The sequence below is a fragment of the Gillisia marina genome (genome assembly GCF_000258765.1).
GTDB lineage: Bacteria > Bacteroidota > Bacteroidia > Flavobacteriales > Flavobacteriaceae > Gillisia > Gillisia marina.
Map to the genome: position 1 here is coordinate 1 of NZ_AJLT01000042.1, position 94,263 is coordinate 94,263.

General features: G+C 35.1%; 77 protein-coding genes and 9 pseudogenes. 26 read left to right on the forward strand and 60 right to left on the reverse strand.

The window, feature by feature from the left end; all coding sequences use genetic code 11:
• The 3 genes and pseudogenes from ON07_RS10570 to ON07_RS10580 all read right to left on the reverse strand — a co-directional run.
• Nucleotides 1–588: Na+/H+ antiporter NhaC family protein (locus ON07_RS10570; RefSeq protein ID WP_010231089.1), on the reverse strand; the 588-nt coding region annotated here is incomplete at its 3' end.
• A 215-nt stretch (nt 589–803) separates the two neighbouring features.
• Nucleotides 804–1,464 (reverse strand): annotated as a pseudogene (deoC, locus tag ON07_RS15265) (deoxyribose-phosphate aldolase).
• 95 nt (nt 1,465–1,559) lie between these two features.
• Entirely contained in the window at nt 1,560–2,777 is a 1,218-nt protein-coding gene (locus ON07_RS10580) for an aminotransferase class I/II-fold pyridoxal phosphate-dependent enzyme (RefSeq protein WP_010231094.1), read from the reverse strand.
• A gap of 159 nt (nt 2,778–2,936) precedes the next feature.
• Between ON07_RS10580 and ON07_RS10585 the strand changes: the two genes are divergently transcribed.
• Entirely contained in the window at nt 2,937–3,395 is a 459-nt protein-coding gene (locus tag ON07_RS10585) for an Lrp/AsnC family transcriptional regulator (RefSeq protein WP_010231097.1), read from the forward strand.
• Nucleotides 3,396–3,494: 99 nt separating this feature from the next.
• Nucleotides 3,495–4,898: a dihydrolipoyl dehydrogenase gene (gene lpdA / locus ON07_RS10590; RefSeq protein ID WP_010231098.1), complete on the forward strand. Its 1,404-nt coding sequence runs from the start codon at nt 3,495–3,497 to the stop codon at nt 4,896–4,898.
• A gap of 617 nt (nt 4,899–5,515) precedes the next feature.
• Here lpdA and ON07_RS10595 read toward each other — a convergent pair.
• Entirely contained in the window at nt 5,516–6,403 is an 888-nt protein-coding gene (locus ON07_RS10595; protein WP_010231099.1) for an aldose 1-epimerase family protein, read from the reverse strand.
• A gap of 28 nt (nt 6,404–6,431) precedes the next feature.
• On the reverse strand, nt 6,432–7,781 hold the full coding sequence (locus ON07_RS10600; RefSeq protein ID WP_010231101.1) for a DEAD/DEAH box helicase: 1,350 nt from the start codon (nt 7,779–7,781) through the stop codon (nt 6,432–6,434).
• Between the two features lie 164 nt (nt 7,782–7,945).
• On the opposite strand from ON07_RS10600, the gene ON07_RS15270 reads away from it, so the two are divergent.
• The 6 genes and pseudogenes from ON07_RS15270 to ON07_RS10630 all read left to right on the forward strand — a co-directional run bounded on the left by ON07_RS15270 (nt 7,946) and on the right by ON07_RS10630 (nt 17,229).
• On the forward strand, nt 7,946–8,359 hold the full coding sequence (locus ON07_RS15270) for an NADPH-dependent FMN reductase (protein ID WP_010231102.1): 414 nt from the start codon (nt 7,946–7,948) through the stop codon (nt 8,357–8,359).
• A gap of 122 nt (nt 8,360–8,481) precedes the next feature.
• A pseudogene (gene pabB / locus ON07_RS15275) lies at nt 8,482–9,785 on the forward strand (aminodeoxychorismate synthase component I).
• Between the two features lie 80 nt (nt 9,786–9,865).
• Nucleotides 9,866–11,179, forward strand: coding sequence for a tRNA lysidine(34) synthetase TilS (gene tilS / locus ON07_RS10615; RefSeq protein WP_010231105.1), 1,314 nt, complete (start codon nt 9,866–9,868; stop codon nt 11,177–11,179).
• Entirely contained in the window at nt 11,176–13,176 is a 2,001-nt protein-coding gene (locus ON07_RS10620) for a protein-disulfide reductase DsbD family protein (RefSeq protein ID WP_010231107.1), read from the forward strand. Before tilS ends, ON07_RS10620 begins: the two co-directional genes overlap by 4 nt.
• Nucleotides 13,177–13,340: 164 nt before the next feature.
• On the forward strand, nt 13,341–15,194 hold the full coding sequence (locus tag ON07_RS10625; protein ID WP_010231109.1) for a CocE/NonD family hydrolase: 1,854 nt from the start codon (nt 13,341–13,343) through the stop codon (nt 15,192–15,194).
• 205 nt (nt 15,195–15,399) lie between these two features.
• Nucleotides 15,400–17,229: a DUF885 domain-containing protein gene (locus ON07_RS10630; RefSeq protein ID WP_010231111.1), complete on the forward strand. Its 1,830-nt coding sequence runs from the start codon at nt 15,400–15,402 to the stop codon at nt 17,227–17,229.
• Nucleotides 17,230–17,326: 97 nt separating this feature from the next.
• On the opposite strand, the gene ON07_RS15280 is transcribed toward ON07_RS10630, so the two are convergent.
• Both ON07_RS15280 and ON07_RS10640 read right to left on the reverse strand, forming a co-directional pair.
• The gene (locus tag ON07_RS15280; RefSeq protein WP_010231113.1) at nt 17,327–18,007 is read right to left on the reverse strand and encodes an alpha/beta hydrolase; all 681 of its coding nucleotides are present in this window, start codon (nt 18,005–18,007) and stop codon (nt 17,327–17,329) included.
• 137 nt (nt 18,008–18,144) lie between these two features.
• Nucleotides 18,145–19,455, reverse strand: coding sequence for a DUF2254 domain-containing protein (locus ON07_RS10640; protein ID WP_010231116.1), 1,311 nt, complete (start codon nt 19,453–19,455; stop codon nt 18,145–18,147).
• A 201-nt stretch (nt 19,456–19,656) separates the two neighbouring features.
• Here ON07_RS10640 and ON07_RS10645 point away from each other — a divergent pair, with 201 nt between their 5' ends.
• Nucleotides 19,657–20,100, forward strand: a complete 444-nt coding sequence (locus tag ON07_RS10645; protein ID WP_010231118.1) for an Hsp20/alpha crystallin family protein — start codon at nt 19,657–19,659, stop codon at nt 20,098–20,100.
• Nucleotides 20,101–20,146: 46 nt separating this feature from the next.
• Here the strand turns inward: ON07_RS10645 and ON07_RS10650 are convergent, their stop codons facing one another.
• From ON07_RS10650 to ON07_RS10670, 5 genes are all read right to left on the reverse strand, one after another.
• A complete protein-coding gene (locus tag ON07_RS10650; protein WP_010231120.1) occupies nt 20,147–21,358 on the reverse strand; it encodes a hypothetical protein in 1,212 nt (403 codons plus the stop codon).
• A gap of 140 nt (nt 21,359–21,498) precedes the next feature.
• Entirely contained in the window at nt 21,499–23,502 is a 2,004-nt protein-coding gene (gene uvrB, locus ON07_RS10655; RefSeq protein ID WP_010231122.1) for an excinuclease ABC subunit UvrB, read from the reverse strand.
• 65 nt (nt 23,503–23,567) lie between these two features.
• Nucleotides 23,568–25,175, reverse strand: coding sequence for a T9SS type B sorting domain-containing protein (locus ON07_RS10660; protein ID WP_010231124.1), 1,608 nt, complete (start codon nt 25,173–25,175; stop codon nt 23,568–23,570).
• Between the two features lie 31 nt (nt 25,176–25,206).
• On the reverse strand, nt 25,207–26,043 hold the full coding sequence (locus ON07_RS10665; RefSeq protein ID WP_010231126.1) for an ABC transporter permease: 837 nt from the start codon (nt 26,041–26,043) through the stop codon (nt 25,207–25,209).
• Entirely contained in the window at nt 26,044–26,946 is a 903-nt protein-coding gene (locus ON07_RS10670) for an ABC transporter ATP-binding protein (RefSeq protein WP_010231128.1), read from the reverse strand.
• Nucleotides 26,947–27,037: 91 nt separating this feature from the next.
• On the opposite strand from ON07_RS10670, the gene ON07_RS10675 reads away from it, so the two are divergent.
• Complete coding sequence (locus tag ON07_RS10675) at nt 27,038–28,102, forward strand: hypothetical protein (RefSeq protein ID WP_010231130.1); 1,065 nt, start codon at nt 27,038–27,040, stop codon at nt 28,100–28,102.
• Here the strand turns inward: ON07_RS10675 and ON07_RS10680 are convergent.
• From ON07_RS10680 to ON07_RS10715, 8 genes and pseudogenes are all read right to left on the reverse strand, one after another.
• Nucleotides 28,099–29,157: a nucleoid-associated protein gene (locus tag ON07_RS10680; RefSeq protein WP_010231134.1), complete on the reverse strand. Its 1,059-nt coding sequence runs from the start codon at nt 29,155–29,157 to the stop codon at nt 28,099–28,101. The two genes, ON07_RS10675 and ON07_RS10680, sit on opposite strands and share 4 nt — an antisense overlap.
• A 175-nt stretch (nt 29,158–29,332) precedes the next feature.
• Complete coding sequence (locus ON07_RS10685) at nt 29,333–29,842, reverse strand: IS1096 element passenger TnpR family protein (protein WP_010231137.1); 510 nt, start codon at nt 29,840–29,842, stop codon at nt 29,333–29,335.
• A 25-nt stretch (nt 29,843–29,867) separates the two neighbouring features.
• Nucleotides 29,868–30,893: pseudogene (locus ON07_RS15285) on the reverse strand (COX15/CtaA family protein).
• Between the two features lie 202 nt (nt 30,894–31,095).
• Nucleotides 31,096–32,526, reverse strand: a complete 1,431-nt coding sequence (locus tag ON07_RS10695; RefSeq protein ID WP_010231143.1) for a CCA tRNA nucleotidyltransferase — start codon at nt 32,524–32,526, stop codon at nt 31,096–31,098.
• Between the two features lie 3 nt (nt 32,527–32,529).
• Nucleotides 32,530–33,102 carry an L-threonylcarbamoyladenylate synthase gene (locus ON07_RS10700; protein ID WP_010231147.1) on the reverse strand — a complete coding sequence of 191 codons (573 nt, stop codon included), beginning with the start codon at nt 33,100–33,102 and terminating at the stop codon, nt 32,530–32,532.
• Nucleotides 33,092–34,201, reverse strand: coding sequence for a glycosyltransferase family 4 protein (locus tag ON07_RS10705; RefSeq protein WP_010231151.1), 1,110 nt, complete (start codon nt 34,199–34,201; stop codon nt 33,092–33,094). The genes ON07_RS10700 and ON07_RS10705 overlap by 11 nt, the downstream gene beginning before the upstream one ends.
• Nucleotides 34,202–34,226: 25 nt before the next feature.
• Nucleotides 34,227–34,988 (reverse strand): glycosyltransferase family 4 protein, encoded by a 762-nt coding sequence (locus ON07_RS10710; RefSeq protein ID WP_237708907.1) that lies wholly within the window; start codon nt 34,986–34,988, stop codon nt 34,227–34,229.
• A gap of 367 nt (nt 34,989–35,355) precedes the next feature.
• On the reverse strand, nt 35,356–36,363 hold the full coding sequence (locus ON07_RS10715) for a glycosyltransferase (RefSeq protein ID WP_316928143.1): 1,008 nt from the start codon (nt 36,361–36,363) through the stop codon (nt 35,356–35,358).
• A gap of 167 nt (nt 36,364–36,530) precedes the next feature.
• On the opposite strand from ON07_RS10715, the gene ON07_RS10720 reads away from it, so the two are divergent.
• Nucleotides 36,531–37,295, forward strand: a complete 765-nt coding sequence (locus tag ON07_RS10720; RefSeq protein WP_010231160.1) for a lipopolysaccharide kinase InaA family protein — start codon at nt 36,531–36,533, stop codon at nt 37,293–37,295.
• Here ON07_RS10720 and ON07_RS10725 read toward each other — a convergent pair.
• Genes ON07_RS10725 through ON07_RS10735 form a run of 3 tightly spaced genes read right to left on the reverse strand, consistent with a single transcriptional unit; the run spans nt 37,292 to nt 40,279 of the window.
• Nucleotides 37,292–38,368, reverse strand: coding sequence for a CDP-glycerol glycerophosphotransferase (locus ON07_RS10725; protein ID WP_010231162.1), 1,077 nt, complete (start codon nt 38,366–38,368; stop codon nt 37,292–37,294). The two genes, ON07_RS10720 and ON07_RS10725, sit on opposite strands and share 4 nt — an antisense overlap.
• Complete coding sequence (locus tag ON07_RS10730; RefSeq protein WP_010231165.1) at nt 38,368–39,429, reverse strand: glycosyltransferase family 9 protein; 1,062 nt, start codon at nt 39,427–39,429, stop codon at nt 38,368–38,370. The genes ON07_RS10725 and ON07_RS10730 overlap by 1 nt, the downstream gene beginning before the upstream one ends.
• A 34-nt stretch (nt 39,430–39,463) precedes the next feature.
• Complete coding sequence (locus ON07_RS10735) at nt 39,464–40,279, reverse strand: 2,3,4,5-tetrahydropyridine-2,6-dicarboxylate N-succinyltransferase (RefSeq protein ID WP_010231167.1); 816 nt, start codon at nt 40,277–40,279, stop codon at nt 39,464–39,466.
• 86 nt (nt 40,280–40,365) lie between these two features.
• Between ON07_RS10735 and ruvX the strand changes: the two genes are divergently transcribed.
• The 4 genes from ruvX (at nt 40,366) to mazG (ending at nt 42,817) form a co-directional block, all read left to right on the forward strand.
• Nucleotides 40,366–40,773 carry a Holliday junction resolvase RuvX gene (gene ruvX / locus ON07_RS10740; protein WP_010231170.1) on the forward strand — a complete coding sequence of 136 codons (408 nt, stop codon included), beginning with the start codon at nt 40,366–40,368 and terminating at the stop codon, nt 40,771–40,773.
• 36 nt (nt 40,774–40,809) lie between these two features.
• Nucleotides 40,810–41,400, forward strand: coding sequence for a peptide deformylase (def, locus tag ON07_RS10745; RefSeq protein ID WP_010231173.1), 591 nt, complete (start codon nt 40,810–40,812; stop codon nt 41,398–41,400).
• A gap of 58 nt (nt 41,401–41,458) precedes the next feature.
• Nucleotides 41,459–41,914, forward strand: coding sequence for a DUF5606 family protein (locus ON07_RS10750; RefSeq protein ID WP_010231176.1), 456 nt, complete (start codon nt 41,459–41,461; stop codon nt 41,912–41,914).
• A gap of 129 nt (nt 41,915–42,043) precedes the next feature.
• Complete coding sequence (mazG, locus tag ON07_RS10755) at nt 42,044–42,817, forward strand: nucleoside triphosphate pyrophosphohydrolase (protein ID WP_010231180.1); 774 nt, start codon at nt 42,044–42,046, stop codon at nt 42,815–42,817.
• A gap of 267 nt (nt 42,818–43,084) precedes the next feature.
• On the opposite strand, the gene ON07_RS10760 is transcribed toward mazG, so the two are convergent.
• The 8 genes from ON07_RS10760 to ON07_RS17840 form a co-directional block, all read right to left on the reverse strand.
• Complete coding sequence (locus ON07_RS10760; protein WP_010231183.1) at nt 43,085–45,214, reverse strand: DUF349 domain-containing protein; 2,130 nt, start codon at nt 45,212–45,214, stop codon at nt 43,085–43,087.
• A 112-nt stretch (nt 45,215–45,326) separates the two neighbouring features.
• On the reverse strand, nt 45,327–46,058 hold the full coding sequence (locus ON07_RS10765) for a shikimate dehydrogenase family protein (RefSeq protein WP_010231185.1): 732 nt from the start codon (nt 46,056–46,058) through the stop codon (nt 45,327–45,329).
• A complete protein-coding gene (locus tag ON07_RS10770) occupies nt 46,055–47,071 on the reverse strand; it encodes a DUF368 domain-containing protein (RefSeq protein ID WP_010231187.1) in 1,017 nt (338 codons plus the stop codon). The genes ON07_RS10765 and ON07_RS10770 overlap by 4 nt, the downstream gene beginning before the upstream one ends.
• A complete protein-coding gene (locus tag ON07_RS10775; protein ID WP_010231189.1) occupies nt 47,058–47,996 on the reverse strand; it encodes a DUF368 domain-containing protein in 939 nt (312 codons plus the stop codon). Before ON07_RS10775 ends, ON07_RS10770 begins: the two co-directional genes overlap by 14 nt.
• Nucleotides 47,997–48,145: 149 nt before the next feature.
• On the reverse strand, nt 48,146–49,543 hold the full coding sequence (locus ON07_RS10780) for a tetratricopeptide repeat protein (protein WP_010231191.1): 1,398 nt from the start codon (nt 49,541–49,543) through the stop codon (nt 48,146–48,148).
• Between the two features lie 99 nt (nt 49,544–49,642).
• The gene (locus tag ON07_RS10785) at nt 49,643–50,830 is read right to left on the reverse strand and encodes an aspartate aminotransferase family protein (protein WP_010231194.1); all 1,188 of its coding nucleotides are present in this window, start codon (nt 50,828–50,830) and stop codon (nt 49,643–49,645) included.
• Nucleotides 50,831–51,352 (reverse strand): hypothetical protein, encoded by a 522-nt coding sequence (locus tag ON07_RS17835; protein WP_316928140.1) that lies wholly within the window; start codon nt 51,350–51,352, stop codon nt 50,831–50,833.
• A gap of 85 nt (nt 51,353–51,437) precedes the next feature.
• Nucleotides 51,438–52,487 carry an OstA-like protein gene (locus tag ON07_RS17840; RefSeq protein WP_316928141.1) on the reverse strand — a complete coding sequence of 350 codons (1,050 nt, stop codon included), beginning with the start codon at nt 52,485–52,487 and terminating at the stop codon, nt 51,438–51,440.
• 447 nt (nt 52,488–52,934) lie between these two features.
• On the opposite strand from ON07_RS17840, the gene ON07_RS10795 reads away from it, so the two are divergent.
• Together ON07_RS10795 and ON07_RS10800 are read left to right on the forward strand one after the other, a co-directional pair.
• Nucleotides 52,935–53,717 (forward strand): ferritin-like domain-containing protein, encoded by a 783-nt coding sequence (locus ON07_RS10795; protein WP_010231196.1) that lies wholly within the window; start codon nt 52,935–52,937, stop codon nt 53,715–53,717.
• 27 nt (nt 53,718–53,744) lie between these two features.
• The gene (locus ON07_RS10800; RefSeq protein ID WP_010231199.1) at nt 53,745–54,587 is read left to right on the forward strand and encodes a ferritin-like domain-containing protein; all 843 of its coding nucleotides are present in this window, start codon (nt 53,745–53,747) and stop codon (nt 54,585–54,587) included.
• A gap of 83 nt (nt 54,588–54,670) precedes the next feature.
• Here ON07_RS10800 and ON07_RS10805 read toward each other — a convergent pair whose 3' ends face one another.
• From ON07_RS10805 to ON07_RS10840, 8 genes and pseudogenes are all read right to left on the reverse strand, one after another.
• A complete protein-coding gene (locus ON07_RS10805; protein WP_010231201.1) occupies nt 54,671–55,942 on the reverse strand; it encodes an adenylosuccinate synthase in 1,272 nt (423 codons plus the stop codon).
• Nucleotides 55,902–56,408: a Fur family transcriptional regulator gene (locus ON07_RS10810; protein ID WP_010231204.1), complete on the reverse strand. Its 507-nt coding sequence runs from the start codon at nt 56,406–56,408 to the stop codon at nt 55,902–55,904. The genes ON07_RS10805 and ON07_RS10810 overlap by 41 nt, the downstream gene beginning before the upstream one ends.
• 29 nt (nt 56,409–56,437) lie before the next feature.
• Nucleotides 56,438–58,651: a RelA/SpoT family protein gene (locus ON07_RS10815; RefSeq protein WP_010231207.1), complete on the reverse strand. Its 2,214-nt coding sequence runs from the start codon at nt 58,649–58,651 to the stop codon at nt 56,438–56,440.
• A gap of 42 nt (nt 58,652–58,693) precedes the next feature.
• Nucleotides 58,694–59,925: pseudogene (locus tag ON07_RS15295) on the reverse strand (M48 family metallopeptidase).
• Between the two features lie 98 nt (nt 59,926–60,023).
• Nucleotides 60,024–60,830, reverse strand: coding sequence for a TrmH family RNA methyltransferase (locus ON07_RS10825; RefSeq protein WP_010231210.1), 807 nt, complete (start codon nt 60,828–60,830; stop codon nt 60,024–60,026).
• A 187-nt stretch (nt 60,831–61,017) separates the two neighbouring features.
• Nucleotides 61,018–62,328, reverse strand: a complete 1,311-nt coding sequence (locus ON07_RS10830) for an amidohydrolase family protein (RefSeq protein ID WP_010231212.1) — start codon at nt 62,326–62,328, stop codon at nt 61,018–61,020.
• A gap of 11 nt (nt 62,329–62,339) precedes the next feature.
• A pseudogene (locus ON07_RS15300) lies at nt 62,340–65,316 on the reverse strand (amidohydrolase family protein).
• 81 nt (nt 65,317–65,397) lie between these two features.
• A complete protein-coding gene (locus ON07_RS10840) occupies nt 65,398–66,471 on the reverse strand; it encodes a DUF3810 domain-containing protein (protein WP_010231214.1) in 1,074 nt (357 codons plus the stop codon).
• Between the two features lie 86 nt (nt 66,472–66,557).
• Here ON07_RS10840 and ON07_RS10845 point away from each other — a divergent pair, with 86 nt between their 5' ends.
• The gene (locus ON07_RS10845) at nt 66,558–68,018 is read left to right on the forward strand and encodes an aminoacyl-histidine dipeptidase (protein WP_010231216.1); all 1,461 of its coding nucleotides are present in this window, start codon (nt 66,558–66,560) and stop codon (nt 68,016–68,018) included.
• Nucleotides 68,019–68,375: 357 nt separating this feature from the next.
• On the opposite strand, the gene ON07_RS10850 is transcribed toward ON07_RS10845, so the two are convergent.
• The 4 genes from ON07_RS10850 to ON07_RS10865 form a co-directional block, all read right to left on the reverse strand.
• Nucleotides 68,376–69,500, reverse strand: a complete 1,125-nt coding sequence (locus tag ON07_RS10850) for a peptidylprolyl isomerase (protein ID WP_010231217.1) — start codon at nt 69,498–69,500, stop codon at nt 68,376–68,378.
• A 5-nt stretch (nt 69,501–69,505) separates the two neighbouring features.
• Nucleotides 69,506–70,075, reverse strand: coding sequence for a gliding motility-associated peptidyl-prolyl isomerase GldI (gene gldI, locus ON07_RS10855; protein WP_010231219.1), 570 nt, complete (start codon nt 70,073–70,075; stop codon nt 69,506–69,508).
• Entirely contained in the window at nt 70,072–71,088 is a 1,017-nt protein-coding gene (locus ON07_RS10860) for a DHH family phosphoesterase (RefSeq protein ID WP_010231221.1), read from the reverse strand. The genes gldI and ON07_RS10860 overlap by 4 nt, the downstream gene beginning before the upstream one ends.
• Before the next feature lie 198 nt (nt 71,089–71,286).
• The gene (locus ON07_RS10865; protein ID WP_010231224.1) at nt 71,287–72,546 is read right to left on the reverse strand and encodes a choice-of-anchor B family protein; all 1,260 of its coding nucleotides are present in this window, start codon (nt 72,544–72,546) and stop codon (nt 71,287–71,289) included.
• A gap of 263 nt (nt 72,547–72,809) precedes the next feature.
• On the opposite strand from ON07_RS10865, the gene ON07_RS10870 reads away from it, so the two are divergent.
• Nucleotides 72,810–73,229, forward strand: coding sequence for a nucleoside-diphosphate kinase (locus tag ON07_RS10870; protein WP_010231228.1), 420 nt, complete (start codon nt 72,810–72,812; stop codon nt 73,227–73,229).
• A 187-nt stretch (nt 73,230–73,416) separates the two neighbouring features.
• Here the strand turns inward: ON07_RS10870 and ON07_RS10875 are convergent, their stop codons facing one another.
• From ON07_RS10875 to recF, 3 genes are read right to left on the reverse strand one after another with little or no spacing between them, the layout of a single operon-like run.
• Entirely contained in the window at nt 73,417–73,713 is a 297-nt protein-coding gene (locus tag ON07_RS10875; RefSeq protein WP_010231230.1) for a DUF721 domain-containing protein, read from the reverse strand.
• On the reverse strand, nt 73,694–74,131 hold the full coding sequence (locus ON07_RS10880; RefSeq protein WP_010231233.1) for a hypothetical protein: 438 nt from the start codon (nt 74,129–74,131) through the stop codon (nt 73,694–73,696). The genes ON07_RS10875 and ON07_RS10880 overlap by 20 nt, the downstream gene beginning before the upstream one ends.
• Complete coding sequence (gene recF, locus ON07_RS10885; protein ID WP_010231235.1) at nt 74,128–75,207, reverse strand: DNA replication/repair protein RecF; 1,080 nt, start codon at nt 75,205–75,207, stop codon at nt 74,128–74,130. Before recF ends, ON07_RS10880 begins: the two co-directional genes overlap by 4 nt.
• A gap of 145 nt (nt 75,208–75,352) precedes the next feature.
• Between recF and ON07_RS10890 the strand changes: the two genes are divergently transcribed.
• The 7 genes and pseudogenes from ON07_RS10890 (at nt 75,353) to ON07_RS10920 (ending at nt 81,554) form a co-directional block, all read left to right on the forward strand.
• The gene (locus ON07_RS10890) at nt 75,353–76,123 is read left to right on the forward strand and encodes a tetratricopeptide repeat protein (RefSeq protein ID WP_010231238.1); all 771 of its coding nucleotides are present in this window, start codon (nt 75,353–75,355) and stop codon (nt 76,121–76,123) included.
• A 9-nt stretch (nt 76,124–76,132) separates the two neighbouring features.
• Nucleotides 76,133–76,630, forward strand: coding sequence for a 6,7-dimethyl-8-ribityllumazine synthase (ribH, locus tag ON07_RS10895; RefSeq protein WP_010231241.1), 498 nt, complete (start codon nt 76,133–76,135; stop codon nt 76,628–76,630).
• Nucleotides 76,631–76,738: 108 nt separating this feature from the next.
• Nucleotides 76,739–77,020 carry a hypothetical protein gene (locus tag ON07_RS10900; RefSeq protein WP_010231244.1) on the forward strand — a complete coding sequence of 94 codons (282 nt, stop codon included), beginning with the start codon at nt 76,739–76,741 and terminating at the stop codon, nt 77,018–77,020.
• A 12-nt stretch (nt 77,021–77,032) separates the two neighbouring features.
• Nucleotides 77,033–78,885 (forward strand): annotated as a pseudogene (mutL, locus tag ON07_RS15305) (DNA mismatch repair endonuclease MutL).
• Nucleotides 78,886–79,629, forward strand: a complete 744-nt coding sequence (locus tag ON07_RS10910) for a rhomboid family intramembrane serine protease (protein ID WP_010231247.1) — start codon at nt 78,886–78,888, stop codon at nt 79,627–79,629.
• Complete coding sequence (locus ON07_RS10915; protein WP_010231250.1) at nt 79,629–80,528, forward strand: rhomboid family intramembrane serine protease; 900 nt, start codon at nt 79,629–79,631, stop codon at nt 80,526–80,528. Before ON07_RS10910 ends, ON07_RS10915 begins: the two co-directional genes overlap by 1 nt.
• On the forward strand, nt 80,529–81,554 hold the full coding sequence (locus ON07_RS10920; RefSeq protein WP_029331840.1) for an endonuclease/exonuclease/phosphatase family protein: 1,026 nt from the start codon (nt 80,529–80,531) through the stop codon (nt 81,552–81,554). It abuts the gene before it with no gap.
• 5 nt (nt 81,555–81,559) lie between these two features.
• Here ON07_RS10920 and ON07_RS10925 read toward each other — a convergent pair whose 3' ends face one another.
• The 14 genes and pseudogenes from ON07_RS10925 to ON07_RS10985 form a co-directional block, all read right to left on the reverse strand.
• The gene (locus ON07_RS10925; RefSeq protein WP_010231258.1) at nt 81,560–82,177 is read right to left on the reverse strand and encodes a WbqC family protein; all 618 of its coding nucleotides are present in this window, start codon (nt 82,175–82,177) and stop codon (nt 81,560–81,562) included.
• Nucleotides 82,178–82,191: 14 nt separating this feature from the next.
• A pseudogene (gene lepB / locus ON07_RS15310) lies at nt 82,192–83,755 on the reverse strand (signal peptidase I).
• Nucleotides 83,756–83,807: 52 nt separating this feature from the next.
• Nucleotides 83,808–84,513 (reverse strand): annotated as a pseudogene (dapB, locus tag ON07_RS15315) (4-hydroxy-tetrahydrodipicolinate reductase).
• 2 nt (nt 84,514–84,515) lie between these two features.
• Nucleotides 84,516–85,106, reverse strand: coding sequence for a DUF5683 domain-containing protein (locus tag ON07_RS10940; RefSeq protein ID WP_010231260.1), 591 nt, complete (start codon nt 85,104–85,106; stop codon nt 84,516–84,518).
• On the reverse strand, nt 85,096–85,998 hold the full coding sequence (locus tag ON07_RS10945; protein ID WP_010231262.1) for a ParB/RepB/Spo0J family partition protein: 903 nt from the start codon (nt 85,996–85,998) through the stop codon (nt 85,096–85,098). Before ON07_RS10945 ends, ON07_RS10940 begins: the two co-directional genes overlap by 11 nt.
• 3 nt (nt 85,999–86,001) lie before the next feature.
• The gene (locus ON07_RS10950; protein ID WP_010231264.1) at nt 86,002–86,766 is read right to left on the reverse strand and encodes a ParA family protein; all 765 of its coding nucleotides are present in this window, start codon (nt 86,764–86,766) and stop codon (nt 86,002–86,004) included.
• Nucleotides 86,767–86,907: 141 nt separating this feature from the next.
• A pseudogene (locus tag ON07_RS15320) lies at nt 86,908–87,770 on the reverse strand (SDR family oxidoreductase).
• 102 nt (nt 87,771–87,872) lie between these two features.
• Nucleotides 87,873–90,002 (reverse strand): methylmalonyl-CoA mutase, encoded by a 2,130-nt coding sequence (scpA, locus tag ON07_RS10960; RefSeq protein ID WP_010231267.1) that lies wholly within the window; start codon nt 90,000–90,002, stop codon nt 87,873–87,875.
• A 5-nt stretch (nt 90,003–90,007) separates the two neighbouring features.
• Nucleotides 90,008–91,099 carry a methylmalonyl-CoA mutase subunit beta gene (locus tag ON07_RS15325; RefSeq protein ID WP_316928144.1) on the reverse strand — a complete coding sequence of 364 codons (1,092 nt, stop codon included), beginning with the start codon at nt 91,097–91,099 and terminating at the stop codon, nt 90,008–90,010.
• Nucleotides 91,100–91,112: 13 nt separating this feature from the next.
• Nucleotides 91,113–91,388 (reverse strand): hypothetical protein, encoded by a 276-nt coding sequence (locus tag ON07_RS17845; RefSeq protein ID WP_316928142.1) that lies wholly within the window; start codon nt 91,386–91,388, stop codon nt 91,113–91,115.
• A 40-nt stretch (nt 91,389–91,428) separates the two neighbouring features.
• Nucleotides 91,429–91,743, reverse strand: coding sequence for an FtsB family cell division protein (locus tag ON07_RS10970; RefSeq protein ID WP_010231269.1), 315 nt, complete (start codon nt 91,741–91,743; stop codon nt 91,429–91,431).
• Between the two features lie 19 nt (nt 91,744–91,762).
• Complete coding sequence (udk, locus tag ON07_RS10975) at nt 91,763–92,371, reverse strand: uridine kinase (RefSeq protein WP_010231271.1); 609 nt, start codon at nt 92,369–92,371, stop codon at nt 91,763–91,765.
• Between the two features lie 115 nt (nt 92,372–92,486).
• Entirely contained in the window at nt 92,487–92,942 is a 456-nt protein-coding gene (locus ON07_RS10980) for a c-type cytochrome (protein ID WP_029331842.1), read from the reverse strand.
• Between the two features lie 3 nt (nt 92,943–92,945).
• The gene (locus ON07_RS10985) at nt 92,946–94,067 is read right to left on the reverse strand and encodes a PQQ-dependent sugar dehydrogenase (protein WP_010231274.1); all 1,122 of its coding nucleotides are present in this window, start codon (nt 94,065–94,067) and stop codon (nt 92,946–92,948) included.
• Nucleotides 94,068–94,263 lie beyond the last annotated feature (196 nt).

Here is a 94,263-nt window from a genome sequence, read left to right on the forward strand (position 1 = left end):
CATTGCAGGTGCAAGGTTGGTGGTATCACTTAAAGGTGAAATTTTATCTCCAAAATAAGCTCCAGATAAAATTGCTCCGGCAGTCATTCCAACCGAAATATCCAGTGCATTTGCTATTCCAATTAAAGCAATACCAACTGTAGCAGATGTTGTCCAGCTACTTCCTGTAGCAACAGAAATGATAGCACAAATAATAACACAGGCCGGTAAGAAAATAGTGGGATTTAATATTTGTAAGCCATAATAGATCATGGTGGGAATAATTCCGCTTACCATCCAGGTTCCCGCAAGGGATCCAACCATCAACAAGATCAGAATCGCGCCGGCAGTACTCTGTACGTTATTGGCAACCTCGTCTATCATGGTGCTGAATTTTACTTTATTCAGAATCCCAACGATTGCCGCAATAGCACCTCCTAATAGAAGAATAAACTGATTTGAACCACTTAGCGCATCATCTCCAAAAACATAAACGTTAAAAGCAAGCATTCCAATTAAACAAATTACCGGTATAAGTGCTTCCCAAATATTCAGTTCTCTATTTACAATTAGTGGGTCATTTTCTTGGTGATTGGTATTGCCTTCCATTAAGATTTATTTTTCGGTTCGTAATGTTACGATTTTAACACATATTTTGCAACCCAAATATTTTATAGGAATTTTCTGAAGGAGGATAGCTTTTAATTGAGTGACCATAGAGATAACTAAGGAATACAAAATCTTAGTTTGAAGATTGTAATAGCAGAAGTTTTATTCTGAAGAAAATGATTTTTGAAATCCACGAGCTTAGTGAATATAAAAGTTTACAATAAACTCTTTTCACCATTTAGAATGGCTATTCCAGAGGAGGTACCAATTCGAGCTGCTCCAAGATCTATATATGCCTTTGCAGTTATAAAATCTCTAATGCCACCCGAGGCTTTGATTCTCATATTTGGAGAGATCACTTTTTTTTATTTCTGAAACTCCTTCTAAAGTAGCACCTTTAGTTCCGAAGCCGGTTGAGGTTTTTACAAAGTCTGCACCGGCACTTTCTACAATTTTGCTCGCAATACTTATTTCTTCTGAAGAGAGATAACATGTCTCTATAATAACCTTTAAAAGTTTCCGTCCAATTATATTTTTAATCGATGCGATCTCTGTTTCTACTAAATTTAATTTTCCGGATTTAAGAAGACCAAGGTTCATTACCATATCTATTTCATCGGCACCATATGCAACTGCATCTTCTGCTTCATATATTTTAGATCTGGAAGAACTTGTTCCTAATGGAAATCCAATTACCGAGCATATTTTTACACTAGAATCTCGCAAGAGCTCTTCAGCTAAATGTATATAGCAACCATTAATACATACCGAGAAGAAATCATGAGTTTTTGCCTCTTCACATAAAGTGAGGATATCGTCTATGGTCGCGGTAGATTTAAGTAAGGTGTGATCTATATAAGAATTGATTGGTTTCATATTTTTTATAAAGTTCTAAGATAAAACTTATCCATAAAAAAATGCCTGTTAGAAAATTCATTCTATCAGACATAATTATAAAAAGTTAAAAACTCTTAGTTCGCGCTTATGTTTTGTAGTAAACCAACAGTTTCCATACAATCCTTCATCATTTTATAGGTACGTTCAATATCGTTATCCAATCCTATAGAGAATCTAATAAGCCCATCTGAGAGCCCCATTTCTAGTTGCTCTTGTACAGGTATTTCAGAAGAAGTAGATGTTCCTGGTGCACTGAACAAAGTTTTATAAAAACCTAAGCTCACTGCCAAGTATCCAAGATTTCGTTCTTGCATTAATTCCATCAATTCATTGGCCTTATCCAAACTCCCCACATCTATGGTAAGCATTCCTCCAAATCCGTAATCTTCATTCATCATAGACTTAAATAATTCATGACTTGGGTGAGAAGGTAAACCCGGATACACCGTTCTAAAGCCATCTTTCTCAAATTTTTCAGCTAAGAACATGGCATTTTTACTGTGTTGTTTCATACGAATGTGCAAGGTTCTCATGTTCTTTAAAATAGAGGCAGCTCGTAAACTATCCATCGTTGGCCCTAACAACATATTTGCTCCATCTATCACACTGCGCAACGAGTTGATGAATTCTTGGGTTCCACAAGTAACTCCACCTACGGTATCGCTACTTCCGTTTATAAATTTTGTCAAGCTGTGAATTACCACATCTGCTCCCAATTCGGTTGGAGTGATAGAAAGTGGAGAAAAGGTGTTATCTACTACCAGAGTTAGTCCGTGTTTCTTTGCAATCTTTGAAAGCCCTGCAATATCTGCCACTTCCAGTAATGGATTACTTACCGACTCGCAGTATAAAACCTTAGTGTTTGGTATGATAGCTGCTTCTACCGTTTCTAGTTTTGTAATATCCACAAAACTAGTCTGGATATTTAATCTTGGCGCAAAATTCTTAAGAAACGCATAAGTTCCCCCATATATAGTTCTACTGGAAACAATATGATCATCTGCTTTGCAAAGTTGTAAAAGAGCAGCAGTAATAGCGCCCATTCCGGAGGCTGCTACGTTTGCAGTTTCGGTTCCTTCCATGGCAGCTAAGGCTTCCCCTAAATATAGATTAGAAGGTGTAGAATGTCTTGAATATAAATAGCAACCATCTTGATTTCCTTCAAAGGTATCAAACATGGTTTTTGCAGAAAGAAAAGTGTATGTGGAAGAATCGGAAATTGAAGGATTTACTCCTCCAAATTCACCAAAATATTGAAGGTCTTGAATATGATTTGCTGGTTTGTATTTCATGATAGCTGTGTTGTTAGATTTATATAAAACTAATGTATAGTAGAATATTAGTCAATGCAACACATTAAATTCAGTTTTTATAACTATAAAAAATCACCTATTTAGAATAATAATTTAAATTTTATTATTTTCAGCTTTTAAAACCGAAAATTTTTCAGCATGGCCTTAGATAATATCGATAAAAAGATCCTTCAAAAACTGCAAAGCGATAGCAAGATTACCAATAAGAAGTTGTCTACAGAATTAAACCTTTCCGTTACTGCTATTTTCGAGCGTATAAAAAGATTGGAGCGCAATAATGTAATTAGTGGTTATGTGGCATTGGTAAAACCGGAACAGGTAGAAAAATCATTTATGGTTTTTTGCCAGATAAAATTGGTGCAGCACTCTAAAACTTATGTCATTAAATTTGAAGATGAGGTCGCGAAATTACAGGAGGTATTGGAATGCTATCATGTAAGTGGGGAATACGATTATATTTTGAAAATTCTAGTTAAGGATATGGAAGCTTACAGAGAGTTCCTTTTAAATAAACTTACCAATCTGGAACATATAGGTAGCACCCAAAGCACATTTATCATTAGTCCGGTGAAAAGCACCACGGCCATTGCTTTATAAGAGCTAGAATTCCGAAAACCGCATATTTCCAGATTGGTCATTGCGCAGAATAGTCGTAGTTTTGTAATCGATTTTTACCAAAACATTAAAAACATATTTATGAGTACATATGATGTAGTAATAATTGGATCTGGGCCCGGAGGTTACGTGGCTGCCATACGCTGCGCACAATTAGGAATGAAAACTGCGATCATTGAGAAATATTCCACTTTAGGAGGAACTTGCTTAAATGTAGGTTGTATCCCAAGTAAAGCATTATTGGATTCTTCGCACCATTACGATGATGCTGTGAAGCATTTTGAAGAGCATGGAATTGAGATCTCTGGAGAAGTAAAGGTGAATTTAGAGCAAATGATGAGTAGAAAATCTTCTGTGGTTTCTCAGACGTGCGACGGAGTTAAATACCTGATGGATAAAAATAAGATCGATGTTTTTGAAGGGGTTGGTTCTTTTAAAGATGCTTCTCATATATTGGTAGATAAAACTGAAGGTGGCCAAGAAACCTTAGAAGCAAAACATACTATTATTGCTACAGGATCTAAGCCTTCTAATTTGCCATTTATCAACTTAGATAAAGAGCGTATAATTACTTCTACTGAAGCTTTGAAGCTGAAGGAAATTCCAAAACACATGGTTGTTATTGGAGGTGGAGTAATAGGTTTGGAATTAGGGCAAGTTTATAAAAGACTTGGATCTGAAGTGACCGTTGTTGAATTTATGGATAGAATTATCCCAACAATGGATTCGGCTCTTTCTAAAGAACTTAATAAAGTGCTTAAGAAGCAGGGAATGAAGATCAATGCGAGCCATAAAGTGAAATCTGTAGAGCGTAATGGCGATGAGATCACTATTAAGGCAGATGATAAGAAAGGAAACGAAGTGGAATTCAAAGCAGATTATTGCTTGGTTTCTGTGGGCCGTAGACCCTTTACAGATGGTTTAAATGTGGAAGCTGCAGGTGTGAAAATGGGAGAACGCGGAATGATAGCCGTGAACGATCATTTACAAACCAATGTGAAGAATATTTATGCAATTGGAGATGTTGTTCGTGGTGCTATGCTAGCGCACAAAGCGGAAGAAGAAGGAACTATGGTTGCTGAATTGATCGCGGGACAAAAGCCACATATTAATTATAATTTAATTCCCGGTGTTGTTTATACATGGCCGGAAGTTTCTGCAGTTGGTAAAACTGAAGAGGAATTAAAGGAAGCAGGAGTAGATTATAAAGAAGGAAAATTTCCGATGAGAGCATTAGGAAGATCTCGTGCTAGTGGAGATACCGATGGATTTGTGAAGATCTTAACCGATGCCAAAACCGATGAAGTGTTAGGAGTACATATGATTGGAGCTCGTGTTGCCGATCTTATTACTGAAGCGGTCACAGCAATGGAGTTTAGAGCTTCTGCTGAAGACATTGCAAGAATGAGTCATGCACATCCAACCTATGCAGAAGCAATGAAGGAAGCAGCACTTGCGGCTAACGATCGCGCAATGCATATCTAAGGAGGTCTTAGACCCATTTTAAAATAAAAAATTCCCATCGGTTTTAGACCTTTGGGGATTTTTCTATTATATATTGACATACTTCAATTGTCACACTGAGCTTGTCGAAGTGTGCTTTGTTACTGTAAAGAGGCTTCGACAAGCTCAGCCTGACATTTTTCTTTTTATAGATATTTTTAGTATTTAATTTTTGTCACACGAGCTTGTGTTGTCACACTGAGCTTGTCGAAGTGTGCTTATAATTGGAAGTGGGTTTAAATATTCTAAAGAGTCTTCGACAGGCTCAGACTGACATTATCAGGAAAGACAAACCCCGTCATCCTGAATTTATTTCAGGATCTTGTGCTGTGCAGAAGTTCAAATCTGGATAGAAGCTGAAACTCCCGAAGCGTCGGGACAACTTGACAATCTTTTAAAAAATGATGACTTCAGAAATTTGTGGTACAACCTATTAAAACTTTCCATACTTTTAAGGTATAATTCTTAATAAAAAGAAATCATGGCTAAAGAAAAATCCCCTTCAAAAAATTCAGCAAAGAAAGAACCTGTGTTGAGTTTAAAAGAGAAGCGTGCTGCTAAAGCTGCTAAGAAGAAAAACAAAAGTTAAAAGATAAATTTTAAGCTATCTCGATGGTGTAGGTAGCGTGAAAACTTTGAGTAGGCATTAATTTATTAATGCCTTTTTTTGTTTTAAAATTCTGATCGGTATCTTCCAGATCTGCGATTCCTAACCAAGGTTCTATGCACACATAAGGTGCATTGGGTTTCGCCCAAATCCCTAAATTTTCAAAATCAGAATAGTCTAGGCTTAAAATCTTTCCGGTATGCTTACTATTCAGACTCACTTTTTTAGAAGGGATATTTTGGAAGATCAATGCATCATTATCAAAAAGGTCCTTTTTTAAATGGATCTTATTTTCATCTTGAAGCACTGTTTCTGAAACATTAGTGATTAAGCCATCCTTAGATAAAACTGCTGTTTCTAAATCCATTTTTTGGTCAAATTCCAGATAGCAATCTTCATAGGTTTCCCCAGGGAAAAGAGGCGCATTAAAAGCCGGATGCCCACCAATGGAAAAATAAATTTCCTTGGTATCCAGATTGAAAACTTGATGTTTTACCGCTAATGATTTTCCTTTTAAAGTAAAACTGATCTCTACTTCAAATTTAAAAGGATAAACTTTTAAAGTATCATTTGAATATTTCAGACTAAAAGCTAATCGATCGCTAGCTTTGCTCTTTAGAATTACAGCCTCATTATTTCTAAAAAAGCCATGTTTAGGCATGTGAAAAGTGTTTCCTTCAAAAATGTAAGTATCATTTTTGAGTGCACCAATAATCGGGAATAGATTAGGAGCATGGCTTTCCCAAAATGCAGGATCGCCTTGCCAGATATGTTCGGTTCCGGTTAAGTTGTTTGTAATACTACAAAGTTCTGCACCTATAGATTTGATGCCTACACTTAATAATTCGTTCTCCAACCTATGTATTGCCACATTTTTCATATAATCGAATTATCAAGTTTAGGAAAAACTATTTTTTATGGCGTCTATTTGCACCTTTATCTCCTCGAGTTTGAGGCTTTTTATATTTTTTAGCAATCTCCCGCCTGTATGATCCTCCTAAATTTTCCTTGCTGTTTTTCTCACTTTTTTCATGAAAAGCAGGTCCCGGTGCATCTTCATCACGTCTTTTCTGCGGATTGTTTATCTCAAAAACTTTTGGTTGCTCCTCTGGGATAAGCACCGTAGAGATTTCTATGTTTTCCGGCAACTCGAATTGAGGCACCTTCATATTCATAAGATTTTCAATCTTCTCTAAATTGTCCTCTTCTTTTTCAGTAGTTAAAAGAAAAGAGATCCCTTCTTTTTCTGCACGCCCGGTTCTACCAATTCGGTGCATATAATTTTCAGGATATTCCGGAGTGTCAAAATTAATTACGTGAGACACATTTTCTATATCCAATCCACGAGCCATCACATCTGTAGCAACGAGTATTCTACTAAAGCCCTCTCCAAATTGCTTGATACTTCGCAGTCTATAATTTTGAGATTTATTAGAGTGAATCACCGTACATTCATCTTGGAATTCTTCAGCTAAACTTTCAAAAAGCCTGTCTGCTAAACGCTTATAGGCAACAAAAATTAGTACTTTGGTATAGGTTTCTTTATCCTTTAAGAGATCTCTCAGGAAGTTAACCTTCGTATGAAAATTCGGAATTTTATAACCTCTTTGCTCTATATTGTCAAGGGGAGTTCCACTAATTGCAACAGATATTTTTACTGGTTGTTTAAAGCTGATATCTATAATTTCTTCCACAGCTTCAGTCATCGTTGCAGAGAACATAATATTCTGCCTATTCTGCGGAAGCAATTCAATGATGTTGTTAATCTGAAATCTAAAACCCAAATCCAACATTACATCTACTTCATCTATCACTAATTTCTGAATAGATTTCATTTGTACTGCACGGCGTAAAATAAGATCGTACAACCTTCCGGGAGTAGCAACTATAATATCCAATCCCTGAAGCAAATCGGAATGTTGCGTGTTTATATTTGTTCCTCCATAAATCCCTGTACTGCGGGTATTCATGTAGGCAGTTAATTTTTCAATTTCTTCACGTACCTGCACTACCAATTCTCGGGTTGGTACTAAAACTAAAACTCTTGGATTTTTTTGTTCAGAATACTTAAGCATTCTAAGAATAGGCAACATATAAGCAAATGTTTTTCCTGTTCCCGTTTGCGCAATCCCAACTACATCTTTCCCGGACATGATTGAAGAAAATGCCTGTTCTTGGATAGGTGTAGGCGTGTCGAATTTTAAATCTTCTAACGCGTTTAAAAGAGGAGTATTTAAATTAAGATCCTGAAAAGTCACTTGAGTTTGTTTTAATTAGCTGCAAAGATATGTTTTGCAACTAAGGAATAAGATAAAAAACTTATGGAAATAGCCATAACGGATAATAAACAGATTTTTAACGCAATTCATTTTTAAAGGTTCCCGATAATTTAGGTATTTTTGAGAATCTTGAAATACCCATTATGAAAAAGATTTTAGCCTTTGCGGGCTCCAATAGCAGTACTTCTATCAATCATCAATTCATTGCGCATATTGCCAATAGAATCCACGGGCATGATATTAAGGTTGTACGTTTATCGGAGTATGATATCCCAATGTTTAGTGTAGATAAGCAAAACACCAATGGCTTTCCTTTAGATATACAAGTAATTAAAAACTTGATTGCTGAACATGACGCCTTGATGATCTCTGTAAACGAACATAATGGAGCCGTTTCATCATTTTTTAAGAATATTCTGGATTGGCTTTCAAGGTTGGACCGCAATTTTTTAGAAGATAAAAAAATATTATTGGTGAGTACTTCTCCCGGAGCACGTGTGCAGCATCTTCGTTGGAATATACCAAAGGAATTTTACCAAGGTTTGGAGGGCAAGTAATAGAAAGTTTTAGTTTTCCTTCTTTCAACGACAATTTTGCCGATGATGCCATTCAAAATGAGGTTTTGAATATGGGCATTGAAGATGTCTTGACTACCTTTGCGCATGAAATTGAAATCTAAGTGCGTACTACTACAGAATTTTTATTAGAAGATCCAACAACATTTAAACAGAAGCTTTTTCAATGGAGTTCCCAATTCTATGAAATTGCTTGGCTGGATAGTAATAACTATCCTCAAACAAGTTCTAATTTTGAAGCCGTATTGGCTGTAGAAGCTTTTACCGCCTTAAAAACAGATTATCACGGTGCTTTCGAGCAATTGAAAGAATATCAAGATACCACCAAAGATTGGATTTTTGGATATCTTTCTTACGATCTTAAAAATGATCTAGAGAATTTGAGTTCCAAGAATTTCGATGGATTGAATTTTCCTGATCTCTATTTTTTTCAGCCTCAAAAATTGATTCTGGTTGGGAAGGAGAAGGTTGAGTTTCGTTATTTGAACATAGTAGAGGATGAAATCGCTTCAGATTATAAAGAAATTCTTCAACTAGGCTTAGACTCGAAAACTATTTCTTCTGAAGAAAAAAATGAAGCAACACCTATCCAAGCACGGATTTCAAAAGAAGAATATCTAGCGAAAGTTTCAGAAATGTTGGAGCATATTCATCGAGGCGATATTTATGAAGCAACTTTTGTCAGGAATATTATGCGGAGAAAAGAACTATAGATCCCGCAAAAGTGTTTCAGAATCTAAATGAAATTTCTTCCCCACCGTTTGCTTCATTTCTAAAATTAGAAGATTATTATCTGCTTTCGGCATCTCCGGAGCGGTATATAAAAAAGGATGGCAATAAAGTGATTTCTCAACCCATAAAAGGAACTGCCCGAAGAGCCGAAACCGAAGAAGAGGATGAGAAGATCATAGAAATGCTGGCGAAAGATCCAAAAGAGCTTTCAGAAAATGTGATGATCGTAGATTTGGTGCGTAACGATATTTCCAGAGTCGCTAAAAAGGGAAGTGTTCACGTGGACGAACTATGTAAAGTGTATTCTTTTAAGCAGGTTCATCAGTTAATTTCAACTATTTCAGCAGAACTTGAAGTGGGCACAACCCCGGTAGAGGTGTTACAAGCCACGTTTCCCATGGGAAGCATGACCGGTGCACCAAAGATCTCTGCAATGAAGATTATTGATGAACTAGAAGAAAGCAAACGTGGCTTATACAGTGGAGCAGTTGGCTATTTTACTCCAGAAGGAGATTTCGATTTTAATGTAGTAATAAGGAGTATTCTCTATAACGCAAGCTCCAAATATGTGTCATTTTCGGTTGGAGGTGCAATTACTTCTAAATCTATTCCCGAGCAGGAATATGAAGAATGCCAGTTAAAAGCGAAGGCGATGCTAGAGGCACTACAATCTTAAAATCCGCTTGGCTGGGAATCCCTTAAAAGTTCTTTTTTTGCCAAGTCTTAAAACGGGCTTATTTCTTATCTTTGAATCTTATGGAAAAAGCCTTCAAAAATCACCTGAAATCTGAATTCCCTTTTTTATGCCAAGGCAAATTATTACTGGCAATAAGTGGAGGAGTAGATAGCGTGGTTTTGGCTCATCTCTGTAAACTGGCTAAATTGAATTTTTCCATTGCCCATTGTAATTTTAACCTTCGGGCTGAAGAAAGTGATGCCGATGAGGAGTTTGTTTTGGATTTAGCTGAAAGGCTGAATTGTGAAGTTTTTATAGAAAATTTCGATACTCCAACTTTTGCTGAAGAGGCCAAAATTTCCATCCAAATGGCAGCCAGAGAATTAAGGTATCATTGGTTTGAAGAGCTAAGTGCTGCTATGAAGTTCGATTATGTGTTAACTGCACATCATGCGAATGACAATCTGGAGACTTTTTTAATCAATCTGGTTCGAGGAAGCGGATTAGAAGGTTTTACCGGGATTAAAGCCGTAAATAATTCGGTTGTTAGACCTTTGCTTTCTTTTTCTAGAAAAGAGATCGAAACATATGCGAACGATCATAAAATTATTTGGAGAGAAGATAGTAGCAATGCTTCCAATAAATACCTTCGGAATAAAATTCGTCATGATATTATTCCAATTTTAGAAGAGTTGAATCCGCAGTTGTTGGAGAGTTTTCAGAATACGCAATCGCATCTTACAGAAACTTCAAATTTGGTTGAAGATTATATAAGCTTGATCTATCCTGAAATTGTTGCTAAGAACGTGTATGGATATGAGCTAAAAGTGGATTATTTGAAGAAACTGCCGAATCCAAAAGCAGTTTTATATCAATTACTTAAAACCTTCGGCTTTTCTGAATGGAATGACGTGTATCAACTTTTGGATGCGCAAACCGGGAAAATGGTCCTTTCTGAAACACATAGATTAATAAAGGATAGAGAAGTCTTACTTTTAACCGAGATCCCTTCAGAAGAAAAGACTCAGAAATATGGGATAAGGGAAGGAGAGCAAATAATTATGTTGCCAGTTGGTAGATTCACTATTTCTGAGGTAGATAAAATAGCCAATGATACCCCAAACAGCATCTATGTAAATAAAGAATTGCTTCAATACCCCTTGATTTTACGAAAATGGCAGAAGGGAGATTTCTTTTACCCTTTTGGCATGAAAGGAAAGAAAAAGTTAAGCGACTTTTTTAAAGACAATAAATTATCTTTGCCCGAGAAGGAAAATAGCTGGTTGCTGTGTTCTAATGAAGATATTGTATGGGTTATAAATCAGCGTGCAGATAATAGATTTGCCATTACAGATCCTTCTCAAAAAATATTAAAAATCACCTATTCTTTATGAAATATTTCTGGTCACTGCTCCTTTTATTAATATTCCCTATCACTTTATTTTCTCAGGTTTTCACTTCTTCAGATGAAGATGCACAAATTGTAGAACCTATTTCTTGGGACTCTCATTTGGAAAAGGAAAATGATAGTATTTATAAGCTAAAATTTACCGCGAATTTGGATAAGGGTTGGCATTTGTATGCACAAGATGTACCAGAAGGAGGGCCAATTGCTACAAGTTTTACCTTTAATAATTCTAGTTCTACCTACGAGTTAATTGGAGAAACATCAGAACCTAATGTACCTACGTATTATGATGAGGTATTTGGAATGGAGATTAAATATTTTGACGATAAAGCAGAGTTTTTTCAGACTATAAAAGTTATTGATCCTGACGCGATTATTGAGGTTGAGGTAGAGTTTATGGTTTGTAATGATGAAATGTGTTTACCTCCAGATATCGTTCCGTTTCAGATTTCTGTAGCAGCGAATAAAACGACAAAGGGCTATGCAAATGAAGAAATAACTCCAATAGATCTAGAGAAAACTGAAGCTCTTAGTTTGGAGATGAAGGGCTGGGAAAAATACAAACCGGAAGGTGAGGAAAAAGATGGTTTTATGACCATTTTTCTATTAGGTTTTTTAGGTGGACTGATCGCTTTATTAACTCCTTGCGTATTTCCTATGATTCCTTTGACGGTTTCATTTTTTACCAAGGGCGCAAAAAGTCGAAAAAAGGGACTAGTAAATGCCATTCTCTATGGCCTATTTATATTTTTGATTTACTTATTATTGAGTGTTCCTTTCCATCTTTTAGATAGTCTAGCTCCGGAAATCCTAAATAATATATCTACAAACGTCACTTTAAACATTGTTTTCTTTGTCATTTTTATAGTATTCGCATTCTCATTTTTTGGGTACTACGAGATCACTTTACCAAGTTCATGGAGCAGTAAAATGGACGATAAAGCCTCCAGTATCGGAGGTGTGGTAGGCATCTTTTTTATGGCGCTTACTTTAGCTTTGGTTTCGTTTTCTTGTACAGGACCTATCTTGGGTTCACTTCTAGGAGGATCTTTAAGTAGCAATGGAGGCGCAATGCAGCTTTCCTTCGGAATGGGTGGTTTTGGTCTTGCTTTGGCCTTGCCCTTTGCATTATTTGCCTTATTCCCTAACTGGTTGAATTCTTTACCTAAAAGCGGCGGCTGGTTAAATACCGTAAAAGTGGTTCTTGGATTTATAGAATTAGCACTCGCCTTTAAATTTCTTTCTAATGCAGATTTGGTTGAACATTGGGGTCTTTTAAAAAGAGAGATTTTTATTGGAATCTGGATCTTAGTAGGACTGGGATTGATGCTATATTTATTCGGAATTATACGGTTTCCTCATGATGGGCCTAAAAAGAAACTAACAAAATCTAGATTCGGTTTTGGAGCGCTTACCTTCATTTTTGTTCTCTATCTTTTCCCGGGATTAACAAATTCCGGATTTGCAAACCTTAAACTTTTAAGCGGATTCCCACCGCCATTATTCTACAGTGTTTATGAGAAAGACACCCAAGGCCCTTTAGGACTTAAGGCTTATAAGAGTTGGGAAAAGGGATTGGAGATCGCAAAGCAGGAGAATAAGCCAATCATCATAGATTTTACAGGTTGGGCTTGTGTGAACTGTCGAAAAATGGAAGAACAAGTTTGGAGTAATCCGGAGGTATATGAGGTGTTGAAGAACGATTATATTCTGGTTTCCTTATACGTGGATGATCGTGAAAAATTACCGGAACATGAACAATTTAAGTATGTTCGGGCTAATGGAAGCATCAAAAAGATCAAGACTATTGGTGATAAATGGGCTACATTCCAGACAGTGAATTTTCAGAATAATTCACAGCCGTTTTATGTGCTTTTAGATACTGATTTAAATTTACTTAATCCGCCAATTGGGTATACTCCAGACTCTAAAGAATATCTAGAATGGTTGCAGCAAGGACTTCAAAAAAGGGAAAAAGAGTAGAAATCTAAATTTTTCGAGGTTAGTCAGTTAATTTCTATCTTTAGGTTTTTAAAGCTTTAAATATGAAAGCCCATAATGGGCATTTAACAAAAAGGTCAATTCCATATCCTGAAATATCGAATTATTTGAGTATAGGAAAGACATGACCGCTAAATTTTATTTCTATGAAATTAACCCATTCCCCGCTTATTTTTATAATAAGCCTTTTTCTATCCCTTTCAGTATTTTCTCAAGCTGAAGACGAATATCAAGTAGCCGATAATTATACAAAACAGGAAGTTGAGATCACGATGCGCGATGGTATAAAATTGCATACCACCATCTATTCTCCGAAGGATACTTCTAAGAAATATCCAATTTTATTACAACGAACTCCATATAGTTCTAGACCATATGGAAAAGATCAGTTTAGATCTAAAATAGGGCCTAATGAATACTTGATGAAAGAAGGAAACATCATTGTATATCAAGATGTACGAGGAAGATGGATGAGCGAAGGGGTGTACGATAATATGCGGGCATATATTCCGAAGAAAAAAGGGAAACAAGTAGATGAAGCTAGCGATACTTACGAAACCATAGACTGGTTGGTGAAGAATGTAAAAAATAATTCGGGGAAAGTAGGAACTTGGGGAATCTCATATCCTGGATACTATGCCTTATACTCTCTTTTAGATGCGCACCCGGCTTTAAAAGCTGTTTCTCCACAGGCGGGAATTGGAGATTTTTTCTTCGATGATTTCCATCATAATGGTGCTTATTTGCTGAGTTATTGGAGAGCTACTGCCGTTTTTGGATATGAAAAAACAAAACCTACAGATTCTGCTTGGTACAAATTCCCAGAGTTGGGAACTCAGGATCAATATCAATTTTTCTTGGATAACGGTCCGTTAAGTAATTTGGATAAATATTATAAAGAAGACAATGTTTTCTGGACTCAGTTAAAAGAGCATTCTAGCTACGATGAATTCTGGAAGTCCAGAGGATTGATTCAACATTTGAAAGACATCAAACCGGCAGTGATGGTTGTAGGAGGATTATTTGATGCTGAAGATTTGTATGGTCCATTTGAATCTTATAAAAATATTGAGGCAAAAAGCGATAATTACAATACGATGGTTTTTGGACCATGGAGTCACGGAGATTGGGCGAGAGATTCGAAAAGACAAGCGATTGGAAACGTATATTTTGGAGATGATATCTCTAAAAATTATCAAAAAGATATCGAAACTAAATTCTTCAATCATTTCTTAAAAGGATCCGGAACTAAAGAATCTGGATTACCAGAAGCTTATGTTTTTGATACCGGAAATATGAAATGGGATAGCTTCGAGCAATGGCCTCCAAAAGAAACCGTTAAGAAAACATGGTTTTTAGGTGCTGATCAAGAGTTATCAGAAACTGCTTCAGAAGAAAACCAAACTTTTATAAGCGATCCTAAAAAACCGGTTCCTTATTCAGAAGATATCAAGATGGTATTTACACCAAGAAAATATATGACAGATGATCAGCGATTCTCTGCAAGAAGACCAGATGTATTGGTTTATGAAACTTCTGTTTTAGAAGAGGATATGAGTTTGGTAGGTGCTATTGAAGCACATTTACATGTTGCAACGACCGGAACCGATGCAGATTGGATCGTGAAAGTTATAGATGTGTATCCTCCAGATGCTGAAGATACCGAGGAAACTCAGGAATATTTGAAAATGAGCAATTATCATATGATGGTGCGTAGCGAGGTAATGAGAGGACGTTTTAGAAATAGTTTTGAGAATCCGGAGCCATTCAAGGCTGGTGAGAAAACTTCAGTTGACATTACGTTACAGGACATTAACCATACTTTTAAGAAGGGTCATAAATTACAAATTCAGGTACAAAGCACTTGGTTTCCTTTAATAGATCTTAATCCGCAGACATTTGTTCCTAATATTTTCAAGGCTGAAGAAGGAGATTTCAAAAAACAAACTCATACTGTATATGGAGATTCTACAATCGAGTTTTCTATGCTTAAAGAATAATTGATTGAGAATTTGTTATAAATAAAGCGATTAGTACAAATTCGTGTTGTGTTAAAATTATTACTGCGTCACCCTGAATTTATTTCAGGGTCTCAAAATGTATTAATTTATATATTGTTATGAAATTCTTAAACTTCTGACGTTTAAAACAGGGTGACCTTCTTTATGGGTTTATGATACTTTACGGACAATCAAAAATGAATAAATGAAAAACATATTTAAAGGAATAATTGCAATGGCTTTACTAAGCATTGTAATTGCCTGTGAAGACGACAAAAAAGATCAAGTATTATCTTCAGAAGAAATTGCGAAAAACTCTAAGGATTTGAACGATTATTTCGAAGTTGAATTTGAAAAAGATGTTGCAGATTCTCCGATGATGCAAACTCGTTTGGGAAGAAAAACAGACTATGGGAAATGGGATGATTTTTCTACTCAGAAGTATGCAGATGATCTGGAGAAAGCAAAAAAGCGATTGGAATTTATTGAAAAGGTAGATGATGTTTCCTTAGATGAGCAAACCAAATTAAGCTACCGACTGGCTAAGCAAGGCCTGAAAGAAGAAGTAGCAGATTACGATTATAGATTTTATAATTACCCTATCAACCAGATGCACGGGTATCATGCAGAGTTACCGGCATTCTTAATCAATATGCACCGAATAGATTCTGTTGCAGATGCTGAAGCTTATATTGAAAGATTGAATGGGTTTCCAAAGGCGATGGAGCAAATTGTAGAGGGATTAAAGGTGAGAGAACAAAATGGGATCTTACCTCCAAAATTTGTTTTTGAAAAGGTAATCGACGATTCTCGGAATGTTTTAAAAGGAAGACCTTTTACCAATTCTAAGGAAGCCAGTGCACTTTTAGAAGATTTGAAATCGAAAGTTAAAGGTTTGAAATTATCAGAAGCAGAGCACTTGAAGCTTATTAATAAAGCTGAAAATGCCTTGAATACTTCTGTTAGAGAAGCTTATGAGAGTTTAATTACCACCTTGGAAGATCAGCAACAGCGTGCCACAACAGATCATGGCGCCTGGAAATTTCCTAAAGGAGAAGATTATTATAACAATAGGCTTAAAAGAATCACTACCACAAACTTAAAGGCAAATGAAATCCATGAGATTGGATTGAGTGAAGTTGCTCGAATCCATGGCGAAATGGAAGAGATCATGAAAGCTACCGGATTTAAAGGTTCCTTACAGGATTTCTTTGAGTTTATGAGAACAGATAAGCAGTTTTATTATGCAAATACTCCTGAAGGTAAAAAACGTTATTTAGCTGAAGCTACCGGGCTAATAAATAAGATGAAAGGGAAGTTAGATGACCTTTTCATCACCAAGCCTGAGGCAGATATTGTAGTAAAAGCTGTGGAAGCATTTAGGGAAAAGAGTGCCGGAAAGGCTTTTTATCAAGCTCCGGCAATCGATGGTTCCAGACCGGGAACATATTATGCGAATTTATATGACATGGAGGCAATGCCAATCTATCAGATGGAAGCCTTGGCTTTTCATGAGGGAATTCCTGGGCACCATATGCAAATAGCAATTGCACAAGAATTGGATAGTATTCCTATGTTCAGAAAATTCTCTTTTTATACGGCCTATGTTGAAGGTTGGGGATTATATAGTGAATTGGTGCCAAAAGAAATTGGGTTCTATAAAGATCCTTATTCAGATTTTGGACGTTTGGCAATGGAACTTTGGAGATCTTGCCGATTGGTAGTGGATACCGGAATCCATGCTAAAAAATGGACTAGAGAAGAAGGGATTGCTTATTATAAAGACAATACTCCAAATGCAGAAAGTGATTGCGTAAAAATGGTAGAGAGACATATCGTGATGCCTGGACAGGCCACTGCCTATAAAATTGGGATGAACAAGATCGTTGAGCTAAGAGAAGAAGCTAAGGTACAATTAGGTGATGATTTCGATATCAGGGAATTTCATGATGTAGTTCTTACCAATGGTGCCGTGCCGCTGAATATTTTGGAAGAAATGATACAAGAATGGGTGCAGTCTAAGAAAACAACATAGTTGTACTGCATATAATACAATTTCAGTATTAAGAATCAAAAAGCCATCAATTTGAAAATTCATGGCTTTTTGATTTTCATAAACTAAATTTTTAAAGTCAATCTTCCAGATTCATTAACCAAAGTGCTGCATCAGCAAACAATCCAGCCCAGAGAGCTTCATTATGCTCCCCATTCGGAATAGATGCTATATTTATTTGAGCATTAGATGATAACTTGGAAGAAAGTATATCGTTCATTTTATACATCATTGGTACCATGGTTTCACTTTCTTTTTCGCCGGCTCTAAAGTAGAACTGATTTTCAAAAATGCTATTTTCAACTATACTTTCAGTCAGATTAAAAATTTGTTCAGAATACCAAAAACTGGGAGAGAAGATAATCGCTTTTCCAAACACGTCTGGATGCTTTAAAGTTGCGTAATACGAGAAAAGCCCACCCAAGGAGCTACCGCCAATAAAGGTGTTTTCAACAGCTGGAGAAGTACTATAAAGGGAATCAACTTTTGGTTTTAATGTTTTCAGGATAAAATTTAGGTAACTATTTGCCTCGCCACCTTTATATTCCGGATGTGGGTAAGGTGTTAATTCGTCTATTCGTTTTTCATTCCCATGCTCGATCGCAACTACGATAAGTTCTAATTTTAAACTATCTAAAACCTCGTCTACTTTCCATTCTCCGACATAGGAAGTAGAAGCATCAAATAAATTCTGAGCATCTTGAAGATAGAGAACCGGATATTTTTTGGTGGAAGTTTTGTAAGATTCAGGTACATACACCCAAATCTTTTTTTAGCGTATCCAATTGAGGAGCATTAATTACAAAGGTGTTTACATTTTTTGAAGCAGTAGATTGTGCTATTGTGGGTAGTGCAAACAATAATGTAACAACTACAACAAAGAAATTAGAAATTTGTTTATTCATTTTCAGCGGCATTATTTAATTCAAAAGTGAAGGTTTCGGCTAAATTTGTAAGTCTGTTAATATCTGTAGGATTCGTTATAGCGTCCTTTGCATCCGCTAGTAATAGTGTGGCTTCCTCCTTGATATTATCATAATAATCCTGATTATAGGTTTTTTGCTGAAGCAAATAATGTAACATTACTAATAACTTCTGATTTAGGGTAACGTCGTGTTTACAATAAGTCCTTATAGCCACCATAACTTGATAGAGAATATCTTTAAAATCCACGGTGGTGATTTTCAAATAAGGAATTTCATCTCGACGAATAACATTTATATCCTTTTTCTGCATTCTTAACGCAAGTAATTCTGTAAGATAATCTATGGCATTAATAGCAGTTCCGGGGTCGTTAATTCCTGGAGACATTGCTTTCACAATAACTTCAGTTAATTGTTTGAAACCTAGAATATAATTGTCCTCCACCAACTCTTCCCTGGCAAAACTTATATTATCTAATACTTGTTTTACTTGCTCTTTATTAAGTTTGTTTTTGGACTTGAAAAGCGGAATCCCATTCAAAATAAAGCTGCCCTTAAAAGGGATTATATGTAGTTGAGTATCGTTCTCTTTGCTAAAATTAATCATGTTTGTATAAGAGATATTTTGAAGATATCCACTTTTTTCTGAATGATATTCATGCCAGTCATCACTATCAGGGAACTGTGTTAAATGGGTAGATTCTTTCTCAATAACATCTGTTAATCTAATTTTTGACTGGGTATAAATTTTCTTCAGAATATTGCTTATTTGAATAGACTGGGAAATGTTATGAATAAAAAAGATGAATGCGTAAATGCAGATTACAGTTCCTAGAATCCCCATTAATACTGAAAACCCGGGGATTTGGTATTTATCTCCAGTTGGTTGAATGGAGAATAAAATAAAAATGTTATAAAGGATTGTAGAAAGATAAATCCCCAGAATAATCTGATGTTTCCTATCTGAAATTAAGCCAGGCAACAACCTTGGAGAATAATTGCTAGAGGCCTGACTTAGCAACAGCATTACCATAGAAAAACTAAAAACTATTACAGATATAAGCCCTGAAATTAGAGCTGAAAGCATTGTCATTGCTGTATTACCATTATCTACAACTAAAATTGGAGCTTTTTCCAAAAGATATTTCGAGATTCCCAGACTTTCAAAATACATTAAAAGGAAAGCGAAGAAAATTCCAAATAAGGCTAAGACTGTAGGATAAAAAGCAATTTTACTTTCAAGGATATTAAAAAATGAAAGACTACGATATAATAATTTTTTCATGAGGTAATTTCAGAACTTAAAAATACCATTTTAGAAAATACTCCTATTATACTTCACATTTATTTAATTTCTGATGAAGCTCAAAAAGACAAAAAGTCAGTTAAAACGATGGTTTCCAAGACATTTTGACTTAAAAATAAGGTTGGAATTTATTTTGATTGAAATATTCTGAAATTGAGTATTAATTAAAAATTTGATGTTATGAACCTAATTAAAAGAAAAGAAGATCAGTGGTTACCATCTGTTTTTGATGATTTAATTAAAAACGATTGGTTAGGAGGAACCTCCAACGTCGGTAGCATTGGAACCAGAATTCCTGCGGTAAATATTCAGGAAACTGAAGATAATTTTATGGTTGCAGTTGCAGCTCCCGGGAAATCCAAGAAACAATTTAATATCGAATTGGATAACGATGTACTAACCATCTCTTCTGAAGAAAATGAGGAGCGTGAACTTACCGATTCTAATGGAAGGTTTACAAGAAAGGAGTTTAATTATAATAACTTCCGAAGAGCTTTTAGTTTACCGGAATCTGTAGAAAGCGAGAAAATCTCTGCTACTTACAAAGATGGAATTCTAGAAATTAATCTTCCTAAAAAAGAAGAAGCTAAGCAACAAGCAAAACGTATGATAGAAATAAAATAATTTGTTATTTCTAGTTTCCAAATAAAAAGCACCAAGTTGGTGCTTTTTATTTATTTAAAAGAATCCATCTATTTCCCGCACTCTGAATCGTGAATATTTGATTTGCGCCAATAAAGGTAACGTTCACATTATTTCGAACATCATAAAGATTATCTGCATTAGAAAATAAAAAGTTCTTGTTTCCAATTCCATCCCAACCAATTAGTCGAATAATCCGTCCTTTATTTTGATTTGCCGCAGGAATAATTAATTGGCTTAATTCGTTATTAATTCTCAGCGTTCCAACATCATCTGTAATAAGAAAATCTCCTGTTGCGCTTCCCGTACTAACATAGTTTTGTGCATTCGGATACGTCCAATTCATATTTCCTGAAGCGTCCAAGGTTAAAGTTTGGGAACTACTTCCTTTGCTGGCTGGAAAAATATATTCCTCTGATGGTGTATTTCCAATTCCAAGTCTGCCTGCGAAGTAACCGGCAAATACTTTATCGGGATTACTTCCATAGGCCACACTGTAAACTCCATAGATTTTACCTGTACCGGTAGTTTGTCCTATTTCGCTATAAACCCCATAATTGCTGCTATTCGTTCCGAAGGTCTTTCCAACTCTATTATAAATCCCATAAATATCATTGGTTCCGGAATTCTGATAGGTTTCATTAAAAATTCCATAATGTATTCCTATTCCAACGCCACCAACATTATTTTTTATTCCATACTTATTGCCGTTTGTAGCGCTCCGGTTGTCGCTAATGATACCATAAGTTGTAAGATTATCTACTGTAGGATTGTTATTATCTACTTCCAAACCTTTCTTGATCGCAGCATCTGTGGTGGAATTGAGAGCGATTTGTAATTTAGAAGTTATGTCCTGAGTACCAATTCCAATATTTCCATTTCTAAATAGGGCATCGGTAATGTTGTTAGGACTTACGGTTGTGGCTGGTTTATAAAAATTTTCTGAAGCAGTCCCAGCTAAAGCTTCCCATTTTTTTGCTTCATTATTCCAGAAGTAAAATCCACTCTTTTGAATTGGCAAGTTAGCATTTAAAAAGACCAGCATACCATGCTGGTCTTTAGTGGGAGGATCCACTGGAAATTTCTGAATTCTTGGAATCAATAGTCCATCAATCATCAATGGATTGTCGGGGGAAATTGATACAATATCTAATTGAGCCTTGGGGGAAGATGTATTAATACCTACTTGGCAAATACCAAAAAAAGGTATTATAAATAAAATAAATACAAATTTTTTCATCTGTAACACAATTAACCACCACAATAAATAGGGTTAATGTGAAGAATGAATTTTAAAGATATTAAATTAATAGATTGATTATTAATGGTTTAAACAAAATATTAACACAAAAACTTTAAATATTAACTCAAAACCTATTTTTAACTCAATGCTTTGGTTTTGTCCTGAAGCATTTTAATTTCATCTCTAAGTCTTGCCGCTGTCATAAAATCTAAATCTTTAGCTGCAGTTTCCATTTCTTTTCGTTTTGAACGAATTCGTTTTTCTAACTGAGGCTTGCTAAAATATTCTGTTTCTTTTTCAGCAGCTTTTAAAGTAGGTGCGGTTTCTATCACATAAGGATCTAATTTTTTTCCTACTAAAGAGCTTTCAATAGCTTTTATTAATGCCTGAGGTTCAATATTGTTTTTGGTATTGTAAGCGATTTGCTTTTCACGTCTATAATTTGTTTGATCGATTGTGGTTTGCATGCTATTGGTAATTTTATCAGCATACATAATCGCCCTTCCTTCTATATGCCTGGCAGCACGTCCAATGGTTTGTGTTAACGATCTATTACTTCTTAAAAAACCTTCTTTATCTGCATCTAAAATGGCAACTAAGGATACTTCCGGTAGATCTAATCCTTCTCTTAGTAAGTTCACTCCAATAAGCACATCAAAAATACCTTTTCTTAGATCCTGCATTATCTCTACACGTTCCAGAGTATCAACATCTGAATGGATGTATCTACATCTCACATTTATTCGGGTAAGGTATTTTGTCAGCTCTTCGGCCATTCTTTTGGTAAGTGTCGTAACTAAAACTCGCTGATCTTTTTCTGTTCGAACATGAATTTCTTCAATTAAATCATCTATCTGATTCAAACTAGGACGAACATCTATGATTGGATCTAACAATCCTGTTGGGCGAATTACCTGTTCTACATAAATACCTTCAGTTTTCTGCAATTCATAATCTGCAGGAGTAGCACTCACGTAAATAACCTGATTTTGAAGAGCTTCAAATTCTTCGAATTTTAATGGACGGTTATCCATGGCAGCGGGTAATCTAAAACCATAATCTACAAGGTTCTCTTTTCTAGAGCGGTCACCACCATACATGGCATGTACTTGCGGAATAGTTACGTGACTTTCATCTACAACCATTAAATAATCATCCGGGAAGTAATCTAAAAGGCAGAAAGGCCTCGTGCCGGGAAGTCTTCCATCCAAATAGCGCGAGTAATTCTCGATCCCTGAACAGTAACCTAATTCCCGAATCATTTCTAGATCAAAATTTGTACGTTCATCCAAACGCTTTGCCTCTAAATGTTTTCCGATATCTTGAAAATAATCGATTTGTTTTACAAGATCATCCTGAATTTCCCTAATTGCACCTTGAAGGACATCCGGTGAGGTTACAAACATATTTGCAGGATAGATATTCAGTCGTTCATATTTCTCCAAAACCTCATTAGTTTTTGGATCAAATTCCTCGATTTCTTCAATATCATCTCCAAAAAAGTGAATTCTAAAAGCATTATCGGCATAACTAGGAAAAACATCTACGGTATCCCCTTTAATTCTGAAATTACCATGACTAAAGTCTGCTTCGGTTCTAGAATATAAACTCTGAACTAATCTGTGCAGTAATTTAGTTCTGGAAATATGCATGTCTTTTTCAATAGAGACCACGTTCTTTTTGAATTCTACAGGGTTTCCAATACCATACAAACAGGAAACTGATGCGACAACTATGATATCACGCCTTCCGCTAAGTAGGGAAGAGGTAGTGCTTAATCGAAGTTTTTCAAGTTCTTCATTAATGGAAAGATCTTTTTCTATATAGGTTCCTGAAGTAGGAATAAATGCTTCGGGTTGGTAATAATCGTAATAACTCACAAAATATTCAACTGCATTATCCGGAAAGAACAGTTTAAATTCTGAATAAAGTTGTGCAGCTAATGTTTTGTTATGTGCCAAGACAAGAGTCGGGCGCTGAACTTCTTCAATGACATTGGCAACTGTAAAAGTTTTCCCGGAACCGGTAACCCCTAATAAGGTTTGATATTGTTCGTTCCCATCGAGTCCTGCAACTAGCTTCTTTATGGCTTGTGGTTGGTCTCCTGTAGGTTTGTAATCGGATTTTATTTTGAATTTCATGAATCTTTTTCTTAGCCTCACGAAAATAAGCAAATATTAGGCCTATTCAAATAGGTGTCATGCGCTTATCTAATAAGGCTAAAATGACCGCTAAATTCCTGTCCATTTCTTAATGAAGCCTGAAACCAATAGTCATCGGCTGGTAATGAGTGACCATTGAAAGTTCCATCCCAACCGTTCTCTGCACTACTTAATTGCTTCAGTAATTTTCCATAGCGATCAAAAATCGAGATATAATCTGTTCCTTCCATTAGCTTGTCGATGCCTTTTACATTCCAGAAATCATGTACGCCATCATTATTGGGAGTAAAAAAGTTATCATAGCCTAGCACCGCAATACTGGTAGAAATAATGGCACATTGCTGTTCATCACGAATATAAAGTGTTACAAATCCAGATGCTACATTCTGAAAAACATTACTTGTTTGATATGGACCATCAATATTATTCAAAGCAAATTCATAAGCTTCAGAAGCTCCTAGATTCAAAGTTATAGTATTACTATTAGCATTAACTTCAGCTTGACCTATATTGAGATCTTCAATTTGAGGTGGTGTATTCAGAATCAGTCTAATTTCAGAAATATTATAGCATTGCTCATTATTTAATTCTTCTACTCTTGCAAAAATTTCTTCTCCAGATGTAGTTATATTATTTGGAAGAGGATTTGTTTTATTTTGAGCACTTGTAAGATCATTATAATAACCAATGACATATGCGTTAGCAGCTAAGCCATTCAATATTTCATTATCTATAGTTGATAATGAAGCGGTTTCTTTTCCACTAAAATCGATATCACATAAATTATAATTATATGTAGGAGTTATAATTGGTCCATCATTAATAATAAGATCAAAATCCACGATTTTATAACAACCTGTTATATCATTTACAACACGTGCGTATATAGTCTTTCTAGGCGTTGAACTGGTATAAAGCCCCATTATCGGATTCGAATTATCTATTGCGTTAGCAAGTTCTTCATGATAACTAATGCTAGTTTGGTTTTGACTATTAATTTCCTGTTGAGTTGAAAAAACATCGAAATCTGTAATCCCATTAGCATTACACTTTTCTATATCTGCCGCAGAATTTACTTCTGGTCCATCTGGAAAAGGAAATGATCCAACGGTTGAGTTTCCTGTCCAATTTAAATTGAATGGACTTGAGCCTTCAGGTCTATCTATAACAATGAAATAGGTTTCCCCTGGTAGAACATCTAATGACTTTACATAGCTGTTCCCCAATTCCCCAGGTCCTTCACTGGTATCAACCTCCTCTTCACGCATCCCGGTATGATTATTCGCTAATCCTGCAGCGCGAGGATTTGTAGTAGAACATCGAATAGCAAAGTTTAGATTTCCACAAGTTGCATTTGGACCGTAGATGAAGAAATCATAATCTACTTTAATATCAGATCTGGTGGGAATAAGATCAAAGCCCAAAGTTCCACTTTTTGTGATTTCAATTTCTAACCAAATACTATTGTTTTCCTGGCTACTACAAGAATTTGAGCCGCTTAATTCTTGAACTCCAACACCGTTTGCATTTGTACTTAAGGCGCCATCTCCACAAACTTTAATCGCTCCTGCACAATCATTAATACCCGATTGGGCCCAGAAGGTGAGAGTCGTACCTAAAAGGAATATATAAAGAATCAGATTTTTTCTCACAGAACTAAAGCAGTCTATAAATTTATTATAATTACAGGTCTCTTTTCTTCAATAGAGCAAGCGATAAGTATACAAAGATTAGCGTCCAAACTATTACTATTAGTAGTTGATACCAATGCACACCGTAGTCCTTATCTAGCTCTTCTCCAATTTGGGTTGCTGCTGTTTTAATGAAATTTAATCGTGTAAATGGTTCAACCACAATATTACTCATCGCGGTTAGAGGGAAAAATTGCATGATATTTTCTGGAATGTCACTATCTCTAAACAATCTAAAATTTAAAACGCCATAGAGAATCCCTTCGAAGATCCACCAGATAAATAGAAAGCCCAATGCAAAAGCTGATCGTTTAATTAGAATCCCAATAAACATACAGAATGTGAAAAATCCAAGAAGCTTAATAAAATAGCCTACGATGTACTCCATGTCTGAAAAAACGATGGATAACTCCGTAAAATCTGAAAATGAATACCCAAGTATAAGTGAAACTACTAGAAGAAAAAATGTGGAGATCACAGCAAACAATACAACTGTTATAAATTTGGATAAAACGAACTCCTTCTTACTCAAGCCATCTATCAGGTTTTGTTTTAGCGTTCTATGGCTATATTCATTAGACATCATAGAAACAATCACGATTGCAAGGAACAGTTTTAATATGGCTGCTATATAGCTGTTAAAATGCCAGATAAAGGGGAAATTGAAGATCCCTTGATCTGCCAACCTAAAATGTACAGGCCCTAAATCAAATTCGATAGAAGCTATTAAAGCGATAAAAGTAATTAGGATGAAATATGTGCTTATTAAGATCTTAGCCGACCTGCTATATCTTAATTTATGTAATTCTATTTGTAATAATCGTAACATCTAAAGGGCAGTTTGGTTGGTTAATTGTAAAAATTGTTCTTCTAGACTTTCCTTTCTCTTTACCAGATACGAAAGTGTCATTCCTCTTTGGTGAAGAAAAGCGTTTAAATCATCGGCTCCCATTGGTTCTTCAAGAATAGCGGTTAAAAGTCCGTCATTTACAGTGATTTTTCCAATAGATGGATGATCTTCCAATATTTGCTGAAGTGTCACAAGATCTGTTGCTTTTAATTCGAAAAAGCCATGACTGGCATTCATTTCATCTACTTTTCCGCTATATAATTTCACTCCTTTTCTAATGATTACTACATGAGAACATACTTTTTCAACTTCATCTAACAAATGAGAAGCCAAGAGAATAGTGGTTCCCATGGAAGCAATTTTCCGAATGATCTCTCTAATTTGATGAATCCCTTGTGGGTCTAATCCATTAGTAGGTTCATCTAAAATTAATATTTCAGGATCGTTCAAAAGGGCAGAAGCGATTGCCAAACGCTGCTTCATCCCCAAAGAAAAAGTCTTGAATTTACTATCCTTTCGATCTAGCAAACCAACAATCTCCAGTTTTTCATCGATCTTATTCTGAGAAACTCCCTTGATTTTACAAACCAACGCAAGGTTTTGCGAAGCGGTCATATAAGGGTAAAAATTAGGATGCTCGATAATGGCTCCTACTTTTTTTAAGGCTTCGTGGGTAGAATCAGATCCATCAAACCAATGAAAATCTCCACTGGTTTTATTTACTACATTTAAAACCATTCCCAAAGTAGTAGATTTTCCACTTCCATTTGGCCCTAAAATGCCATAAACATTTCCTTTCTTAATTGTAAAGGATAGATTATTGACAGCTGTTAAACTTCCATACTTTTTGGTAAGCTGATTTATAGTAAGAATTGTTTCCAAATTATTCTGAATTTTTTAATAGGACGCCGAAGTTAACGTTTTGTTACTTCAGAAGTGAAACAGATAGTGTATTTTTGAAAAAACCCTAAGAATGGAAGAAAAGTTAATGTCGAGGAAAAAACCTTCCTTTCCTGTAAATGATCGGTTGCATAAGTATTTGGAGAAGTATAACAGAGATACTAAAATCCCTGTTTTTTATGACGATCTACTTAGATTCTCCGGTTCTATAGTGGTTTACGATCAAAATGATGAAGATACCCTTTGGGTGCGATGTTATTATTCTGATAGCGAACGGAACGAAATTGACGATTCATTAAAACATGTCTATGCAATTTTACATTCTGATGGTAGTGATGATTCTTTACCTTATTTAAGTATAGATGCAATCGATTACTGCACTTTTGGAAACTCCAAGCCTTTTAGAATTAGGGTTCGAAATACATTGAATGAAAGTTTCACGTATTTCTATATTAAGCTTGCTGATGCTTCCAGAATTTACGGATTAGAAATTGAACATATTTTATCCCCACACCGAATCAATTTTCTTGTGTATATGGACACGTTAATAGAAGAGCATATTGCAGGAATTCCGGGAGATGTTTTTATTCAGGATGAGCTGCCTAATTGTGATGAGCGTGCAAAAACCCAAATAGCCAAACAATTTGTAAAATTTAACGAGCGTTGTACAGTTCGCCTTCTAGGCGATATGAGGTCTTATAATTATGTGGTGATTCCAACTCACGATTTCGATCATGTGGAATATACTATTCGGGCAATAGATTTCGATCAGCAGTGTTACGAAGGAAACTTAAAAGTTTATAGGCCGCAATTCTTTAAGGAGAATTTTAAAATGGTGGAGTTAGTAACTCAAAAATTAGAGCACAGTTCCATAGAACAGTATAGAAAAGAAGAACGTTCCTTGCTAGCCAAGCGAATGATAAACGCGCAATCCCGATTTAAAGAATTGGTAAGATGCATGATTAACGATAACGTTTCTACTCCGGAAAATGTTAAGATGCTTCGGAAAGATCTTTACTTGTTTACCAACGATATGAAGTTTAAGAGAGCTAAGACGATGGGGCAAATCTTAAGAACGGCATTGGAATTCGTAAAAAGGAATTACGAAAATGTAAATTTAAAGAAGAGAAGGGTTTAACTCTTTTCTTCTTTATTGAAATATACCAAGTAGTAATACATTTGTTTTTCTTCGTCCCAACCTTTTTCTACAAATTTTTGAGCAGATTCCGGATTGATAAAATCCAATTTAATCTGAATATTGGTATCCAGATTAATGGTGTTTTTAATCGACTTTCTTGCTGAAGTTACTGCCGCATTCGCGATATTAAACTCAGTTAGATCTTCAATCTTATATTTAGGTGCTTTTTCTTGTTTGTAATTGTTAAATTCTGGAATAAGATCTGGGTTATCTATCACAGAATTTAAAAAGTTGCTTTCTTCAAAGGAGTCATTTTTCGCAAAATAATCTACACTTCGGTTCATAAACATCACTTCTTCTTTTTTGTCTTCAGCAGGAAGTACTACATCTTTAGCAAAATTCTGGCAAAATTTTAAGTATTTCTTAGTGTAGAAATTTTCATCTGCCAGCACATCTACTCCTAAGAAGTTTTCTAACCAATATTTGGTGTCATATCTGTTAGAATCTACAGAAAGGATCTTGTAGCCTTCAGCTCTATTCTTATTGAAGATCAAAGCTCCTTTATCCATTTTCTGAAGATTGATCCCTTGCTGAATCACCATTTCCAGCAATGAATCTTTTTCTTGAAACTGAAGGAAATCATGCTTTAATTCAGATTTAAAGATCCCGATTGCAGAAACTTTTTCATTATCCAAAAGCATGTTTTCAAAATATACTACATACACTTCTCCACTTTTAATGTGAGGGTGAGAAGATTGTTCGAATAACAAGGTGGTTATTTTTTTAGAAACCTCATGTACAGTATCGGGTGCATCGAAAATTTGATTTGCGAAATTATATAATTCGTTAAATTCAAGATCCGATTCGTGCGTAAACTGATAGTAATTTTCTTCTTTTTCTCTAAAAGATTTCAGAAAGTATTCTTTGATCAACGGAGCAATTTCATCATTCAACTCAAAAGGAGCTCCGGAAAGAAATATGTTTTCATTCCTACTTTTATTACCAACTCTGTGGATGGAAAGAGATTCAATTTGCGCGTTATATAAGTTGATCATAATAGAAGTGAGGTATTAGATGTGAGAATAAAGAATTGAGATAATAGTATTGAGATATTAGAATTTAGTATTGAGTATATATGAGTTAATTAGGTAAAATAACCTTGAATTTTGAACCTGGAACGAAAAAGCCGAATAATTTATCTAACTGTACACAGTGAGTGTAATAGAATGATTAGTTCCAGATGTCGTCGTAAGATAAGTCGTCAAAATTATCCAGATCTAAATCTGAATCATCGTCGTCATCATATTCATTCTTATCGGCTACAAACTCTTTATCCGGTGCATCGGTAGGAATTTGACCATGAACATACATCAAGTTTGGATAATCGCGCCCATCTTCAATTTCAGCAATATCGGCTAATTCTATAAGGAACGTCCACATGCTTAGAAAATCGTACACATAAATCAGCTTTCTTTGATTTTTAGAAACAACACTGTCTAAAGTGGTTTCATTCATTAATCGAACTGAATCAAGATCTTCGCCAAGATCGAACTGAGATATTTCTTCGCCTTGATTCCATTCGTCGTCGCTAATATAAAAAGCGGCCATTTCATTTCCATCAAATCCAAAAGCGTTCACGATAGAGTTATGAAAGTCTTCAAGAGTGCTCTCTTCTAAAATTTCAATATCTCTAAAAACGTCATCTTGTGCATCCAAAATAACTCTAAATCTATAAACCATTGTGATAATTTTTGTGGGGGCGAAGTTACAAACTTTTTATGCGAATTGGGGCACGCAGCGCTTCCAATAAAACATAAAATTGCACCCCAAATAAGAGGCTTGCAATTACGAGATGTAATGGCTGCGATAATGCTGGGAAATCGAAATTGTACATCGCAATTCCAGTAATGATTTCTAATCCAATAAGCACTAAGATCCAATTTACTTTATTAAATCCAAGCTTCAATTTTCTGTTTTGCCACCAAATAAGAAGGTTTAAAACCAGAACTAAAATGGAAAAAGATCTATGAATATAAAATATTACTGAAGGCTTTGAAAGCCATTGCTCCGGTGTATTATAACCCAGTAATTTTATTTGTTCATCTACAAATTGCCGAACTTGTGTTCCCAAAACTATTTGAATGAGGGTAAATATTACAGCAAAAACCGCTAGACTTCTGAAGCTTTTTAGGCTAATTTGAGTTTTAGATTTAGCTTTTGAAATATGGAGCAGATATAGAATAAGCGCCACAATTACCAAAGCCATCACCATATGGATCGTGATCTTAACCGGAGATAGGACGGAATATACTACAGTTGCTCCAAGCCAACCCTGAAAACCCATAAGGAATACAGATAACCAAGAAAGCAAGGTGATTTTTTTATTTTCTCTCCAATACTTCAGAGATAAAAATGCCATAATTAATACAGCTAATCCGGCAAGCGCACCAAGAAGTCTATTGATGTATTCTATCCAAGTATGCCAAGGATTAAAAATGGCATAATCGTGTTTGGTATATTTTACCCAGTTTTGAGAATTGTAAGAAGTTCCGGTTGTGAAATCTTTTTCGGCAGTCATTAAGGACTCGTCTACGATGATAACTTGTCCTTTTTTTATAATACCTGTCTGCTTGAAATTGAAGCTCAGTGATTTCTGTTGGTGGAATATAATATCCGAAGCATTTTGGCCAGTCCGGACAACCCATTCCAGACCCCGTCATGCGTACCACGCTCCGGCAATAATCACCAAATAAATTAAAACCAATGAAATTTTTGCTAATTTTCTATACACTATATCTTGTTGTTTGAATTAAAGACCAAAAACATTTGCAAAGATTTTTTGATTTTCAAAATTAAAATAATTTGTTCTGTCTGTTCGAGCGTAGACGAGAACTATTAACTTCAAAAGGAGGTTTCGACTCCGCTCAACCTGACACCCTACTTTACATTATAATTTTGATACGAACAAAACTACCTACCTTAATTGAATTAATTTATTTAACCGGTTCTAGCCCAAGTTCCTTTCCTTTTTTCAACATATAAGCTTTTGCAGCCTCATATTCATTAGGAATTTCTCCTTCTAAAATTGCTTCTTTTATTGCTTCTTTTATCATACCGATCTCTCTGGAAGGTTTTAAATTAAAAAATTCCATGATCTCCTCCCCCGAAACAGGTGGTTGAAAATTCCTGATATGATCTTTCTCTTCAACCTCTTTTATTTTCTGGCGAACCTTTTTGAAATTGTTATGGTATTTTTTAAATCGCTTTGGATTTTTAGTGGTGATGTCTGCCTCGCATAAAGTCATAAGATCTTCAATGTCATTTCCTGCATCAAACACTAATCTTCTTACTGCAGAATCGGTTACATTTTCATCTGAAATAACAATAGGTCTAGAGCTCATTAACACCAGTTTTTGCACTAGTTTCATCTTATCGTTCAACGGCATTTTCATCTGCTTAAAAAGCTTGTATACCATTTTAGATCCAACGAACTCATGTCCATGAAAAGTCCAGCCTATCTTTTTATGGAATTTCTTAGTGGGTGCTTTTCCAATATCATGAAGTAATGCTGCCCAACGTAACCAAAGGTCGTCGGTGTTTTCAGCAATATTATCTACCACTTCCAACGTATGCCAAAAGTTATCTTTATGCTTTTGACCTTCAATCTCTTCTATTCCTTCTAATGCTGTTAGCTGCGGAAGAATAATTGGCAAAAGTCCGGTTTTATGTAACAGAGCAAATCCTATAGATGGCTTTTCTGAAAGTAGGATTTTATTGAGCTCCTCTACAATTCTTTCTTTCGAAATTATCTTAATTCGATTTTTATTCTTGGAAATTGAAGCCAAAGACTTTGGTTCGATTTTAAAATGAAGTTGCGTTGCAAAACGGATAGCTCGTAACATCCGTAAAGGATCGTCGGAATAAGTGATATCTGGATCTAAAGGCGTTTGAATGAGCTGATGCTTTAAATCTTCGATTCCATTAAATGGATCTACTAAATCCCCAAAATGATCTTCGCCTAGGTTTAAAGCTAAGGCATTAATAGTAAAATCGCGTCTTTTCTGGTCGTCTTCAAGACTTCCGTCTTCTACTACCGGGTTTCTGCTATCTTCAGTATAACTTTCCTTTCTAGCGCCCACGAACTCGATCTCCAAATCGAAAGCTCTAAGCATTGCGGTGCCATAAGTTTTAAAAATTTGAACTTTTGGATTATTGGGCAATAATCTGGATACCTCTGTTGCCAATTCAATTCCACTCCCAATGGCAACGATATCTATATCTTTTGGCTCCCCACGGTCTAGCAGAAAATCTCTTACAAATCCTCCAATTACATAACTTTCCAAATTTAAATTTTCTGCTGCCTGAGAAATAATCTTAAAAATGGGATGTTTTAAAGCTGACTTGTAGTTGTTGTTTTTAGGCATATTTTATTGTCGAATCACCTTAACACTTCCATCTTTACCGATCTTGATAATGGAGGAAGGTTGGTCTGATATTTTTGAATGCTGCAAATTTACTATATAGTCCACACCTTTTAAAATTTCCGGGCTTATTTGCGAGAAAGATTTTGGAGTTGGTTCTCCACTAATATTTGCAGAGGTGGACACCAATGCTCTTCTAAATTTATAGATCAAGGGTTCACAAAATCTATCTTTTACCACCCTAATTGCCAAGGTTTCATCTGATGCAATAAGGTTATTAGCAACTTTTATTGGATCATCATAAATTATGGTGGTAGGTTTTACCGCATAATCTATTAGATCGTATGCAATATTTGGAATTTTATTTACATACTGTTCCAGCATTTTTACAGAATTCACCAAGCAAATCATTGCTTTGGTTTCTTCTCTTTGTTTTAATTTATAAACTTTTGCAACTGCTTTAGGATTAGTGGCATCGCAACCAATTCCCCAAACAGTATCGGTTGGATATAAAATAATTCCACCTCTTTTTAAAACTTCAAGGGTGTTTTCTATTTCCTGTTTTATATTATTTTCCATCGAGAACTAATTTATATTCTTGTAATGTTTTAGCAGCCATCATCGCTGTGGTATACTTTTCGTGAACTTTTTGATATGAAATAGTTGTGAATTTTTCTATCAATTCGGGGTTATTTAATACTTCAATAATCTGATCTGCAAGTAGTTTATAATTCCCGGAAGGAGCTAGAAACCCATTTTTACCATGGGCTATGATTTCTGAAATTCCTCCAACATCTGTACTTATTACAGGGGTTTTATTTAGAAAAGATTCATAAATAAATTGAGGAATTCCCTCACTTTTTGATGTAACCAAAGAAACATTAAATTGAGGGATAAGCTTAGAAGCATTCGGAATTACATTCGTTAAGGTGATATATTTAGATAGATTAAATCTTTCAATTTTTTCAATAAGCTCAGGGGTTTCTGTGGTGTAATTGCCAATCTGAAAAAAATGAAGATCTTTAATTCCTTTGACGTGCACCAAGTAATAAGCAACTTTAATAAAGGTATCTAAATCTTTGGGCCAATTGTGATTGGCAATATTCCCTATGATCTTTTTTGAGTCTCCAATATTGTAATACTCTTTTATATTTATATATTTTGAAGTATTAAATCCATTAATCTTTGTGCCATGATAGATTGAGACTAATTTTTTGGGATCGTTTACAGTGGTTGCGGTAATTGCTTTAGTTGCTTCAGAAACACAAAGAATTCTTTTGATTTTTTTATAATTGTATTTGTAAAGGGTCTGTTTACGGGATCGTATGGGAAAGGTGGTTTTTTTACTGAAAATAAAGGTTGGTAAATTATATAGATGATCTGCCATAATGCAAAGCGTTAAAGCTGTGCTATCATGAATATGTATCAGGTCTATTTTTTTCTTTTTACAAATCTCAATCAATTTAAAACAGAATCTCAAATCCATTTTAAAATTAATCCTTACGGTTTCAAAATCAATCTCTGAATTCTGAAGCTTCCTATGAAAAAGTCCATTTTTAATACATAAAATGGTGTTTTGGGAATCGGGAGCTATTTTCTGAAGCTCATTGCAAAGGTTCTCTATATGGTTTTCACCACCACCCCAACTTTTAACCGCAGAAACGTGTAAAATATGCACAAGCTTACTTTTTTAGTGTTTTTTACTATCCTAAGATTTTTGAATATAGCTTAATATACTCTTTTGCAGTAGTATCCCAATTAAATTTTTGTGCTCTGTTTCTCAATTCTTTTTGATAAATGGTTTTTTGTTTTTCAAAAGTATTCATTCCATTTGTGAAGACAGTTGCCATAGATTCACCATCAAAACTATCCCAGTAGAAAGAGTATTTACCTCCTATTTCAGGTAAAGATGTACGATTGGCTAAGAATACGGGCTTACCATATGCCATAGCTTCTATAGGTGGTAAACCAAAACCTTCAAAAAGAGAAGGAAATACAAAAGCTTCACAATTTTGAAGATAATAATGTTTTTCTTGTTCAGATATTTTACCTGCTAAGTACACTTTATCTTCCAGCTTAAATTTACTAATTTCATGCTGCACAACTTCCTTATAAGGTTTATCGTTATTACCAGCAATAATAAGTTGATAATCGCTTTTTAAATGATGCAACATACTAATTAAGCTATGAAAGTTCTTCATTTCTAAAAATTGACCAATGCAAAAAATAAAGGGCTTATTTAAATTGAAATTTACGATAGGTTTGGCAATTTTTTCTTCTGAAGCTATTACTGGATTCCCATTGTAAATTACAGGTTGGTGTAAATTTGAAGGGATATTTAAGTAGTGATTAGCAGATTGTTTAGCGTGGTTAGAGATATATGCGATTGCATCGCATCTATCAATTTTTCGTTGCAGCTGCTCAATATCTTCTTTTTTAATATTTTCTATTGGGTCTTTTTCCAAAAAAATAACATCATGCAACGTGAGAAGATATGGCATTTTATGCCTAGGCTCTATTTTAGAATTCTGATTTAGAGAATGCCATAGGTCGTACTTTTTTCGAGTTCTAAAAAATTCGTACCTACTTAAAGAGTAATATTTCTGAAAATCTATTTGCCCATCAAATTCTTTGATAGAAGACTTCGATTTAGCGTTAACAATGAATTTAAATTCTTCATTATTGCTAATCAGGTTTTTGATTAGCCAATAATTAAATTGCCCAAAACCAGAGTACATGTTTTTAATGTTATGCGCTTCGAGTAATATTCTTTTTTGTTTTGGCATTAATAAAAACAGGTTAAATAATTTATTTCAACAATTTTAAAAGCAATTAATCTCTAATCTTTTTATAAAAATTATAATAATTCTGCTCCATAACTTTCAATGTAAATTTAGAATTCACAAGTTCGAATGCCTTATTTATAATTTTGTTTCTTAATTCAGGGTCATTAATAAGTTTTGTAGCATTAGCCGCAAGTTTTTTAGGATTTTTTACAGGAGAGATCATCCCTGTTTCTTCATTTATAATAGCCTCTCCAGTTCCACCAGCAGCGGTAGCAACTACGGGAACTTTACAGGCAAAAGCTTCCATAATAGAAAGTGGTAATCCTTCTGTTTCTGAAGAAAGTAGAAACAAATCTAATTCCGGTAAAATTTCAGGAATATCTTTTCTAAATCCTGTAAAAATTACATGCTTATGAATTCCTAATTCTTTGGCATAAGCTTTTAGTTCCTCTTCTAAAGGTCCTTGCCCCACAATTAAGAATATTATTTTCTTATTTGTTTCAGCTAGAATAATTTTGGCAGAATCCAGAAATGTAAAAAGATCTTTTTGTCTTGTTAAACCTGCAATATTACCAATAATAAGGGTTTTTTCTGGGATATTATAGCTAGCTCTAAGAATTCCGGTATCTAAAGAATTTTCAAATTTTTCGACATCAATTCCATCATAAATTACTTGTGCTTTATCATTATTGTTTAGCACAGGAGTTAAAACATCTTTTACCGCCTGAGAAACACATACAATTCTATCTATTCTATGATGGTTGTATTTTAAGACTTTAAAGAAATTTTTGTGAACTTTATTGTTTCTTTTTCTGGAATAGACCAATTTCAATTTCGGAAAAAACTTCACTAACAATAAACTCATGGAAAAAGCTTTAGAGTCATGAACATGTAAAATATCTATTTGTTCTTCTTTAAGAGTTTTAAATAATTTTTTAATGAAGGCAATGGAATACTTGGAATTTCTTGAAGCCGTAAAATGTGGGATATCATGCTCAATACATTTTTTTTTGTAAAACTGAATTGTCTGGACAAAAAATATATTGTTGAAGATCCAAGTGGGGTTTTAATATAGAGTAGGTGGTAAGCATCTGATTATCTCCCCCGCGCCATTCTATTATAGTTGAAACATGTAAAATTTTCATTTTGCTAAATTAGTTTTTTTATAATTTTAAAGGACTTTCAATTATATTAATTCTGAAGTTATACTAACTTTACTGCATGAGAGCAGTTTTTTCTGAAGCATACAAGAATCAGCAATCTATAGTTGAAGACTTTGTTAATAATTTTTCTGACGAACAAGGAGAGTTATTTGGGAAAGGAGATAGGAATAAAATCAAGTTATTTCCACTTGATGGCAAGCTTATTAACATTAAATCCTTTAAGGTTCCAAATGCAGTAAACAAAATTGCTTACAGATTTTTAAGAAAATCTAAGGCAGAACGCTCCTTTAATTATGCTCAATACCTAATCTCGAAAAATATAGGCACACCATATCCTATAGCTTTTGCTGAAAATAAAACAACTTTTTTTTTTCTTGAAAGCTACTATGTTAGTGAGCATTTGGAATGCAATCTTACCTACAGAGAGCTGGTTACACAGCCAAATTATCCGGATCACGAGAATATCCTCCGCGCTTTTACTAGATTTACCTTTGAATTACACCAAAAGAGAATTGAATTCTTAGATCATTCTCCTGGTAACACATTGATTAAGAAGGATATTACAGGAGCTTATGAATTTTTTCTAGTAGATCTAAATAGAATGAATTTTAGAGACCTGAATTTTTTAGATAGAATGAAAAATTTTGCCAGACTTACTCCTAAAATAGAAATGGTGCAAATAATGGCCGATGAATATTCAAAATTGATAAAAGAGGATAAAGACATCGTTTTTGAAACGATGTGGAGATATACTCAAGAGTTTCAAAATAAGTTTAAGCGTAAAAAAGAATTAAAGAAAAAGCTAAAATTCTGGAAAGCTTAGCCTGTTTTTTTCTTTCCGTTTAAGGGTCGCTTAACGGTCTTCAAGGTGAAATAATTGAGTTGCTTTCTTATTTTAAATTTTCTTATCAAATTAAGAGGTTTCTTTTTTAGATTCGATCTATCGCTATTTAAAAATGTTATACAACTATTTATTACTCGCTGGCTGGAATTTCCATCGGAATAGGGGTGCGTAATTTTAATATAATTCTGAATAGCAGCCATAATAGTTTTTGGCTTGGTTAGCGCCTTCGTTAGAGCTGCTTCAATTTCAGAGATATCTGTAATATCAATAAAATGGTCTCCCGGTTTATTGTTATTAAAAGTTACTACTGGTTTTCCTTGAAGTATAAATTCCGTAATTGCTGATGTGGTATCAGAAAACATAATATCTGCTTTTTTGAAAAGCGGAATTATATCCGTAGTATCGTAATAGGTGAGGTTCTCATTTTGCATATTCTTGAAAACTTCCACTTTTTCTTTGGGTAATTTTGGATGTAAAACTACCTTAAATTCCCACTTTCCTATTTTAGATAATCTTTTAATTTCATTTACAACTTGCTCGTTGTAAGTTAAGCTGTATTTTGGAGAGAAAGTAGAAGAGATTAATATAACGGGTTTTTCTAAAGAATTTTCTTCTATTGGGAATAAAGGATCAACTTTGGACCAACCTGTTTCTATGACTTCAAAATGCTTGTGTTGTTTTTGTAATTTCTTAAAGGGGCCAGTTGTAGAAGGACCTTGTGTACAATATAGGTCGAAAAACCCTCGTATTCTAAAATGACCTTTTTTGAAACTATGTTTATTGGCTAGAAATCCATGGAAAATCTGAACTTTAATTCCCGGAATAAAATCTGCTAAACTATCGGTAATAGTCAACACAATATGTGGGTTATATGAAATGACATCTTCTATGGTATTAAGAAGTTCACCGTGTTTTGGGAAATACGCTTTTGTATAATCCAGATCCGAAAACCATTTTACTTCATAGCCTTGCTTTAAAATTTCTTCTTGAAGCGGGGCACCAATGGGTAATGCATAGGTATGACTTATATAAATTAAAAACCGATACTTCATTATTTACTCCTAGGGTTTATGAAATTTAGCAATTTTTCTTCAAAATACGAAGGTTTAAATTGGCTGTATAATTCTTTAGATTTTTTCTGAATATATCTATTGGACTGATTGAGAAATAACTCCGGTTTGTAATCTTTAATGTGTACCGAAACATTTGTTGTTCCATTTTCGTACATACTCCAATTCTCCTTTGGTACACCTGGTGAAAAAATAGAAAATGTAGGTACGTCCAATGCTTTAGCCATATTAACTGCACCTCCCTCATTTCCAATAAGGCCATCACAATGAGAAGTAAGCGCAAGAAATTCTCTAAGATCTTTTCCAAACAAATCTAAAAAGATAGACTTTTGGGTTTCAGGATTGCACAGCTGATAAATTTTTGATGCATCCTCCTTCTGACTTGGAATATAATTGAAAAGTAATTGTGCATTTGTTTTAAATACTATAAAATCTAAAACCTCAGCGAGGTATGCTTTAGGATAGGTTTTAACCGCTGAACTTCCCAAAACCGAAATCATATAAAGTGGTTTACTGCTAACAATTCCCACATTCTCTAATTGCTGTTTTGCTTTTAGCTTTTCTTCAGCAGTTAGATAAATTTTAGGTTTAATCTCCTTAGGAATGTTTTTTAAAACTGGATTTAATAAAAGTAACCGCTTTTCTACCGCCGGACCTGCATTGGTTTGTGCAGTGATATTTCTATTAAAATGACGGGTGTGAAAGGGCTTTGTATACCATTTATTAAAAGAAACCCGAATGGTGGCTCCAGAATATAAGCTAGTAATTGCTGAACCTAATTTGGCATATACATCTATCACAGCATCATAACGCTCCTTTTTTACCTCGCCAAGAAAGGTAGCGAATTGGATTGCTTTTTTAGTTTTCTCCTCAAAATGAAGTATTTTATCTATAAACGGATTATGCTCAAGCACCGGTTTGGTATGAGCATAAACGAGATAATGCAATTCTGCATTTGGATACTCATTGCGTAGTGCTTCAAACAGAATAGAAGAAGTTAGCACGTCTCCTATCATTTTCTGCTGAATCACTAATATTTTCATTCTAATTTATATTTACTTCAGATTAAGGAGAATTTTATACCGCTACATTATATTCCCTTAAAGCATCATTTAGTGAGGTTTTTTTATTGGTGCTTTCTTTTCGCTGACCAATTATCAAGGCACATGGCACTTGAAATTCACCTGCGGGGAATTTTTTAGTATAGCTTCCAGGGATCACTACAGATCTTGCGGGAATATATCCTTTAAATTCCTTTGGTTCAGTTCCGGTTACATCTATAATTTTGGTAGAACCTGTAAGCACCACATTCGCTCCCAAAACAGCCTCTTTTTCTACTCGTATTCCTTCAACTACAATACAACGGGAACCAATGAAGGCGTTGTCTTCTATAATCACCGGAGCGGCTTGTAAAGGTTCAAGGACTCCTCCAATTCCAACACCTCCGCTTAAATGTACATTTTTACCTATTTGCGCACAACTTCCCACCGTTGCCCAAGTATCAACCATAGTTCCTTCGTCCACATATGCACCAATATTTACATAACTAGGCATTAAAATCACTCCGCTGGAAATATAAGCCCCGTGTCTGGCAACTGCATTTGGTACTACACGAATTCCTTTTTCTTTATACCCGCGCTTAAGGGGCATTTTATCATGATACTCAAAAATACCAGCCTCTAAAGTTTCCATCTTTTGAATTGGAAAATAAAGCACCACCGCTTTTTTAACCCATTCATTCACCTGCCATCCATTTTCGGTAGGCTCCGCAACTCTTAATTCTCCTTCATCTAAAAGAGTGATTACTTTTCTTATGGCGTTAATAGTGGATTCTTCTTTTAACAACTCCCTGTTTTCCCAGGCTTCTGATATTTGAGCTTCTAATGATTGCATGTATATAATTTTTAGCAAATATAACTGCTTCACAGCAATTTTTGGATGCATAGAGATATAAACCTTACCTTTGCCTAAAATTTACTATGGCAAGAATTTTGGCCTTGGATTATGGTACAAAACGTACGGGAATCGCAGTTACAGATGAAATGCAGATCATAGCTTCAGGCCTTACTACGGTTGATACCAGAGAATTAATGAAATTTTTGGAATCTTATTTTGTTTCAGAAAATGTAGAACTGGTATTAGTAGGGGAACCTAAGCAAATGGATAATTCTGCTTCTCAAAGTGAAGTAGCAATTTCAGAATTCATTAAAAAATTCGTGCTTAAGTTTCCAATAATGCAAGTAAAAAGAGTGGACGAACGCTTTACCTCTAAAATGGCTGTTAAGACCATGATAGATAGCGGACTTAAAAAGAAAAAACGTCAAAATAAAGCCTTAGTAGACGAAATAAGCGCGACTATAATATTACAGTCTTATTTATATTCTTAAAAAATTCAATATTAAACTTTCAATATTTATTTTAAAATGATTTTACCCATTGTAGCCTACGGAGATCCTGTGTTAAGGAAAAAGGGAATTGAGATCTCAGAAGATTATCCAAAATTAAAAGAATTTATTGCAGACATGTGGGAAACCATGTACGAGGCTGTGGGAGTTGGACTAGCGGCACCACAAGTAGGTCGAGCTATTCGGTTATTTATAATAGATCCTTCACCATTTGCGGATGATGAACATGTGAGTGAAGAAGAAAGTGCCCAGCTTGCAGAGATGAAAATGGTTTTTATAAATCCAAAGATCATTACAGAGGAAGGCGAAGAATGGGCATTTAATGAGGGTTGTTTAAGTATCCCAGATGTTCGAGAAGATGTATTTAGAAAACCAACTATAACTATCGAATATTTGGATGAAAATTTTGAATCTCAAACCAAGACCTTTTCCGGAATAGGAGCGAGGGTGATTCAGCATGAATACGATCATATTGAAGGAATTCTATTCACTGATAAACTATCCAGTCTTAAAAAGCGTTTAATTAAAGGAAAACTGACAAATATCTCAAAAGGAAAAGTGCATGCCGATTATAGAATGCGTTTTCCACTGATGAAAAAAGGACGTTAATCCTTTTGATATTAATTAGAGAGAATAGATATTTGCCAACCAAAATTTATAATATAATATGGGTTTAGAAAAGATTTTATCAATTTCCGGAAAACCGGGATTATACGAGTTATCAGCACAAACTAGAGGAGGTTTTATCGCTAAATCTATAATAGATCAGAAAAAGATTGCAGTAAATGTGCGTCACAACGTAAGTTTATTAAGTGAGATTGCTATTTATACCTATTCTGAAGAAGTTCCTTTAGGTACTATTTTTCAGAAAATGTTTGACAAGGAAGATGGAAAAGAAGCGATCAGCGCCAAAGCATCAAAAAAAGAACTAGAAGCTTATTTTTCTGAAGTACTTCCAGATTACGATGTAGAAAGAGTGTACCAGAGCGATATCAAAAAAGTGATTCAATGGTATAATTTATTGATTAGTAATGGATTCACAGAATTTTCTGTTGAAGAAAAAGCTGATTCAGAAGAAAAAGCAGAATCTAAAGGGAAATCAACTTCAGACGAGGAAGAATAAATTTTAGATTTAAATATATCAAAAAGCAGCTTTAAGTATTTATAGCTGCTTTTTTTTTTATGCTAATAATTGAATTATTTAGCTTCAGAAATTAATCCACAATTGTAATTTTACAAAAAGCATAAGATCATGAATTCCAGACAAGACCAACTGAAGGCCATCGATAGACTCCTTAGCATTATGGATGAGTTAAGAGAGAAATGCCCTTGGGATAAAAAACAAACCATGGAGTCTTTAAGGCATCTAACCATAGAAGAGGTTTATGAGTTGGGAGATGCTATACTAGAAAAGGATTCCGATGAAATAAAAAAGGAGTTAGGAGATATTTTGCTTCATATTGTGTTTTACGCAAAGATCGGGAGTGAACAAATGAAATTTGATATCGCTGATGTTACCAATAGTATTTGCGATAAACTTATCGAGCGTCATCCTCATATTTATGGTGATGTAAAAGTTGCTAACGAAGAAGAAGTAAAGCAGAATTGGGAAAAGCTGAAACTTAAAGAAGGTAAAAAAAGCGTTTTAGAAGGAGTGCCTGTTTCTCTGCCGTCTTTAGTGAAAGCTAGTAGAATTCAGGAAAAAGTTGCGGGTGTAGGTTTCGATTGGGAAGAACCGCAACAAGTTTTTGAAAAATTGAAAGAAGAGCTAGAGGAACTTCAACATGAAGTAGATGTTGCCGATAAAGATAAAATGGAGGCCGAATTTGGCGATGTATTATTCTCTATGATCAATTATGCTAGGTTCTTGAATATAAACCCGGAAACCGCCTTAGAAAGAACCAATAAGAAATTTATTAAACGTTTTCAGTATCTAGAAGGGAAAGCGCATGAGAGAAATACTCCCTTACGTAATATGAGTTTGGCAGAAATGGATATTTTCTGGGAGGAAGCTAAGACCTTATAATAATTGATTGGTGAATCTAAAAAACGCGAAGTTTAAAACTTCACTTTTTGTTTAAATTTAGATTTATTCATTATCGTCACCCTGTACTTGATTAAGGGTCTTTTAAAGGTGTAACGGTATGCTGAATAAATTCCGATAGCTATCGGATCAGTATGACGACAGATCATAGTAATGTAGATGATTACAAGATATTATATGAAAAATCCCCATCTCGAATTTATTTCAAGAAGGGGATTTTTTAATTTTAAATCTGCTGATTAATTTCTTTTAGTACAAAGACTTTACTTTTTGTAATTTCTCTTTCCAGATTTTCAATTGTTCTTTGTGCTCTGCAATATTTTCGTGCACTTTCTTAACTAACGGATTGTCATCATCTACGTTAGAAAAGAACTGTAGGTTATTTTCCAACTGGCGAATATCTGCTTTAGTTTCTTCAACTTTCTTGCTCAAGAAATAATGCTCATTTCGCAATTTCTTATCATCATCTGCATCATTTAAAGTCTGAATTTTATTCTCATACTTCATCATCTCTGCTTTAGTATGATCTACATCCAATTTGGAGAATAATTGATCTAATGTTTTATTGAATTTTCCTTCTATAAAACGCTTATTGTAAGGTACCCGCCCAATATTTTTCCAATCTTCTATGGCTTTTTTGATTGTTGGAAGATCTTTTTTCTTATCTCCTTCTAATTCTAGTGCCTTTAAAGAATCTAGCAACTCTTTTTTCTGTTCAAAAGCCTTAGTTTCTTCCTCATTTTCTTCATTATTTGCTTTATGCAGACGATCGAAAAAATGATTACAAGCTGCTTTAAATTGCTTCCATACCTTGTCGCTATCCTTTCTAGGTACGTGCCCAACCTTTTTCCAGTCGGTTTGTATCTTCTTCATTAAAGGCATCGTCGCCTTAAGATCTTCGTTATCCTTATTATCTTCAGCAATCTGAATTAGCTCTTTTTTCTTATTGAGATTTTCATATTGCTCCTTTTTCAAGGATTTATAATAGGCATTTTTATTACGATTAAATTGTCTTACAACTTGTTTAAATGTACTCCAGGTAGCTTCATTCTTATCTCTAGGCACTTTACCTGCGTCAAAAAAGGATTGTCTTAAAACTTCTATTTCCTTTATTTTTTGTTGCCATTGGTTGTGTGAATTAAAATTGGTTTCAGCAATAGCTCTTATTTTTGCTATGATATCCTCTTTTACTTCAAGATTTTTTTCGAATCCCTTCTCCAGATCGTCATAATATGATTGACGTTGATCATGAATTTTACGTGTAGCTTCACTAAATCGCTCCCAAATATCATCTCTAAACTCTTTTGCAACAGGACCTAACTCTTCCTTCCACATTTTGTGCAGCATTTGTAATTCCCTAAATGCACGATTAGTATCGGTTTCTAGGGTTAACTCTTCTGCACGGTCTATGATTTTTAATTTTTGTTCTAGATTATGTTTAAAATCCATATCTCTAAAATCCCTATTGAGATGAAGAAAATCATAAAAATTCTCAACATGGTGATGGTACGTGTTCCACACAGTATTGTATTTATCTCTTGGGATGGCTCCTGCAGTGCGCCACTTATCTTGTAATTCCTTAAAATGTTTATAGGTAGTATTTATATTTTCTTCTACTCCTAAAAGACCTTTTAACTCCTCTATTATTTCCAGCCTTAAATTTAGGTTCTTATTCAGGTCCTGTTTAAGTTGCTGGTAGTACTTATTTCTTTTTTCCTTATAATCGAAATATACAGAATTGAATTCCTTCTTAATTGGTGTAGAATAATGGAAATCAATTATATTTCCACCATCAGCAAGAAATTCTTCTTTTTTCTCTTCTAATTCTTCACCAAACTTTGCATTAAATTCCGCCTTAATTTCTTCAATATGCTCCTTGATCGCTTGAATTTTCTCAGACTTAACAAGTCGAGCCATTTCTGCAACCAATGCTTCTTTTGTCATGGAATGAAAATCCTTCTTTTCAATTCCGTGGCGCTCTGTAGCTGTTTCATCTTCGCTGTCTTCGGCTACAGAATCTTCAAATTCAGACTGAACACTTTTCTTTTCTGTTGAAACCGGGGTTTCTTCTTCTTCCTCATCGTCCAGATCCTGATCTTTGCTGAGTTCGTGTTCTTTTTCTTCAGTTTCAGAGGATTTGCTAGGAGTTTGACTTTCGTCCACCATAGCATGCTCTAACTCATATTTTTCTTTCTCTGAAGTCTTTTCTTTTGATTTTTCAGAATCTGAAAATGAAGGGTCTTTGGTTTCATCTTCATTGCGCTCCTTTTTGTTTTCTGAAGTAGTTGCTTCGTCGGTAGAAGTAACTATTTCAGAAGTGTTCTGATCTTCTTTTGGGAGGTCTTCATTCTTCATTTTTTCATTTTCTTGCTGAGACATATCTTTCAATGTTAAGGTTCGTCAAAATATTTAATGCTGAAAGATAACAACTCCATAAAGACCTAACAAGGTTTTATATCATTTTATGGCTTGAGAGAATAAACGTGTTAAATTACTGATTCCAAATTTCCCAGGCTTTTTCTGCCTGAAATTCCAACATCGCTAATCCATTTGTAACTTTCGCGTTTTGGTCTAACGCAAGTTTCATCAATTTTGTATGCGAGGGGTTATAAATTAAATCAAAAACCAAATGTTTTGAAGTAAGAAATTGAGTTGGAATAGGAGGATTCTGCTCAATATTGGGAGAAGTTCCCAAAGGAGTAGTATTTATAATTAAGTTGTGACTTTCCATAATGTCCGAAGTTAATTCGGAATACGTAAAGTTGCCGAAAGACTTGGTTCTCGAAACATAGGTAAATTCAATTTCTAATTTCTGAAGTGCATAAGAAATAGCCTTTGAAGCTCCTCCGGTTCCCAGAATTAACGCTTTTTTGTGATGTGCTTTTAAATACGGTTTGAGAGCTTCCGTAAAACCAAAATAATCGGTATTGTAACCAATCAACTTTTCGTTTTCTTTAATTTTAATTGTGTTTACCGCGCCAATTTCTTTAGCGGTAGAATCTAGTTCATCTAGATAGGGAATAATGGCTTCTTTATACGGAATAGTCACATTAAAACCGCTAATATCATTATTTTCATTAAGAAGTACTGGGAATTCGGTGATGTGAGCTAGATCGAAATTCTTATAAATTGCTTCAATTTTTTCTGAAGAAAATTTCTGATTGAAATAGGTTCTTGAAAATGAATAATCAATATTCTTTCCTATTAATCCAAAGGTTTTCATACTTCTTTATTTCTATTTTCATACCAGCCTAAACCTAGAACTATAAAAACTCCAATTACGATAAAGAAGATGGCCAACCACGTTTCTGAAGTTGTGAATGTTGGAAAATATCTATCGTAATTATCCAATATTTTATTGCCATGAACATCCAATCTAAATTCACCTTCAGCATTTAGTTTGTAAATTTTTTCTTTCCAAGGCCACACCACTCCTAAAGAACCGGTAATAAAGCCTATGATGACCGAGTATGACTCCCTTTTATATCGCTTTAAAACGAAACCAAGCAAATGAGAAAGTGAAACGAGTCCTGCTAAAGAACCCAGAGAAAAAACCACAAGCACTTGTAATAAACGCATTCTTTGGGAGTTGTCTAAAAAGGAGAAATCCATTAAAAACACATCTTTTATAGTGTCATAAAGAGCATTTACAGAGTCTACAAGTAGCAATACATAATTACCAAGAAGTATAAGAATGAACGAGCCGGAAAGTCCCGGAAGGGTCATTCCTGAAACACCTATAATGCCGCATATAAAAACAAACCAAAGGTTATCATTTTCTCGGGCTGGCTCTAAAAAGCTAATCGCGACTCCGGCAACTATCCCCATTATCATAAAGGTGATGTTACGTTTAGACCAATTTTTAAAGTCCTTACCTATATAATAAATAGAGCCTATGATCATACCAAAAAAAGAGGCCCAGACATAGAGTTCGTAATGGACAATCAAATAGTCTAGTAGTTGGGAAACGCTAAAATAGCTTATCACCATCCCGAGGATTAGAAGGCCAAGGAATTTTCCATTTACATATTGGTAGAGACTCTTAAATCTCCCGCTAATAAGCAGCTTAAAAGCCTTGAGATTTATTTTTTGAAGAGAATATATAAATTCTTCGTAAAAGCCAGCAACAAAGGCTACTACACCACCAGAAACTCCGGGAACCTTGTTAGCTGCTCCCATTGCCAAACCTTTAAGTACTAGAAATATTTTGTCACTAAAGGTTCTAGTTTGTTGCATTTTGAGCGATTGGTTTTTGGGTGGCTACGCGCTCTAAGATAAGAATTAAAGTAAATCCGGCAAGAATTAATGCAATTGCAGCAAGAACATGTGATTCTCCTTGAAAATTTGTAGGCCAAACAGACATTTCTCTTATCACTATGGTTTTGTCTCCAACTTTTTCAGATTCCAATACTTCTTTCCAAGGCCATATTTTGTTCAAGGAGCCTGCTATAAATCCAGTTAAAACCGCTAGTGTGATACTACTATAATGATCAAAAAGCCATTTTAGAACTCGGGAGAAAGTTAAAAGTCCAACAATAGCTCCTAAGGCAACAACGGCTAAAGTTTTAAAATCGAAATCATGGGCGGCTTCAGTTACTGTTTTGTAAGACCCTAAAAGCACCAATATAAAGGCACCAGAAATTCCGGGTAAGATCATAGCACAAACAGCTATGGATCCTGCTAAAAATAAAAACCACAGATTCGTATTGGCACCCAAAGGTGGTAGCATGACTATATAAAATGCAATTGCAGCACCTATCAATAGGGCCATAACAATTTTAAAATTCCATTTTGGTATCTGTTTCGCTACAAACCAGATACTGGCTAAAATCAATCCGAAGAAAAAAGACCAGATCATTATTGGGTGCGCTTCCAATAGATAATTGGTTAAACGCATTACCGTAAAAATACTGATTAAAATTCCAGAGAGCAATGCAACTAGAAAAGCTCCATTAGCTGCTCGCCACATGGCTCTAAAACCTTGTTCTTTCCAAATGGTGATAAGGCCTAAATTGATGCCACTTATGGTAGCAATTAATTCCTGATAAATTCCGGTAATAAATGCAATGGTTCCTCCAGACACTCCCGGAACTACATCTGCTGCACCCATTGCCATCCCTTTAAGCGTAATTGTAAGGTAATCTTTTAAACTTCTTTGCATTTTTTAAATAATCAAAAACCTTATGGGTGAGGCCACAAAGTATACTATGTATATTTTTTTAATTCTTGTATTTCCGATAATTATAAGCATGGAAAAGAATTAAGCCTTCTCTTTGAAAGCTAAATTTCTTTCCAAAAATAATTAAAATACTAGGAGGTTTTTATATAAGAATTAATAATTTCCTTCACGCTTTTTCTATTGAAGATCTGAGGGAAAAGTTCTTCGATAATGATGTAATATTCAGAATCTATTTTAAGTCCATTATTTAAATGAAAATAACCTTTATCACCTTCATTTAAATTGAAATAAAGCCCTGCTAACCTATATTCGATTTCGGCAGAATCAGGATAGAATTCTATAGCCTGCATTAAATTCTGAATAGCAGTTTCATATTCCCCAAGGTTTATAAGGATATCGCAACGTCTAATCCACGTCTCCAACTCGTAATTACCAAGCTCAATAGTTTTTTGATATCCACGCTCGGCTTCTTCAAAGAAATTAAGGCGGCTGTTTATCTTTGCGAAGCGTTTCCAATAAAGCACATTTTCTTCATCAATATTAATCGCTTTATTTATATAATATAGTGCTTTTTGGTAATTCTTTTTCTTGAAATAAAAGTCGGTTATAGCGATCCATCCTTTATCCAATAATGGATCTTCATGAACAGTTTTAGAATAATTTTCCAGAGCATACTCATCTAAACCTAATTTTTCGAAACATTTTCCAATTCTTAAATATGCAAATGATGTGGGATCATCTAAGTCTAAAGTGATTTTATAATTTTCAATCGCTTCATTATACCTACCTAGTTTTTCAAGAACTTTTCCTTTTTCAAGGTAAGCTCCAATAAAATATTCGTCGCTAATAATGGCAAAATCAAACGCCATTAAAGCTTTATCTAATTGCTTAAGGTCAAAATACTGTTTTCCAACTTGATGCCAAGCAACTTCGCAATAGGGATTCTTGTTGAGGAACATGTTGAGAAAGTCAATTGACTCATTCTTTTGTTCCAGAAAATCGAAACAATACATAATATTATACAATGCAGAATAATCTTCTTCATCTGCTTCTAAACATTGCATAAAGCTAAGCTTCGCATTTTCGAAATCTTCTAAAAATAAATATTCCATTCCTAACAAGGAATAAACATCTGCAGTGTCAAGAGTGATATCAAGGGCAAGTTCCAACATCTGAATCGCCATTTTGTGATCGTCTCGTTTAGAAAAAATATTAGCTTTTTGGATAAAAATCTCCTCATTGGAGGATTCCAAAGTATGTAGTTCGTTTAATAGACCATCTGCAAGGTCTAATTTATCCTCAAATACTAGGATTTCAACTCTAAATAATTTCAAATTCGTAGAAGTGGGGTGTTGAGCCAGTCCTAATTTCACGGCCTTTTTAGCCAGTGCAATTTTTCCATTCTCTAAATAGTGATGAATGATATCCTCAAATTCTTCTGAATCAAAAAACAAAACATCATTTGTTTTTAGCATAGATTCAAAACGGGTAAGTGAGAAATTGTTTTCTTCGTTATGACTTAATTGCATACACTGGGGATTACGAGATTTCTACAGTATTAAAGTTATAAAGGATAACAGTTAAACTGTAAGGGTATCTATATTGTTTTTAACAAAGTAATTAACAAGTTAAGATTGACTTTCAATTTCATTTAAAATGTCAATAATAATGCCACATCCTTCTTTAATTTCCTGAGTTGTAATTGTTAAGGGGGGAGTTATTCTAATGGCAGTTTTTTCAAATAAAAGCCAGAACAAAATTAGACCTTTCTCTTGTGCTTTCAAAATAATTGTTGTTGCCATTTCTTCTGAAGTAGTAATCGCAGCAAGCATAAGCCCTATCCCTCTTACTTCTTTAATAAGTGGATGTACGAGTAACTTTCTGAATAATTTTTCTTTCTGAAGGGTTTCTGCCATAAGGTCAGATTCTGTGATTTCCTGCAAAGTGGCTAGTGCGGCCGCAGCAATTACGGGATTACCTCCAAACGTAGTAATATGTCCTAATTTAGGATTGTCCATAAGTGTATCCATCACTTCTTCTGATGCGGTAAAGGCACCAATTGGCATTCCACCACCCATACCTTTTCCCATTACTAGAATATCAGGTACCATGTTATAATGTTCAAAACCAAACAATTTTCCGGTTCTTCCAAATCCAGGCTGAATTTCATCTATGATCAATAAGGCACCTGCTTTTTCGCAATGTGCTTTTAGTTTTTGTAAATAATTGTTTTCAGGTAAAATAAAACCGGCTCCTCCTTGAATAGTTTCAAGGATTACCGCGGCGGTATTTACTGTAATGTCTTTAAAATCTTCTTCAGAATTAAAATTTATAAAACGAACATCTCCAATGAGTGGTCTAAATGGAGCTACGCGTTCTTCATAACTCATTAAACTCAAGGAACCCATCGTGTTTCCATGATAAGCATTTTTGGCTGCGATAATTTCGGTTCTTCCTGTAGATCGTCTGGCTAGTTTTAAGGCTCCTTCCATAGCTTCGGTACCAGAATTAGTAAGATATGTTTTGCTTAAAGGTTTTGGTAAGTGCTTCGCTAAAAGTTTGGTTAAATCAACAGCAGGGGATAGGGCAAATTCTCCATACACCATTACATGCAGATATTTTTCTGCTTGCTCTTTAATCGCACTAACAACCCGGGGATGACAATGTCCTAAACTGCAGGCTGAAACTCCCGCCACGAAATCTAAAAATTTTCTTCCTTGTATTGAATAAATGTAAGAGCCTTTAGCATGGGAAATTTCCATAGCTAAGGGGTGCGGCGTGGTTTGCGCCTGATATTTTAAAAAATCTTCTTTCAACTATTCTGATTTTTTCTTAGCACCATTTACAGACTTCTTCTTTTTCTCCAATAGTTTTTTCTTGTCTAAGAGAAAAGAGTCAACTTCTTTTATGGGAACTCCTAAACTATCAACTTTGGTATCTTTAAGATCTTCAGGGCTTAATCTGGAATTTTCATTTAACAAGGAAGGTTCTCCATTTGTCTCATCAAAAAAGTCTTCTTGTTCTTCCGGTAAAGGAATTCCTTTGATCTTTATAAGCTTAGGAGGTTCTTCTCCTTTAAATAAATCAGATTTCTGTAATAATTGCTCCTCTCCCCGCCAATTAAAGCCGGGAAGTTCGCGAGCATTTGGAGGAAAATCTTCTGGAGGTGTGAGTGTCCCATCTACTTGTTTATAATAATAGATATCTCGAATTGTTTTATTTTCAAAGAGAATTTTTATAGAACTAGAGAGAGTTTTATTGATGCCTAACAATTCATTTTCTTCATTTCTGCTATAGTAAATAGTTTCAGTATTTTTTATAATATCAACCTGATACAATTCATTATTTACAAATAGTCCGGTGAGTTCTTTTCCTTTTACTTGATTATAGCCTTCTATACTATCCTTCTGAATAAGAAATGCATCATAAAAAAACTTTTAAAGAATCGAGTTTTTCGGTTTCTGGATTATTAAGAATATGAATAGTATCTCCGGTCATCTGATTATTATCTGACCAAACTATTGGAGTTCTTTTCTTGGTTACTGAAGTCGCGGGACCACTTCCAATATTAATGAGCTTCGTAATTCCTTTTTTCTGATTCACATATACAGAATCGCTCTTACCGCTCATATCACTTTTGAATAATCGAACATTATAGAAGCCTCTTACAATTCTATTTTCCGGTTTTCCGGTAATCATCAAGGTGTCACTATGAATAAAAATTGAATCCTTATCCTGAATGGTAGCTGCTACAGCTCTCTTAGTGATAAAAACTGAATCTTTTTCGCGATACACTTCCGCATAATGACCGGTAATTAAACTATGATTTAAAGTATCAGTTACTTTGATGTTGTTTGTTCCGGAAGCAAAGCTTTTTGCTCTGTTAAAATAGAGACTATCTCCTTCCAAGATTCTATTTTCATAATCGATTCTGGAATTCTTCACAAAATATCCAACATCTCCACGAGTGTCATAAAACCCACGTTCACAATAAACCGTACTGGTTTCACTTTCAATAGTAGTTGGGCCATATAGATAGGCATAGCCACTATCAGAATAAAAATCCAGCTGTTGGGAGTTGATAGTGTATTTAGGATTAGTAACTTTTACATTACTAAGAAATGAGTATTTATCCTGATCCATATAATACCTTCCAATTCTGCTGGTAAGTACACTTGCCGTATCTCGAACCGTTCCTCCACTTCTATAATAGGCTTGTTGTTTTACTCGATCAAAGAATAAAGTATCAGTTTCAATAGAAGACTGTGGCCTGCTCATTTTTACATTTCCACTGGCAAATGCAAATTGGGTAGTTCCATTATATTCGGCATACTTACTTTGCATAGTAACAGTATCTCCCTGTTGCATTCTCACATTTCCATAGGCCTTGAAAAAGTTTGCCTGATCATAATGAATTGCCTGATCACACCAAATCTCTATCCCTTCATGAATAAAATGAACCTGATTGGTCACTTTGCTTAAAATAATAGCACCCGGATATTTGTTTTCGTCTTTTAAAGTCCTGTCACTGGTATAGTCAATTTTTTTTTGACTCTTGTGCGAAAGTTTTGGTTATGCTTAACAAGCATAATAAGATGATAAATAAATTATGAGAAGGAATTTTCAAATCTAAAGAGTTTGATTCAAAAGTAATGAAAAGTGAAGCAACGGGAATAGTTCGTTCTTCAAAAATATAGATATTAAGAATAAAATGATATATCCGGTATAAGAATGTATTATCAATAGGGGCAAGGTTGATTTGTTAAGTTATGTTACGATAAATGCGAGAAATCACAAACTTTTCTAAATATTAACTAAAATTAATATTTTCGAAATCTCTTTAAGAAAATATTAACCATCTAAGGGAAACTAGTCTTGTTTTTCTCACGTAAGTTTAGGCATAATCTAGAAAACTTAATTATGAAAAAACCAGTGATTAAAGTGGAAGTTTCCTCGGAAGCCCACTCAAAAACAAGTAACTCTCGTAGACAATTCCTGAAAATTGGAAGTTTAGCGGTAGTAGGATCCAGCTTATTTTTATATGGATGTAGTGATGATGATGACAATGCAGGCCCAGTTACTCCACCAGTAGATGGAGTTTTCGATTTAGGAAGCGGAAATTTGGGAATTTTAAATTATGCGTATGCCTTGGAACAGCTAGAAGCGGAATTTTATACTGAAGTAGTGGCAGGAGCTTATTATATGGGCTTGGCAGACGGTTCTGCAGAAAAAACACTTCTTGAAGATGTATGGTATCACGAAGTAATACACCGTGAATTCTTTAAAACAGCCATAAGTGCTGTTGCACCAGATGATATTTTACCAGACTTAGAATTTGATTTTAGCGGTGTTGATTTTAGTAGCCGTGATTCTGTGCTAGCCACATCTCTAATATTAGAAGATACAGGAGTTTCAGCTTATAATGGTGCGGGTAAATTAATAGACGTAACTGCGCCAATGGGTGATACTTATTTGTTGCTTGCAGGAAAAATAGTTTCGGTTGAAGCTAGACACGCTTCAGCATTTGCAGATTTAATTAATCCAGGTACTACTGCCTTTGCTAGAGATGGTATTTTAGTAGACCTTGGTGGAACTGGATTATCTTATGACAAGGCAACACCACCAAGTGATGTTCTTGCTGCGGTTGGAGCCACAGGGTTTGTTACAACTGAATTTACTGCAAATGAATTACCAACTGAGTAATTAATTTATCAATTTAAAACGAAAAAAATGAATTTATTAAAAATATTAGACAACCTTTCTAACGAAGATCTTTTAAACACAAAAAGTTCTAGAAGAGGTTCCATAAGTCAATTTACGAATACAAGTAAGAATATTGCTTTGGCATCTATTCCTTTTGCTTTAGCTGCTACTAGTAGCAAAGCTAAGGCTGCAACTGCATCAATGTCTGCTGCGGCATTCCAAGCTACTCCAACAGAGGTATTAAACTTTGCTTTAACTCTAGAATATTTGGAGCGTAACTTTTATCAAATAGCGATGGATACTGATGGACTTATACCTGAAGCAGATCGTGCAGTTTTTGGACAAATATTAAAGCACGAAACTTCTCACGTTAACTTTTTTGCAGCTGCTTTAGGAGAGAACGCCATTGAGGAACCAACTTTTGATTTTACAGGAGCTCCAGGAGGCTTAGCATTAGATACTTTTGAAAACTATGAAACTTTCATGGCATTATCTCAAGGGTTTGAAGATACAGGAGTGAGAGCTTTCAAAGGACAAGCAGGTGCATTGGCCAATGATAATGATTTATTGACTTTTGCTTTACAAGTTCACTCGGTAGAGGCAAGACATGCTTCCCAAGTACGTAGAATGAGAGGTCAAAAAGGCTGGGTAACCGGTGGTACTGCTATGAGTAATGGTATCCCTTCTGCATTTGATGCAGTATATGCAGGAGAAGCAAATACTGTACAAGGTGGTGTAGAACTTGCAGGGTTGTTTGGTGAATTTGGAGGGCCTCAAGCTGTTCAAGAAGCTTTTGATGAGCCATTAACGATGGGTGAAGTACTTGCTATAGGTGGAATCTTTATTGTTTCAGAGGATAGTGATAACTAGAAGTTAAACTAGATTACTTTTATATTAAAAATGCCTTTCAGAAATGAAAGGCATTTTTTTATAAGATAATTTTTTAAAAGAAATTATCTTTGAATTGTCTGTTTTCTATCTGGTCCCACTGAAATTACAGAAATTGGAGTTTTTAATTCATTTTCTAAGAATTTTACATATTCCATAAATTCTGAAGGTAGTTCTGAAGCTTCTGTCATTTTTGTAAGATCTTCTTTCCAGCCTTTAAACTCTGTATAAATAGGAGTTACATTTTCTGGTTCAATATTATACGGCAAATGTTTAATTTCTTCACCTTTATATTTGTAAGAGGTACATATTTTTAGGGTTTTAAATCCGCTAAGGACATCCCCTTTCATCATAATTAATTGCGTAATCCCATTTATTTGTACAGCATATCTAAGGGCAACAAGATCTAACCACCCACATCTTCTTGCACGCCCTGTTGTTGCTCCAAATTCATTACCAACTCTTCCCATTCTTTCTCCATCTTCATCGAAAAGTTCTGTAGGGAAGGGGCCACTTCCAACTCTGGTAGTGTATGCTTTAAAGATTCCAAAAGCATCGCCAATTTTGTTAGGCGCAACACCTAAACCTGTACAAGCTCCTGCCGCAGTTGTGTTAGAAGAAGTTACAAAAGGATAGGTTCCAAAATCTATATCTAATAAAGAGCCTTGTGCACCTTCAGCTAAAATAGATTTTCCATCTTCTTGCGCTGTCTGTAAATATTGCTCACTATCTATAAATTTTAAAGACTTCAGTAATTCTACCGCTTTAAAGAATTCTGTTTCTAATTCAGCTAAATCATATTGAACATCCACATTATAGAAACTTATCATAGCTTCATGCTTGTCTGCCAATATTCTGTATTTTTCTTTCCAATTGTCTAACTCCAAATCTCCAACACGAATTCCATTTCTTCCGGTTTTGTCCATATAAGTAGGTCCAATCCCTTTAAGTGTAGAACCAATCTTTGCTTTTCCTTTAGAAGCTTCAGAAGCTGCATCAAGCAATCTGTGCGTGGGAAGTATTAAATGTGCTTTTCTCGAGATATACAGATTTTTTCTATAATCTGTTTTGAAGGCGTCTAAATTCTCCAATTCTTTTTTGAAAATCACAGGATCTATAACAACTCCGTTACCAACTAAATTTATGGTGTCCTTGTGAAAAATCCCGGATGGGATGGTATGAAGAACATGTTTTTGACCATCGAATTCCAACGTATGTCCCGCATTTGGACCTCCTTGAAATCTAGCAATTATGTCATATTTTTTGGTAAATACATCTACAATTTTACCCTTTCCTTCATCTCCCCATTGTAATCCGAGTAGTAAGTCTACTGCCATAAATATCTAATTTGTTGATTGTTTTTTTTGTGCCGTAAAAGTATAAAGAATGTTTAGAAACTTCAATATTAAAAATCTCTTCAATTGTTTGCTTAATACTTTGAATTCTAGGATCGCAAAATTCTATTACCTCTCCTGTGTCGGTTAAGATAATATGATCGTGCTGCCTATCGAAATAGGACTTTTCATATTGTGATTGGTTTTGGCCAAATTGATGCCTTCTTACCAAACCACATTCTAAAAGCAATTCTATAGTATTATATAAAGTGGCGCGACTTACTCTATATTTCTTATTTTTCATGTTGATATAAAGCGATTCTATATCAAAATGCTCTTCGTTATTATAGATCTCTTGTAAAATAGCAAAGCGTTCCGGGGTTTTACGGTGCCCTTTTTCCTCCAAATATTTGGTAAACACGTTTTTTACAACTGCTTGATCATTCTTATTTCCGCTTTTCTTGCTCATAATATTCCTTCGATTACAAAGGTATTGGTTTATTCTCTTGACACCTTATCTATCCCACTTATTTTTTTAAGATGTTCTATTAGTGTATCTAAGATTGAATTGTTTTTTACAATAACCGTTATATTCCCGGTAAATACTCCATCTGAACTATCAAAATTAATGCTACGCATATTAACATTCATACTTTTTGAAATTTCTTGAGTAATCTCACTTACCAATCCTAAATTATCGATCCCAGTTAAATTGATAATTGCCTTGAAATCTTGTTGTGAGGAATCTATCCATTTCGCCTGAATAATCCTATATGCATAATTACTTTGAAACTGAATAGCATTGGGACAATCCTTTTTATGAACCTTTATACCTTCACTAACAGTAATGAAACCAAAAACGCGATCTCCAGGAATTGGATTGCAACAATTTGCTAATTTATAATCTAATACCTCTTCTTCCTTTCCGAATACTAGTTGGTCGTACTTAGAAGTGATTTCTTCCTTATTAAGATCTTCTGCGATCTTAGGTGTTCTGATCTTATTCTTAATATAACTTACAAAAGCATTGCTTCTGGATGCTGTAAATTCTTTTAAACTCTTATTGTCTATTTTTCCAATTCCTACCCTATAAAAAAGATCGAGACTGGTTTTTAATTTGAAGTAGATCACCAACTCATTGATCATACTTTCATTAAAACTCAATTTTTGAGCTTTTAACTTCCTTGCTAAAACAGCTTTTCCTTCTTCTGCAAGCTCTTTTTTCTCTTCTCTTAAAGAAGATTTTATTTTAGATCTTGCTCTGGCTGTACTGGCATAATCTAACCAGTTGATGTTAGGCTTCGCACTGTCTGATGTGATGATTTCTATCTGATCTCCACTTTTTAGCTCATGACTAAGCGGCACCAACTTATTATTTACCTTGGCACCACGGGTATGCAATCCAATTGCGGTATGAATGCTGAAGGCAAAGTCTAAGGGAGTAGCACCTTTTGGTAATGATTTTAGATCTCCTTGTGGAGTAAACACAAATATTTCTTTTGCGTATAAATTCAGTTTGAATTGCTCTACAAAATCTACTGCGTTGGCTTCAGAATTTTCTAAGGCTTCCTGTAGTCTATTCAACCATTCTTCCATGGTCTTTTCTTCCTGTTCAGCACCTTGCTTGTATTTATAATGAGCAGCATAACCTTTTTCGGCTATTTCATTCATTCGCTCACTTCGTATTTGCACTTCAACCCATCTTCCTTTTGGTCCCATTACGGTGATATGTAATGCTTCATATCCGGTAGATTTCGGAGAAGAGATCCAATCTCTTAATCTTATGGGATTAGGTCTAAAGTGATCGGTTACGATTGAATATATTTTCCAAGCCAAGAATTTTTCATTTGCCACGTCACCTTTGTAGATAATACGAACCGCAAACTTATCGAAGACCTCATCAAAAGTGATATTTTGAGTCTTTATTTTTCTCCAGATAGAATAGATAGACTTCGGTCTCCCTTTAATGGTGTAATCCAAATGTTCTTGATCCAGAGAATCTTTAATAACCTTAGTAAAATCTTCTATATATGCATCTTGTTCCTGCTTACTTTCACGTATTTTTCGCAGGATATCATTGTAAACTTCCGGCTCGGTATATTTTAAACTCAGATCTTCGAGTTCGGTTTTAATACTGTAAAGTCCAATTCTATGAGCTAATGGCGCATAAATATAAAGGGTTTCTGACGCTATTTTAACCTGCTTATCTGGTTTCATCGCATCCATAGTTTGCATATTATGCAACCTGTCTGCAATTTTTATAATGATTACCCTTACATCGTCGTTCAGAGTAAGCAACATTTTTCTGAAATTTTCTGCTTGCAGAGAAACGTCTTTATCCTGCTGTTGCTGTAAATGCGAGATCTTGGTAAGTCCGTCCACAATTAAGGCAACAGTTTTACCAAACATTTTCTCAATTTCATCTATTGTATAGGTGGTGTCTTCTACAACGTCATGCAATAGTGCAGCGGCAATAGAAGTTGCATCCAAACCAATTTCTGAAGCAACAATTTTTGCAACGGCGATGGGATGAAAAATATAGGCCTCACCAGATTTTCTGCGCTGATTTTTATGCGCTTCTACGGAAGTATCAAAAGCCAACCTAATTAAGTTCTTGTCTTCTTTAGATAGGGATCTGTAACTTATGCGTAACAATTCTTTGTACTGGCGCGCAATTTCCTTATTTTCTTTAACTACTGCAGCTTCTGTCATAACTTAAAAATACGATTAACATTATAAAGAAACAACTACAAACTAAGAGCTTAAATTTTTAATTCGCTGTAATAATGTAGGGTGCGAATAATGCATAAAAACATAAGCTTTGTGTGGGGTCAAGTTGCTTAAACTAGATTTGGATAATTTTTTTAAACTTGAAATTAATGATGCTGAATTATATGTATTTTTAGCAAAATCATCTGCCTGATATTCAAATTTTCGGGATAAATAATTCATGATTAATCCAGTGATTTCTGAAATTGGACTATATAAAATTCCGAATGCGATTAAACCAATATGAAAACTCGGATTTTCTACACCTAAAGCTTGAGATAATAGCGCATTGCCAACAAATAAGGATAATACCCATAAAGTTAATCCCGTAGTTACTATTGAGGCTAAAAGATTAACAATGATATGCTTCTTTTTATAGTGACCTACTTCGTGTGCCAAGACACTTACGATCTCTTCTTCGCTTAGGTCGTTAACCAAAGTATCATAAAGTGTGATCCTTTTTTCCTTCCCAAATCCTGAGAAATAGGCATTTGCTTTTGTACTTCGTTTAGAGCCATCTATGATAAAAATATTATCTAATTGAAACCCTACCTTATTGGCATAAGCTTCAATTTTAGACCGAAGTGATCCATCTTCTAGTGGGGATTGTTTATTGAAAAGCGGCACTATTAGCTTTGCATAAAACATATTAGTGAATACTATAAAAACAGTAACCACAATCCAAGAATACCACCAAAAATCTGTTGAGGTTAATTGATAGAACCAAACAATAAGCGCAAGAATTCCACCTCCAAGGATGATCATTAAGCCCCAAGATTTTAATTTATCCATTACAAACAACTTCTTGGTTGTTTTATTAAATCCGTATTTCTCTTCTATTACAAAGGTACTGTAATACGAAAATGGAAGCGTGAGAATATCGCTTGCAAACATGATAAATCCAAAGAAAATTAAGGCTTTATATATTGGATTGGCAGTAATACCACTAGCAATTCCATCTACATAGCAAAGCCATCGAAAAGCAGAAAACCCAATAAAATGAATAGCGAGAAAACAGAAGAAACGACTCCGAACCTATAAACTTCTTTTTTATAATTCTGAGATTTACGGTATTCGGCATCATCATATACATCTTCCAATTCTTTTGGAACAGGATCGTTAAACCGACTTGCATTCAAAGAATCTACAATCTTATCGATTATAAAATCTATTAAAATGATGGCAACAATTATATAAAATAAGGTTTCAGCACTCACGTAGGATTGGATTTTACAACTTTGGGATTAATATAGGTTTTATATTCTGTAAGTTTTCAATATTTGTTCCAAATGCTATTTTTGGCAGTCGAAAAGTATCATTTAAAGCCTCGTTGACGTTTGGCTTCAAAAATTAAAATTCCGGCTGCCACAGATACGTTCATACTATCTATTTCTCCACTCATAGGGATAATGATATTTTGAGTTGAATTAACTATCCATTCTTGGCTTAAGCCGGTAGCTTCGGTCCCCACCACTATTGCCGAAGAATTAGTGAAATCTATTTCGGAATAAGTTTTTGAAGCCTGCAATGCAGCAGCATAAATAGAAATATTTTTCTCTCTCAGAAAACTGATTATTTCTGAAGTAGTTCCAACTGCGATGTTATTGGTAAAAACACAACCCACACTGGATCTAATAATATTAGGATTAAAAAGATCGGTTTTTGGGTTTGCGATAATCACCGCATCTACATTCGCCGCATCTGCCGTTCTGAGTAAAGCGCCAATATTCCCGGGTTTTTCAGGAGCTTCGGCTATTAAAATCAAGGGTTTCTCAGAGTTTATCCTTAATGACGCTAATGTTAATTCTTTAGATCTAAAAAGTGCCATTACACCTTCGGTGCTGCCTCGATATGCCATTTTTTCGTAGAGCTCTTTGGAGAATTCAGTAATCGCCGGATTGCTTTTGGCCAACGAGCTAAGTTGCTTCAAACCTTCAGCAGGAAATAAAGAATCACAGAAAAAAAGTTCCTCACAAGCATAATCTCCCTTAAAAGCAAGCTGAATTTCTCGAATACCTTCCACTAGAAAAACCCCTTCTTTTTTTCGGTTTCTAGATTTCTCCTGAAGCTGAAGAAGTCTTTTTACAACTGGATTTTGTGCGCTGGATATTTGTTTGATCATGTTGTAAAAATAGACACTTATTGAGAGTTACAAATAAAAAACCTCTGATAATTTCAGAGGTTTTTTATTCAATTTGAATTTAATTAATTCGTCGTCATGCTGAACTTGTTTCAGCATCCCAGTATTTCATGAGAAGACCCTGAAACAAGTTCAGGGTGACGGAATCTATAAACTATTAACATAATTATCACTCCTTCTGATTCTCATACTTATCAGAATATCTGTGATATAATTCAGTTTGATGACTTTCTAAACTCAATTCCCGACCTTGGATAAATGCTTTCGTTAATTTATTGGTTCGCATATCTAAGGCATCGCCTTCACTAATAAAAAGGGTAGCATCCTTTCCTTTTTCCAAAGTTCCTAATCTATCATCTATCCCTAATATCTTGGCATTGTTCAAGGTGATTAATTTCAAAGCTTGTTCTTTATCCATTCCACTTGCTGCAACAGTTCCAGCATAAAAAGGCAAGTTTCGTGTATTTGCTCGTTCCATTTGTCCGCTGCTTTCCAAACCTACTAAAATACCTTTATCTGTAAGTAACTTGGCAAGTTTGTAGTTATAATCGTAATCCTCATCATCTTGATTTGGGGTAGAATGTGGGCGAGGAGATAAAATAGCAATGTTTTCAGCTTTAATTAAATCTGCAACTTTTACAGCATCGTAACCTCCAACAATAACCATATCCTTTAAATTCTGGTCTTTTTTAAACTGAATCGCATCTACAATTTCACGTTCTCCATCTACGTGCACAAAAACCTTTTTTCCATTATTGAAAATAGCATCCATAGATTTGAAGGGTAAATTCTCTTGTTTTTGATCTCCCGCTACATACGCTCTGGAATTATTAAAAAATTGAGTTAGCTTTAAAACCTCTTCGGCATATTTTTCATTTGGTTTCAAACCTCTTTCTTCTCCTAACCACCATCTTCCGCGTTTAAAACTATTTGGCCAGTTAATATGAAGCCCTGCATCTTTTTTAATTGAAGCATCTTCCCAGTTCCAGGCATCAAACTGAACTACAGATGAAGTTCCGGAGATGGTTCCACCTCTTGGAACTATCTGGCCAATTAAAACACCATTCGGGCGCATGCTTTCTACAATCTGACTTTCAGCATTATAGGCCACCAAACTTCTAATATGTGGCAACATTTCACCTATTTCATCTTCATCGTCTGTAGGTCTTAGCGAAGCTATTTCAACTAAACCAAGCGTTGTATTGGGAGCAATAAAGCCCGGATATACATGTTTCCCTTCAGCATTTATAATAGTCCCGCGGTATTGCATTTTGGTGGTAGAAGCATCTAAAACCTGGGTTAAAATTCCGTTTTCAAAAATTATCAGGCTATTTTCTATGATCTCTCCATTCCCAATATGTGCAGTTGCACCCACAATAGTTACTGCCTCAGTTTGAGCAGAGGTTGGGCTTTGCTGTGCGTATAAGGAACTTGTTAATATTAAAATTCCCAGTAAGAGTGTTATTTTTAATCTTTTCATCATTTTCAATATTAATAAGTTACCAAAGTGTCACAGTGCATTTTTTGATCTTCTTTCTTCGTAGCAGGCTGTGTTTTTGCTCCACCATTCTTTGCGCTTAACATTTGCCCGGTTAGCATATTCTTCTGTTGAGCGATTTCATTTCGCAATACTTTATCTTTTTCAAGATCAAAATAGACAGCACCTTCAATAAGGGTTTTTTCAGCTTTGCTATAAATAGAAAGTGGATTTCCAGACCATAGCACAACATCACCATCTTTCCCGGTTTCGATACTTCCAACTCGATGATCTAAATGCAATAATTTCGCCGGATTTAGCGTAACGAATTTCCAAGCTTCTTCTTCAGAAATCCCTCCATATTTTACACTTTTTGCCGCTTCCTGATTCAATCTTCTGCTCATTTCTCCATCATCACTATTAATTGCAACTGTAAGACCTGCATTATGCATTATGGCAGCATTGTAAGGGATCGCATCCTTCACTTCGTATTTGTAAGCCCACCAATCTGAAAATGTAGATGCTCCGGCACCGTGCTCTTTCATTTTATCGGCAACTTTGTAACCTTCTAAAATATGGGTGAACGTATTGATTCTAAAATCAAAGGCTTCAGCAACTTTCATAAGCATATTGATCTCACTTTGAATATAAGAGTGACTACTTACAAAACGGTTGCCATTCAAAATTTCAACTATGGTTTCCATTTCTATATCTTTCCTGTAGTTACCGGTTTTCTTAGCGGCTTCATAATCTCTAGCCTGACTAAAATAATCTGTAAAGACTTGTTCTACACCCATTCTGGTTTGTGGAAATCTACTTTTACTATCCCAATTGGATTGTTTTACATTTTCCCCAAGCGCGAACTTTATAAATTTAGGAGAATCGGGAAAAATCATCTCTTTCGCATTAGATCCCCATTTTAATTTCATGATTGCAGAACGCCCTCCAATTGGATTTGCTGAGCCATGTAATAATTGAATGGAAGTAACACCACCTGCAAGATTTCTATAAATATTAATATCTGTAGGGTCTATAACATCTTCCATGGTAACTTCTGCTGAAGAATTTTGCCCCGCTTCATTAATAGCCGAGGCTCCAATATGGGAATGTTCATCTATAATTCCCGTGGTTAAATGTTTCCCCGAAGCATCGATAACTTTCGCCTTTCCGGCACTAAGATTTGTACCAACTTCAGCAATTTTTCCATCTCTAATTAAAACATCTGTCTTCTCAAGAATTCCTTTTTCGGTATTCGTCCAAACCGTTGCGTTTTTAAATAAAATAGCTTCTTGTTTGGGAAGTTCTTTAAAACCGTATGCCATATTTGGATAGGTGAGTGGCACAATAGGAAGGAGTGTTTCTTCTTTATTTTCTTCTTTTTTCTTAGGCTCTTCTAGTTTTTCTGCAGCCTTGGTAGCAGAAAAAGTAGTTTCTTGACCATTGCTTAAAATAGCTCGACCACTTATTTTATTAGTGTTTTCTCCAACTTTTGCAATTAACCTCGTGTATTCTGTCTTGGTAGAATCTGGCGAGGATAATAATACCTGCATCCAAGTATCTGTATAAGATAACTTAGATTTAATCTTCTGGTCGCCCAATTTTACTTCGGCTTTAGGAGTATTTGGCTTTCCTGTAATTTCAAGATCATAGTTCTTTCCATCTACCGCCAATGTGTATTTACCTTCCAGGTTTGCAGTGTTCATGTTTTCCAACACCACTTTCTGACCTTGGATCCAGTTTTCAAAAAGTATAATTTCCTTGTCAAATATGTCTCCTGAAGTGATTAAAAAGTTCGCCCAAGCGCCTTGTTTTATAACTCCTAATTTATTCTCTTCTCCTAAAAATTTAGCTGGAGTTGTCGTTAATGCCGCAAGTGCTTTATTTTTATCTAGGCCGTAAGAAATCGCTTTTAGAAGATTTTCTTTAAATTTCTTATCATCCTTTAAATTTTGTGTTGTTAAGATGAAAGGAATATTATTTTTTTGCTAGCTGCATCAGGTTAGATGGAGCCTGATTCCATCGCTTCATATCTTGCAAACTCACATTATTAGCCATAAATGGATTTTCTACATCATAAGCTTCCGGGAAATCTAATGGAATAATAAATGTGGCATTGGTGTTTTTGATTTCTGCAATACGTTCAAATTCATTTCCACTACCAAAAATTAAGTACTGTATCCCATATTCATCTCCAACCTTATCGGCTCTCAATTCATCTAATAAATTATCGGTCTTGAAAATTTGTGGTAAAGATTTGTTTCTATTTAAAGCTTCTAAAGCCAAATCTTTATTCGTGATATTTCCTTTTGCGTACCAAGCAGCATCAATATATGTTTGTCTTAGTAGCGCCATTGCACCCATTATGGAGGTTGGGTACGATTGTCTGGATTGCACACTTTTATCGAAAGAAAGAAAATTAGCCGATCTGTCCTTTAAAATCCGATCTCCTTCAGAGCCTTCCGCATTTAAGCTAACTAGCATTCCGGTTCCTCGCATAATACCATCAGCTAGATGTGTATTTACAACTCCAAATCCGTTTTTCTGAAATTTTTCTGCTTCGGTTTTATCAAAAGTGAAAGATTCCAAGGCATTCGTTTCCGGACGAATATGATCGTTCCAATAATAGCCTTCTCGGCCTGCATTATATTGTGGTTGCCCATTTCCGCTACTAGCTTTTGTTGGTTTTTTCATTCCAAAATCGCTGTAGATTTCGATAAATGAAGGATAGACTTCTTTGCCATTAAGGTCTACAACAATACTGTTTTTTGGTATAGATATGTTTTTGCCAACAGCAGTAATTTTCCCTTCCTTAACTGCGATCATTCCATTTTCTATAATTGTAGAAGGATCTACATGGATTTTGGCATTTTTGAAGATTGTGTAGTTGGTGTTTTCAGACTTTACACCATCATTGCTGGGAAAGTAATCTTGCGCATACAAATTGAGCCCTGAAAAAAATACAAGGCAACAGAGTAGAAATTTTAATCTCATATAATTAGTTGTTTTAAAGTGGTTTTCTTTTGAAATTAAGAAAGCTGAATTTAAGAATATTATATGGAATAGAGAATTAGCCTAAAAAGCATTCTCTACATCGTCAAAATAATTAACTAAAAGAGCAACCACATAACTATAACTTTTCATGCCTTCAGCTTGATTATTTGCTTTTAGAAACCCGCTATAAGTAACTTGAAAAATTGGTTCTAAAGGGTTTTGATGGGTTTGCCAGAAATCTCTCACTTCTTTATAATTGGCCAAAATTCCTGGATGGATTTTCTTTAGAAGTTGATCTGCTTTTGCTTGGTCTCTTAGATACAATTCATTTAAGCAGTAGCGTAATGCGAAGGTAAATCCGGAATATTGAAAATATGGATCTGGATGATTCATAGTTGCTAGGCAGGCAATAAAGTTAGCTTCATTCTCTTTCGCAAATCCTAGCTGATGCCCAATTTCATGACTTGCAGTAGTTGGGATCTTATATCTTAAAATTTGCGTATTTACCTGCGCTTCATTAGTAAGCGGATTTAAATACCCATTGAAGCCCATATAGGTTAATGGAATGCTGTAAAGCGACCTTTTTAAGCTTTTGCCTTCATAAGTAAGTTTTGGATACTTCGTACTTAAACTCTCATAACCTTCAATGGTTTTTTTGAAGAGTGTTGTCTTTTTAAATTTATAATCCACTTTTAATGAATCGTTATCCACCAAACCGGTATGTACCTGATTCGATTTTTTGATAAGTGTTTCGGTTAAAAGTATAAGCTCTTCCGTCGTATAAGTGTTTTTTATTTTTAAGGTGCGGTGGAGTGGAAGTCTGTAATAATTGAAGCCCCAAAAAATATGAAAACAGGCATAAATAATAGAAAATGTGGCGAGTAGGTCTAAAGACCATTTTCTAAAACTTCTAAATTTGGTTTTAAACCTAATATAGACCCATCTAATGATGGAGATTATAAGAAAAGTATATAAAAGGTCTCCAATTGAAAACGGAAAAATTCCTAGAGAAAATCGCATGATTTTAGCGATATAAGGATATATTCCTGTGCTATACCAAGTTTCTATAAAATTTGGAAAGCCTGAAATTATTTTGATTGCAATAATTTGTATTGGCAATAAAATGGCTAAAATGAGACTCGTTCTATTTTTCACTTCCTAAATAAATTCTAATAAGCTTCTAAAAATTTCGTGGTTTGTGAATTACCAATATCTTTGTGAATATAGCAAATATTAATACTATGAATGAAGAAATAAGAGCACAAGAACCTAAAGTTTTATGGAATAAATTCGCCGATCTTAATGAAGTTCCCCGTCCTTCTAAAAAAGAGGAGCGGGTGATCGAATTTATGAAGAATTTTGGGAATAAACTGAATTTAGAAACACTTGTAGATAAGGTAGGGAATGTAATAATCAAGAAACCAGCAACCGCTGGCATGGAAGATCGAAAAGCAGTGGTTTTGCAGTCTCACTTGGATATGGTGCATCAAAAAAATAACGATACCAAATTCGATTTTGATACTCAAGGAATAGAAATGTATGTAGATGGGGATTGGGTGAGAGCTAAAGGAACTACGTTGGGTGCAGATAACGGTCTGGGAGTGGCTACCATCATGGCCATTTTGGAAAGTGATTCTATAGAACACCCGGCAATCGAAGCTTTGTTCACAATAGATGAAGAAACCGGAATGACGGGTGCAAAAGGCTTGGAGCCTGGATTGTTGCAAGGAGACATTCTTTTGAATTTGGATACTGAAGAAGATGATGAAATAGGAATTGGTTGTGCCGGGGGAGTAGACGTTACTGCTACCAGAAAATACACCCAAGAGGATACACCCGAAGAAATGAGTGCTTTCAGGGTCACGTTAAATGGACTTCAAGGTGGGCATTCCGGGATGGATATCATCAAAGGATTGGGAAATGCCAATAAATTGATGAATCGCTTATTATATAACGCGTCAGAGAATTTCGGAATTCGTATTGCTGAAGTGAATGGTGGCGGACTACGAAATGCTATTCCCAGAGAAAGTGAAGCAGTTGTGCTGATAGATGATTTCCAGATAAAAGCTTTTGAATCTGAAATGATGAGTGATTTTGAAGCTATTAAAACGGAATATGCCAAACTAGAACCTAAGATGAACTTAGAACTGGTTAAGATTGAAACTCCGAAAAAGGTGATGGATTCTGAAACTCAAGAAATCGTTTTAAAATCTATATATGCTTTGCATAATGGAGTGTTTAGAATGAGCCCGGAAATTGATGGTTTGGTAGAAACCTCTAACAACTTGGCGAAGGTTGAAATTAAAGATGGAAACATCAATCTAAAATGTCTTACAAGATCTTCAGTAGAATCTTCTAAAGACGATCTTACCAATTCTTTGAGAGCTAGTTTTGAGCTTGCAGATTTCGAGGTTACTTTATCTGGAGATTATCCGGGATGGGCACCAAACAGGGATTCAGATATTTTAACGGTACTGGACAACTTGTATTCTAAATTATTTGATGAAAAAGCAGATGTTGCTGCCTGTCATGCAGGATTAGAATGTGGGATTATCGGAAGTCATTATCCGGAAATGGATATGATCTCTTTTGGACCAACAATTAGAGGAGCGCATTCTCCAGATGAGCGTGCAAGCATTTCATCATCTCAGAAATATTGGAAATTTGTATTAGAGATTCTTAAGAACATTCCGAAGAAATAAAATTTGTTCATATTTCGACAAGCTCAATATGACAAATTTGGTATTGTATACGAATGTCAAGTTGAGCCTGTTGAGATCTATTAGATATGTTGTGTTAAATCATATTTTGACAAGCTCAATATGACAATTAAGATTTGTAAAAGGAGTGTCAGGTTGAGCCTGTTGAGATCTATTTAGGTTTGTATTGTTAAATCATATTTTAGAATAGCTCAATGTGACAATTTAGATTTGTAATGGAGTGTCAGGTTGAGCCTGTCGAAACCTATTTGGTAGATAATTTAAATAATAAAACAAATTGCATAAAAAAAACCCGCTTCCTTTTTGGAAGCGGGTTTTTTAGTATTAGATATTTCAGTATTATTTCTGAATCTCTACTATTTCTAGTTCAAAAATAAGATCGGTATTTGGCGGTATAGCCTGTCCATATCCTCTTTCACCATATCCTAAGTGAGATGGAATATAAATCACTGCTCGGTCTCCAACATTCATCGCAGCCAAACCATCTCTAAATCCTGGGATCATCGGGGCATCTGGACCATATTTAGTAGGCATTGGTTGGTAGCCACCTTGATCTCTTTTTGCGATATTAAGAGCATCATTTTTTACCGCAACTTCTTGCCAGCTTGTGTCGAATAAAGTTCCATCCTCAAAATAACCTGCATAGTTCACCATGATCATAGAGCCTTGAGGAATTTTTGTGTCTTCTCCTTTTTCTAGATAATGTATTTTAACTCCGCTTTCCAGTTCTTCGGTATCAGCTTTTAGCGCACTAAATTTATCGGCATTTTCTAACTTTAGAGCTTTAGAGGCCTCTGCCTTCTTTTCTTCTTCAATTTTAGCTTCCGCTAAATTAGTTTCGAAAGTTTTTGAAGCTTTAAAATTCTTAGCGTCTTTTCCTTTACGAATGATTTTCACACTCTCTAAAACTACGTCTTGCTCCGGCTTGTCTCTTGCAACGGTTTTAACCATACCAATACTATCCACAACAGCTTGTCCTTCCATTACTTTTCCAAAAATAGTGTGTTTCCCATCTAACCAAGGCGTTGGCGCTAATGTGATAAAAAACTGACTTCCATTAGTGCCAGGACCTGCATTGGCCATAGATAATGTTCCTTTTGTAGCATGGCTAAGCGAATCTACTATCTCATCTGGAAATCTATATCCTGGATCTCCACTTCCTGTTCCTGTTGGATCTCCTCCTTGAATCATAAAATCTTTAATCACACGGTGGAAAATAAGTCCGTCATAATATTTTTTTCCTTTGTAAGTACTATCTAACATAGTATGGCTATCACCTTCAGCAAGGGAAATAAAATTGGCAACCGTTGTAGGTGTTTCTTTATAATACAATTCGGTTATAAAAGAACCTTTATTAGTATTGAATTCTGCATAAAGACCGTCCTTAAGGTCCGGATAATCCTCTTTACAACTTACTAGGCCAAGTAGAATGGCACAAACCAAAAGCATGCTTAATCTTTTCATATTAATTAATTATCAGATTTATTAGTGTTTATTTCTTGGGTAATCGTGTGTAATGTTACTTCGGTAATTATAGGAATATTAGTTCCAATTCTATCTTTATCCCCATAATATCCAAATGCTTTGTGAGATGGAAAGATAAATGTAGCTTTTTCCCCGGCTTTCATCAATTTTAGACCTTCTCTTAATCCGCCAAAAAGGTTTTCACGGTCCATAGCATATCTTTTGGTTGGGATTTCGCCAACATCATAGATATAATTGCCATTTAAATCTTTTATATTATAATCGAATCTAACGACATCGCCATATTCCGGCATTTCCACATTTAAAGAATCGGTAGATTTCTCATTATAATAATACCAAAATCCATTGCTGGAAGCTATATAATTTCGGGTGGAATCCTGCTCGATCATTTTTAAGATAATCGCTTCTTCTTTCGCAACTAATTTTTTGTTCCTTTTGATAGATTCATTTATAAACGACCCAGAATTTTGAGTGACTGGTCTTCTGGCTTCAGGAGATTTACATCCTAAAATCCCAAAGATCGCCACAATAACGTATATAAATTTTAGTTTCATAAACTTAATTTTTCCCTATATTCCGGTAGCACGGTATTGAATTTCACAATAGTGTCCTCCAACGAAATATCACTTTTTCCACCGGCAGCATTTACGTGTCCACCACCATGAAAATGAGCTCTCGCAAATTCATTTACATTGAAACTTCCTTTAGAACGGAAGCTTATTTTGATAATTCCATCTGTTTTATGTTCTATAAAAATAGCTGCGAAAATTATTCCTTCCAGAGATAAACCATAATTCACAAAACCTTCGGTATCTCCTTTTTTGAAATTGTTCTTATCTAACTCTTCCTGTGAAAGTGTTATATAAGCGGTTCTTAATTCCTTATTAATTCTTAAATTTTGAAGCGCAACACCTAATAATTTCAATCTACTTTCCGAAGAAGTATCGTATATATTTTGATGGATCTTTGCATTATCAGCTCCTTTCTCGATTAAATCGGCAATTACCTTATGCGTTTCACTGGATGTAGATCTAAATCTGAAAGATCCGGTATCTGTCATTATCCCCGTGTATAAGCAAGTAGCAATTTCCGGGGTAATATTTTTTACAGCTCTTAATTTTTTTATGAATTGATACACCATTTGGCAAGTAGAACTCATAGTAGCATCACTATAGGTGTGATGCGCATAGGTAGCAGGCTCAGGATGGTGATCTATCATTATAAAAGTCGCCTCAGCCTCTGTTAATGGATCCTGCATATCTCCAGTTCTCGAAAGATCGTTAAAATCTAAGGTGAAGATGATATCGGCATTTGTAATTAATGGCTTACAAATCATATAATCTTTTTCGTAAATCAGGATGTCCTCTTGTCCCGGAAGCCACTTTAAAAAATCCGGATAATCATTAGGAGCAATTACATGTACATGATGTCCTTTTTCCTTGAGGAAATGATAAAGCCCTAAACAAGAACCAATAGCATCACCATCTGGTCCCTTATGCGGTACTATTACAATATTATTAGCCCGAGATAGGGCAGACGTGATCTCTAAAATGCTTTGTTCAATCATATTTTAATTCCAATTAAAGCGGAATAGCAACAAAGGTGAAGTAATCTATTTTAATTTCAAAGATTTCTGAAACTTGTAGAGAGATTACCTTAATAATATTGCTGATTCAAACTTTAAATTCGAGCGTGAAATTACAAAATATATATTTTATAAAATAAGATAGCACAGCGCTATTAATTATCATTATATAATGTAGTTCTAGGTCTTTTTCTTTACGATAAAAAGACCATTATCTATATCGCTTAATACAATGTTACCGCTTTCAAAAAAAGGATATACATTCCATACCCCATTAAAATCTGCAGCATTATTTAAAGGGAATGTATCGAAAAATCCTACTTCGTTTAAATTTTTATTTTCGATATCAGAAATATCTATCACGCGCAATCCACCTGTATAATTTGCTAAATAAAACAAATTGTCTTTCACATATCCATTGTGATCTATGGCCGGCAGAGCACCGGTATAGTTCGTATGTAATTTAGGATTGTCAAGATCTGTAAAATCTAGAATAATGGTTCTAGTATTATTTCCTGTTTGCAACTCATCAAACTCATCTCCGACTAAAAAATATTTCTGATTTCCGGTTAACCAGCCTTGATGCGTATATCCCACATTTTCATAGATAAACGTTGAGATATTTTTCGGATTAGATTTATCGGTAACATCTACAATAACAACTTTGTTTTCATTACTTCCAATATAAATTTCCTTTCCTGTATAATCTGTATCTGGACCATTATAGGTTACCACTTGCGCATCGTGACTATATCCGTCTAGATCATAACCTCCCGCAAAAATTGGGTTCAAAGGGTTTTGTATGTTGATGATATGTGGTCCCCCACCAAAAGAGTTAGAGCCTACAACGTAAGCGAATCCGGAAGTCTCGTTAATTACAATGTTATGTGCATGTTCAAATTCATTATAAGTAGCTTCAGCTTGAAAAGTGACCGGTGTATTAGTAATGTTTCGCAATTTTGTAAGGTCAAAAATTTGTAATCCATGACCTTCGGCCTCACTTACAACAAAGGCATAATTTTGATATACTTTTATGTCGCGATGTAAAGCAGGAGGAGTTTGAGAAATTAATTTTCCTAAATAAATTGGCTCTGTGGGGTTGGAGATATCTATAAAAGCGGTTCCGTTATCCAGTCCCAATATAACATATTCTTTTCCTGTGCTGGAATCTGTCCATCCCCAGGAATCGTTTCCTGAGGTTGCTGAAAATTCAGAAAGGCTTATATGAGACATTAGATCGTAATCCTTGCAAGGATAATTCCCTGCCATCCCATTTTCACAAGGATTCGTTGGAATAACTTGCATGCCTGAGTTTTCTTCTAGTTCTTCTGAAATTGTTGTGGAATCGTCGTTAGAACATGAAAACAACAAAAAACTGAAAATGAAGAATAAAGAGTGCTTTATAAAAGATATCTGATGCAAAGGGGCGAAATTAATCATCTTATTAAGGGTTTTCTGAAGTCATTAAAATAAATTTTCTTCAATTATATTGAAACTAGGCTATCGCAGATACCTAAATCTACAAACTACATATCAATAATAGTACCTTAGATTATATACGTTCCAAACCGCATAAAAGTTTTTAAAACTAGAAAGCAGCATGATTTAGCCGAATGGTATTCCTATAATAATCATAAAAGAAAAGGATAATCTTGCATAAAGTGTTCAAATGCTTATTTTTGCAAAAAATTAAAAACCATAATATGGCTACGAATAGAACTTTTACAATGCTTAAACCCGATGCAGTTGAAAACGGGAACATCGGTGCAATCCTTGAACTTATCAATACTTCAGGATTTAGAATCGTTGCAATGAAATTAACTCAGATGTCTCGTAAAGATGCTGAAACTTTTTATGCTGTTCATAACGAACGTCCATTTTTCGGGGAATTAGTAGAATATATGACAAGAGGTCCTATTGTTGCTGCTGTATTAGAAAAAGATAATGCTGTTGAAGATTTTAGAACTTTAATTGGTGCTACTAACCCAGCTGAAGCTGCAGAAGGAACTATCCGTAAGAAATATGCTGCTTCTATTGGAGAAAATGCAGTTCACGGAAGTGATAGTGATGAGAATGCTGCTATTGAAGCTGCTTTTCATTTCGCAGGAAGAGAATTATTCTAGATTACATTTAGATAGAATCAAAAAAGCCGTTTTCTAATGGAAGCGGCTTTTTTTGTTTGTGGTTGTCTTTATTTTAACGGTTAATTCTGTTGGTTTCCTTCATGCTGTCCCGAGGCATCGGGAGTTTCAGCATCTCAATAGTTTGAACAGTAGATCCTGAAACTAGTTCAGGGTGAGGTGTATATAATTACCTAAGTACCAGCTTCGTAATAAGTTCTTTTCTAAGAGCTTCATTTAAAATCTTAATGATCTTCTCTTTTCCATAACTCAATTCTTCCCGTAAAACAGAAGAACTCAGTTGAATAAATAAAGTACTGCCCTCCAATTTTATAGCGGTGGTATATTTTACAATTCCTGGCCCCATTTGTTCGTTCCAAACATCTTTTACGTTTACCTTGTCAAGACCTTTCTGAAGCTTATTGGTAGAAACAAAACTTTCTAATGCCTCACTCAAGTTCATGTTCTCATTCATTCTCTTTTTCATCCAAATCTAATTTTAGTGGTTCGTACCGCTTGTAATGATAAATGATGCCTCGCTCATTTTGTAAACTAATTTTGTTTTCTTTTGAAGCTACAATAATTTCTTTCCATTTATTAAAAGGAGTAGAATAATAAAGCGCCACTTTCTTATCTTCAAGTTTTACTTTTATTTCTTCCGGCTCTCCGGCTGGAATATAGTTGCCATCAAACTGTGGTTTTACTTTTATTCTGAATCCTATACTATCTACGATCTCGATATAATCTACTATTTCATTTATTTTAAAATCCCGAATGGAATCCTTTGTGAATTCAACTTTTTCGATTCCCCAATAGCCATTAATATGTTTTAATTGATCTTCCGGCTCATTATTACAGCTAATTAAAGAGATCATAAAAATTAATAGCATACTAATTCTAATCATAGTTTAAAAATTTTAAAGGTTTGGTTGCTTTCTTTCACCACTTTTTCGGTTCGTTCTGCATGAGTGTCGCTAATAAAGATCTGGCCAAGTTCATCGGTGGCAACCAAAGCTATAATATGTGCAACCCGCTGTTCATCTAACTTATCGAAAATATCATCTAATAATAGAATCGGATTTACTTTGCTCACTTTTTTAATAAAGTCGAATTGTGCCAACTTTAGTGCAATAAGAAAAGATTTTTGTTGTCCCTGAGATCCAAACTTTTTAATTGGATGTCCATCGATCTCAAAACTAAGATCGTCCTTATGTAAGCCAACACTGGTATATTGCAGGATCATATCTTTTTGAAGATTTTCTTCTAACAATGTTGATATCGATTTGTCAAATAATTTACTCTTGTACTCAAGACTTACCTGTTCTTGATTATTCGCAATTTCTGAATAACGTTGATTGAAAATCGGAATAAACTCATTTAAAAATTCCTTTCGCTTTTTGAAGATGATATCACCAAATTCTGATAGCTGCGCATTATAAATCTCTAAAGTATCCCGATCGAACTTTGCGTTAGCTGCAAAATATTTTAAGAGCGCATTTCTCTGAGCTAGCACTTTTCCGTAGGAAATCAAAGAATTTAAATAAATCTGATCGCTTTGGGAGATCACACCGTCCATGAATTTTCTTCTGGTATCGCTGCCTTCTATAATAAGATCGCGATCTCCTGGAGAAATCATTACGGCTGGAATAAAACCTATATGCTCACTGAATTTCTCGTAGGGTTTGTTATTTCTTTTAATCACCTTTTTCTGTCCACGCTTTGCGCTAACCAGAATTTGCTCTTCCCGATCATTTTTTTCTAAGGAGCCTTCAATAACGAAAAAATCGGCATTGTGGTTGATGTTCTGGCTGGTAATTGGGTTGAAATAACTCTTTCCAAAAGATAAATGATAGATGCTATCTAAAATATTGGTTTTTCCAACGCCATTTCTACCTACAAAACAATTTATTTTGGAGTCGAAATCAAAACTGGAGGAATCTAAATTTTTATAATTGACTAGGGAAAGCGTTTTTAAAAACATAAAAGGCTGTTATTCAGCTAAATAATTATTAATTTTATTTTAGTAAAGGTAAAAGAATAGCGCAAAAAGTATTAAAAAATAAGAAATAATTTCCCTTTCAAATAAGAATAAAAATTTTATTTTTGCGACTCATTAAACCAATTTTATGGCTACGTACAAGAAAAAAGGTTCTAAACCTTCTACTAAAGAAGAGAGAAAGAATCAAGTAGAGGAAGAATCTACAACCGCAGAAGTTTTTAACACCTTAGACGAAGGTGCGGGAAGAACAGAAGAGTGGGTTGCAGAAAATCAAAAATGGATCTACATTATTGTTGGATTGGCGGCTGTTGTTGTTTTAGGATATTTAGGATGGCAACGTTTTATTCAAGAGCCTAACGAATTAGAAGCTTCTAACGAAATGTTTCAAGCGCAACAATATTTTGATACAGCTTTAGCCGGAACAGGTGTAGAGAGTGATTCTTTATATAATATGGCATTGAATGGTGGAGAAGGGAAATATGGTTTCTTGGATATTATAGATAACTACGGAAATACAAGTGCTGGAAATCTTGCTCATTATTACGCAGGTTTTGCATATTTAAATACTAATAAATACCAAGAAGCGATAGATCATTTAGAAGATTTTGATGGAGACGATGAGATCTTATCAGCTTTAGCTGTTGGCGGAATGGGAGATGCATTTCTTCAATTAGACCAGCCTGAAGAAGCGCTTAATTATTATGAGAAGGCAGCAACAATGCGTTCTAACGAATTTACTGCGCCTAGATTTTTATTGAAAGCTGCAATCACTGCAATTCAATTAGGTGAAGGTGAAAAAGCTGTTGAATATTTAAATAGAATTAAAGATGAATTTGCTGATACACCTGAAGCAAATCAAGTTGCTGTTTATTTAGGGAAAGCTCAAGCAATGAACTAAAGATTTCCAATGGCAACACAAGGAAAAAATCTTAGCGAATACGATAAAAGCCAAATGCCGGAAGCTAAAAACTTCCGGTTTGGTCTTGTTGTAGCCGAATGGAATGAAAATATTACTGAAGGCCTTTTTAAAGGCGCTTTCGATACGCTGAAGGAGAATGGCGTGATTAACGAAAATATTGTTCGTTGGAACGTTCCCGGAAGTTTCGAACTTATTTATGGTTGTAAAAAAATGCAACAAAGCTACGATATGCTGGATGCGATTATCGCTATAGGAAGTGTGATCGAAGGGGAAACCAAGCATTTCGATTTTGTGTGTCAAGGAGTAACACAGGGAATTAAGGATCTTAATATTCAAAATGACATCCCTGTTATTTTCTGCGTGTTAACAGATCAAAACATGCAGCAAGCAATAGATCGTTCCGGAGGTAAATTTGGAAATAAGGGTTCTGAAGCTGCAGTTACCGCCATTAAAATGGCACAATTAAGAATAGACGCCAAGTTTTAAAACTTTTTTCTTTCGGCATTATTCTTGTTCTTTTCTTTTTGCTCGAACAAGCTTTCTATTCTCTTGCTTTTTGAGTAAATTTGGATTTCCATAAGAAACTAACATATTTTGAAAATCAATTTCTATAAATCTCGCAAGAACACCCGTTATAATTACACGCCACGTTATTATAAAGGAAAAGACACGGGAAATATTTATGATTTTGATTCTAAATTTTCAAAATATAAAAACACTACAAATTCTATAGATTTCGGTTCGCAATGGGCAGAGGCTAGAAGTTCTAGTAGAACTCGAGGCAATCGGGAAATCAATAAACGTGTGATCTATATTATTATCATCCTGATTTTAATTTTCTTGTGGATCATAGATTTTGATTTATCCATCTTTTAGAATTAATTTTCCATGACCGATGTTATTCATCTACTGCCAGACCATGTGGCTAATCAAATTGCTGCGGGGGAAGTGGTACAAAGACCTGCTTCTGTTATAAAGGAATTACTGGAAAATGCTATAGATGCAAAGGCATCTACTATTCAGGTGTATATCAAGGAAGCCGGAAAAATCTTAATTAGTGTAATAGATGATGGCTCTGGGATGAGCATTACAGATTCCAGACTTAGTTTCGAACGTCACGCAACTTCAAAAATTAAAGCTGCTGAAGATCTTTTTCAACTTCAAACAAAAGGGTTTAGGGGAGAGGCATTAGCTTCTATAGCTGCGATTGCGCATGTAGAACTAAAAACCAGAAGAGAGGAAGATGAAGTTGGGACTTGCATAAAAATTGAAGGAAGCCAGATCACTTCTCAGGAAGTTTGTGTCACTGCAAAAGGAACTTCTATAAGCGTTAAGAATCTTTTTTATAATATTCCTGCCAGAAGAAACTTTTTAAAGTCAGATACGGTAGAAACCCGCCATATTATAGATGAATTTCAACGGGTAGCCTTAGCACATCCGGGAATATCCTTTTCTTTAGTTCATAATACAGGGGAATTATTCAATCTTCCCGCCTCTAATTATAGACAACGTATTACCAATATTTTAGGTGGAAAATCCAATGAGAAATTGTTCCTGTAAATGAGGAAACAGAAATTTTAAAGATCTCTGGATTTGTTGGAAAACCGGAATATGCAAAGCGAACAAGAGGAGAACAATTCTTTTTTGTTAACGATCGGTTTATAAAAAGTCCTTATTTAAATCATGCTGTGAGCGCAGCTTTTGAAGGATTGTTGAAAGACAGGGCTTATCCAAGCTATTTTTTATACCTCGAGGTAGATCCTAAGAGTATAGATATCAACATTCATCCTACTAAGACCGAAATAAAATTCGACGATGAGCATGCGCTATATGCCATTTTACGAAGTGCGATTAAACATAGTCTAGGGCAGTTTAATGTTGCTCCTGTGTTGGATTTTGAACGCGATCCTAATTTAGATACGCCCTATAATTATGAAAATAAACGAGCTTCTACACCACAAGTAGAGGTAGATAGAAGTTTTAATCCCTTCAAAAATGAGTCGCTAACTACTTCATCTAATTTTAAAAGTAACTTTAAAAAGGAATCTGCTAGTTGGGAAAGTTTGTATACCGGATTGCAATCTGAAAGTACGGGAGACGATGTAGATGTTCGGCAGATAGAATTTGAAAGCGAGGAAGTTACTGGAAACCTTTTTGGAGCCTCCCAAACAGAGGAGTCGCAGAACACCACTTTTCAATTAAATAAAAAATTTATTATCAGCACGCTTAAAAATGGAATGCTAGTAATAGATCAGCATAGAGCGCATACAAGAATTTTATACGAAGAATTATTGAAGAGCATAACTGTTTCTGCAGCGGTAAGTCAGCAGTTATTATTCCCGTTAGTGCTTCAATTTAATCAACAGGAGACGGAATTGTTAAAGGGTATCAAGGATTCATTGGAGCAAACCGGATTTATATTTTCAGAAATCACTTCGAATTCCGCAGAAATTATTGGAATTCCAACATCTATTTCAGAAAGTGAAGTAGAAATGTTACTGGAACAACTACTGGTTGATTTCCAAAATGAAGTCCCAGAAAACAATTTTTCGCATACAGACCTGCTTGCCAAATCGTTAGCTAGGAGCATGGCGGTAAAGTCTGGAAATTTGTTGAATGCTACAGAACAGCAGCATATTGTTAATGGTTTATTTGCCTGCAAAGAGCCAAGTTTAACGCCGTTTAACAAGCCTGTTTTTATTACCTTGCCGGTGGAAGAACTGGAAAAAAAATTCATGTAAATGGGAAGAATTACAGATACTGTTAAAATACTTATTATCATCAATGCCATCTTCTTTGTTGGCACTATGTTCGTTGGTGATTATACCTATAAATTATTTTCTCTCTGGTTCTTTCAGAATGAAAATTTTGGAGTTTGGCAAATAGTTACCCACATGTTCATGCATGGCGGATTTATGCATATCCTTTTCAATATGTATGCATTATGGGCCTTCGGGAGTCCGATAGAGCAAATGTTGGGGAAAAATAAATTTATTTTCTTCTATTTTTCCTGCGGAATTGGAGCTGCAATTATACACTCGTTAGTGAATTATTTTCATGTAGAATCTGGTTATAATGCTTTAGTAAATGCTGGAATGAACCCAATGGACATACAGCAACTATTGGAAACCGGGCAGTACAATACTTCCATATTGGGCAGTGTTTCTAAAGACACTTTAGAAAGTATGTTTACGGCTTATAATACTCCGGCTGTTGGAGCTTCCGGAGCAATTTATGGAGTTTTAGTCGCTTTTGGTATGTTATTTCCAAATGTTGAATTATTTTTACTATTCGTACCAGTCCCTATCAAGGCGAAAATATTTATTCCTATATTAATTGCAATAGATCTATTCTCCGGTGTAACCGGGTACTCCTTATTTGGAGGGGGAATAGCTCATTTTGCACATGTTGGGGGAGCACTGTTTGGGTTTATTATGATGTGGTACTGGAAAAAGAATCAGTTTGAACAAAATAGGTGGTATTAATGGGACCAGCAGATAAATTCAGATATAAATTGCAAACAGCAACGGTTGTTGAAAAACTGATTGCAATAAATGTTGTTGTCTTTATCCTTTTCTTCTTAATTAAAACCATTGCCTTTCTTTTTAACCTACCTTCAGATTTTATAACAGAGTGGTTGGTTTTTCCTAAGGAACTAGGAGAATTTGTTTTTAAACCCTGGTCTATAATTACCTATTCTTTTCTGCATTCGGGAATCTGGCATATTCTCTCGAACATGCTTATTCTTTATTATGCGGGCATCTATTTCCTAAATTATTTTTCTCCAAAAAAATTATTGACCTTTTATTTTCTTGGAGTTGTAATTGGCGCCTTGGTTTATATGTTGAGCTATAATCTATTTCCCGCTTTTGAAGCTACCGGAAAATCATATTTAGTAGGAGCATCTGCCGGAGTAATGTCGGTATTAGTAGGTGTTGCTACCAAAGTTCCAAATATGAAGATCAGATTGATGTTTCTAGGGTCTATAAAATTCTGGTATATCGCTGCGTTTCTAGTAGTAATAGATATTATCCAGATCCCATTTGGCAATGCTGGTGGGCATTTCGCGCATCTAGGTGGTGCTTTCTTGGGATATGTGTACACAAAGCAACTAGCGCAAGGAAATGATATTGCAAGCGGTTTCGAAAAGTTTATCAATTGGTTTATTTCGTTATTCGATGCTTCTCAAAAAGCGAAACCGAAAATGAAAACGGTTTATAAGAAAAAAGGTGCGAGCCCTTATAAAACAAAAGTTCCAATCATCAACAAAGATGAAAAACAGCAAAAAATAGATGCTATCCTCGATAAGATTAGTACCAGTGGATACGATAGTTTAACCAAGCAGGAGAAAGATTTCTTGTTTCATGCCGGTAAAGACAAGTAAATGAAGAATCTCGGTTGGTTGGATAAATTAATCTTTATCCTAAACTCGTTTATGGCGTTCGCGCTACTGCTTTCCTACTTATTGCCATACGTTCCTCCAAAAACATTTCCTTTACTCTCTGTACTCAGCTTGGGAGTACCGTTACTTATTCTATGTAATTTCATTTTTCTGCTTTTTTGGACCGTTCGTTTTAAAAGACAGTTGTTTCTATCTCTTATTGTCCTAGCGCTGGGCTATAATTATGTGCTTTCTTGGATTCAGTTCTCGGGTGAGCCTGAAACGGAAGGAACGAATAGTATTTCTTTGATGAGTTATAATGTACGAATGTTCAACGCCTACAAATGGGTAGAAGATGATAAAATCCCTGAAAAAATCACCAGTTTTATTGCTGAAAAAGATCCGGATATATTAGTGACTCAAGAGCATTTTGTAGGAGTTTCCGGAATGGTAAAAAGGTATCCTTATAATTTTATAAAGCTGAAAGATGGGGGTTCAGAGTTTGGTTCAGCGATCTTTTCGAAGTATCCTATTATAAACACCCATTCAGTAGATTTTCCTGAAGATGGAAACAACAATGCCATCTTTGTGGATATTGTAAAAAATGAAGATACGCTACGCGTTTTTAATGTTCATTTTCAATCTCTAAATATAAAACCGGGAATAGACGATTTGCAAAAAGAAGATTCTAAGAAGCTCTTTGGACGAATTGGTTATGGGTTTAAGCTTCAGCAAAAGCAAGCGGAAATGATGATGGCGGAAGTGGAAAAATCCCCGTACAAGACTTTGATTTTAGGTGACTTTAATAATACAGCCTTTTCTTATATCTACAAATTAGTTAGAGGAAATAGATTTAAAGATGCTTTTCTTGAAGTAGGAAGCGGCTTCGGAAAAACCTTTAACCTAAATTATTTTCCGCTCCGAATCGATTTTATGATGATAGATGAAGGTTTAAAAACGCAGACTTTCGAAGTATTTTCTGTAAAACTATCAGATCATTATCCAATATATTCTACCATTAGTTGGTAAAAGAATTACATTCCTCTTAAATATTCAACAGCATTGGGCCCTTCATTAAAAAGAAGATCTAAAATACAAAGGTTGGATAAAAATCCATGTTTCTCTTGAAATACCTGCATATATTCCGGGATTGCTACGCTGCTTTTAGCATTCGCTAGACTCCGAAGATCAACTAGATTCTCTGGTTCTTTATTGTATTCTGATGTATATTCAAACTCCAGATCTAACTGCAGACATTCCAGAATGGTTTTAAAACAATCTTGATTGAATTCGTAAAGTCTCACATACTCTTTACTGAATAGTGGAGCAAGTTCGTCTTCGTAAAATTCAAAAAAAGGAGAGGTCTGGTAAGCTGTTTTTAAAGACTTCCAGTGCACGCTTTGCCATCTGTCTTCATTATCTATTTTAACCTCGCTATATTTCTGATGTACCTTAACCTCAGTTTTAGGTAAGTGCTTTATAGGAATATTCAAACTTAGCTTTCCGTTCGCTCCATAAATATACATACGGTTACGATAGGTTTGCTTTTGGAAATTATCCTCTTTCTCGATCCAAACTTTAGACGTGTTTACTAATTCCTTAAACTGAGAAATAGGCCCAAAATATGGTAGACTGACTAAGATCTCTTTCATGAGGAATAAATTAATTATGAATCCCTTTTCTTCTTGAAGAAATTATAACCGAATAATACCAAAAGTCCTATTAAGAAATAAGGCAGATAGGAGGTAGGTTCCTTATCTCCGCTAACAGTAGTAAATAAGCGTTCCCATCGTATTTTATTCATGATACCATCACCATTGGTGTCCCAACTAAACCAAACAAATACAGGTTTTCCTACCACATGATTCTCCGGTACAAATCCGAAATAACGGCTATCAAGACTGTTATGGCGGTTATCTCCCATCATCCAGTAATAATCCATCTTGAAGGTATAAGTGTCAGTAGGCTGTCCATTAAGCAGGACTTGAGTGCCATTAACGCTTAATTTGTTCTCGATTCCTAATTCAGATCCTTCATAAACTTCGATCAGCCTTTTGTAGAATGGCAAAGTTTCTAAATTTAACTTTGTAGTTGTTCCCTTCTTCGGAATAAAGATCGGCCCCAAATTATCCTTATTCCAAGATAAACTTTTGGATTTTGGAAACAAACCTTGTTCCTTATTTCCGGCTGAATCATTTAAGCGCTCAAGAGTTTCAACATTAGGATGATTCTTGAATTTCTGATAAGCTTCTTCAGTAAGATTGATAACAAATTTCCCGGAACTTTGGTCATATCTATAAGGATCTGTAATATCGTATCGCTGATATAAATAATAAGGATCGAATGCTTTTCCTTTGGATGTCCCTATATAATTATACTGTAATTTGGCTCTCCCCGGTAATTTTAAAGGTTCAGAATTAATAAAGATTTTACCATCTACAATTCTTAAGGAATCCCCGGCAACCCCAACCGCACGCTTTACATAATTCGTTTTTTTTATCTATTGGTTTATAATAATATTTATCGGTAGTCATCATATACCGCATAGTATCTACCGGCCAGTTGAAAACTACAATATCTGAACGTTCTATTTTTTCAAATCCCGGTAGTCTGAAATATGGGATTTGAGGTTTAGGTAAATAGGATTTTGTGTTGATTATTGGAATGGTATCATGAACCATAGGAAATGCTACCGCTGTTAATGGTGTTCTCGCCCCATAATGGAACTTACTCACAAACAGAAAATCTCCTACCAATAATGTTTTTTCTAAAGAAGAAGTAGGAATCGTAAATGGCTGAATAAGATAGGTGTGCACCAAGGTTGCTGCGATTACTGCAAACAAAATGGAACTTATCCATTCTCCGGCTGCTGTTCTTGGGTGTAAGCTTCTGTCCTGGATGTATTTTACATCAGCAATATAATTCACATAATAAATGTAGAGTCCGAAAGTGAGAAGTACTAAAACAGTGTCTATGAGTTTGTGCTTACCAAAACTCCGAATGGTTTCAACCCAAACAACAGGGAACATAATTAAATTTACTATTGGAATAAATAATAAAATTGTCCACCACCAAGGTCTGCGGATTATTTTCATTAATACTACAGCATTATAAACCGGGATTGCAGCTTCCCAAGCTTGTCTTCCTGCCTTTATATATAATTTCCAAGTTCCTAAAAAATGAACAACCTGTATAATCAGGAAAAACAAGAACCACTGCGTAATAGTCATATATCTTAAGTTTAGGGTATAGGTGTCTTAAAAACTAATACCGTTACATTTATTAGGTCAAATTCTGAAGCACATCCCTCATGGAAAACACTCCTTTTTTATCTCTTATCCATTCTGCGGCTATAATTGCTCCTAAAGCAAATCCTTCTCGGGAATGCGCTGTATGTTTAATTTCTATAGAATCGATGTCTGAATTGTACGAAACTGTATGAGTTCCGGGAACATTTTCTTCTCTTTTCGCGGTAATCGGAATTTCATTTTCTTCCGCATGATCTAATTGCCAACCCTCTTTTCTGGAATTAGAAATAATTTGTTGCGCTAAACTAATTGCAGTACCACTTGGAGCATCTAATTTTTGAAGATGGTGTATTTCCTCGATAGCTACAGTATAATTCTGAAAAGGATCCATGATCTTCGCTAACTTCTCATTTAGAACGAAGAATAAATTCACGCCAATGCTAAAATTTGAAGCATATAAAAAAAGTTGAATTTTCAGCTTCACAAAGTTTAACTGCCTGCTCATAATTCTCTAACCAGCCGGTGGTACCAGATACTACAGGAAGCTGATTCTTTATGCAAGTTTTTATATTGGTAAGAGCTGCCTTTGGAATGCTAAAATCTATTGCGACATTAGCTTCAGAAAGGTCTATATTTTCAATATTTTCAGTTATTTTATGGGAAATGCTATGTCCACGCTCAATTGCCAGACGCTCGATGGTTTTACCCATTTTTCCGTATCCTAAAAGTGCAATCTTCATATTTAGAAATTAAAATTTAATGACATTCCGTATCGTGTTTTTCCTGAGAACTCATCAAAATTAACAGATGGTTTGAAAGAAAGATCTTCACTAACATTAAACTGTTGTAGATGTGCATCTACATTTGCATCGATGATATTAAGAATATAAATTCCGGCTGTAACCAATAACGAGATCTCTTTGTTACGCTGATAGAATTTTTGAGCTCGGATTAACCCATCTGTAGAAACTCTTGTAACGCCTTCTACAATAAATTCGTCATCTTGGAAGCCGGCTAGTCTTCTTTTATAGGCATCTCTGTATCTATCGTATTGCTTGTCGTTATCCAAATAGAAATAAATACCTACCCCAAGTCCGGCGTATGCAATAGGAATTTTCCAATATTTGCCGTTATAAGCTTGTCCTAGCCCAGGTAAAATAGCCGAGTAAAATGCTGCCTTTGCGGGTGCTAAAGGATTGTATTCCTTGTAATCTTTTTTGGTTTCTACAATAGTATCTTGATTGGTTTTAAGCTGCAATGTGTCTTCTTGCGCCACTACCAAGGTAGTAAGCATTAAAAAAACAATCGCAGATAGTAGATACTTAAGATTCACTCTGGATCATTTTTTTGATTCTATTATAATCTTCTTCTGAAGTGAACGGAATAATAAGCTTTCCTTTTCCTTTGGAAGCCATCTTGATATCTACTTTGGTTCCAAGATATTCAGAAAATTCTTTGATGCCTTTTTTATATTCCGGAGATAAATTTGTGCTTTTTGAAACAGGCTTTTTATTGTCTCCGCCAGATAGTTCTCTTACCAATTTTTCTGTATCTCTAACAGATAAAGAACGTTCCAGAATCTTTTCATAAATCTCCAGCTGAATTTGTGGATCTTCAATATTTATAAGGGCTCGTCCATGACCCATAGATAAAAAGCCATCTCTCATTCCTGTTTGAATAATAGGGTCGAGCTTTAATAACCTTAAATAATTTGCTATCGTAGATCTGTTCTTACCTACACGCTCACTTAATTGCTCCTGAGTAAGATTAATTTCATCTATCAATCGTTGGTAAGAAAGAGAAATTTCAATAGGATCTAAATCTTGGCGTTGGATATTCTCTACCAATGCCATTTCCAAAGACTCCTGATCGTTTGCAATACGTATGTATGCTGGAACTGTTTTTAAACCAATAAGTTTGGAAGCTCTAAATCTTCGTTCCCCGGAAACCAATTGAAACTTATTAAAATCTAATTTCCTAACGGTAATTGGCTGAATAACGCCTAATTCCTTGATTGAAGAAGCTAGTTCCCGCAAAGATTCTTCATTGAAACTTGTTCTTGGCTGAAATGGATTTACTTCAATAGAAGTTAATTCCAGTTCAACAATATGTCCTACAAGTTTATCGGCATTTTTATCTTCCGCAGATTTTATATCGTGCTCGGGATCTTTCAGCAGCGCTGAAAGTCCGCGACCTAATGCTTGTTTTTTGGTAGCTTTCGCCATCGTTTAGTTATTTTTCTTAATTATTTCATGTGCCAAACTTAAATAGTTACTGGCTCCTTTACTTGCAGCATCATAATTTATAATGCTTTCCCCATAACTAGGGGCTTCACTTAAACGCACGTTTCTCTGAATGATTGTGGTAAATACCATTTCATTAAAATGCTTCTGAACTTCTTCTACCACTTGATTAGAGAGTCTTAATCTAGAATCGTACATCGTTAATAGAAGGCCTTCTATATCTAATTTATCGTTATGGATTTTCTGTACACTTTTTATGGTGTTCAACAATTTCCCCAATCCTTCTAAAGCAAAATATTCACATTGGATAGGAATAATTACAGAATCTGAAGCGGTTAATGCATTCAGTGTTAATAAGCCTAAAGAAGGTGCACAATCTATCAAAATATAATCGTAACTATCTTTTAAATGGCTAATGGCCTTCTTAAGCATGTATTCGCGCTCGTCCTGATCTACCAATTCAATTTCGATAGCAACAAGGTCTATATGAGAAGGAATGATATCTAGATTTGGAGAACTCGTTTTTACGATGGCTTCTTCGGCCTTGCAAGAATGTTCTAAAAGTTGATAAGTTCCTAATTCCACAGCTTCTACATCTATCCCTAAACCAGAAGTTGCATTGGCTTGAGGATCTGCATCAATTAGTAATACTTTTTTTTCAAGAACTCCCAAGGAAGCAGCTAAATTTACTGAAGTCGTAGTTTTGCCAACTCCTCCTTTTTGGTTTGCAATAGCAATGATTTTGCCCATTAATTGTATTCTATTTTAGAAGGTAAAAATACAATTTATTATAGGTTAATAAAATGATTTTGTTAACAGCTTAAAAAAATAACCTATTAAGAATTGATGATTAAATTCTTAATAGGTTAAGATATACTTTAAGTAAAATTTTTAACTATTCTTTTTCGCCTTGATCATAGCTTCAAGCTGATCCCACATTTCCTCAGGAATTGCTTCCAGTAAGTTAAATTGTCCAGCTCCTTTAAGCCATTCTCCTCCATCTATCGTGATCACTTCCCCATTAACGTATGCAGAAAAGTCGGATAACATATAAGCCGCAAGATTAGCCAATTCCTGATGTTCCCCAACTCTTTTTAAAGGCACTTTTTTAGCAAGGTCGAATTTCTCTTTTAAATCACCCGGTAATAATCTATCCCAAGCTCCTTTAGTCGGGAATGGCCCCGGAGCAATAGCGTTAGATCTAATTCCATATTTTGCCCATTCTACAGCCAAAGATCGTGTCATCGCCAAAACTCCCGCTTTTGCAGTTGCACTAGGCACAACATATGCGGATCCTGTCCAAGCATAGGTGGTTACTATGTTTAAAATAGTTTTATCTACTTCTTTTTTGTCTATCCAATATTTACCAAAAGCAAGGGTACAGTTCTTACTTCCTTTTAAAACAATATCTATTATAGTATCGAAAGCATTTGCGCTCAAACGCTCGGTAGGAGAGATAAAGTTTCCTGCGGCATTGTTCAACAAAGAATCTACTTTCCCGAATTTGGTCACCGTTGCTTCCAACATATCTTCCACTTGGTCGTAATGACGAACGTCGCACTGTAATGGCAAACAAGTTCACCGGTCTCAGCTTCTAATTCCTTCGCGGTATTTTCTAACTTCTCTAAATTTCTTGAGGTTATTGCTACGTTAGCTCCCAATTCCAAGAAATATTTGGTCATCGCTTTTCCAAGTCCGCTACCTCCTCCGGTAACAACAATGGTTTTTCCTTTTAAGGCATCATCGCGAAGCATTTTTTTTAGTATAATCCATGTTTTTCAGTTTTCAGTATTCAGTTGGCAGTAGCTTTCCATTACGTTTTGATTGCTATCTGTGACTGCATACTTCTTGGTTAATTAATCTAACAATATTTCTAAAAGCTGAATTGCAGCTTCGCTAATTTTAGTTCCCGGGCCAAAAACAGCTACGGTACCTGCATCAAATAAGAATTGATAATCTTGAGACGGAATAACTCCTCCAACTATTACCATAATATCTTCACGGCCATGCTTTTTTAATTCCTCTATTACTTGTGGTACTAAAGTTTTATGTCCTGCTGCTAAAGATGAAACTCCTAAAATATGAACATCATTCTCCATAGCTTGTTTTGCCGCTTCTGCAGGAGTTTGGAATAAAGGGCCTATGTCTACATCAAAACCAAGATCGGCATAACCTGTGGCTACTACCTTTGCTCCTCGGTCATGACCATCTTGACCCATTTTTGCGATCATAATACGTGGACGTCTCCCGTCTTGTTCCGCAAATTTATCGGCTAGTTCCCTAGCTTTAATAAAGGATGTATTGTCTTTCATTTGTTTTGAATAAACGCCACTAAAAGTTTGAATTTTTGCCTTATATCTTCCGTAAACGTCTTCTAAGGCATCACTTATCTCTCCCAAGGTAGCTCTTTCTCGAGCCGCAGATACCGCTAATTCCAGCAAATTGCCATCTTTGTTTTTTGCAGCATTAGTAAGTGCTTGCAAGGCAGACGTCACTTTAGCTTGATTCCTACTTTCTTTTATTTGTTTTAAACGTTCGAGTTGCTGTAACCGAACTGTTTGATTATCTACTTCCAGTGTTACCAAAGGATCTTCTTTATCTAATCGGTATTTATTGTTTCCAACAATAATATCGGTCTCGCTATCTATTCTTGCTTGTTTGTTTGCAGCAGCTTCTTCAATTCGCAACTTAGGAATTCCAGCTTCAATCGCCTTTGTCATACCGCCTAATTCTTCAACTTCTTCAATAAGCTTCCAAGCTTTTTGTGCAATTTCATGAGTTAAGCTTTCCACATAATAACTTCCCGCCCAAGGATCCACGGTTTTAGTGATATTGGTTTCCTGCTGCAAGTATAACTGCGTGTTTCTGGCGATTCTTGCTGAAAAGTCTGTTGGTAAAGCAATAGCTTCATCCAGAGCATTTGTATGTAAAGACTGTGTGCCACCAAATGCTGCCGCTGCTGCTTCTATGCAGGTTCTGGCAACATTGTTAAATGGATCTTGCTCGGTTAAACTCCATCCGCTGGTTTGGCAATGAGTTCTTAAGGCTAATGATTTCTCACTTTTCGGATTGAATTGTTTTACCAATTTGGCCCAAAGCATTCTGGCAGCTCGCATCTTGGCGATCTCCATAAAATGGTTCATTCCAATTGCCCAGAAAAAGGAAAGTCTTGGCGCAAAACTGTCAATATCCATTCCGGCTTCCAGTCCTTTTCTAATGTACTCTAAACCATCAGCCAAAGTATACGCTAATTCAATATCGCAAGTTGCTCCCGCTTCTTGCATATGATATCCTGAAATACTGATACTATTGAATTTCGGCATCTTCGCTGAGGTAAATTCAAAGATGTCGGATATTATTCTCATCGAAGGAGTAGGAGGGTAGATGTACGTATTTCGCACCATGAATTCCTTTAAAATATCATTCTGAATAGTCCCGGATAATAAAGAAAGATCTACACCTTGTTCCTCTGCTGCTACTATATAGAATGCCATAATGGGAAGCACCGCCCCGTTCATGGTCATTGAAACCGACATTTTATCTAACGGAATCTGATCGAAAAGGATCTTCATATCTTCTACCGAATCTATGGCAACACCTGCTTTTCCAACATCTCCAACCACTCGTTCATGATCGCTATCATAACCACGATGGGTGGGAAGATCAAAAGCTACAGAAAGTCCTTTTTGGCCTCCTGCTAAATTTCTTCTGTAAAAAGCATTACTTTCTTCAGCCGTAGAAAAACCTGCGTATTGGCGGATAGTCCAAGGTCTTCTCACATACATGGTACTGTAAGGCCCGCGTAAATAAGGTGCGATTCCCGCTGCAAAATTTAAATGTTCTGCTTCTGGAATATCATTTTTTGAATACACCTTTTTAAGCGGAATATCTTCTGCCGTTATAAAAGTGCTATCAGATTTCTTATTCAAAGAACCTTGTGAAACCGTATTCTTAAGTTTTATATGTTGAAGATTTTTTCTAGACATGTTGCTTATTGTTCAGTTTTCAGTCTTTCTTGTTCCAGTTTTTCTGAAAGTCGTCTTTCTAAAATTGGTTGAAGCAAGGTTTTCCTCGGATTCATTTTAAGGAATGGATATAATTCCAAGTCATTTGTCATTCTATCTTCTGGATTTTGGAATTTATTAGTTCCAATAAGTGTGATCTTTCCAGCATCGAAAAGTTCTTGTTCTTTTTTTGCACTTTCAGCAATCTTTCGCTGAATGATTCCTTCCTTCAATTGCTTTAAGAATCCGCCGCCATTTTCTATTTCCTTGAAGATTTCAAGGGCTTTCTCTGCGAATTGCTGTGTAAGTGTTTCAATATAATATGCTCCATCTGAAGCGTTGGAAACCTTATCGAAATAACTTTCATTTTTCAGCACTAATAACTGATTGCGGGCAATTCGATCTCCAAACTCATTATTCTTATGATAGATGGCATCGTAAGGAGAATTGTAAACCTCATCTGCACCACCAAGAACCGCACTCATGCTTTGTGTAGTTGTTCGTAACAGATTTACATTATAATCGTATAAGGTTTTGTCCCTTTTGGAAGGCTGTGACAAAATATGGCATTTTTCAACCTGCTTATATTCTGAAGCCAGACTTGCAAATAATAATCTTAGCGCCTTCAATTTTGCAATCTCGAAAAAGTAGTTGGACCCGGTTGCGGTTAAAAACTGAAGCTGAACTTCAGCTGTAGAATTCTCTTCATCATTCAAATGATTCAAATACTCATTTGCGTGGGCAAGCATATATGCCAGTTCCTGTGGAATAGTAGCGCCGGCATTTTGATACAAAGTACCATCAACGCTTAAAATAGATTTAAAACCTTTAGCTTTCATGATAAGTTTGTTTAAGATCTCATGATCTTCTTTTAAACTATGATACCAATTTCCGGAGCGCGCTAAATTCCCGATAATATCTATCTGCAAACTTATTTTATGATCTTTTTCAACTAAATAAGCAGTTAGGGTATTAAAAGCTTTTTCAGAAAGAAATTCAAATGAGATATAAATTGGAGTAGCACTAAGCGCGATATCTTTGAATAGTAATTTGTAATCTGTTTCTTCAGAAGAAATAATAAACCATAAACTTTCAGCTCCTTTTTTTTAATACTTCCAGTGCTTTTTTATTGCTTTTAATTTCTGAAGCCACATAAATCTTCTCACAAATGTTCCAGAAAGTTGGATTGGAAATAGTTATGGGGTCTTTTAGATCTTCAGCATTATAAAATGGTTTTACTGAAATCCCATCTTTGCTATGAAAAATAAGTGTTTCGTTATAATCTGCTCCTTTCAAATCGAACTGAATTTTCTGCTTCCATTCTTTGGCAGAAACTTCATGGAATTCGTTGAATAAGGTTTGACTCATAGTGGTGTTTTTAATAGGAAATCAAAAGGGTTTTAAAAGGCTAGTCTATAGTATCGTAATGAATGATATAAATATCTTCATCTGCTCTTTTCATATAATAATGCTGTCTGGCGTAACTTTCCAACTCAAATGAATCGTTCAGGTTTTCGATAGTAGCTTTATCCTTAGAAATCTCCTTTTTATAATATTCTTTATTGACTTGTAATTTATCTACTTCTTCATCTAATTCCCGATGAATTAACCAGGAATTGCTATCTAAAAAAAGCATCCAACCTCCAAAAATAAGCAAGATCAGCACATATTTATTGCTGATGAACTTAAACCATTTTTTACTGCGAAGCTCCTTTAGACTCATAGTTTTTAAAGATACAAAATTACGCCAATCTGTCCTTAATGATTGTTTGAACAATATCTACCGCAACATTGTTATACCTGTTGGTAGGAATAATGATATCTGCAAATTCCTTAGTAGGTTCAATAAATTGCTGATGCATAGGTTTTAAGGTGGTTTGGTAGCGCCAAAGAACTTCATCTAAATCCCTTCCGCGATCGTTGATGTCGCGTTTTAATCTTCTAATCAACCGCTCATCACTATCTGCATGTACATATATTTTTATATCGAACATATCACGGATATCGGGATGAGTAAGAATAAGAATTCCTTCTACAATTATCACTTTCTTAGGCTCGATGGTTATAGTCTCTCCCGTTCTATTATGTTCTTTAAAAGAGTAAACTGGTTCCTCTATGGAATTGCCACTTTTTAGCTCCTTTAAATGAGAAACGAGAAGGTCAAAATCGATGGATTTAGGATGGTCGAAATTTATCTTTACACGTTCTTCCAAAGATAAATGGCTAGTGTCTTGATAATAAGAATCCTGAGAAATAACGGCTACATCTTCATTATTTAATTCCTCTATAATTTGGCTAACAACCGTGGTTTTTCCACTACCGGTACCACCGGCTATTCCAATAATAAGCATCTATAAATATTTTGGCGCAAAGTTAATTATTAGTTTGAAATAGGGGAGCAGACATGAAATTTTATTGAATTTTTAGATTTATAAGTAGCTATGCTGAATTTTAAAATTGTAGCTCTTATTTGGAGATAGAACTCACCTGCTCAATTGTTACTTCATTTTTGATGGTATTCCCCCAAGAGTTCGAGATATAATTCATTACATCTGCAACTTCTTGATCACTTAATCCCTGAGACGCCATCACGTTATTGTAAGCCGCCCCGTTTACCTCGATAGGGCCGGAAAGACCATATTTTATCGCCTTAATACTTTCCTCTTGTTTATCTCTTAACCAATCTGAATCTGCTAAAGGAGGAAAATTTCCAGGAATCCCTTTTCCGCTAGGTAGATGGCAGGTAACACAAAAATCTGAGTACACTTCTTTTCCTCTTTTATAGCTTTCAGAAACTTTCGTTTGTTTAGGCGTATCTGAAATGCTTATTTCTTCCGAATTTAAAACAGATTGTTCCTTCTTTTTATCTGAATTACAAGCCATAAGTAAGCATACACATAATAGTAGTGATAATGTTTTCATTTATTATAATTTGGATTCGGTTGCTATTAATTTTATAATTCCAAGGCCTTCTACTGCAATATAAATGAAACCATCAGGACCTTGTCTCACATCTCTTACTCTCCCAATTCCTTCAAGTAATCGTTCTCTTTTAACCACTTTTTCGCCTTCAAGTATGTCTAATTCTAAATATTGAAATTTAAGAGAGCCAACTAATAAATTGTTTTTTAAGTGTGGATATTTATCTGAAGTCACAAATGCCATTCCGCTGGGAGCTATGGAAGGAACCCAATAATAGATGGGATCTTCCATTCCAGGTTTTGATGTTTCTGAAGTTATTGAAGTTCCGCTATAATTTAATCCGTGGGTAACCACCGGCCATCCATAATTAGCCGCTTTATTAACAATATTTATTTCATCTCCTCCTTTTGGGCCATGCTCGTGTACCCAGATTTCTCCTGTTGTTGGATGAAGGATCATTCCCTGTTGATTTCTGTGTCCAAAACTATAAATCGCTTTTTTAGCATTCGCTTCATTCACAAATGGATTGTCGGTTGGAATACTTCCATCATCATTTAATCTATAAACTTTCCCATTATCTCTGGTGATATCTTGCGGATTCACATCTCTTTCTCCGCGTTCTCCAATTGAAAAGTATAAAAATCCGTCTTTATCGAAAGCTATACGAGAACCAAAATGCTGACCTTTAGTTGTATTTGGTGTGGCCTTGTATAAAACTTCTTTTTGAATAAGTTGGTCACCATTTAGCTTTGCTCGCATAATCGCCGTGTTTCCACCATCTCCATCTCCATCTGAAGAAGCATAGGAGATATAGATCCAACCATTCTGCTCGTAATCCGGGTGTAGAACAATATCCATTAAGCCACCCTGACCTCGATTATAAACTTTTGGAACACCGGTAATTAATTGCTTTTCTCCATTTTTGAAAAGAATTAAATCCCCACTTTTCTCTGTGATCAGCATTCCGCCATCGGGAAGAAAAGCCAGTCCCCAAGGAATTTGTAAATCATTCACTACAGTTTCGTAGGAATAAGATATGGAACTCGCATTGATGCCATTATCTTTTTGTGCACAAGCAGTAAATGAAAGCGTCACAAAGCTGATTATTAATAGATTAATTTTCATAGTTTAATTTTTAATTTCAATGAGCAACAAAATACGAAACCATTATTATATAGGCCTTTTATAAAAAGTTAAAAATTATTGATTTTATTTGATTTAGGTATAGGTAGAAGAAAAGGAATTACTATATTTGCAGCCGCTATGACGATAAGTACTTTTTCACTTATCTAAAAGATAACCTTCGGGGTGTAGCGTAGCC

What these genes read in the sequence shown, in the direction of transcription:
- ON07_RS10580 (WP_010231094.1), bottom strand. Translation starts at nt 2,777, where the DNA reads ATGAAATACAAACCAGCAAATCATATTCAAGACCTTCAATATTTTGGT.
- ON07_RS10585 (WP_010231097.1), top strand. Translation starts at nt 2,937, where the DNA reads ATGGCCTTAGATAATATCGATAAAAAGATCCTTCAAAAACTGCAAAGC.
- lpdA (WP_010231098.1), top strand. Translation starts at nt 3,495, where the DNA reads ATGAGTACATATGATGTAGTAATAATTGGATCTGGGCCCGGAGGTTAC.
- ON07_RS10595 (WP_010231099.1), bottom strand. Translation starts at nt 6,403, where the DNA reads ATGAAAAATGTGGCAATACATAGGTTGGAGAACGAATTATTAAGTGTA.
- ON07_RS15270 (WP_010231102.1), top strand. Translation starts at nt 7,946, where the DNA reads ATGAAAAAGATTTTAGCCTTTGCGGGCTCCAATAGCAGTACTTCTATC.
- tilS (WP_010231105.1), top strand. Translation starts at nt 9,866, where the DNA reads ATGGAAAAAGCCTTCAAAAATCACCTGAAATCTGAATTCCCTTTTTTA.
- ON07_RS10620 (WP_010231107.1), top strand. Translation starts at nt 11,176, where the DNA reads ATGAAATATTTCTGGTCACTGCTCCTTTTATTAATATTCCCTATCACT.
- ON07_RS10625 (WP_010231109.1), top strand. Translation starts at nt 13,341, where the DNA reads ATGAAATTAACCCATTCCCCGCTTATTTTTATAATAAGCCTTTTTCTA.
- ON07_RS10630 (WP_010231111.1), top strand. Translation starts at nt 15,400, where the DNA reads ATGAAAAACATATTTAAAGGAATAATTGCAATGGCTTTACTAAGCATT.
- ON07_RS10640 (WP_010231116.1), bottom strand. Translation starts at nt 19,455, where the DNA reads ATGAAAAAATTATTATATCGTAGTCTTTCATTTTTTAATATCCTTGAA.
- ON07_RS10645 (WP_010231118.1), top strand. Translation starts at nt 19,657, where the DNA reads ATGAACCTAATTAAAAGAAAAGAAGATCAGTGGTTACCATCTGTTTTT.
- ON07_RS10650 (WP_010231120.1), bottom strand. Translation starts at nt 21,358, where the DNA reads ATGAAAAAATTTGTATTTATTTTATTTATAATACCTTTTTTTGGTATT.
- uvrB (WP_010231122.1), bottom strand. Translation starts at nt 23,502, where the DNA reads ATGAAATTCAAAATAAAATCCGATTACAAACCTACAGGAGACCAACCA.
- ON07_RS10665 (WP_010231126.1), bottom strand. Translation starts at nt 26,043, where the DNA reads ATGTTACGATTATTACAAATAGAATTACATAAATTAAGATATAGCAGG.
- ON07_RS10675 (WP_010231130.1), top strand. Translation starts at nt 27,038, where the DNA reads ATGGAAGAAAAGTTAATGTCGAGGAAAAAACCTTCCTTTCCTGTAAAT.
- ON07_RS10680 (WP_010231134.1), bottom strand. Translation starts at nt 29,157, where the DNA reads ATGATCAACTTATATAACGCGCAAATTGAATCTCTTTCCATCCACAGA.
- ON07_RS10685 (WP_010231137.1), bottom strand. Translation starts at nt 29,842, where the DNA reads ATGGTTTATAGATTTAGAGTTATTTTGGATGCACAAGATGACGTTTTT.
- ON07_RS10695 (WP_010231143.1), bottom strand. Translation starts at nt 32,526, where the DNA reads ATGCCTAAAAACAACAACTACAAGTCAGCTTTAAAACATCCCATTTTT.
- ON07_RS10700 (WP_010231147.1), bottom strand. Translation starts at nt 33,102, where the DNA reads ATGGAAAATAATATAAAACAGGAAATAGAAAACACCCTTGAAGTTTTA.
- ON07_RS10720 (WP_010231160.1), top strand. Translation starts at nt 36,531, where the DNA reads ATGAGAGCAGTTTTTTCTGAAGCATACAAGAATCAGCAATCTATAGTT.
- ON07_RS10725 (WP_010231162.1), bottom strand. Translation starts at nt 38,368, where the DNA reads ATGAAGTATCGGTTTTTAATTTATATAAGTCATACCTATGCATTACCC.
- ON07_RS10730 (WP_010231165.1), bottom strand. Translation starts at nt 39,429, where the DNA reads ATGAAAATATTAGTGATTCAGCAGAAAATGATAGGAGACGTGCTAACT.
- ON07_RS10735 (WP_010231167.1), bottom strand. Translation starts at nt 40,279, where the DNA reads ATGCAATCATTAGAAGCTCAAATATCAGAAGCCTGGGAAAACAGGGAG.
- ruvX (WP_010231170.1), top strand. Translation starts at nt 40,366, where the DNA reads ATGGCAAGAATTTTGGCCTTGGATTATGGTACAAAACGTACGGGAATC.
- def (WP_010231173.1), top strand. Translation starts at nt 40,810, where the DNA reads ATGATTTTACCCATTGTAGCCTACGGAGATCCTGTGTTAAGGAAAAAG.
- ON07_RS10750 (WP_010231176.1), top strand. Translation starts at nt 41,459, where the DNA reads ATGGGTTTAGAAAAGATTTTATCAATTTCCGGAAAACCGGGATTATAC.
- mazG (WP_010231180.1), top strand. Translation starts at nt 42,044, where the DNA reads ATGAATTCCAGACAAGACCAACTGAAGGCCATCGATAGACTCCTTAGC.
- ON07_RS10760 (WP_010231183.1), bottom strand. Translation starts at nt 45,214, where the DNA reads ATGTCTCAGCAAGAAAATGAAAAAATGAAGAATGAAGACCTCCCAAAA.
- ON07_RS10765 (WP_010231185.1), bottom strand. Translation starts at nt 46,058, where the DNA reads ATGAAAACCTTTGGATTAATAGGAAAGAATATTGATTATTCATTTTCA.
- ON07_RS10770 (WP_010231187.1), bottom strand. Translation starts at nt 47,071, where the DNA reads ATGCAACAAACTAGAACCTTTAGTGACAAAATATTTCTAGTACTTAAA.
- ON07_RS10775 (WP_010231189.1), bottom strand. Translation starts at nt 47,996, where the DNA reads ATGCAAAGAAGTTTAAAAGATTACCTTACAATTACGCTTAAAGGGATG.
- ON07_RS10780 (WP_010231191.1), bottom strand. Translation starts at nt 49,543, where the DNA reads ATGCAATTAAGTCATAACGAAGAAAACAATTTCTCACTTACCCGTTTT.
- ON07_RS10795 (WP_010231196.1), top strand. Translation starts at nt 52,935, where the DNA reads ATGAAAAAACCAGTGATTAAAGTGGAAGTTTCCTCGGAAGCCCACTCA.
- ON07_RS10800 (WP_010231199.1), top strand. Translation starts at nt 53,745, where the DNA reads ATGAATTTATTAAAAATATTAGACAACCTTTCTAACGAAGATCTTTTA.
- ON07_RS10805 (WP_010231201.1), bottom strand. Translation starts at nt 55,942, where the DNA reads ATGGCAGTAGACTTACTACTCGGATTACAATGGGGAGATGAAGGAAAG.
- ON07_RS10810 (WP_010231204.1), bottom strand. Translation starts at nt 56,408, where the DNA reads ATGAGCAAGAAAAGCGGAAATAAGAATGATCAAGCAGTTGTAAAAAAC.
- ON07_RS10815 (WP_010231207.1), bottom strand. Translation starts at nt 58,651, where the DNA reads ATGACAGAAGCTGCAGTAGTTAAAGAAAATAAGGAAATTGCGCGCCAG.
- ON07_RS10825 (WP_010231210.1), bottom strand. Translation starts at nt 60,830, where the DNA reads ATGATCAAACAAATATCCAGCGCACAAAATCCAGTTGTAAAAAGACTT.
- ON07_RS10830 (WP_010231212.1), bottom strand. Translation starts at nt 62,328, where the DNA reads ATGAAAAGATTAAAAATAACACTCTTACTGGGAATTTTAATATTAACA.
- ON07_RS10845 (WP_010231216.1), top strand. Translation starts at nt 66,558, where the DNA reads ATGAATGAAGAAATAAGAGCACAAGAACCTAAAGTTTTATGGAATAAA.
- ON07_RS10850 (WP_010231217.1), bottom strand. Translation starts at nt 69,500, where the DNA reads ATGAAAAGATTAAGCATGCTTTTGGTTTGTGCCATTCTACTTGGCCTA.
- gldI (WP_010231219.1), bottom strand. Translation starts at nt 70,075, where the DNA reads ATGAAACTAAAATTTATATACGTTATTGTGGCGATCTTTGGGATTTTA.
- ON07_RS10860 (WP_010231221.1), bottom strand. Translation starts at nt 71,088, where the DNA reads ATGATTGAACAAAGCATTTTAGAGATCACGTCTGCCCTATCTCGGGCT.
- ON07_RS10865 (WP_010231224.1), bottom strand. Translation starts at nt 72,546, where the DNA reads ATGATTAATTTCGCCCCTTTGCATCAGATATCTTTTATAAAGCACTCT.
- ON07_RS10870 (WP_010231228.1), top strand. Translation starts at nt 72,810, where the DNA reads ATGGCTACGAATAGAACTTTTACAATGCTTAAACCCGATGCAGTTGAA.
- ON07_RS10875 (WP_010231230.1), bottom strand. Translation starts at nt 73,713, where the DNA reads ATGAAAAAGAGAATGAATGAGAACATGAACTTGAGTGAGGCATTAGAA.
- ON07_RS10880 (WP_010231233.1), bottom strand. Translation starts at nt 74,131, where the DNA reads ATGATTAGAATTAGTATGCTATTAATTTTTATGATCTCTTTAATTAGC.
- recF (WP_010231235.1), bottom strand. Translation starts at nt 75,207, where the DNA reads ATGTTTTTAAAAACGCTTTCCCTAGTCAATTATAAAAATTTAGATTCC.
- ON07_RS10890 (WP_010231238.1), top strand. Translation starts at nt 75,353, where the DNA reads ATGGCTACGTACAAGAAAAAAGGTTCTAAACCTTCTACTAAAGAAGAG.
- ribH (WP_010231241.1), top strand. Translation starts at nt 76,133, where the DNA reads ATGGCAACACAAGGAAAAAATCTTAGCGAATACGATAAAAGCCAAATG.
- ON07_RS10910 (WP_010231247.1), top strand. Translation starts at nt 78,886, where the DNA reads ATGGGAAGAATTACAGATACTGTTAAAATACTTATTATCATCAATGCC.
- ON07_RS10915 (WP_010231250.1), top strand. Translation starts at nt 79,629, where the DNA reads ATGGGACCAGCAGATAAATTCAGATATAAATTGCAAACAGCAACGGTT.
- ON07_RS10920 (WP_029331840.1), top strand. Translation starts at nt 80,529, where the DNA reads ATGAAGAATCTCGGTTGGTTGGATAAATTAATCTTTATCCTAAACTCG.
- ON07_RS10925 (WP_010231258.1), bottom strand. Translation starts at nt 82,177, where the DNA reads ATGAAAGAGATCTTAGTCAGTCTACCATATTTTGGGCCTATTTCTCAG.
- ON07_RS10945 (WP_010231262.1), bottom strand. Translation starts at nt 85,998, where the DNA reads ATGGCGAAAGCTACCAAAAAACAAGCATTAGGTCGCGGACTTTCAGCG.
- ON07_RS10950 (WP_010231264.1), bottom strand. Translation starts at nt 86,766, where the DNA reads ATGGGCAAAATCATTGCTATTGCAAACCAAAAAGGAGGAGTTGGCAAA.
- scpA (WP_010231267.1), bottom strand. Translation starts at nt 90,002, where the DNA reads ATGTCTAGAAAAAATCTTCAACATATAAAACTTAAGAATACGGTTTCA.
- ON07_RS17845 (WP_316928142.1), bottom strand. Translation starts at nt 91,388, where the DNA reads ATGAGTCAAACCTTATTCAACGAATTCCATGAAGTTTCTGCCAAAGAA.
- ON07_RS10970 (WP_010231269.1), bottom strand. Translation starts at nt 91,743, where the DNA reads ATGAGTCTAAAGGAGCTTCGCAGTAAAAAATGGTTTAAGTTCATCAGC.
- udk (WP_010231271.1), bottom strand. Translation starts at nt 92,371, where the DNA reads ATGCTTATTATTGGAATAGCCGGTGGTACCGGTAGTGGAAAAACCACG.
- ON07_RS10980 (WP_029331842.1), bottom strand. Translation starts at nt 92,942, where the DNA reads ATGAAAACATTATCACTACTATTATGTGTATGCTTACTTATGGCTTGT.
- ON07_RS10985 (WP_010231274.1), bottom strand. Translation starts at nt 94,067, where the DNA reads ATGAAAATTAATCTATTAATAATCAGCTTTGTGACGCTTTCATTTACT.